Below are 115,343 nucleotides of genomic sequence, written 5' to 3' on the forward strand. Positions count from 1 at the left end.
AAAATAATTTTCCGAATGCGCAACATTCAACCAAATCAGCCTGAAACTGCCAGTTTTTCGAGCGTTTTGAAGCCGTAACGCTGTAAAACGGGTAATAACTGTTCAGCTTCTGGCGTCATGTCCATGCAAAAGGCAATGTTCGCATCGGCAGATTTTGCCTCAGGAGCTTCATGTTCCAGCAGCCAGGCCGTTCGGCGGGCAATCGCTGCGCCAGAATCCACCAGCCGGGTTCCCTCTGGCAGCACCTTTAACAGTTCTTCTTGTAGTAGAGGAAAATGGGTGCAACCCAGAACAACGGTATCTGGCGGCTCTTTCATTCTTAACCACGGGCGCAGGATACGTTTTAGCGCATCCAGAGAGATTTCTTCGCCATGCAGCTTCGCTTCAGCCAGCTCAACCATTTCTGCCGAGCCCAGCATCTCTATCTGACATTCATTAGCGAAACGCGCAATTAGCTCGTGGGTATAAGAACGTTTTACCGTACCACGAGTTGCCAGCAATCCGACAATGCCATTAGCTGTCAGGCGTGCCGCTGGCTTAATTGCCGGAACGACACCGACAACCGGGAACGCAAACTTTTCGCGTAATGCAGGAAGTGAGACGGTACTGGCGGTGTTGCAAGCGACCACAGCCAGCGCAAGGGGATAACGCTCTTGCACTGCGGTGACAATTTCCACCACACGCTCAACAATAAACTCTTCGCTTTTTTCGCCATACGGGAAAGCGACGTTATCGAAAGCATAAATGTAATGGAGATCCGGTAAGAGATGTCGGATCTCGTCATAGACCGACAACCCACCGACGCCGGAGTCAAACACCAGCACGGTGGGACGTGGTTCAGAAGGTGTAGCTGCCAGACAAGGTGTATTCCCGTCCTGCAGTTTGGTAGCCATAGACTGTCTCATAATCTTTGTCGAACAGGTTGGCTATTTTACCACGAACTGTCAGGTGAGAGGTGACCGGATATGCAACCGCAAGATCCCACAAGCTCACACCGCCCATTTTAACGGTTTGATAAGGATAAGATGAGTAATCCTTATCATAGCGAGTGCCTAAATACTGATAAGTAATACCCCAGTCGAAGTCATACAACTGCCAGTCGAGCTGGTATTTCACCTGCTGTTTAGCACGGCGTAACAACGGCGTGTCAGTAATCGCGTTACGGGCATCAACATAATCGTAACTCACAGTATGCGTCAGTGGTCCGGTATCAAAATTGGCGGTCGCCTCGACACCTTTAATCCGCGCTTTCCCTTCGTTGTAATATTTCAGGATATGGTCGTCATAATCGATTAAGTCACTAACATCGTTACGATATCCGGAAATACGCCAGTTCACTCCTGCTGTTAAACCTTCAAACGCGCCTTCCCACTGTTTGCTTTTCTCAGGGTCCAGATCCGGATTACCGTAGAATCCGTACAGTTGCCCAAGATTAGGTGCCTTGTAGGACGTACCATAAGAAGCGATAAAACGATAACCTTCGATGAACTCCCATCCGACGCTGGTTTGCCAGGTTCCATGACGACCAAACTGTGAGTTATCGTCGCTGCGTGCTGCACCTTCAAAGGTAAAATCGCCGACTTGTTGCAGCCCGGTCAGATAGATGCCGGTATTACGTTGATCATATCCATCCTCAACGTAACCTGTACCTGGCGTCGTAGTCTGTTTCTGCCAGTCGACACCCGCGCCAATACTACCGTGACCAACGATGACATTGTTTGCCCACTGGACGGTGTATTGCTTCATCTCATCGAGCGTCGCCGACGAATCATAACGACCATAATGCGGATCGTAGTTGTAATCTTTGCTATGGCTATAGCTAGTAATGAGTTGTGATTTAATCAGTTCGCCGTTATAGCGCAGCCCGGCGTCCCAACTTTGACTATAGAGTTTACGGGTATCGACCAATGGTGAACCCGGAGAATAATACGCGTCATAATTGGTCCGATTATCATAGCCATAGCCACGTACAAAGCCGCTCCAGGCATCGGTAAAATTATGTTCCAGCGCACCATAAAGCGTTTTACTTAAGAAACCATCGTTATCAGGCTGCGCTTGCATTCCTGTATTGCCGTAAGCGACAACATCATAACCATGGGTATAAGCGTAATCGCCCAACAGAGTTACCCGTGTCTTATCCCCCAGTTGTTGCTGCGTAGAGACATCGTAGTTCTGATAACTATGGCTTCCCCACCCCGCTGAAATTTCCGTTCCAGGTTCATCGCGCGTCGTGATGATATTCACCACCCCACCTATTGCATCGGAACCATAAACGGCGGAGCGTGGCCCACGGATATATTCAACACGCTGGACAAGCGCAATAGGGAACTGGCTAAGGTCGGCAGAACCACTCACCCCCGCCAGATTCAGGCGTACGCCATCAATTAACACCAACACATGACTGGCATTTGTACCGCGAATAAAAATAGATGAGAGCTGACCTGAACCGCCGTTTTGGGTGATATCGACGCCCGGAAGACGGCGCAGCACATCATTAACCGAGGTCGACTGCCAGCGGTCGATATCCTGACGCGTCACAACGGTGGTTGGTGCAAGTACAGTGCTGCGCGGCTGTTCAAAACGGTTAGCAGTAACGACGAGAGTATCCGGGCTGGTATCCTGTGCCCAAGCGGAAAAGGCTGTGACGGAACACGCCGTCAGCAGCGAAGCTTTTTTAATCATTGTAAAGCATCCACAATAGATGAAGGATGCCGCAGGTTTCATCAATATTACGCGATGATGAGAACCAGATGCGACGTTGGCCGGCAGGTCTTCGGGCTTGGAGGGGTATCTGAAGATACAAAGAGATGATGACTTCCCACCGGATGGCAGTGTCCGCATAACGCAATCATCGCACCTTTCCTTACCGCTGCGCGTCAGCTCCAGATTCGCACTGGATTCCCTATTAACTCACAGGACCGGCAAGTGGATGCTACAGGTTGTAACAACTTACTGTCCAGACGTAGCTCACAAATAGGAATTCATCAAGATCTGGACATCTGATGAGCAATCCCTACAATCGCCGCGTACTTTAATTTTTCAGGATACATCATGACCCCCGAACACCTTCCAACAGAACAGTATGAAGCGCAGTTAGCCGAAAAAGTGGTACGTTTGCAAAGTATGATGGCACCGTTTTCTGACCTGGTTCCGGAAGTGTTTCGCTCGCCGGTCAGCCATTACCGGATGCGTGCAGAGTTCCGCATCTGGCACGATGGCGATGACCTGTACCACATCATTTTCGATCAACAAACCAAAAGCCGTATCCGCGTGGATAGCTTCCCTGCCGCCAGTGAACTCATCAACCAGTTGATGACGGCGATGATTGCGGGTGTGCGTAATAATCCCGTTCTGCGCCACAAGTTGTTCCAGATTGATTACCTCACCACGCTGAGTAATCAGGCGGTGGTTTCCCTGCTGTACCATAAAAAGCTGGATGACGAATGGCGTCAGCAGGCGGAAGCCCTGCGCGATGCGTTGCGAGCGCAGAATCTGAATGTGCATCTGATTGGTCGGGCAACGAAAACTAAAATCGCGCTGGATCAGGATTACATCGACGAGCGTCTGCCGGTCGCCGGAAAAGAGATGATCTACCGTCAGGTGGAGAACAGTTTCACCCAGCCAAACGCGGCGATGAATATTCAGATGCTGGAATGGGCGCTGGACGTAACCAAAGGCTCAAAAGGCGATTTACTGGAGCTATACTGCGGCAACGGTAACTTTTCATTAGCGCTGGCGCGTAATTTTGATCGGGTATTAGCCACCGAAATCGCCAAGCCGTCGGTCGCCGCTGCGCAATACAACATCGCAGCTAACCATATTGATAACGTACAAATTATTCGTATGGCGGCAGAAGAATTTACTCAGGCGATGAATGGTGTGCGCGAGTTTAACCGCCTGCAAGGGATCGACTTAAAGAGTTATCAGTGCGAAACCATTTTTGTCGACCCGCCGCGCAGCGGTCTGGACAGTGAAACCGAGAAAATGGTGCAGGCGTATCCGCGTATTCTGTATATCTCCTGCAATCCGGAAACATTATGCAAGAATCTGGAAACATTAAGCCAGACGCACAAGGTTGAACGTCTGGCTCTATTTGATCAGTTCCCCTACACGCACCATATGGAGTGCGGCGTATTACTGACGGCGAAGTAATACCCATGCCGGATGCGCCAGCATCCGGCATGATTCCGATTACTCAGCAACTTCCTGCTTACGGTTACGCATCTTCGCGCCAATCCAGAACACCATAATGACGGACAGCACAGCCGGGAAGAAGTTAGAACCGATATCCGGATATTCCGCACGAACCACAGTGCTATAAAGCAGAACGCCGAGAATAAAACAGGCAGCAGCCAGACCCGGCAAGCCGACCGGCATAGTGCGATTAAGATAACGTTGATGCAGGCAGTAAACCGTCAGCACCAGGGAAATAATCGGGAATACAGAAAATGGCACAATGGAGCTAAACAGCGCTGCGAAAGTACCATTAATCGATAAGCCAGCAACTAACGCCAGCAGCAGCGTACCTCTATCTTGATTTGCTTGTTTCATTACTCGTCCTTCACATTTCCCGGAATAATTGCGGTTTTCTCTTGTTCACGGCGATACCAGTAATAAGCCCCTTTCGAAATCATTCGCAGTTGCAGTACCAGTCGCTCTTCTAATTGCCGACGTTGTTCGACGCCGACATCCAACGCCTCGGCACCCGCGCTGAAGACAATCGTCACCATGGCTTCGGCTTGCGCTTCAGTAAACGCGCGAGGCATATGGTTTTCGAGTTCAAGATAGTCCGCAAGTTCCGCAATGAAGTGCTGAATTTCACGCGCAACGGCGGCACGAAACGCGGCGGAGGTGCCGGAGCGTTCCCGCAATAATAACCGGAAGGCGTTAGGATTATTACCGATGAACTCCATAAATGTGGATACCGAGGTACGGATCACACTCCCGCCTTTAGCGATACGCTGACGCGCCTGGCGCATAAGCTGACGCAGCATCAAACCACTCTCGTCAACCATGGTCAGACCCAGTTCGTCTACGTCGCGGAAATGCCGATAAAAAGAGGTGGGAGCAATGCCCGCTTCACGCGCCACTTCACGTAAACTCAGGCTGGCGAAGCTGCGTTCAGCACTTAATTGGCTAAATGCGGCCTCTACCAGCGAACGTCGGGTTTTTTCTTTTTGCTGCGCTCTTACGCCCATCACGATGTCTGAATCCTTGCCAAAAGTACTGCTGGCACTATACCAGAGAATGAACATACTGGATTGCTCCAGTGTTGTGAATGAACGGTAGCGCAATAAAACACATTTACTGCAACTCTTTAGCCGGTTCTTTTACAAACAGCAACGCCAGCATAGACAGCAATGTTCCCCCGCCCAGATACCACGCCGGAGCCGTCAGGCTATCCAGCAACACGATGGATTGCGTGGCGAAATATTGCGCAAAACCGCCGAAGATTGCTACGCCAATGCTATAAACCAACGCGAAGCCTAATGCCCGAATCCGTTTCGGCAACAGTTCGGAAATCAGCAACATTACCGGTACCCCACCAAGCGTGGTAAAGCTGACCATCACGAAAACGACCGTCAGCAACATGCCGGGACTGGGGTAATTCACCAACAGCCAGAACGAAGGCCAGCTACAGATCAGCACCATCACACGAGAGATTAAAATCAGTTTTTTACGCCCGACCGAATCACATAGCATCCCCACCAACAGCGCGCCCACAAACGTAATTACCCCCGCCAGTAACATCGCTGCATGAGAATAGTGTTGAGGCATTGCCAGATACTTCGCCGCCCAGGTGCCATAGTAAAAGAGGGAAATATAGGTTGCTACCGTGCTACCAATAGCGAGTAGAACGCCGTTAATGATAGTCGCTTTATGTTGCAGGAGCAGAGAGAACGCGCTTTCGCTGGCAGCAGCTTTTTTATTGTGTACAGGTTCAGGTACGTCATTTTCCAGGCTCAGACGCAACCAGCAACCGATCGGTGCTAATAACACGCCAATAAAAAATGGCACACGCCAGCCCCATTCTGCCATTACGGTTTCTGAACCTGTGGCGAACGGTAGCCAAGTGCTCAGACCTAAAGCGACAACACCACCAAAGGTCGTTGCCAGCCCCTGGGTCGCCAGCGACCAACTGCTGTAAAAACCGCGACGATTTGCCGGAGCTGATTCAACCAGTAAAGACATTGAGGCGCCGACTTCACCACCTGCCGCAACACCCTGAATCAGACGCGCCAGTACCAGCGTCGCCGTTCCCCAATAGCCCGCCGTTGCATAGGTCGGCGCAATGCCAATCATCAACGTGCCGAGGCTCATCAGGGCAATGGTGAACACCATCGCGGGTTTGCGTCCGAAACGATCGGCCCAGGCCCCGACGATAATTCCACCAAGCGGGCGCATAAAAAAACTCACGCCAAACGTTGCAAATGCCAGTAACAGCGCGACATTGTGATCAGCGCTGGGCGGGAAGAAAAGCGTACTGATATAGACCACAAAAAAGTTGTAAACGCCAAAATCAAAAAATTCGAGCGCATTGCCAAACGCCGAAGCAAAAATCACCCGCTTACCGCTGGGCTTTTTCTTCACAATCACGCTTCCATTTACGATCGCCGTCATTCCATGTTCCTTGCCAGAAAGTGTTGTTGTGTGTTGTTTTATTTATTGCAGCCAGGCTTCTACCAGTGCGCCCCAGTAGCTACATGCCGGGACCAGACTTGCATCGTTGAAGTCGTAGCCCGGGTTATGCACCATGCAGGAACCTTCCCCGACATCGCCATTACCGAACAGCAAAAAAGCACCTTTCGGCTGGGCTTCCAGCATGAAAGAGAAATCCTCACTGCCCATCAGGGGCTTGATGCCAAACTCGGCCCGATCTTCACCAAACGTTTTACACGCCACCTGCCAGGCGAAGCGCGCCATCTCCTCGTCATTCACTAATACCGGCGTACCGTTAACATGCGTAACCTCAGCCGTAGCGCCAAAGCTGACAGCCTGGGCTTGCGCCAGAGCCGGAATACGGGTCAGTAGAAGTTGTCGGGTATCGCGGCTAAGAGAGCGGACGCTGATTTTCATCTCAGCACTGTCAGGAATGACGTTAGCGGCCTCACCCGCAACAATGCTGCCAACGGTAATTACCGCCGCTTCCAGCGGATCGACATTGCGCGACACAATGCTTTGTAATGCAGTGGTGATATGTGCCGCGACCAGCACCGGATCGATGGCTTTGTGAGGAATTGCGCCATGCCCTCCACAGCCACGAACTGTGATGTGGAACTGATCCATTGACGCCATTAGCGCCCCTGGCTGGAAGAAAAACTTGCCAACCGGCAAGCCCGGCATGTTGTGCATCCCGAAAATGACATCGCAGGGGAAGTGGTCAAAAAGACCTTCTTTGACCATAATCTCGCCGCCGTTAATCATCTCTTCTGCGGGCTGGAAGATAAGACGTAACGTGCCGTTAAAACGACGAGTTTCGGCAAGATAACGTGCAGCTCCTAGTAATATCGTGGTATGGCCGTCATGCCCGCAGGCGTGCATTAAACCAGGATGTTTACTGGCCCAGGGCTTGCCACTATTTTCATAAATCGGCAACGCATCCATATCCGCCCGCAGGCCAATACTTTTCTCTCCGTCGCCCACTTTTAACGTGGCTACCACGCCGGTTGTCGCCAGCCCTTGCTCAACCTCATAGCCCCACTGGCGCAGCTTTTCCGCAACCAGAGCACTGGTTTTAAATTCTTGTAGCCCCAACTCCGGATTTTCGTGGATTTGGTGGCGGATCTCGCGCAACTCTTCCTCAAACCCACGAATGTAGTGTTCGATCATCGACTATTCCTTTATTCACTTATAAACAGGTTAATTAACGGATTTTATTGATGGTATAAATATAAATAACTTATCAATATAAAATATTTATATATTTGTTTTATAAGAATGTTTAACATAGACAATAACAAAAAAGCACACTTCGGCAAGATAAAACTATCAGCCATAAGAAAAAGCAATTAATAGCGAATTAATGGGTTAATAAGGAGGCAGACAAAGCAAAGGCCGCTCACGCTATAGCCAGATTAATGACGGGGATCAATTGGCTTACCCGCGATAAAATGTTACCATTCTGTTGCTTTTATGTATAAGAACAGGTAAGCCCTACCATGCCACATTCCTACGATTACGATGCCATAGTAATAGGTTCCGGCCCCGGCGGCGAAGGCGCTGCAATGGGTCTTGTTAAGCAAGGTGCGCGCGTCGCAGTTATCGAGCGTTATCAAAATGTTGGCGGCGGTTGCACCCACTGGGGAACCATCCCGTCGAAAGCCCTCCGTCACGCCGTCAGCCGCATTATAGAATTCAATCAAAACCCACTTTACAGCGACCATTCCCGACTGCTCCGCTCTTCTTTTGCCGATATCCTTAACCATGCCGATAACGTGATTAATCAACAAACGCGCATGCGTCAGGGATTTTACGAACGTAATCACTGTGAAATATTGCAGGGGAACGCTCGCTTTGTTGACGAGCATACGTTGGCGCTGGACTGCCCGGACGGCACGGTCGAAACGTTAACCGCAGAAAAATTTGTCATAGCCTGCGGCTCACGCCCTTATCATCCAGCAGACGTCGATTTCACCCATCCACGCATTTACGACAGCGACTCAATTCTTAGCATGCACCACGAACCGCGCCATGTACTTATTTACGGTGCTGGAGTGATCGGCTGTGAATATGCGTCGATCTTCCGCGGTATGGATGTAAAAGTAGATCTGATCAATACCCGCGATCGCCTGTTGGCGTTTCTCGATCAAGAGATGTCAGATTCGCTCTCCTATCACTTCTGGAACAGTGGCGTAGTGATTCGTCACAACGAAGAGTACGAGAAGATCGAAGGCTGTGACGACGGTGTGATCATGCATCTGAAGTCGGGCAAAAAACTGAAAGCCGACTGTCTGCTCTATGCCAACGGTCGCACCGGTAATACCGATTCGCTGGCGTTACAGAACATTGGGCTGGAAACTGACAGTCGCGGACAGCTGAAGGTCAACAGCATGTATCAGACCGCGCAGCCGCACGTTTACGCGGTGGGCGACGTGATTGGTTATCCAAGCCTGGCTTCAGCGGCCTATGACCAGGGGCGCATTGCCGCGCAGGCGCTGGTAAAAGGTGAAGCCACCGCGCACTTGATTGAAGATATCCCTACCGGTATTTACACCATCCCAGAAATCAGCTCTGTGGGCAAAACCGAACAGCAGCTGACCGCGATGAAAGTACCGTATGAAGTAGGCCGCGCCCAGTTTAAACATCTGGCACGTGCACAAATCGTTGGCATGAACGTGGGTACGCTGAAAATTTTGTTCCATCGGGAAACGAAAGAGATTCTGGGGATCCATTGCTTTGGTGAGCGCGCTGCCGAAATTATTCATATCGGTCAGGCGATTATGGAACAGAAAGGTGGCGGCAACACTATTGAGTACTTCGTCAACACCACCTTTAACTACCCGACCATGGCGGAAGCCTATCGGGTAGCGGCATTAAACGGCTTAAACCGCCTGTTTTAACGCTTTATCGAAATGGCCATCCATTTTTGCGCGGATGGCCTCTGCCAGCTGCTCATAGCGGCTGCGCAGCGGTGAGCCTGGACGATAAACCAGACCAATGGTACGGCGTGGTTCCGGCTTAATGCACGGCAGATAAACCACGCCATCACGTTTGCGCTCTGGCGGTACAGCCAGCGCAGGCAATAAAGTGATCCCGCTACCTGCGGCCACCATGTTGCGCAGCGTCTCCAGACTGGTCGCGCGGAAGTGTGTATCTTCATCCGCTCCAGCTTCAAAGCAGAAGCCCATTGCCTGATCGCGCAGACAGTGACCATCTTCCAGCATCAGCAGTTTTTCCCCTGCCAGATCGGCCATCGGCACGCATTCGCGATTAGACCACGGGTGATCTTCATAGACTGCCAACAACATGGGTTCATCAAACAACGGTACTTCAATGAATGCTTCGCTCTCTTTCACCAGCGCGAGGATCACGCAGTCGAGTTTGCCACTGTCCAGTTGCGCCAGTAACTGGTGGGTCTGCGCTTCATGCAGATACATTTCCAGCTTCGGAAAGGTCTGGTGCAGCATCGGGATAATATGCGGTAGCAGGTACGGTCCAACCGTAGGAATCAAACCAATATGCAGCGGTCCGGACATCGTCTCCCCCTGCTGGCTTGCCATCTCTTTAAGGACTTTCACCTCGCGCAGCACGGTACGCGCCTGATCCACCAGCAGCATTCCCGCCTGGGTGAACAACACTTTACGGCTGGTCCGCTCCAGCAACATCACGCCCAGCTCATCTTCCAGCTTACGAATTTGCCCGCTAAGCGTCGGCTGGCTAACGTGGCAGGAGTCTGCCGCACGCCGAAAATGGCGGTGTTCAGCCAATGCCACCAGGTACTCAAGATCACGAATATTCATTATCCATCCTCCATCGCCACGATAGTTCATGGCGATAGGTAGCATAGCAACGAACGATTATCCCTATCAAGCATTGTGACTGATAATTGCGCACAGAAACGGAGCGGCACCTCTTTTAACCCTTGAAGTCACTGCCCGTTTCGAGAGTTTCTCAACTCGAATAACTAAAGCCAACGTGAACTTTTGCGGATCTCCAGGATCCGCTTTTTTTTGCCATAAAAAAGCCCGGCGATAAGCCAGGCTCAAATTTGTACATATAAATGTTCTTACCCCAACCGCGCCCTTGCAAAAGCAATCGCCTGGGCCACCTGCTGCGGTGAGACGCCGCCTTTTGCCGCACGCTTGTCGAGGCACGATTGTAGCGACAGAATCGGATAGACATCTTCGCCAATCACGTGGCTGAATTTCTGCAACTCACTGAGTGGCAGATCTTCCAGCGGTTTGCCCTGACGAATGGCTTCCACCACCGCTTCACCCACGATATGGTGCGCCTCGCGGAACGGTACGCCTTTCGCCACCAGGTAATCCGCCAGTTCAGTGGCGTTCGCGTAACCTTGCTGCGCCGCTTCCTGGCAACGCGGACGTTTCACCTGAATGCCGTCCAGCACCAGCGCCGCCATATGCAGGCAGTCCAGCCAGGTGTCGAGCGCGTCGAACAGACCTTCTTTGTCTTCCTGCATATCTTTGTTGTAAGCCAGCGGCAAACCTTTTAGCGTCATCATCATGCCGGTTAACGCACCCTGCACACGACCGCATTTACCGCGAATCAGCTCCAGCGCATCCGGATTTTTCTTCTGCGGCATTAATGATGAACCTGAAGTCACGCGGTCAGAAAGCTCCACAAATCCCGCTTCGCCGGTGTTAAAGAAAATCAGATCTTCAGCAAAACGCGACAGATGCACCATGCCGATAGCGGCAGCAGAAAGCAGTTCCAGCACATGATCACGGTCAGAAACGCTGTCGAGACTGTTACGTGTCGCCGAAGCAAAACCCAGCCAGCCGGCTAACTGTTCACGGTCGATTTCATAGGCCGTTCCCGCCAGTGCGCCACAGCCTAACGGGCTGACATCCAGACGCTTAAGCGCGTCCTGCAAACGGCTTTCATCACGCGCCAGCATCTCAACATACGCCAGGCACCAGTGAGCGAACGTCACCGGCTGGGCGCGTTGCAGGTGAGTGTAACCTGGCATCACCGCGTCCTGATTGTTTTGTGCGGTCTCGACCAGAGCGGATTGTAACTGCCGGTTAGCCGTCAGTAACTCGCTAACGGTATCTTTGCACCACAGTTTCAGGTCTGTCGCTACCTGATCATTACGGCTACGCCCGGTATGCAATTTTTTGCCTAACTGGCCCACTTTGTCGATCAGTTTGCCTTCCACCCAGCTATGGATATCTTCGGCATCGCTTTCAAGGATTTGTTGTGGCCTGGCGCGAACATCTTCCAGCAGCACGTTCAGCGCCTCTTCCAGTTGCGCCTGCTCTTCTGCGGTTAACACGCCGACCGTTACCAGGGCTTTGGACCAGGCCACAGAGCCAACAATATCCTGCTCCGCCAGACGGTAATCAAAGCGCAGTGAGTCGTTGAATTGTTTGAACCGTTGATCTGCTGCCTGGGTAAAACGCCCGCCCCAAAGTGCCATAACTCTGTTTCCTTATGTTGAAATTCAATGCCGGAAAGCTGCGCCTCCGGCCAACAAAACTTAAGCTAAAATCCGCGTACCCATCGGCATACCGTTAAACAGTGCCGGAAGTTGTTCCGCATGACGCCAGGAGGCGATATCTACCGGACGGCCCAGCGTGCGCGCAGCATCCAGCGCCGCGTTCACTTTCACTATCATGCCGTCGGTAATAATGCCCTGCTCAATCAGTTGTTCTGCTTTCGCGGCGGTCATTTCGGCAATGCGTTGCCCTTTACCGTCGAGAATGCCGCTGACGTCGGAGAGCAAAATCAGATCTGCGCCCAGCGTTGCCGCCAGCGCCGTCGCCGCCTGGTCGGCATTGACGTTCATCAGTTGTCCTTCGTCCGTTACGCCAATGGAGCTGACCACCGGCAGATAACCGTTTTCCAGCAACGTATTGATAAGCTTAGGCGAACCTGGCTGCGCCAGTCCAACATGGCCTAACTCTTCATCAAGCTGGGTCACTTTTACGCTGTCGCCATCACCAAGAAACAAGCCTACGGCTGCAATCTGATGTTTCTTCGCCCACGCCAGCAGGGTTTTATTTGCCGTTCCCGCCAGCGCTCCGGTGATAATGTCTATCTGATCCGCAGGCGTCACCCGCAGGCCATTTTTCTTTTTCACCGGCAGGTTCAGCCCTTTCATTAGTTCATCCACCACGCAGCCGCCGCCGTGAACAATCACCAGCGGACGCTGATGTGACTCACGATATTTCACCAGTGCGCTGAACAGCCGTTCCAGCGCCTCTTCGCTATCCAGCAGTACGCCGCCCAGCTTGATAATTAATGGATTCATCATTGCACCCTTAAATAAGAGACTGCGTTTGGGCATAGCCGAAACGAATATTGGCACACTGGATTGCCTGTGCCGCCGCGCCTTTCAGTAAGTTATCTTCGGTCGCCACAATAATCAGATGCTCGCCCTGAACGGCAAATCCGATATCGCAAAACGGCAGCCCGACGACATTTTTTAGTGCCGGAACGCCTTTGTCATACAACCGCACCAACGGTTTTTGGGCATACGCCTGCTGCAATGCTTGCGCGACTTGCGCCTGGTTCACGCCAGGCTTCAGGCGGCAAGTAATGGTTTCGAGAATGCCGCGCGGGAAATTGCCCAGATGCGGGGTGAAGATAACGTCAGCACCGAGGTGTGTGGCGATCTCTGGTTGATGGCGATGAGTAAAGACGCCATACGGTTGCAGGCTAACTTCACAAAAGCTGTTTGAAATCGCTGCCTTACGTCCTGCACCGCTCACGCCGCTGGTGGCGTTAATCACCGGCCACTGATTAAGGTCAAGAAGATCGGCATCAATCAACGGTTTCAGCGCCAGCTGTGCCGCCGTCGGATAACAGCCCGGCACCGCAATCAAATTCGCTTCTTTTAATTTATTGCCACACCACTCCGCCAGGCCATAGACCGCCTGCTCAAGCAATGCTGGGTATTGATGGGTAAAGCCGTAATATTTTTCATAGAAGGCGGCGTCGTTAACGCGAAATGCGCCGGAAAGGTCGAACACCACACAGCCCGCTTCAAGAAATTGCGGCGCTAAATCGTGGCTAACTTCATGGGCGGTGGCGAGAAACACCACATCCACCCCTGGGCTAAACTCGCTGATATCCGACATCGGCTGCAACGGCAGATCAACGATGCCTTTGAGCTGCGGATGCAAATCGGAGATTAACTTTCCCGCATCATTGCTTTGCGCTGAGACAGTCAAAGCGGTTATGTTCATATGCGGATGGCGATTTACATAGGTTACTAGCTCTGCGCCAGCGTAGCCGCTGGCACCCACAATCAGCGTATTTAACATCGGGGCTATTCACCTTCTTATGTCTGGTTGCCAGGTTAAACGTAAAACATTCACCTTACGGCGGGTGGGTTTTATTACGCTCAACGTTAGTGTATTTTTATTCATAAATACTGCATGAATATTGATACTATCATGACCAGAGGTGTGTCAACAATGAAAAACAAATTACCGCCATTTATCGAGATTTACCGTGCTCTGATTGCCACACCTTCAATAAGCGCCACGGAAGAGGCACTCGATCAAAGCAATGCAGATTTAATCACTCTGCTGGCGGACTGGTTTAAAGATTTGGGCTTCAATGTGGAAGTGCAGCCTGTGCCAGGAACTCGCAACAAATTTAATATGCTGGCCAGTTGCGGACAGGGGGCTGGCGGCTTGTTGCTGGCGGGGCATACCGATACGGTGCCATTTGATGACGGTCGCTGGACGCGCGATCCGTTTACGCTGACGGAGCATGACGGCAAGCTTTACGGCTTAGGCACCGCCGACATGAAAGGCTTCTTTGCGTTTATCCTCGATGCATTACGCGATGTCGACGTCACGAAACTGAAAAAACCGCTCTACATTCTGGCGACTGCCGATGAAGAAACCAGTATGGCCGGAGCGCGTTATTTTGCCGAAACTACCGCCCTGCGACCGGATTGCGCCATCATTGGCGAACCGACGTCGCTGCAACCAGTACGCGCGCATAAAGGCCACATCTCAAATGCCATTCGCATTCTGGGTCAGTCGGGCCACTCCAGCGATCCGGCGCGCGGAGTTAACGCTATCGAACTGATGCACGACGCCATCGGCCATATTTTGCAATTACGCGATAACCTGAAAGAACGTTATCACTACGAAGCGTTTACCGTGCCATACCCCACGCTCAACCTCGGGCATATTCACGGCGGCGATGCATCTAACCGTATTTGTGCCTGCTGTGAGTTGCATATGGATATTCGTCCGCTGCCGGGCATGACACTTAATGAACTTAATGGCCTACTCAACGACGCGCTGGCTCCGGTGAGCGAACGCTGGCCGGGCCGTCTAACGGTCGAAGAGTTGCACCCACCGATCCCAGGCTATGAATGCCCGCCAAATCATCAACTGGTTGAAGTGGTTGAGAAATTGCTCGGTGCAAAGACCGAAGTGGTGAACTACTGTACTGAAGCACCGTTTATTCAGACGCTATGCCCGACGCTGGTGCTAGGCCCGGGCTCAATCAATCAAGCCCATCAGCCTGATGAATATCTGGAGACGCGTTTTATCAAGCCCACCCGTGAATTGATTACCCAGGTGATTCACCATTTTTGCTGGCATTAAAACGTAGACCGGATAAGGCGCTCGCGCCGCATCCGGCACCGTTGCCAAACTCCGGTGCCGCAATAATGTCGGATGCGATGCTTGCGCATCTTATCCGACCTACAGTGACTCAAACGATGCCCAACCGTAGGCCGGATAAGGCGCTTGCGCCGCATCCGGCACCGTTGCCAAACTCCAGTGCCGCAATAATGTCGGATGCGATGCTTGCGCATCTTATCCGACCTACACCTTTGGTGTTATGTATGGCGATTTTTTAACATTCCCATAAGTTACGCTTATTTAAAACGTTGTGAATTTAATGGCGTAAATTCCTGCTATTTATTCGTTTGCTGAAGCGATTTCGCAGCATTTGACGTCACCGCTTTTACGTGGCTTTATAAAAGACGACGAAAAGCAAAGCCCGAGCATATTCGCGCCAATGCGACGTGAAGGATACAGGGCTATCAAACGATAAGATGGGTGTCTGGGGTAATATGAACGAACAATATTCCGCATTGCGTAGTAATGTCAGTATGCTCGGCAAAGTGCTGGGAGAAACCATCAAGGATGCGTTAGGAGAACACATTCTTGAACGCGTAGAAACTATCCGTAAGTTGTCCAAATCTTCACGCGCTGGCAATGATGCTAACCGCCAGGAGTTACTCACCACCTTACAAAATTTGTCGAACGACGAGCTGCTGCCCGTTGCGCGTGCGTTTAGTCAGTTCCTGAACCTGGCCAACACCGCCGAGCAATACCACAGCATTTCGCCGAAAGGCGAGGCTGCCAGCAATCCGGAAGTGATCGCCCGCACCCTGCGTAAACTGAAAAACCAGCCGGAACTGAGCGAAGACACCATCAAAAAAGCAGTGGAATCGCTGTCGCTGGAACTGGTCCTCACGGCTCACCCAACCGAAATTACCCGTCGGACACTGATCCACAAAATGGTGGAAGTGAACGCCTGCTTAAAACAGCTCGATAACAAAGATATCGCCGACTACGAACACCACCAGCTGATGCGCCGCCTGCGCCAGTTGATTGCTCAGTCCTGGCATACTGATGAAATCCGTAAGCTGCGTCCAAGCCCGGTAGATGAAGCCAAATGGGGCTTTGCCGTAGTGGAAAACAGCCTGTGGCAAGGCGTACCAAATTACCTGCGCGAACTGAACGAACAACTGGAAGAAAACCTCGGCTATAAGCTGCCGGTCGAATTTGTTCCGGTACGCTTTACCTCGTGGATGGGCGGCGACCGCGACGGCAACCCTAATGTAACCGCCGATATCACCCGCCGTGTCCTGCTGCTCAGTCGCTGGAAAGCCACCGACCTGTTCCTGAAAGATATTCAGGTTCTGGTTTCTGAACTGTCGATGGTTGAGGCCACCCCAGAACTGCTGGCGCTGGTCGGCGAAGAAGGTGCCGCAGAACCGTATCGCTATCTGATGAAAAACCTGCGTTCTCGCCTGATGGCGACACAGGCCTGGCTGGAGGCGCGTCTGAAAGGCGAAGAACTGCCAAAACCAGAAGGCCTGCTGACGCAGAACGAAGAACTGTGGGAGCCGCTCTACGCTTGCTACCAGTCACTTCAGGCATGTGGCATGGGTATTATCGCCAACGGCGATCTGCTCGACACCCTGCGCCGCGTGAAATGTTTCGGCGTACCGCTGGTGCGTATTGATATCCGTCAGGAGAGCACCCGCCATACCGAAGCGCTGGGCGAGCTGACCCGCTATCTCGGTATCGGCGATTATGAAAGCTGGTCAGAGGCCGACAAGCAGGCATTCCTGATCCGCGAACTGAACTCCAAACGTCCGCTTCTGCCGCGCAACTGGCAACCAAGCGCTGAAACGCGCGAAGTACTTGATACCTGTCAGGTGATTGCCGAAGCGCCGCAAGGCTCTATTGCCGCCTACGTGATCTCGATGGCGAAAACGCCGTCCGACGTACTGGCCGTCCACCTGCTGCTGAAAGAAGCGGGTATCGGGTTTGCGATGCCAGTCGCACCGCTGTTTGAAACTCTCGATGACCTGAACAACGCCAACGATGTCATGACCCAACTGCTAAATATCGACTGGTATCGCGGTCTGATTCAGGGCAAACAGATGGTGATGATTGGCTATTCCGACTCAGCAAAAGATGCGGGCGTGATGGCGGCCTCCTGGGCGCAATATCAGGCACAGGACGCGTTAATCAAAACCTGCGAAAAAGCGGGTATTGAACTGACGCTGTTCCATGGTCGCGGTGGTTCCATTGGTCGCGGCGGCGCACCTGCCCATGCGGCACTGCTGTCGCAACCGCCGGGAAGCCTGAAAGGCGGCCTGCGAGTAACCGAGCAGGGCGAGATGATCCGCTTTAAATACGGTCTGCCAGAAATCACCGTTAGCAGCTTGTCGCTGTACACCGGGGCGATTCTGGAAGCTAACCTGCTGCCACCACCGGAGCCGAAAGAGAGCTGGCGTCGCATTATGGATGAACTGTCGGTCATCTCCTGCGATGTCTACCGCGGATACGTGCGTGAAAACAAAGACTTTGTCCCTTACTTCCGCTCCGCTACGCCGGAACAGGAACTGGGTAAACTGCCATTAGGTTCACGCCCGGCGAAACGTCGCCCAACCGGCGGCGTCGAGTCTCTGCGCGCTATTCCGTGGATTTTTGCCTGGACACAAAACCGCCTGATGCTCCCCGCCTGGCTAGGTGCAGGTACAGCGCTGCAAAAAGTGGTGGAAGATGGCAAACAGAGCGAACTGGAAGCCATGTGCCGCGACTGGCCGTTCTTCTCAACGCGTCTGGGTATGCTGGAAATGGTATTCGCCAAAGCAGATCTGTGGCTGGCGGAATACTATGACCAACGCCTGGTCGACAAAGCACTGTGGCCGTTAGGTAAAGAGTTACGCAATCTGCAAGAAGAAGACATCAAAGTGGTGCTGGCGATTGCCAACGACTCCCATCTGATGGCCGATCTACCGTGGATTGCCGAGTCTATTCAGCTACGAAATATATACACTGACCCGCTGAACGTACTGCAGGCAGAGTTGCTGCATCGTTCGCGCCAGGCTGAAAAAGAAGGACAGGAGCCGGATCCCCGCGTCGAACAAGCGTTGATGGTCACTATTGCCGGAATTGCAGCAGGTATGCGTAATACTGGCTAACACCCCTCCTCTATCAACCCTCGTGCAATAGCGCGAGGGTTTTCTGAAATACTTCTGTTCTAACACCTTCGTTTTCAATATATTTCTGTCTGCATTTCACCCAGATTCTGGATATCCCTTCAGATATCCTTAAGGTTTTATCCTTACATTCGGCGCTATTATCCAAAACGGGTTCTTACTATGCATTCCACTGAAGTCCAGACTAAACCCATTTTTAGCTGGAAAGCCCTGGGTTGGGCACTGCTCTACTTTTGGTTTTTCTCTACCCTGTTACAGGCCATTATTTACATCAGCGGCTACAGCGGCACCAACGGCATTCGCGACTCGCTGCTGTTCAGTTCGCTGTGGTTGATCCCGGTATTCCTCTTTCCGAAGCGGATTAAGATTATCGCAGCGGTAATCGGCGTAATGCTGTGGGCGGCGTCTCTGGCAGCGTTGTGCTACTACGTCATCTACGGTCAGGAGTTCTCGCAGAGCGTTCTGTTTGTGATGTTTGAAACCAACACCAACGAAGCCAGCGAGTATTTAAGCCAGTATTTCAGCCTGAAGATTGTGCTTATCGCGCTGGCCTATACGGCGGTGGCAGTTTTGCTGTGGACGCGCCTGCGCCCGGTCTATATTCCAAAGCCGTGGCGTTATATCGTCTCTTTTGCCCTGCTTTATGGTTTGATTCTGCACCCTATTGCCATGAACACGTTTATCAAACACAAGCCATTTGAGAAAACGTTGGATAATCTGGCATCTCGCATGGAACCTGCCGCGCCGTGGCAATTTCTGACCGGCTATTATCAGTATCGTCAACAACTTAACTCACTGACAAAGCTGCTGAATGAAAATAACGCATTACCGCCACTGGCTAATTTCAAAGACGAATCGGGTAACGAACCGCGCACCTTAGTGCTGGTGATTGGCGAATCGACCCAGCGTGGACGCATGAGCCTGTACGGCTATCCGCGTGAAACCACGCCGGAACTGGATGCGCTGCATAAAACCGATCCGAACCTGACGGTGTTCAATAACGTGGTCACATCGCGTCCGTACACCATTGAAATCCTGCAACAGGCGCTGACCTTTGCCAACGAAAAGAACCCGGACCTGTATCTGACACAGCCGTCGCTGATGAACATGATGAAACAGGCAGGTTATAAAACCTTCTGGATAACCAACCAGCAGACGATGACTGCCCGCAACACCATGCTGACGGTATTTTCGCGCCAGACCGACAAGCAGTACTACATGAACCAGCAACGTACGCAGAGTGCGCGTGAATACGACACCAACGTGCTGAAGCCGTTCCAGGAAGTGCTGAAGGACCCTGCGCCGAAGAAACTGATCATCGTTCATCTGCTGGGTACGCATATCAAATACAAATACCGCTACCCGGAAAATCAGGGCAAGTTTGATGGCAATACCGATCATGTTCCGCCAGGATTAAGCGCAGAAGAGCTGGAGTCATATAACGATTATGACAACGCTAACCTGTATAACGATCATGTGGTTGCCAGCCTGATTAAAGACTTTAAAGCAGCAGATCCGAACGGATTCCTGGTTTATTTCTCTGACCACGGTGAAGAGGTTTACGACACGCCGCCGCACAAAACTCAGGGGCGTAACGAAGACAACCCGACGCGTCATATGTACACCATTCCGTTCCTGCTGTGGACGTCGGAAAAATGGCAAGCGACTCATCCGCGTGATTTCTCGCAGGATGTTGATCGTAAATACAGCCTGGCGGAACTGATCCACACCTGGTCAGATTTGGCGGGCTTATCTTACGACGGTTACGATCCAACCCGTTCAGTGGTGAATCCGCAGTTCAAAGAAACTACCCGCTGGATTGGTAATCCGTATAAGAAAAATGCGCTGATCGATTACGACACTCTGCCGTATGGCGATCAGGTGGGTAATCAGTAATTATCAGCCAGATGCTATTTGCCGGATGCGACGCTTGACGCGTCTTATCCGGCCTACAGATCGCGGCGGTAGGCCAGATAAAGCGTTTACGCCGCATCCGGCAATACAACTGCCGCAATGTTTACATCGAACGCCCCTCAGGCCACACTTTTCAGGTGGCCTTTTTTAATAATGCCAGTTACTGTTTTCCCGTCTACATACCTAAGGGAATAACATGTATCACGACGTCAGCTATCTGCTCTCCCGCCTGATCAACGGCCCGCTGTCGCTGCGTCAGATTTACTTTGCCAGCAGCAACGGTCCGGCGCCCGATCTTGCGTATCAGGTCGATTTTCCACGGCTGGAAATAGTGCTGGAAGGTGAGTTTGTTGATACCGGAGCTGGAGCAACGTTAGTTCCCGGCGATGTGCTGTACGTTCCCGCTGGCGGCTGGAATTTCCCACAATGGAAAACACCCGCGACCACCTTTAGCGTGCTGTTTGGCAAACAGCAACTCGGCTTCAGCGTCGTGCAATGGGATGGCAAACAGTATCAAAATCTGGCGAAACAGCACGTCGCCCGACGCGGCCCGCGCATTGGTTCTTTTCTGCTACAAACGCTCAATGAAATGCAAATGCAGCCACAGGAGCAGCAAACGGCAAGGCTTATCGTCGCCAGTCTGCTTAGCCACTGCCGCGATTTGCTCGGTAGCCAAATCCAGACAGCCTCACGCAGCCAGGCTCTATTCGAAGCTATTCGTGATTATATCGACGAACGCTATGCCTCCGCGCTTACCCGCGAATCTGTCGCACAGGCATTCTATATTTCGCCAAATTATCTCTCGCACCTGTTTCAAAAAACGGGGGCCATTGGTTTTAACGAATACCTGAATCACACGCGACTGGAGCACGCTAAGACGTTATTGAAAGGCTATGACCTGAAGGTAAAAGAAGTGGCGCACGCCTGCGGCTTTGTCGACAGCAACTACTTCTGCCGTCTGTTTCGTAAAAACACCGAACGCTCGCCGTCGGAATATCGTCGGCAGTACCACAGCCAACTGACAGAAAAACCGACTACTCCAGAATAAGATGGGTTTGCTGCGGCGCAGAAAGCACTTTGCGCACCGCGCTCATTACCCGCTGCGGCTCACGCAGGAATGCGTAGATGCTGCATTGCACGTAGCGACAATGCTCAAATCGCTCGGCACCGGAAAGCTCAATATCCGTAATCAACAGCGCGACATCTGCCCGGCGGATATCCTCGTCCGCTAATCGATTCTCCGTTCCCAGCGCGCCCTGGGTTTCAATGCTGACGCCCCACTTCTCTATCTGGCACAACTTTTCCAGCCGTTCCGCCGCCATATAAGTATGCGCCACGCCGCTCACGCAGGCGGTTACTGCCACCAGGTATGCCATTTTAACCTCCCACGGTAACCTGAAATCCGGCCCGTTCTGCCATTTCGCGCATTGTTGCCACATCGGCTGACGACGGCGCTGACACCTCTTTCATCGACCATGTTTTCCCCAGCAAGCGGTATTTCGGCTCGCCGTACTGATGAAACGGTAACAGATGGATCTGCCTGATATTCAGCGGGATCAGCACGTCCAGCGCCTGCTGCATATTCTCCCGGCTGAGCGTGAAACCGGGGATCAGCGGCAAACGCGGGATCACGTTGACACCCTCACTCACCAGCAAACGCAAGTTCTCCAGCACGCGTGGCAGATTCATCTTCACCACATCCCGCGCCTGAGTCGCGTCCATAATTTTTAAATCGAACAACACTTCATCGCACAATTTCGCCAGCGGTAACAGCTTGCTGGCTGGCGCGTCTCCGGCAGTTTCGATGGCGCATGACACACCCCACAGCCGCAGTCGCTGTAAAAAACGGGTAGCAAACTCCGCCTGCATTAGCACTTCGCCGCCAGAAAGCGTGACGCCGCCGCCGGACGTGCGAAAGAAAATGTCATCTTTCATCACTTCCCGTTCCAGCGCGTCAAGGCTGATATCGCGACCAATCCGTTCAAACGCACCGGAGGGGCATTCATCCGCATCACGCAAACATTTCGCACAGTGCAGACATTTCGCCTCTCTGCGTACCGTCTGGATTTTGCCGGAGATCGACTCCGGATTAGCACACCACGGGCAAAGATGCGGACAGCCTTTAAAAAAGACCACCGTACGAATGCCCTCGCCGTCATTCAGCGAATAACGCTGAATGTTGAAAATGCGCGCCACATCATCGCGGCGCGTTTCTACAACGTTACAGCTGATGCGCTGTCCGGCGGATGATGTCATCCTGGATCTCCTTCGACAGTTCGACAAAGAAGGCGCTGTATCCGGCAACGCGCACCACCAGCCCGGCATAATCTTGTGGGCGCTGTTGCGCTTCCCGCAACGTGTCGGCGTTCACCACGTTAAACTGAATATGCTGCAACTTAAGCTGGGTAAATGCCCGTAAGAAGTCGGCCAGTTTGCGTAATCCCGCTTCACCTTCCAGGGTCGCCGGAGTGAATTTCACGTTCAGCAACGTCCCGTTAGAAAGCAGCGTGTTATCGAGCTTACTGACTGACTTCAGTACCGCCGTTGGCCCTTGCCCGTCCTGACCCAGCATGGGTGACAAGCCGCCGTCTGCCAGCTGCTCCCCAGCAAAACGACCATCTGGCGTCGCACCAACTACCGATCCCAACGGGACGTGAGCAGAAACGGTATACGACCCCGGCGTGAAGTAGCCGCCGCGCGGGTTCTGGTATTTTTCCACTTCTTTGCAGTAATGGCGTAACAGTTCGGCGCTGATGTTATCCACCTCGTCGATATCATTACCGTATTTCTCGAAGCGGTTAATTAAGCGAGCGCGGACTTTTTCACCTTCTGGCGTTGCGAAGTTAGCTTTTAATACCGACAGCAATTCGTCAAAACTTAAACGCTGTTGATCAAAAATCATCCCTTTCAACGCATGGAGAGAATCGCTCAGGTTGGCAATACCGATCCCCTGTACGCCGGAGAAGTTATAACGCGCGCCGCCGTCGGTAATATCGCGGCCTTTCTCCAGACAATCGCTGATAAACGACGAGAGCAGCGGTACAGGTGCCCAGTCACGGTGACCGATATCGCAAATATTGCTGCCCTCAACCATCAGGGTGATGTAGTGGCTGATCTTGGCGCGGATCTGTTCCAGTAAACCTTCATAACTCAGCGCAGCATTGCCTTCATTTTCATGCAGGCAGATTTCCATCACTTTCAGCAGGTTAAACATCGCGATGTCATGCAAGCCGTAGGTTCTGCCGGGAATAGATAATTCCACGCAGCCCACCACTGAATAATCGCGCGCATCTTCCAGCGAAACGCCACGGTTGAGGAACGCAGGCACCACCACTTCATCGTTGAAGATTTGCGGAATACCCGTGCCGAGGCGAATGGTTTCTGCGGTTTTCATCAGGAACGGCGTGTCGATCAAGGCGTTAGTGCGCACGCCGAGGTTCGGTTGCGGTAATTGCACGCTTTGATAGGCGTCGAGACAGAGGAACGAAAGCACGTTCACCGCGCTACGTCCATTCTCGGTTAACCCGCCGAGCAGCGCGGTATAGCCGGTTGGGAAACCTGCGAAATAACGCGCGCTACTGGTGGAACGCAACAGCACGATGTCGTTGCATTTCACCCATAAAGATTCGAGCAGTTCTTTCAGGAACGCCGGATCTTCGCCCTGGGTTAATGATGCCTGATAGAACGGCAACATATACTGGTCGAAGCGCCCCAACGATAGCGAACTGGCGTTGGATTCGTATTGCAGAATGATGTTCATGTACCAGAATAACTGGCACGCCTGCCAGAACGTCTGCGGCTTATGTTCGGCGTTATGGCGGGAGATCTCCGCAATAGTCAGCAGTTCTTCGCGACGCTGGGCATCCGGGCAGTTTGCCGCCATCGTTTCCGCCAGGGCGGCGTAACGCAAAATGTGTTTTTGTGAAGCCTCCAGCAGTAACAGTGCTGCCTGATAAAAGTGATTCTCCGGCTGTTGCTGACAATGTTGCTGCATCTGCGCCACCAGCTCACCCAGCCCATGATTCAGCAGGCGCGGGTAATCAATAATAATGTGCCCCTGACCTTTATCCGTCTGGTTGATACTGAAAATCTGCGTGCTGGTCGCGGCTTTTACTTCATCCGTCATCTGCCCGTTGATGAAATCTTTCATCGAACGTTTTTCCCAGTACGGGAACAACTCTTCACGGTAGATACGTTTGTCTTCTTCGCTAATGGCGAAACGGTCTTGCGGGCGCGTCGGGAATTGATCCAGCTCTTTCAGCAACCAGTAAGGGTCCATTTCCGGCGACATAATCCCGGCGCGCGGTTTTACGGTGCGGTTACCGGCAATCAGTTCTTCATCACGAATCGAAATTTCAACGTGTTCAAGGATATACGCTGTCGCTTTCGCCCGGCGCAATATCACTGGCTCGCCTTCGGTTTGCCGATGGCTGGCGGTATAAAGCAGCGCCCGCTCTAGCGAGATTTCACGGGTATTGGCAAACAATGCAGTTTTGAGGCGAGAGATACGATTCGTCATGAGGAACTCCTGTGGGAAAGCGAACCCGCCCTTACGGGCGGGATAAGAACTTAAGCGGTTTGTGTCAGATGAGCTTCAATTTTGCTCATAATGGCGTCAGCGCGTTTAACCGCGTCGCTGATATTGACACGCACGATGGTCTTGCCTGCAAAACGCTCTTCAAATTTGATGCCGATATCTTTGGTCAGAATCACCATATCGGCGCTCGCCACGTCTTCCGCAGTCAGTTCATTTTCCAGACCAATCGAGCCCTGGGTTTCCACTTTTACTTCCCAGCCTTTCGCTTTCGCGGCACTTTCCAGCGCCTCTGCCGCCATATAGGTATGGGCAACACCTGAAGGACATGCGGTTACTGCAATAATTTTCGTCATGGCTCGTTCCTCAATTAATTAATTTCAAAATCCAGATCCAGGTCGTCTTCCTTCTCATCAGTCGAAGACCCATTTTTACGCGCCAGACTTTTCAGCACGTTAACGCAGATAGCCGTTGCTACAGCCCCAACAGCCACTGCCGCGATGTAACCCAACTTGCCTTCAACCACCGGCAGCACAATCAGACCACCCCAGCCTGCATAGCACTGCGCACCTACCATTGCAGCGGTCACCGTGCCACAGACAGTCCCCACCATAATGGAAGGAATGACACGCAACGGATCGGCGGCAGCGAAAGGAATCGCCCCTTCAGTGACGCCAACACAGCCCATTACTAGCGCCGCTTTACCGGTTTCGCGCTCTTCCGCAGAGAAATTTTTACGGCCAATCAGCGTTGCCAGCCCCATGCCCAGCGGCGGAACACAGATCCCCACGGCAGCAATTGCCACCACGGTATAAACACCCTGAGCGACGCAAATCAGCATAAACGCATAGGCCACTTTGTTAACCGGGCCGCCCATATCGAACGCCAGCATCAGCCCCATAATCACCGCCAGCATCACCACGCTGCCTTGCTGCATACCCTGAAGCCACTGAGTCAGGCTGTTAGTCAACGCGCCTACCGGCTCGCCCAGCCCCCACATCATGACGCCAGCGGTAATTAAGGTACCGACGATCGGAATAATGAAGATAGGCATCACCGAGCGCAGAACTTTATGCACCGGGATTTTCTTCAGGTAATGCACCACAATGCCGCCGATGATCCCGGCGATCAGCGCACCAAAGAAGCCTGCACCAAAGCTGTTGCCAACCCAGGCACCGATAGCGCACGGAGCCAGCGCAGAGCGTTCTGCAATGGAATAACCGATGTAAGCGGCGAGGAAAGGCACCATTAGCGTCAAACCCGCAACGCCGATATCAAACAGTTTTTTCAGATTCGGATCGGCTACGGCATCCGGCACTGCGCCTTTGCCATACAACATGACGGAAACCGCCAGCAAAATACCGCCCGATACCACGAAGGGAATCATGTGTGAAACGCCCGTCATTAAGTGCTGACGAGTGTTTTTCAGGATCTGTACCAACTCATTCATAAGTCGCTCCCAGGCTTACCCAAGCCTATGTCCATATTTTTTGATGGGAGAAACAATAGGCAATCGCAAGCAGGTCAAACAGTGGATAAAAAGGCCATTTACTGGATTTTTGTAATGTCAGTACAAAAATGCGATCCGCCTCATAACTTGCGTTAACTCGGAATCATGCCGGAATGGCGCGTCTTGTGAGACGCGTCGCAAATTGGCGGTTACATTACATTTGTCCAGCTTTTGGCAGATTTGTCACATGGCAGGTCGTTGCCATGCGCTCTTATCCTGTAAACAGAAAACCGTACCGGGAGAGAGGCAATGGCCCTGATTGTGGAATTTATTTGTGAGCTGCCTAACGGCGTACATGCGCGTCCGGCAAGCCACGTTGAAACGCTGTGTAATACTTTTTCATCTCAAATTGAGTGGCATAACCTGCGTACTGACCGTAAAGGCAACGCCAAAAGCGCCCTGGCGCTGATTGGCACCGATACACTGGTGGGCGATAACTGCCAGTTACTGATTTCCGGGGCTGACGAACAAGCAGCACACCAGCGCTTGAGCCAGTGGTTACGTGATGAATTCCCCCACTGCGACGCGCCGCTGGCAGAAGTTAAATCTGACGAGCTGGAGCCGCTGCCGGTTTCACTCACTAATTTGAATCCGCGCATTATTCGCGCCCGCACCGTATGTAGCGGTAGCGCAGGCGGCATTCTGACGCCAATATCTTCTTTAGATCTCAACGCGCTGGGTAATCTTCCCGCTGCCAAAGACGTCGACGCCGAGCAATCCGCACTGGAAAACGGCCTGACGCTGGTGATGAAAAACATTGAGTTTCGTCTGCTGGATAGCGACGGTGCCACCAGCGCGATTCTGGAAGCGCACCGATCACTGGCTGGCGATACTTCCCTGCGCGAACATTTACTGGCAGGCGTCAGTGCCGGATTAAGCTGCGCCGAAGCGATTGTCGCCAGTGCGAATCACTTTTGCGAAGAGTTCGCCCGTTCCAGCAGTAGCTACCTGCAAGAGCGTGCGCTGGACGTACGCGATGTCTGCTTCCAGCTGCTTCAGCAAATCTACGGTGAACAACGCTTCCCGGCACCGGGCAAGCTGACGCAGTCATCTATTTGTATGGCGGATGAGCTGACCCCCAGTCAGTTTCTCGAACTGGATAAAAATCACCTCAAAGGTTTGTTACTGAAAAGCGGCGGCACTACGTCACATACGGTAATTCTTGCTCGTTCGTTCAACATTCCGACGCTGGTTGGTGTGGATATCGATGCCCTTACCCCGTGGCAGCAACAAACGATTTATATCGACGGCAACGCCGGGGCAATTGTGGTTGAGCCAGGGGAAGCCGTGGCCCGTTATTATCAGCAAGAAGCCCGCGTACAGGACGCTCTGCGTGAGCAACAGCGTGTCTGGCTGACCCAGCAAGCGCGTACCGCTGACGGTATTCGTATCGAAGTCGCGGCGAACATCGCCCACTCCGTGGAAGCGCAGGCCGCATTTGGCAATGGCGCGGAAGGCGTTGGTTTGTTCCGTACTGAAATGCTCTATATGGATCGCACCAGTGCACCGGGCGAAAGCGAGCTGTACAACATTTTTTGTCAGGCGCTGGAGTCCGCCAACGGGCGCAGCATTATTGTGCGCACTATGGATATTGGCGGTGACAAACCCGTTGATTATCTGAACATTCCGGCAGAAGCTAACCCGTTCCTCGGTTATCGCGCGGTGCGTATTTATGAAGAATACGCCTCGCTGTTCACCACACAACTACGCTCGATCCTGCGCGCCTCTGCTCACGGCAGCCTGAAAATCATGATCCCGATGATCTCCTCAATGGAAGAGATCTTATGGGTGAAAGAAAAACTGGCGGAAGCCAAACAGCAACTGCGTAACGAACACATTCCGTTTGATGAGAAGATCCAGCTCGGCATTATGCTGGAAGTGCCGTCGGTGATGTTCATCATCGATCAATGCTGTGAAGAGATTGATTTCTTTAGTATCGGCAGTAATGACCTGACGCAGTATCTGCTGGCGGTGGATCGCGATAACGCTAAGGTTACTCGTCACTACAACAGCCTGAATCCGGCATTCTTGCGGGCGCTCGATTACGCCGTGCAGGCGGTGCATCGCCAGGGAAAATGGATTGGTCTGTGCGGTGAACTGGGGGCGAAAGGTTCCGTGCTGCCGTTGCTGATTGGTTTAGGGCTGGATGAGCTGAGCATGAGCGCGCCGTCGATTCCGGCCGCGAAAGCGCGAATGGCACAGCTTGATAGCCGCGAATGCCGCCAGTTGCTCAACCAGGCAATGGCCTGCCGGACTTCGCTGGAAGTGGAACACCTGCTGGCGCAATTCCGTATGACGCAACAGGACGCACCGCTGGTCACTGCCGAGTGCATCACGCTGGAAAGCGACTGGCGCAGCAAAGAAGAAGTGCTCAAAGGCATGACCGATAACCTGCTGCTGGCTGGCCGCTGCCGCTATCCGCGTAAACTGGAAGCCGACTTGTGGGCACGCGAGGCGGTCTTCTCTACCGGTCTGGGCTTTAGTTTTGCCATTCCCCACAGCAAATCAGAACACATTGAGCAATCCACCATCAGTGTAGCGCGTCTGCAAGCGCCGGTGCGCTGGGGCGATGATGAAGCGCAATTCATCATTATGTTAACCCTGAACAAACACGCCGCGGGCGATCAGCATATGCGCATTTTCTCGCGCCTCGCTCGTCGCATCATGCACGAAGAATTCCGTAACGCGCTGGTTAACGCCGCCTCTGCCGACGCTATCGCCAGCCTGCTGCAACATGAACTGGAACTGTAAAAGGAAACATCATGGAACTGTATCTGGACACCGCTAACGTCGCAGAAGTCGAACGTCTGGCACGCATATTCCCGATTGCCGGGGTGACAACTAACCCGAGCATTATCGCTGCCAGCAAGGAGTCCATCTGGGAAGTGCTACCGCGTCTGCAAAAAGCGATTGGTGATGAAGGCATTCTGTTTGCACAGACCATGAGTCGTGATGCGCAGGGAATGGTGGAAGAAGCGAAGCGCCTGCGCGACGCCATTCCGGGCATTGTGGTGAAAATCCCGGTGACCTCCGAAGGTCTGGCCGCCATTAAGATGCTGAAAAAAGAGGGCATTACTACACTTGGCACCGCTGTATATAGCGCCGCACAAGGGTTACTGGCCGCGCTGGCAGGGGCAAAATACGTTGCTCCCTATGTAAATCGCGTGGACGCTCAGGGCGGAGACGGCATTCGTACCGTCCAGGAGCTGCAAGCGTTACTGGAAATGCACGCGCCAGAAAGCATGGTGCTGGCTGCCAGCTTTAAAACGCCGCGTCAGGCGCTGGATTGTTTGTTGGCAGGATGTGAATCCATCACACTGCCCTTAGATGTAGCGCAACAAATGCTCAACACCCCTGCGGTAGAGTCAGCTATAGAGAAGTTCGAACACGACTGGAATGCCGCATTTGGCACTACTCATCTCTAAAGGAGCAATTATGGACCGCATTATTCAATCACCGGGTAAATACATCCAGGGCGCTGATGTCATTAATCGCCTGGGCGAATACCTGAAGCCGCTGGCAGAACGTTGGTTGGTTGTTGGCGATAAATTTGTATTAGGTTTTGCTCAGGCAACCGTCGAGCAAAGCTTTAAAGATGCCGGGCTGGTAGTAGAAATTGCGCCGTTTGGCGGTGAATGTTCGCAAAATGAGATCGACCGTCTGCGTGGCATCGCGGAGACTGCGCAGTGTGGCGCAATTCTCGGTATCGGTGGCGGAAAAACCCTCGATACTGCCAAAGCGCTGGCACATTTCATGGGTGTTCCGGTAGCGATCGCACCGACTATCGCCTCTACCGACGCACCGTGCAGCGCATTGTCTGTTATCTACACCGATGATGGTGAGTTTGACCGCTATCTGCTGCTGCCAAATAACCCGAATATGGTCATTGTCGATACTAAAATCGTCGCGGGCGCACCTGCGCGTCTGTTAGCAGCGGGTATCGGTGATGCGCTGGCGACCTGGTTTGAAGCGCGTGCCTGCTCTCGTAGCGGCGCAACCACGATGGCGGGCGGTAAGTGTACTCAGGCGGCGCTGGCGCTGGCTGAACTGTGCTACAACACCCTGCTGGAAGAAAGCGAAAAAGCGATGCTTGCCGCCGAACAGCATGTAGTGACTCCGGCGCTGGAGCGCGTGATTGAAGCGAACACCTATTTGAGCGGCGTTGGTTTTGAAAGCGGTGGTCTGGCGGCGGCTCATGCGGTGCATAACGGCCTGACCGCTATCCCGGATGCGCATCACTATTATCACGGTGAAAAAGTGGCATTCGGTACGCTGACGCAGCTGGTTCTGGAAAACGCGCCGGTTGAGGAAATCGAAACCGTAGCTGCACTTAGCCATGCGGTAGGTTTGCCAATAACTCTCGCTCAACTGGATATTAAAGAAGATGTCCCGGCGAAAATGCGAATTGTGGCAGAAGCGGCATGTGCAGAAGGTGAAACCATTCACAACATGCCTGGCGGCGCGACGCCAGATCAGGTTTACGCCGCACTGCTGGTAGCCGACCAGTACGGTCAGCGTTTCCTGCAAGAGTGGGAATAACCTACTCCAAACTCCCGGCTTGTCCGGGAGTTTGAACGCAAAATTGCCTGATGCGCTACGCTTATCAGGCCTACGTAATCTCTACAATATATTGAATTTGCGTGCTTTTGTAGGCCGAATAAGGCGTTCACGCCGCATCCGGCACTCTGTGCCAGTAATCTGAAACTCCCACGTTGATTGGGAGTTTTTCATCCGCTTCTGGACATTTTCTCCACAGAACAATCGTTAGCCCGGAAGGTCGAATCTGTGACTCTTATTTTCACGGACGAAACAGATGAAAGCTTCACTGGCGCTGGTCAGCCTGCTAACGGCATTTACCAGCCACTCCTTAAAATCTCCCGCCGTTCCACCAACCGTGGTACAAATCCAGGCCAACACCAACCTTGCCATCGCAGACGGTGCCAGACAGCAAATCGGCAGCACGCTATTTTACGATCCGGCATATGTGCAGCTTACTTATCCTGGCGGTGATGTCCCGCAAGAACGCGGCGTATGTTCCGATGTGGTGATCCGCGCCTTGCGCAGCCAGAAGGTCGATTTGCAGAAACTGGTGCACGAAGATATGGCGAAGAATTTTGCCGAGTACCCACAAAAATGGAAGTTAAAGCGCCCGGACAGCAACATCGATCACCGTCGGGTGCCTAATCTGGAAACCTGGTTTACCCGCCACGATAAAACACGCCCCACCAGCAAAAACGCCGGTGACTATCAAGCGGGTGATATTGTCTCCTGGCAACTGGACAACGGGCTGGCACATATTGGGGTGGTGTCAGATGGCTTCGCCCGCGACGGTACGCCGCTGGTGATACATAACATTGGCGCAGGTGCGCAGGAAGAAGATGTACTGTTTAGCTGGCGGATGGTGGGGCACTATCGGTATTTTGTTAAATAAGCGATCGCCCCACATGAAGAAAAAATTCAGATCCTTTTTACACTGACGGCTTCTTTTTTCTTACGGCTCACCAGCGCCAGTGCCAGCACAATCAGCACAATACCGCTACCTTCAACCGCACCAGGATTTTCACCGAGCAGCCACCAGGAAAAGAGTACGCCGCAAACGGGAACCGCCAGAGTACTTAAGCTGGCAATACTGGCAGGCAAGTTTTTCAATACAAACAACCATAAGCTCCACGCCAGCGCCGTCGCCAGAATCGCACTGTAGGCCAGCGCCCAGAACACGGTGGGCTGCCAGTCAATTTCACGTTGCGGTACCAGTAAAGCGACCACACTCATCATCAGCGCCGCATACAGCATCTGCCAGGATGTTAACGACAATAAATCCACGCGCGGATGACGGGCGTAAAGGCGTTTAGCGACAATGGCGCTCGCCCCCCAACTGACGCCGGAGAGGATCGCCAGCATGGCGCTTTTCATCGAAGAGAAATCGAGTTGCCACGGCTGCAACACCAAAAATAAACCGAAAGCGGCAATCAGAATCGCGAAATATTGCCCGCGTCGCAGGCGTTCACCGAGAAACAACGCGGCGAAAATCACCACCCAGAACGGCATGGTATAGCTCAGGATCGCCACTTTCCCCGCTCCACCGCTGACCAGCGCCCACTGCGCCAGGCCAACCATCCCGCAGGTTTGTAACAGGGCAATGGCTAAGGTGTATTTAAACGGCGTCGGGCGCATTCCGCGACCACGTAACAAAAGAACGATGAATAAAACGAGAGCGCCGAAAATGCAGCGTAAGGCGGTGAAGTCGAAGGCACCGATGTAGCTGGTGACTTGCTTCATGAAAATCCAGCTATAACTCCAGATAAGTGTGAGCACAACCAAGCCACTGATTGCCAGTGGGTTGCTCTTTCCTGCGGCAGACATGAGAGATCCAGTGTGTAGTTTTCCTGTGGACACTATACGCCGGTAAAGAAACTTCAGCGACTGCCTGAAAGGCAGTCGCTGAAGAAGGTCAGGTTACAGCAGGTCGAAACGGTCGAGGTTCATCACTTTCACCCATGCCGCCACGAAGTCTTTGACAAACTTCTCGTGGGCATCGCTGCTGGCGTAAACTTCTGCCAGCGCACGCAGGACGGAGTTAGAACCAAATACCAGATCCGCACGGCTGGCAGTGTATTTCACTTCACCCGTTTCACGGTCACGGCCTTCGAACAGCTCTTTCGATTCGTCGGTCGCTTTCCACTCGTAACGCATATCCAGCAAGTTCACGAAGAAGTCATTGCTCAATACGCCAACGCGGTCAGTGAAGACACCGTTTTTGCTACCATCGAAGTTGGCGCCCAGCACACGCATCCCGCCCACCAGCACAGTCATTTCTGGTGCAGTCAGCGTCAGTTGCTGCGCTTTATCGATCAGCAGTGATTCAGTGGTAGCCTCGCCCGACGCAGCGCGATAGTTACGGAAACCATCAGCAACAGGTTTGAGCAGCTCGAACATCTCGATATCCGTCTGATCCTGACGTGCATCTACGCGACCTGGTGTGAACGGAACACTGATGCTGATACCCGCAGCACTCGCCGCTTTTTCGACACCAACAACACCGGCGAGAACAATAATGTCAGCGAGTGAAGCCGTGTGTGAGGATTTATAGATCCCCTCCAGCACCGGCAATGCGCGTGCTGCTGCGGCATTAACCTCCCAGTCGCGCTGCGGAGCTAATGCCAGACGCGCACCGTTGGCACCGCCACGTTTATCCCCACCGCGGAAGGTGGAGGCAGAAGCCCAGGCAACAGAAACCAGCTCGCTCACAGAGAGACCAGACTCAGCAATCGCCGTCTTCAGGTTAAGGATATCTTCCTCGCTCGGGTTGAAGAACGCATGTGGCAGCGGATCTTGCCAGATCAGATCTTCTTTCGGCACTTCCGGTCCGATGTAACGAGATTTCGGCCCCATATCCCTGTGCGTCAGTTTGAACCACGCACGGGCAAAGGCTTCGTTGAACGCTTGCGGATCGTCAAGGAAGCGACGTGAAATCTTCTCAAACTCTGGATCAAAACGCAGCGTCAGGTCAGTGACCAGCATCGTCGGCTTACGTTTCTTCGACGGATCGAACGGATCCGGGATAATTTCCGGTGCATCTACGGCTTCAAACTGGATGGCGCCTGCCGGGCTACGAGTCTGTACCCACTCATACTTGAACAGGTTTTCGAAGAAATAGTTGCTCCACTGGGTCGGCGTCTGGGTCCAGACGACTTCCAGACCTGACGTAATGGCATCAGCACCGACACCGGAACCAAAATCACTTTTCCAGCCTAAGCCCTGGTTTTCGATCGGGGCCGCTTCTGGATCAGGACCTACGTGCGTTGCCGGGCCTGCGCCGTGAGTTTTACCTAACGTATGACCACCCGCGATCAGCGCAACGGTTTCTTCGTCGTTCATCCCCATATTGCCAAATGTCGCGCGAATAGCTGCAGCCGCAGAAAGCGGTTCGCCGCTGGCATTTGGTCCTTCCGGGTTAACGTAAATCAGCCCCATTTCGGTTGCTGCTAATGGGCGTTTTGCCAGTTCTTCCGGGTTACGGTGGGCAAGCCAGGTTTTTTCATCACCCCAGTTTACGTCGAGATCCGGTTCCCAGACGTCTTCACGACCGGCACCAAAACCGAAGGTACGGAAGCCGGAGTTTTCCAGCGCCACGTTACCCGCGAGGATAAACAGGTCGGCCCAGGAGATTTTCTGACCATATTTTTGTTTGATTGGCCACAACAGACGACGCGCTTTATCCAGACTGACGTTATCCGGCCAGGAGTTGAGCGGCGCAAAACGTTGCTGACCACGACCCGCGCCGCCACGACCATCAATTGAACGGTAAGTCCCCGCGCCGTGCCAGGCCATACGAATAAACAGACCAGCGTAGCTGCCCCAGTCTGCTGGCCACCACGGTTGAGACTCTGTCAGCAGATCTTTCAGATCTTTTTTCAGGCCGTAGTAATCTAGCTTGCTAAATTCTTTGCGGTAGTCGAAGTCCTCACCCAGTGGGTTAGAACGGTTAGAATGTTGGTTTAACAGGTCAACACGGAGTTGTTTTGGCCACCAGTCATGAGTGGTTGTTCCCGCACCGGCGCTCTGGTCATGACCGCCATGATGGAACGGGCATTTTCCGGCTGCTGTTGTGTTATGGATATCGTCTGACGTGCTCATCAATATACTCCCTCTACAGTGTTACCCTTACGATACACAGCGTTAGAGAGAAGTTATAATTGAATTAATCCACGGATGCGATAGTTGGGATCTTACATATCATTAGTTAAAGAGATGTAGATCAAATTGATCTTAAATAAGCCTTTTTGATTATGTCCGATTACGGACAAATACCTTATAAAAAAGGGTTTTATCCCTGTTTTCTCTCTGTTCTTTTAAGGAATGAAGGAGAAAAAGCGAGTCAATAGTTTTACTTGTCTGCCCCCTCGCTTCGAGGAGGCATTTTGTGCTTTGTTTTAATTTTGTGATCACCGTGTGATTTTTACAGAAACCAAAGCACTTATAAACCAGGTCGAACACCCAGCGTATGGCAAATCGCGTAACTCATTTCAGCGCGGTTAAGCGTATAGAAGTGGAAATCTTTCACCCCTTCACGGCTTAAAATCTTCACCATATCCATCGCAATATTCGCACCCACCAGCTTGCGGGTTTCGGCGTCATCATCCAGACCATCAAACATTTGCGCCATCCACGCCGGAATACGCACGTTGGTCATGTCAGCAAATTTCTTCGCCTGTTTAAAGTTAGAGACGGGCAAAATGCCCGGAATGATTTCCACATCAATACCCGCCGAAACACAACGATCGCGAAAACGCAGGTAGCTTTCGACATCGAAGAAGAACTGAGTAATCGCGCGATTGGCTCCGGCGTCCACTTTGCGTTTCAGGTTAAGCAAATCCGCCTGGGCGCTTTTCGCTTCCGGATGCACTTCCGGATACGCCGCCACGGAGATATCGAAATCCGCGACCTCTTTTAACAGCGTCACCAGGTCAGAGGCATACATTTCCGGCTTACCGCTTCCCGGCGGCAGGTCGCCACGCAGCGCCACGATATGGCGAATACCGTTATTCCAGTAGTCGCGGGCGATGGTCCGCAGCTCGGCAGGCGTCGCATCAATGCAGGTAAGATGCGGCGCCGCTTCCAGACCGGTGCGATCTTTAATGCCTTTAATAATGCTGTGCGTGCGGTCGCGCTCACCGGAGTTTGCGCCATAGGTCACTGAAACAAATTTCGGTTTCAGGCTACTAAGACGATCGATGGAGTTCCACAGGGTCTGCTCCATTTCACTGGTACGCGGCGGGAAAAATTCGAACGAAACATTAATCTGCCCCTGGACTTCGGCCAGGCTCTGATTCAGGGCATCCCGCTGGCTGGCGTGAAAAAAGCTCATACCTTACCTCATCAATCGCTTGTAGTTATATGTTGTGTTGTGAACATCTATCCATTTAGACGTCCAGATGTAAAGATGAAGGAAAAGCCGAGGGGCGTCAACCGAAAAATGCCCCATGATGGTGAGGAAAAATCAGGGAAGATGAATTTTCTTCATTTGAATGTGGGAGTAAATGGGTTCTCTCACATTATCGCGCGCGAAGTAATGAATAAACGGATAAACCATCGGCTTCAAATTTATTTAAATAAGAGTTAATTAATATGCTCGTCTGTGTTAGCTGGACACTTATTTAAATAAAACAAATAGATACCATAATTTGCATTCAATACTGCATGTTTATTATTTGAACTACTTCAAACTATTAACAATTTCTCCAAAATTATGTTGCAGAGCAATTATGCATCCCCCACGATAAGTAGAACGTTCTACTAGAACGTTCTACTTATACAAAAAAAGACTAATTCGCGCAGATTTATGCGCTATTCGGGGGAAATCAGCATGAATCTGATGTCGAGTTTCGTGAAGTCACTTTCTAAATTGTCGATGATTGGTCGCGCCCTAATGCTGCCAATTTCGCTTCTGCCTGCCGCTGGGTTGTTACTGGCGTTCGGCGATAAATTCCATTTGCCTTTGATGATGAATGCAGGCGGCATTATTTTTGATAACTTGCCGATGCTTTTTGCTATCGGTTCCGCCGTAGGGCTGGCTTCTGAATCGGGAATTGCGGCGTTATCCGCAGCCGTTTCCGTTTTTGTCACCAATATCACCATCAGCACCGTACTTAGCATCACGCCAGAAATGGCCGGGCAAGGCGGCAAATACGCGATGGTGGTGGGTATCCCCACACTGCAAATGGGCGTTTTTGGCGGCCTGATATGCGGGATTCTGGCAGCGTGGTGTTACAACCGTTTTCATACCATGCAATTGCCAGAATTCCTTGGTTTTTTCTCCGGCAAACGCTTCGTGGCTATCGCGACAGCTTTTCTTTCCTTCATCCTTGGCTTGTTACTGCCCTATGTCTGGCAACATATTCAGTCGGGAATCGATGCACTATCAGTTATCGTCAATGGTGATAACCAAGCGGCATCGACCTTTATTTTTGGTGTGACAGAACGTGCGCTCATTCCGCTTGGGCTGCACCACATCTGGTATCCGTCGTTCTGGTACTCTTTTGGTGATTACACCACCCAGGCAGGGCAAACAATCCACGGTGACCAAACAATTTGGTTCAAAATGCTGGAAGAAGGTGTGAAATCGTTCAGTAGCGACAGCTACCATAACGCAGGTAAGTTTTTACAGGGCGAGTTCCCGCTCATGCTGTTCGCGCTGCCTGCGGCGTGTCTGGCGATGTACCATGAAGCACACACCAAAAATAAGAAAATTGCCGCCGGTATTCTGTTCTCTGCCGCATTAACCTGTTTCCTGACCGGTATTACAGAACCCGTTGAATTTACATTTATCTTTGTCGCCCCTGTGCTGTATGTCTTCAATGCCATCATGGCGGGCCTTTCCTATATGGCGATGTATCTGCTGCATGCACATATTGCCAAATCCTTCTCTGCGGGGCTGATTGACTATATTTCGTTTGGCATCCTGCCATCCTTTAACGGCTACAAAACCAACTTCCTGAGCGCCATTATCGTCGGCGTGCCAATGGCGGTGATCTACTACTTCACCTTCCGCTTTGTTATTCGTCGTTTTGATGTGAAAACACCTGGTCGCACCGAAACTACGGTTAGCGCTAATGATAAAACCGATGACGAACTGGCAACAGAAATCATCACGCTGCTTGGCGGTCAGCAAAACATTAAATCGGTAGGCTCCTGCATCACGCGTTTACGTCTGGAAGTCTCTGATAAAGAAGCGGTGGATCAGGATGGTCTGAATAATATTGGCGCCCGTGGCGTGGTTTTTGTCGGCAATAACGGCATTCAGGTCATTTTTGGCGCGCGAGCGCAATTTATCGCGCAAACCATGTCGACGATGATCGGTAAATAGCCTTAAGATTACTCGATGTCAGAGGTTCTGGTCCCTGACCAGAACCTTCTTGCTATTTAAAGAATCAACGTTGTTCAGGGAGTGAGTTTGAAGAAAGTCAGCATAATTGATGTTGCCAAAAGAGCCGGAGTTTCCGTCTCTACTGTGTCGCTAGTGTTGCGCCAGAAAGGGAAAATCTCGGAGGCGACCATCGGGAAAGTTCATGCTGCTATTGACGAACTGGGCTACGTGCATAATGTTGCCGCCGCCAATTTACGTTCCCACACTTCAAATCTTATCGGACTGATTTTACGTGATTTTAGCAATAGCTTTTCCATCAAAGTGATGGCCAGTATTGTTCAGGAACTGGAAGCCAGGGGCTATATGGTATTCCTCGGGCAACCACAGAACGAACATGAACATCTTGAACGTTGTTTACTTTCCTTCAAGCAACAAGGTGTTGCCGGAGTGATTTATCTGGCTTCCGATGCGCATCGTGAAACCCTCCCCACACTAATCCGCCAGTGTTCGCTTCCCCTTGTTGTCGCGTCACAAACGCCTATCAAAGATGAGTGCAACCTGGTGTTGCGTGACAACCAGCAGGCAGCAAGTCTTGCCACACGTTATTTAATTGAGCGCGGCCATCGTTACATTGCCTATCTCGGTGGCAGAGAAAGTGATCTTATCCGTCAGCAGCGACTGGTTGGTTTTCGCCAGACCCTGGCAAAATTTGGCATTGCTTGTCGTGACGAGTTCACGCCAGCCTGTGACGGTGACACCTGGGCTGCCAGCATGGCAACGCGCCAGCTGCTGGAAAATAACAACGCCATTACCGCCCTGCTCTGCCATTCGCCCGACGCTATGATTGGCAGCATCAACGGCATACATCAGGTGGGGCGCACCGTCGGGAAAGACGTCTTTCTGACCCAGCAGGTAGCGCTAATTGGTTTTGAAGATATGCTGCATATCAACCTGACCTCTCCTGTTTTCACCTATGTATCTTCCGCCAGTGAAGAAACCGGACGCCAGGCAGCGACCCTGATGATTCGCAAATTAAAAGACCCGGATTTGCAAACCCAAAGAATTGCGCTTTCCGGGCAACTGGTGGTGCGGGAATCGGCGTAATACAAATGCCGAATGAGATATACGTCAATATCATCATCCGGCAATAAGGTGTAAACCAACTCAATGCGTATGTTTACTTGATATCTTTCACACGCATACCGTTGAGCTGTTCATCCGTGATGGTATTGCCCGCTTTGAAGTAATCAACCACGGCGTGATAAACGTAATAACCGCCCGTTGTGTTGCGTGCTTTTCCTTCGGTAAAGGCGGTGAAACCATCTCCACCATCAGCAAGGAAACATTGAGTAGCAATAGGGTAAATCGTCGCATCTTCAATCGGTTTGCCATTCAGAGTCAGTGAGATAACCCGCTGACCAACCGGCTTACTGCTGTCGTACTTCATTTCCAGGCCTTTCGATACCTGTAAAACGCCATTACTTAAACTTGCGCCGTGTTCCATCAAACTGCGTAATTGTTTACCCGTGAGATCCATCGTCACCAGTTCGTTGGGGAACGGGAAGGTACTGATGACGCCGCCCATCGTAATCGCCCCTGCGGGGATCTCATTGCGAATACCGCCAGAGTTGGTTAAAGCCAATTGGGTGTTTTTACCCGCCGCTACCAGTAAAGCGTCAGCCGCCAGGTTCCCGAGGGATGCCGATTCACCATAGGCACGTTTTAATTCAACCGGCGATTGCGCCACCGTTTGTTGCACCACTTCATCAAGCTTTTTATTCCAGCCGTCAATCACCTGTTTCGTTTGTGGATCGGGCTTCCACTCGTCGGCGTAAATGGTTTTAAGCTCGAAGCTTTTCACCGTAAATTTATGCGGCTTCTCTTTGTAGTCGAGAACCAGTTTACCCACATCAATCCCGCCGCTGTCAGTAGAGAGGATCAGCGTATTGCCGACTTTAATCGGTTCCGGTGTACCCACATGCGCATGTCCGGTGATCAAAATATCCAGCCCTTTCACCTGACTTGCCGTCTGAATATCTTTATCCAACGCGCGACGCACATCCGTGCCTCCCATACTGGACTGGCGGGCCGGAACACCTTCGTGGATCAGGGCGACGGTCAAATCAACCTTGCCTTTGAGTTCATCGATATAACGTTGTAGCCATTTAATTTCATCGCGCGCCTCAATACCCACTCGCGTGGCAGCGGATACCGTGTCATTAAAGGCAAATACACCGTGCAAACCTATAACGCCTATTTTTACGCCGTCTTTTTCGATGATGGTATAGGGCTTATCCCAGAATGATTTACTGCTGTTCTGATAAAAAATATTGCCCTGCACAATAGGGAATTTTGCCTGACTCAACTGTAATAATGTGTTGTCCCAGCCGTGGTCAAATTCATGGTTGCCTATTGTGGCGACATCAAACGGCATGGTATTCATAATATCGATAATAGCTTTGCCTTTGGTCAGGCTGCTGATATAGGGCCCGGTAAAATAGTCACCCGCATCAAAAAACCATGTCGCTTTATTTTTTGCTTTTTCTTGTTTAACCAGCGTAGTGATATTTGCCCAGCCGCCAATATCTCGTTTACCGTCAGCAATCCACGGCACTTTATAAGGCTCTACATGTGCATGGAGATCGTTGGTATAAATGATAGTGACATCTTTGGCGCAAGCCCAGAACGGCAGTGTTAATGCGATACCCGCAGCAAGTATTTTAATTTTCATAAATAGTCCCTTTCAGTGATTTAAAGGATTGCTACATTACGTTCTGAAAGAGTTATTTATGTGAGAGTAATCACATCCACAAGGGAGCGTTGCCGGACAAAATCAACGACCTTGTGAAATCGTTGGTGATATATGTCGACTCTGTTTACGATTAATGCCTGCAAGTCGTTTGGTTGCCGTAATTTAGGACGGTCAACATCGACAGATTACAGCTGGCCTGACTATCGACTGGGTTATGCAGCATTGCACTGCCGGGCATGTGGAAGCTACCCACCGTTGTTTGACGAACAACAATTTCGTGACTGGTTGTCAGTTCACTTATCTACGTGGGCCTCTGAAAAGGGCCATTTCTGCCCGGTATGTTATGGCACAGAGACGATTTGTTATGGTCACAATCCACGAGGTTCGCAACGCATTCAATGCCGTAACTGCAAAAAGGTCTGGACGCCCAAACAATATCAGAAAGAAATAACGCCTCCAGAAATAATCGAAACGGTTGCTCTTCTGGTGCCATTTCAGGGAGCCAGCGGCGGGCAGAAACTGTATGTTTTAATGAGTTTCGATGCTATTCACGGAAATATTCTTCATCTCTCTACTAATTACACGCAGCATCAAGCGGGAGAAAGTCTGCATTACCGATTTAAAGGAAAAGCAGAATCAGAGCTATACGATAGCAATATCGTACACCGCGTTGATATGCGCGAAGCACAATTTCTACGCCGCAGTCAGTTTGATGAAATTCAGTATGGCAGCGCAGCGCTCAAGCGCAATGCCAAAGGCGCTATTCTGCGTCCGGTTATCACTGCACACGGGCATTTCAGAGTACTGAATATTTTATTCCCGACAGTTAAAACTCATGTTATTTCACACGAGTGTTTTTTAAGAGGCGCAATTATTACGGTCTGGGCTGATCTGTTTCGCCAACAGCAAGGTGAAATTTGGTTTATTGAAGAGGAAATAACTGACTGTACCGATAATACGTCCTGGCGTTTTCAGGGAACAACTTATCACGGCTGGTGGAAAAATCAGTGGCAACTCTGGGTTCAGGGAAAAAATCGTAAAATGGTATGTGCATTAACGGGCGGAAAGAGTAGCAAAGCTGAAATGCTCTCTTTAGCAACCAGCAGACATTTTATCGACTGGCTACATAAACAAGCAGTATTTACTCACAGCACCCCGCTTTCCGCAGGGCGCGTTACGCAAATACTGCTTTCTCTGGCTCAGGGTTACAACAACTGCGCCAGTCGGTTAATATCCGACTGAATCGCCCCGGCGGTGACATCACGCCCTGCGCCTGGTCCGCGGATCACCAGCGGATTATCGCGATACCAGCGGCTTTCGATGGCAAAGACGTTATCGCACGGCAGCAAAGAAGCCAGTGGATGATCTTCCCGCACCGCTTCCACGCCCACACGCGCTTTGCCATTGGCATCGAAACGCGCCACGTAGCGCAGCACCAGCCCCATTTCGCGGGCCGCTTCCAGCCGTTGCACCATCTGCTCGTTAAGTTCATCGCCATTTTCAAAGAAATGGTCGATGCTGCCGCCTTCGCAATGGGCAGGCACCAGCGACTCCACGCGTACCTGGTCCGGTTCAATGTTGTAACCCGCTTCACGCGCCAGAATCACCAGCTTGCGCATCACGTCTTTGCCAGAGAGATCGTCACGCGGGTCAGGTTCGGTTAAGCCCTGCTGCCAGGCCTGATCCACCAGCTCGGTAAACGGCACGCTACCGTCGAATTGCAGGAACAGCCAGGAGAGCGTGCCGGAGAAGATCCCGCTGATCGACAAAATAGTATCGCCGCTGTCGATCAGATCGCGCACGGTATGATTGATCGGCAAGCCTGCACCGACGGTGGCGTTGTATAGCCAGTGACGCCCGGTTTTTTCGAAGGCGTCGTGGATCTGGCGATATTTGTTGCTGTCGCTTGCTCCCGCCAGTTTGTTGGCACTGATGACGTGGAAACCATGACTGGCGAAATCGAGATATTGATCAGCAAGCTGCTGGCTGGCGGTAACGTCCAGCACCACTAAATCATCATACGGATGGGCGCGCATCCACAGGAACAGCGACTCTTCATCCTGCTCGACGGCTTCGTCGTTGAAGAAGGCTAACGCGCGGCTGGCGTCCAGGCCTTCGTAGCTCAACAGGCTGCGGCGGCTGTCCACCACACCTGCCAGCACAAATTCAAAGCCGGTGCGTGCCGAGAGCGTACTCTGCTCACGGGCGAACAGCTCCAGCCAGCGGGAACCGATATTGCCCTTGCCGAACAAGACCAGGCCGATGCGTTTTTCTGCGCGGAAGACGGACTGATGCAGGCCCTGAATCAGGCTTTCGGTCGGTCCGGTGCGCAGTACTGCCACCAGGCTGATGCCGTCATCAGACTGCCAGGTAAATTCGACCGGCTGGCCTTTCAGCTGCTGCCAGAAACGGTGGCAATGCAGCGGGTTACGGGTGACGCCTGCCCCGACCATCGCCACCAGTGCCAGCCCCTGACGCAGGCGCAGTTCGCCGGGTAATCCCGCTTCGTCGAGGATTTTCAGCGCACTGTCAGCGACTTCTGAGGTGTAGCAAAATTGCAGCAACTGGCGATCGTTATGCACGCCAACCGCCAGTGGACGCACTTGCGCGCGTTTCAGGATTTGGTCGATCTCTTTATGCGCCAGTTTGAAATCCTGACTGGTAGGCACCTGAAACTCAATCAAACAGACATCATCGTGGCTGGTGACAATACGCGCGCCAGTACCGGAAGCCAGCACGCGTTCAATGCGTGTGGAGCCTTGGTCTGGCGTGTAACTACAGCGCAGCTGCAGGTCGATTTCGCTACCGGATACTGGCTGTAAAGTACGGGCGTGAAGAACGGGAGCCGCCAGACGCGCCAGTTCGCTGGCTTCATCCAGACGCAGCAATGGTAACAGGCAGGCATCTTTCACTTTACGCGGGTCGGCACTGTATACCCCGGCGACGTCGCTCCAGATGGTTACGCGAGAAACACCCGCCAGCGCACCGATTTGTGTCGCGGAATAGTCGGAACCGTTACGCCCCAGCAGCACCGTTTCACCGGCGTTGTTACGGCTGATAAACCCGGTCACCACCAGACGTTTGCCCGGATGTTGCACCAGCAGTTGTTGCAGCAGCGGGTAAGAAAGTCCTTCATCAACCTGCGGTTGCGCAGCGCGTTCAGCGCGTAAAAACTCGCGGGCATCAAGCCAGGCAGCTGGCAATCCTTGTTGATTAAGTACCGCAGACATCAGGCGCGCCGACCACACTTCACCGTGGCCCACCACTTCCGCATACACCGCATCGGTGATACCGCTGTCGAGCAACGCCGCCAGGCGCTCAAGATCGCTGACAAAAGCGCTAATGAGGCTATCGGCTTCTTCGGCGGGTAACAAGCCGCTAATCAGATCGCACTGATAGCGACGCAGCGTTTGTTGAACCTGATGCGCAGAGAGACGATCGGTCTGGCTTAGTTTCAACCAGTTAATCAACTGGTTAGTGGTGCTACCGGCGGCGGAAACCACCATCATATCGTCAGGCTGAGAGTACTCCGCCATAATGCCCGCGACACGCAAATAACACTTCACATCAGCCAGACTACTGCCACCAAATTTATGCAGTTGACGACCTTTCGCCCCTGCCTGCGCAATCACACTCATTTTTACCCCTTGTTTGCAGCCCGGAAGCCATTTTCCAGGTCGGCAATTAAATCTTCGCCATCTTCAATACCGGTGGAGATACGCAGCAGCGTCTCGGAGATCCCGGCGGCAGCACGCGCTTCTGGCGCCATGCCTGCATGTGTCATGGTTGCGGCGTGAGAGATTAAACTTTCCACTCCCCCTAACGATTCCGCCAGCGTAAACAACGACAGCCCGCCCAGGAAACGACGCAGCGTCTGCTCATCGCCATCCAGTTCAAAACTCAACATTGCGCCAAAGCCTTTTTGCTGGCGCGCGGCAATTTCATGCCCCTGATTTTCCGGCAGCGACGGGTGATACAGTTTTTTCACCAACGGCTGGGTTTGCAGATATTTCACAATCGCCTGCGCGTTGCGCTGGGCCAGCTCCATACGCGGCACCAGAGTACGCAAACCGCGCAGCAGCAGATAGCTGTCAAACGCGCCGCCCGTCACGCCAATATTGTTTGCCCACCAGGCCAGTTCGGTGACAACGTCCGGGTCTTTAGCAATCACCACGCCGGCCACCACGTCAGAGTGACCGTTCAGATATTTCGTACATGAATGCAACACCAGATCGGCACCCAATGCCAGCGGATTTTGCAATGCCGGGCTTAAGAAGGTGTTATCCACCACGCTCACCGCCCCGACTTCCCTTGCCAGATGGCAGATTTTCGCAATATCCACGACGCGTAACAATGGATTACTTGGGCTTTCTACCAGCACCAGTTTAGGTTTTTCTGCCAGTGCCGCCTGCAATGCCTGTTCATCGCCTTGATCAACAAACAACACGCGATAGCAACCGCGTTTCGCCAGGCTGTCGAACAGGCGATAGCTGCCGCCGTAGCAGTCGTGTGGCGCAACCAGCAGATCGCCGGGTTTCAAAAAGACGGTAGTCACCAGGTGGATCGCGGACATGCCGGTATTTGTAAGCACTGCACCAGCGCCGCCTTCCAGTTCTGCCAGCGCCCGCTGAACCACATCGCGCGTTGGGTTGCCGCGACGCGAGTAATCATGCGTGCGCGGTTCGTTAAATCCGGTAAAGTTATAGGTGCTGGAAAGATGGATCGGTGGGACAACGCAACCATACTGTTCGTCGTCATTTAACCCGCTACGCACTGCGATGGTGGCCTGTTTACGCGTCATGTGATGAAGTTTCCTGGGCTTTGTCGGTGAAAAGTCAGGCACCAGAGTAAACATTGTGTTAATGGACGTCAATACATCTGGACATCTAAACCTCTTTGCGTATAGATTGAGCAATTCCCCAATAACCGTTAAAATTACATGCATTATCACGCCGACAGGTGCATTACACGATGTCACGGTAGCGCCTGTACGGTAAACTATGCGGGTTTATGGCCATTACCCACATTAATTGTGTGGTCTGGTTTCAATTTATTGACGAAGAGGATTAAGTATCTCATGGCTGAATGGAGCGGCGAATATATCAGCCCATACGCTGAGCACGGCAAGAAGAGTGAACAAGTCAAAAAGATTACGGTTTCCATTCCTCTTAAGGTGTTAAAAATCCTCACCGATGAACGCACGCGTCGTCAGGTGAACAACCTGCGTCACGCTACCAACAGCGAACTGCTGTGCGAAGCGTTTCTGCATGCCTTTACCGGGCAACCTCTGCCGGATGATGCCGACCTGCGTAAAGAGCGCAGCGACGAAATTCCGGAAGCGGCAAAAGAGATCATGCGTGAGATGGGGATTAACCCGGAGACGTGGGAATACTAATGCGGAAAAGAGCGGCGCGGAGTGGAATCGCCTGATGCGCTACGCTTATCAGGCCTACGTCATATTGCAATTTATTGAATTTGCACGAACTTGTAGGCCAGATAAGGCGTTCACGCCGCATCCGGCATAAACAACGAGCACGTTGTCTGCGACCCACCGCTTTTTATACATGGACGTTTAACTATGAAAAACAGGCTGCTGATCCTCAGCCTGCTGGTTTCTGTACCTGCCTTTGCCTGGCAGCCACAAACCGGCGACATCATCTTTCAGATCTCTCGCTCATCGCAAAGTAAAGCGATCCAACTGGCAACTCATTCCGATTACAGCCACACCGGTATGCTGGTGATACGCAACAAAAAGCCCTACGTTTTTGAAGCGGTCGGCCCGGTGAAATACACCCCACTCAAACAATGGATAGCCCACGGTGAAGATGGCAAATACATTGTTCGCCGCGTTGAAGGCGGACTGAATACCGAACAACAGCAAAAACTGGTGCAAACGGCAAAACGTTATCTCGGCAAACCGTATGACTTTAGTTTCTCGTGGAGCGATGATCGTCAGTACTGCTCGGAAGTCGTTTGGAAGGTTTATCAGAACGCGCTGGGAATGCGCATGGGTGAACAGCAAAAGCTGAAAGAATTCGATCTTAGCAACCCGCTGGTCCAGGGAAAGCTTAAAGAACGGTACGGTAAAAATATCCCGCTTGAGGAAACGGTGGTTTCGCCACAAGCCCTTTTCGATGCGCCACAACTCACTACCGTCGCCAAAGAGTGGCCGCTGTTTTCATGGTAATGGATTACTTGTCGTTCCCGCCGCAAACGTTAATCGCGTTTTGCCATAACTCGAAATGCGCTTTACGCAACCAAACTGGTACAAAATCGGTGATGAAAGTAAGCGAGTAGGCCAATCACATCGTGACTGGCCCTAAAACCTAGCTTTTTTGGGTCTGAAGCTCTGGTTGATACGTCTCAGCATCATTTTGACGTTGTTTTTCCATAGCGATCGCACCAAAGTGCGTTAACGTACAGAAAATGATGCAACAGATAACACCAGCAAGCAGAAGATAAAAACCACCATCCCAACCAACCTCATCGACCATAATACCAAACAGGCTTGTACCAAGCGTCGCGCCAAGAATATAGCTCATGAAACCACGCAAACCGACAGCGGAGCCCACGGCAAAACTGGGAACAATTTCCATGGTCTGAACAGAGGCCAGGAACTGCGGAACATAGATAAGGCAGCCCACGCAAGCAGCGAAAATAGTAATAGAGAGTAGAGAATCGCTTTTCCAGTAGCCCAACAGGCAGAAGAAAATCAATACCATACTGATAATCGCTGGCGGCATACGGCGACCATGAAATAATTTATCACTCAACCAGCCAGCAAATAATGTCGTTGGAATAGCCGCCCATTCGAAGATTAAAAATGCCGTACTCATTTCGGTCTTCGTAAAATGCTTCACGCTTAACAGATAAATAGGTAACCAGCTGATAATTCCGAAACGCACCATATAGACAAAAACATCAACGAAAGAGACAAACCAGGCATTCTTATTTTTAAGCACATAGGTACAAAAAATTTGCCAGGCAGTCATATCTTCCGGCGCACGATCATCTTTTGCTTTAATGCTGACGTCGTCCGGAACGATTTCGTTTAATGGCGGCAAACCTTCACTTACCGGTGAACCTTTACCTGACATCAGTACCACGATAGCAATGACAACAGAGACAATCGCTGGAATAACATATGTTGCTATTTTCCAGTGTTCAGTGCCCAGTACGGCAAATGCGCCGCCGACAATCGGAGCAACAATACCACCACCCACGTTGTGCGAAATATTCCAGACCGCGCCGACAATGCCCCGTTCTTTACGAGGAAACCAGTTAGCGATCGTAATAAATGACGGGCCAACACCCATTCCCTGAAAGAAACCATTCAGAATGACAAGTCCTGCAAACATCCAGAATGCGAAACTAAAACCAAGTGCCACGTTAACGAGAGCACAAAGTATTAAACCCACTGCCATATATACTTTGGGATTAGCTTTATCCGCCAGACTGCTCATTATCCCTTTACTAATACCGTAGGCGATCAGCATACAACTGCTTAACAGCCCTATTTGCGTCGCAGAAAGATTAAGCTCTTGTTTTAAATACGGTGTAGAGAGAACAAAGTTATTCCTGACAATGTAATACGAAAGATAACCGATAAATACGCTGAATAACGCCTGCATACGGTAACGATTATAGGTACTTTTCACTTCACTTTCAGGAACCTTATGTGTTGCCACTTTAGGTTTCAATAAAGAAAGCATATATCACCTTCCAGTTCATAGTGTTGTTTAATCAAATAATAATATTCATAGCAATGCTCATTACTACTCTCTGAAGAGTATTTTAAAAGCCTTTGCTTAGTGAGTTTTGAAGATAGTGAAGCAAGAGAGTTTAAGTTACAATACAGGGCAAATGAGTCAAAACTGACTCAAAAAAACAAATCCCATGTTCCATTTCTTTCCCATATTTGATTTTAGAAAATGCAACATGGCTATTATTTAAACCTTAACGTGTTACAACAGGCCCAATTTTAAAAAAATTAGTTTTATTAAAATTTTCATTTTTTGAGTTCAATCACATATTTTGCCTCTATAATCGGGATCATTGAAGATACTTGTTCTTGTTATGCCAGAGAACCATGCTGCACAACAAAAAAACAGAGTCTGAACACCTTCAGGATACCCGTCGTAACACGCGGATTTGTAATCGAATTAAAGCCTTTTTTATGGTTTCTGAAGACTGGAACTCCGTCATGATTACTGAGGCGCTAAGTCTGCATCAGGCCACCGCAGATGACCCTATTTACGATAGTGCTTGTTATTACCATCCTCAACGGGTAAAAAAATGGGATGAAGCCGCCAATAACAAATTTCATTTTTTACTGCTATACAGTCAGAACCTGAATCTGAGAGCGAAAATGTGGAAATTAATTAATGCGCATTTCCGTAACAGTCACTTGCGGATATAGTAATGCTGGTTGCTTGCCGAATTAATGATAATTTACAAATACAAAAACACATGGCTTGAAGTTCGTTGCTTATGTTAACTAATGGATAACAACATGGATTACAGCCCAGGAATTTACCTCTTATTAATGGGATTTTTGACATGATTCGCATTATACAAAGAGCGCTAATCTGTTGGATTTTATATATCAGCGTTGCCTCAGCGCATGAATTAGTGATTGCTACAACGCTTTCTTCGGAAGCGACAGAGCACATTATCAGTCAATGGCAAAAGCAACCACAGGCAACCAAAATCCGTACGCTCAACCGAACCAGTGCATCTATTGAGCGCCTGCTGGAAAATCCATTGGGTGAAAATATTGATCTGGTACTGAGTTCATCCCCGATGTTGCTACAGCGGTTACAAAGTAAAAATCTGCTTCAGCCATTTAATAATCAAATAGAAACAAGTAGAAAGTTAGTACCGGAATCCATTCGTTCAACCACCGTTGCTGTTGCCATATCGGGCTACGGCATTCTTATCAATGTGGCGCATCTGGAAGACAAAAAAGAGCCTGTGCCAACGTCATGGCAGGAATTAAGTAAGTCGCGTTATCAAGGAACGCTATTAATGAGCAGTCCTTCTCGTTCAGATACGACTCATCTGATGATTGAAGATCTTCTGCAACAACAAGGATGGAGTAGCGGTTGGAGTACACTACTGAAAATAGGCGGTAATCTCGCCACCATTTCATCGCGTAGCTTCGGCGTAGCAAATAAGATCAGTACAGGACTGGGGGACGCTGGTCCGGTAATCGACAATTACGCTAACGTACTGCTTAATAATTCAACTTTACGTTTCAGCTATTTCCCCAACTCGCGCGCAGCGCCTATGTTTATTGCCATTACAGAAGGCAGTAATCATCCACAAGAGGCAGGACGTTTTATTGATTTTTTGTTGAGTCCGGAAGGCCAGCAAGCACTGAGCGATTCTGATTCAGGGAAGTATCCGGTATATCCTCTGCCCTCCGGCACTCCACTCGCTGACCAACAAATGCGGTTATTTGCATCTCCTTCGCTTGATTACCCGTTGATCATGCAACGCCAAAAGCTCGTGCAATTGTTATTTGATTATGCGATTACTTTTCGCCTTACCGAGCTTCAGAAAAGTTGGAAAGTATTATATGCCGCAGAACATCGGCTTAAGCGGACATTGCCAGAGATACGCGCACTATTAACCGCGGTTCCCATTACCCCGCAACAGTCTGTTAATCCAACATATCTACAGCAATTCGAGCTGCAATCAGGTTTTCGTGAAGCCCAGATTATGGCATGGCAGCAGTTTTTCCTGCAGCAGCAGCAATTAGTGAATTCACAACTTGAGTCATTAAAGTGAAACAACTACATACTATCGGGACGAGCTTGCGTCTCGCCTTTGTTTTTAGTGCCGTTCTTACGCTATTCGTTAGTGTAGTTAGTCTTTATTCCTGGCATGAACAAAATTCTCAGGTTCGCTACGCACTTGACGATTATTTCCCACGAATTCAGGCGTCATTTCTTTTTGAAGAAAACCTTACGGCATTGGTAAATGAATTCAATGAGCTACAACAGACAACCAACACCGATAGCCGCCTTCAGGTAAGAGAGCAAATTGAACAACGGCTACAAAAAATTCAGTCAATTAATCCCCATCTTGATTCAGTACATCAAAGTGCGCTTAACCAACAGGTCGCCAGTAGTCGCAAATTGCTGAGTAATCTCGATAAAGCATTAAATGAACATAATAAGGAAAACGGAAAACTCGACGTTATATCGTCAAGAGTTAACTGGTTGCATGACGATTTCAATAATGAACTCAACTCCCTGACTCAGGATTTAAGTTGGCAACAATCATCATTGCTCAATCAACTCAGCCAACGGAAAGATCTTCACGAAAACCAGGGGTTGCAAAATGCACTGCAATCTATTCAAAACGAGTTACAGCTCGTTTTCGAACTCTCACATATAGAAACTGAAATCGTCAGTACCTTAAAGGAGATGCTTAACACGCATAACAATGATACTGAGTCGTTAAGACAACATATTCAATACCTGGATTTTTTGAAGCATAGCATTGACGAAAATGTGCGGTCGTTAGCTTCTTATTCCAGCACTATTACATTACACCAGACAGTTTATTCCCTGTGGGAACTGGGTACACAGCAAAATTATCTACCCGGAACTCTGTCCGCCTGGCAGCAAGCTCAACAGACCCTTATGAATACTATCAGGGATAAAGAGCGTGTTTTTACGCAAATACGCGGCCAATTAGAAACGCAACTGGGTAATAGCCATCAACAGCTACAAACTTTCAATCTGCGATTAGAAAAAATAATGCAAATCAGTGGACTACTGATTTTTGCCGCTATGGTTACGGCCTTACTGTTCGTTATTCTGGTGAATTACTTCTACATTCGGCCAAGGATGATCCGCCGTTTTCGCTTACTGAATGATGCCGTCGTCAAATTAAGTAACGGTGAACTCGATGCAGATATTCCAGTCTCCGGCAATGATGAGCTTGGTAGAATTGCCAACCTACTCCGCCAGACGATAGAGCAAATTAATCAGCAGCAACGTCAACTGGGGCAGGAAATCTGTGATCGAATCGCGACAGAAAAAAATCTGCGAACAGCACAAAGTGAATTGATCCAAACCGCCAAACTGGCCGTAGTTGGGCAAACAATGACAACACTGGCACATGAAATCAATCAACCGCTTAATGCATTATCTATGTACCTGTTCAGCGCCAATCGCGCTATAGAGCAACAAGACACTGGTTTGGCGAAAAACTATATCGTTACGATGCGATCGCTGGTTGAGCGCATGGATAATATCGTTAAACGACTGCGAAACTTCGCCCGCCGACGCGATAGTGAACTCGTAGGTGGAGCAATTAATTTACAGCAGGTAATTTATTCATCCTGGGAGCTTCTGGCATTAAAACATCGACCACTGAAAGCATCTCTTCACTACCCAGATAATTTTCCTGCTGTTTATGGCGACGATGTTTTGATTCAACAAGTTTTAGTTAATTTATTTACGAATGCCCTGGAAGCCAGTCAGGAAAAACCGCCCACAATAACCATTAACTTTGAAGAAGAAGACACCACGTTAACGCTCTATATTGCTGATAATGGAAAAGGCTGGCCAGTGCTTCTGGCTGATCGACTATTAACACCGTTTACGACTGACAAAGCTGTAGGTTTAGGTATTGGTCTTTCGATTAGTCATTCTATTATGCGTCAGTGCCAGGGAGAGCTATATATTGCGTCTACCCTCGACCGCCATGCGTTGGTTATTCTATGTTTCAGGAAACTTTAAGCATGACAGATACAACTCCAACAATACTGCTCATTGATGACGACAATGATGTTCTGCAAGCCTACAGTTCTCTCTTACAGCAAGAGGGCTATGCCGTATGTACCTGTAGCAACCCTTCAGAAGCGCTGCAATTGCTGCAAGATACCTGGGAAGGAATCGTGGTATGCGACGTTTGCATGCCGGATATTTCAGGCATTATGCTGCTGGAAAAAATAATGCTGATTGATCTTAATCTTCCCATTCTGATGATCACCGGCCACGGCGATGTCCCAATGGCCGTTGAAGCGGTAAAAAAAGGCGCGTGGGATTTCCTGCAAAAACCGATCAATCCGGAACAATTTTTATCGCTTATCGAGAAAGCGCTGGCAGAGCGTGAAGATTATCTGGAACAAAAAAAATGGCGACGAGCGCAATTTAATCGGCACTTAATTGGTAACAGTGGCTGGGTTCGTCAGACGCGTCAGCAGCTTGAAACTCTGGCAGAAACCGATCTTCCCGTCTGTTTTTACGGCGAACCTGGAACCGGCAGAACATTAGCCGCCCATTATCTTCACCAATTTAGTTCTCGCAAGGAAAGGCCGTTAATTGAACGCACACTCAGCGCTAATAGTCAGCAACCGCTGGAAGAATGGGTGGAAGAAGCAAAAGGTGGCACGCTGTTATTAAAAGAACTTGAATATTTAACGCAAGAAAATCAGCGTCTCTTGATTCAACTCCAGGAACGCCCACAGGATCGATCGTTTCGTCTGATTGTTGTTAATCAAAGCCCTCTGGCTGCACTTGCCGCCACACAAAAAATTATTCCCGCATTGTATTTTCTTTTTTCACTTACCCACATCGAATGCCCACCGCTAAGTCAACGCCCGGGGGATATTGAGCCTATTTTTCACCATTATTTGACTCTCACCTGTAAACGATTAAATCGCCAACAACCGCTGCTGGGGAAAACGTTTTATAAGCGACTGATGGCGCGAACCTGGCCCGGTAATATCATTGAATTAATAAATGCAGCAGAATTGGTGGCTGTGGGTGTTTTAATGCTGGACGATTCAGTCAGTTTGCAGATGATGGATGCTGATCCAACACCACTTGATGAACGTGTTGAAAGCTATGAAAGACAAATAATTATTGATGCACTCAACTTCTTCCAGGGACGTATCAACGACGTTGCCGATTACTTTCAGATCCCCAGAAAAAAGCTGTATTTGCGCATGAAAAAATACGGTATTGATAAAATGGATTTTCGCGATGTAAAGGAAAGATAACAATCCAATACGTTATCCTGCTAATGAAAGTTTTCAGGCACAAAAAAAGCGCCGTTCGGCGCTTTTTTCGGAAATCCGGTCTTATTTGCTGCCCGGGATGTTGAAACGCTTGTTGAAGCGGTCAACACGGCCACCGGTAGCAACATCACGCTGTTTGCCAGTGAAGAACGGGTGGCACTTGCTGCACACGTCGAGGTTCAGGTCATGACCAACGGTGGAGCGGATTTTCATTACGTTACCGCAAGAGCAGCTAGCAGTAATTTCTTCGTATTTCGGGTGAATATCTTTTTTCATGGGAAAACCTCGGTTTAAGGCCGCGTCGCTCTTCCAGCCCTAACGCCAGACACCACGCGATGTTTAAAGTATAGTTTCAATACGATCATTTCGTATCAAAGGCGCCGAATCATACAGAAATTAACCAGCGTATGCAAACTGATCCGCACTCCTCTACCGCAATGTGTATACTGTTCCACCGAATTTCAAGTCAGGATGATGCTATGCCCGTTGCCCACATTGCCTTGCCCGTTCCGCTTCCCCGCACCTTTGACTATCTCCTGCCAGAAGGTATGACGGTTAAAGCCGGGTGTCGCGTGCGCGTGCCGTTTGGCAAACAGCAGGAGCGCATCGGGATTGTCGTGTCAGTTAGCGACGTCAGCGAGTTGCCGCTCAACGAACTGAAAACCGTAGTAGAAGTACTGGACAGTGAACCCGTTTTTTCCAGTTCCGTTTGGCGCTTACTGCTTTGGGCGGCGGATTACTATCATCATCCAATTGGCGATGTATTGTTTCATGCCTTGCCGATTTTATTGCGCCAGGGGCGGCCTGCGGCGAACGCGCCCATGTGGTACTGGTTTGCTACCGAACAAGGCCAGGCGGTGGATATCAACAGCCTGAAACGTTCGCCTAAGCAACAACAGGCGCTGGCGGCGTTGCGGCAAGGGAAAATCTGGCGTGACCAGGTAGCGGAACTTGAATTCAACGATGCCGCACTACAGGCGCTGCGCAAAAAAGGTCTTTGCGAGCTGGCAAGCGAAACGCCGGAATTTAGCGACTGGCGAACGAACTATGCTGTTACTGGCGAACGTCTACGGCTGAATACCGAACAAGCCACCGCCGTTGGCGCAATTCATAGCGCGGCGGATACTTTTTCTGCCTGGCTGCTGGCGGGCGTTACCGGTTCCGGTAAAACAGAGGTTTATTTGAGCGTGCTGGAAAACGTGCTCGCTCAGGGCAAGCAGGCGCTGGTGATGGTGCCGGAAATCGGCCTGACACCCCAGACGATCGCCCGTTTTCGTGAACGGTTTAATGCGCCAGTGGAAGTTCTGCATTCCGGCCTGAATGACAGTGAGCGCCTTTCGGCCTGGCTGAAAGCGAAAAATGGCGAGGCGGCGATTGTGATTGGCACCCGTTCCGCACTGTTTACACCGTTTAAAAATCTCGGTGTGATTGTTATCGATGAAGAGCACGATAGTTCCTACAAGCAGCAGGAAGGCTGGCGCTATCATGCCCGCGACCTGGCGGTATATCGCGCGCACAGCGAGCAAATACCGATAATTCTCGGCTCGGCAACACCCGCACTGGAAACGCTATGCAACGTGCAGCAGAAAAAATACCGCCTGCTGCGCCTGACACGTCGGGCGGGTAATGCGCGTCCGGCAATTCAACATGTACTGGATTTAAAGGGTCAGAAGGTGCAGGCGGGGCTGGCTCCGGCGTTAATCACCCGTATGCGCCAGCATTTGCAGGCCGATAACCAGGTCATTCTCTTTCTTAACCGCCGTGGTTTTGCGCCTGCACTGCTGTGCCACGACTGCGGCTGGATTGCCGAATGTCCACGTTGCGATCACTACTACACGTTGCATCAGGCGCAGCAGCATTTGCGCTGCCATCATTGCGACAGTCAGCGTCCAGTACCGCGCCAGTGTCCGTCCTGCGGCTCTACCCATCTGGTGCCGGTGGGTCTGGGAACAGAACAACTTGAACAGACGTTAGCGCCGCTTTTCCCTGGTGTAGCCATTTCACGTATCGACCGCGATACCACCAGCCGTAAAGGCGCGCTGGAGCAGCAACTGGCAGAAGTGCATCGCGGCGGCGCGCGAATTTTGATTGGCACGCAAATGCTGGCGAAAGGCCACCACTTTCCGGATGTCACACTTGTGGCGTTACTGGACGTGGACGGCGCGCTGTTTTCTGCCGATTTTCGCTCGGCGGAGCGTTTTGCCCAGCTATACACCCAGGTGGCAGGCCGTGCCGGACGCGCTGGTAAACAAGGCGAAGTGGTGCTGCAAACGCACCATCCGGAACATCCTCTCTTACAAACCTTGCTGTATAAAGGTTATGACGCTTTTGCGGAACAGGCGTTGGCCGAGCGGCGAATGATGCAACTGCCGCCGTGGACCAGCCATGTGATTGTGCGCGCGGAAGATCATAACAATCAGCACGCGCCGCTGTTCCTGCAACAGTTGCGAAATCTCATCCTCTCCAGTCCGCTGGCGGATGACAAACTGTGGGTTCTCGGCCCGGTTCCGGCACTGGCACCCAAACGTGGCGGTCGCTGGCGCTGGCAGATCCTGCTACAACACCCTTCCCGCGTGCGTTTACAGCACATCATTAACGGTACGCTGGCGCTTATTAATACCATACCGGATTCACGAAAAGTGAAATGGGTGCTGGATGTCGATCCTATTGAGGGTTAAACCGCTAACGATGCGAGGCGGATCGAAAAATTAAATATTCATCACACTTTTCATGAAAATTCTGTAACCGTTTTCACGCGCTATCTGCTAAAAATGTTGCCGATATGAAGTAAACACGGATGTAGTACGCCTGACGTGCCAGGCGAGGAGTGAGTGTGAAAGTGAAGAAGCAGGAAACTGCCGCAACCATGAAAGACGTTGCCCTGAAGGCAAAAGTCTCTACAGCGACCGTCTCCCGAGCATTAATGAATCCAGATAAAGTCTCCCAGGCCACCCGTAATCGGGTTGAAAAAGCGGCCCGGGAAGTGGGTTATTTTCCGCAGCCACTGGGGCGTAACGCTAAGCGTAATGAATCCCGAACGATTCTGGTGATTGTCCCGGATATCTGCGACCCCTTCTTTAGCGAAATTATTCGCGGTATCGAAGTCACGGCGGCAAGTCATGGATATCTGGTACTGATTGGCGACTGCGCACACCAAAATCAGCAGGAAAAGACCTTTATCGACTTGATCATCACCAAACAAATTGATGGCATGTTGCTGCTGGGTTCAAGGCTGCCGTTTGATGCAAGCATAGAGGAACAACGTAATCTGCCGCCGATGGTGATGGCGAACGAATTCGCACCAGAGCTGGAACTGCCTACGGTTCATATCGACAACCTGACCGCTGCCTTTGATGCCGTAAATTATCTGTATGAACAAGGGCATAAACTGATTGGCTGTATTGCCGGCCCCGAAGAGATGCCATTGTGTCACTACCGTCTACAAGGCTACGTTCAGGCACTGCGTCGCTGCGGCATTATGGTTGATCCGCAATATATCGCCCGGGGCGACTTCACCTTCGAAGCCGGAAGTAAAGCCATGCAACAGCTGCTCGACCTTCCGCAACCGCCAACTGCCGTCTTCTGTCATAGCGATGTAATGGCGCTCGGCGCACTTTCTCAGGCGAAACGCCAGGGGCTGAAAGTCCCTGACGACCTTTCCATAATCGGTTTTGACAACATCGACCTGACGCAATTTTGCGATCCGCCGCTGACAACCATTGCACAGCCGCGCTACGAAATTGGTCGGGAAGCTATGCTGTTACTGCTTGATCAAATGCAGGGGCAAACGGTCGGAAGCGGCTCACGTTTAATGGACTGCGAGCTTATTATCCGGGGATCGACGCGCACGTTATCTTAAAGTAAACCTTTAAGGCTTCCGTGACTGGTCAAAGGCCCGCCGCTTAAGTAACATGGCGGGCTGACGAACGAATAAATACAGCGAAACGATAGTGGCACAACGAGATTATGTACGCCGCAGCCAACCGGCACCTTCGCGGCGAAAAAAGAGCACCTCACGGAAAAAGCAACGAAATATGCCTGCGGTTTCTCCCGCAATGGTCGCTATTGCTGCAGCCGTTCTTGTGACCTTTATCGGGGGTCTGTACTTCATTACGCACCACAAGAAAGAAGAGTCTGAGACGCTGCAAAGCCAGAAAGTGACCGGAAACGGACTACCTCCGAAACCGGAAGAACGTTGGCGCTACATTAAAGAGCTGGAAAGTCGCCAGCCGGGCGTGCGTGCGCCAACAGAACCGTCTGCTGGCGGCGAAGTGAAAACGCCGGATCAGCTGACTCCGGAGCAGCGCCAGCTTCTTGAACAAATGCAGGCTGATATGCGTCAGCAACCAACGCAGCTTGCCGAAGTCCCGTGGAATGAGCAGACGCCGGAACAGCGCCAGCAAACGCTGCAACGCCAGCATCAGGCGCAGCAGTTAGCGGAACAGCAACGTCTGGCTCAGCAGTCGCGTACGACCGAGCAAAGCTGGCAGCAACAGACACGTACGTCGCAAGCCGCGCCGGTACAGGCGCAACCGCGCCAGTCTAAACCGGCTTCTACCCAGCAACCGTACCAGGATCTGCTGCAAACGCCTGCGCATACAACCTCGCAGCCGAAGCCACAGCAGGCCGCACCAGTAGCACGCGCAGCTGAAGCGCCGAAACCAACAGCGGAGAAGAAAGATGAACGTCGCTGGATGGTTCAGTGCGGTTCATTTAAAGGTGCTGAACAGGCTGAGACTGTACGTGCGCAGTTGGCTTTCGAAGGCTTTGACTCGAAAATTACCACCAACAATGGCTGGAATCGTGTGGTCATCGGGCCGGTGAAAGGCAAAGAGAACGCTGACAACACCCTCAATCGTTTGAAGATGGCAGGCCATACAAACTGCATTCGGCTCGCCACCGGGGGTTGAAACCCTCAAAATCTCCCCCATCTATACTTGCATTATGCCCCGCACAATTGTGCGGGGCTTGAATTCTGTATTCCTAACCAAGGGGTCTGCTCGTGACAACTATAGTAAGCGTACGCCGTAATGGCCACGTAGTAATCGCCGGTGATGGTCAGGCCACACTGGGTAACACCGTAATGAAAGGCAACGTTAAAAAAGTTCGCCGCCTGTATAACGATAAAGTGATCGCAGGCTTTGCCGGCGGCACGGCGGATGCCTTCACGTTGTTCGAACTGTTTGAACGTAAACTGGAAATGCATCAGGGCCATCTGGTTAAAGCGGCAGTTGAGCTGGCAAAAGACTGGCGTACCGATCGCATGTTGCGCAAACTTGAAGCATTGTTGGCGGTCGCGGACGAAACTGCATCGCTGATCATCACCGGTAACGGTGACGTGGTACAGCCAGAAAACGATCTTATTGCTATCGGCTCCGGCGGCCCTTACGCCCAGGCTGCGGCACGCGCTCTGTTAGAAAACACAGAACTTAGCGCCCGTGAAATTGCTGAAAAGGCGTTGGATATTGCAGGCGATATTTGCATCTATACCAACCATTTCCATACCATCGAAGAATTAAGCTACAAAGCGTAAGGATCTCCCATGTCTGAAATGACCCCACGCGAAATCGTCAGCGAACTTGATAAGCACATTATCGGCCAGGATAACGCTAAGCGTTCCGTGGCGATTGCACTGCGTAACCGCTGGCGCCGCATGCAGCTCAACGAAGAGTTGCGCCATGAAGTGACCCCGAAAAACATTCTGATGATCGGCCCGACCGGCGTCGGTAAAACTGAAATCGCCCGTCGTCTGGCTAAACTGGCGAACGCGCCGTTCATCAAAGTTGAAGCAACCAAATTCACCGAAGTCGGTTATGTAGGTAAAGAAGTCGATTCTATTATCCGCGACCTGACCGATGCCGCAGTGAAAATGGTGCGTGTACAAGCTATCGAGAAAAACCGTTATCGCGCTGAAGAACTGGCAGAAGAACGTATTCTCGACGTGCTGATCCCACCGGCTAAAAACAACTGGGGACAGACCGAACAGCAGCAGGAACCGTCCGCTGCCCGTCAGGCATTCCGCAAAAAACTGCGTGAAGGCCAACTCGATGACAAAGAAATCGAGATCGATCTTGCCGCAGCACCGATGGGCGTTGAAATTATGGCGCCTCCGGGAATGGAAGAGATGACCAGCCAACTGCAGTCTATGTTCCAGAACCTGGGCGGTCAGAAGCAAAAAGCGCGTAAGCTGAAAATCAAAGACGCCATGAAGCTGCTGATTGAAGAAGAAGCGGCGAAACTGGTAAATCCGGAAGAATTGAAGCAAGACGCTATCGACGCCGTAGAACAGCACGGGATCGTGTTCATCGACGAAATCGACAAAATCTGTAAGCGCGGCGAATCCTCCGGCCCGGACGTTTCCCGTGAAGGTGTTCAGCGTGACCTGCTGCCGCTGGTAGAAGGTTGCACCGTTTCCACCAAACACGGGATGGTCAAAACAGACCACATTCTGTTCATCGCTTCTGGTGCATTCCAGGTTGCGAAACCGTCTGACCTGATCCCAGAACTGCAAGGTCGTCTGCCGATCCGCGTTGAGCTGCAGGCCCTGACCACCAGCGACTTTGAGCGTATTCTGACCGAGCCGAATGCCTCTATCACCGTGCAGTACAAAGCACTGATGGCGACCGAAGGCGTGAATATTGAGTTCACCGACTCCGGTATCAAACGCATTGCAGAAGCGGCATGGCAGGTAAACGAATCTACCGAAAACATCGGTGCGCGTCGTTTACATACCGTTCTGGAGCGTTTGATGGAAGAGATTTCCTACGACGCCAGCGATTTAAGCGGTCAAACCATCACTATTGACGCAGATTATGTGAGCAAACATCTGGATGCGTTGGTGGCAGATGAAGATCTGAGCCGTTTTATCCTATAATCGCGTTCAATCATTTTCATCATTGTTTGATGGGGCTGAAAGGCCCCATTTTTATTGGCGCGTATTATGACTGAACAACAAATTAGCCGAACTCAGGCGTGGCTGGAAAGTTTACGACCTAAAACCCTCCCCCTCGCCTTTGCTGCAATTATCGTCGGGACGGCGCTGGCATGGTGGCAAGGTCACTTCGATCCGCTGGTCGCTCTGCTGGCACTCATTACCGCCGGGCTATTACAGATCCTCTCTAACCTCGCCAATGACTACGGTGATGCCGTCAAAGGTAGCGACAAACCTGACCGCATTGGACCTCTGCGCGGCATGCAAAAAGGGGTCATTACCCAGCAAGAGATGAAACGGGCGCTCATTATTACCGTCGTGCTCATTTGCCTCTCTGGACTGGCGCTGGTCGCAGTGGCGTGTCATAACCTGGCTGATTTTGTCGGCTTCCTGATTCTTGGTGGGTTATCAATTATCGCCGCTATCACCTATACCGTGGGCAATCGTCCTTATGGTTATATCGGCCTGGGTGATATTTCCGTACTGGTGTTCTTTGGTTGGTTGAGTGTGATGGGCAGCTGGTATTTGCAGGCGCATACGCTGATTCCGGCGCTGATCCTTCCGGCAACGGCCTGTGGTCTGCTGGCAACGGCGGTGCTCAACATTAACAATCTGCGCGATATCAATAGCGACCGCGAGAATGGCAAAAACACACTGGTAGTGCGCTTAGGTGAAGTGAACGCCCGTCGTTACCATGCTTGCCTGCTGATGGGCTCGCTGGCGTGCCTGGCGCTGTTTAATCTCTTTTCACTGCATAGCCTGTGGGGTTGGCTGTTCCTGCTGGCAGCACCGTTGCTGGTAAAGCAAGCCCGTTATGTGATGCGTGAAATGGACCCGGTGGCGATGCGTCCGATGCTGGAACGCACCGTCAAAGGAGCATTACTAACTAACCTGCTGTTTGTTTTGGGAATATTCTTAAGCCAGTGGGCTACATAACTGACAAATATCAATTAACAATTGATGATTTTGCCAACAACCCACATAGCGCGATATACTGAAAATTCTCGCAGCAACTGAATGTTAAGCCTATGAAATACGATACTTCCGAGCTTTGTGACATCTATCAAGAAGATGTCAACGTCGTGGAACCGCTGTTCTCCAACTTTGGTGGACGGGCGTCGTTTGGCGGACAAATCATCACGGTAAAATGTTTCGAGGACAACGGGTTGCTGTACGATCTGCTCGAACAAAATGGCCGTGGTCGTGTCCTTGTCGTCGATGGCGGTGGTTCTGTTCGTCGCGCACTGGTCGATGCTGAACTGGCGCGTCTGGCAGTACAAAATGAATGGGAAGGCCTGGTCATTTACGGCGCGGTGCGTCAGGTAGATGATCTGGAAGAACTGGACATCGGCATCCAGGCGATGGCGGCAATTCCGGTTGGTGCCGCTGGCGAAGGCATTGGCGAAAGCGATGTCCGCGTCAATTTTGGCGGCGTCACCTTCTTCTCCGGCGACCATCTCTATGCCGACAATACCGGGATTATTCTTTCTGAAGATCCGCTGGATATTGAATAACTCTCTGCCATGCGTTAAAAGGGGGATTAAATTCCCCTTTTTTATACATGGACGTATTCATGCAAAATATTATTCTTTTAATTTTATATTTATTTCTTATAGCCGTTAACCATTTCCGCTACAAATTCCTTTTATCTGGCAACACCGGTGAAATGATTTTATATTTTGCTAACGTATTTTTTAACCCACTTGCCCTATCATTTATTATCGCCACAATCATCTGTATAACGATAAAAAAAAGAAGCAGCCGCAGCTTTATTCGCGGTACTTGTTGGTTAATGGGATTATTTCTTATCTATAGCAGCTATACGGTGTGGGAACGACACAGCACATGGGATTATACTTTCTCGGGGCCAGGTATCACCGTCACGGTTCAGAGCAAACAGTGGGTTGCCAATATAGTAAAACAAGGACCAACCCTGGTAACTCGGGATGCCCATGCTATTTTAGCTATTGTTGCCTTCTCACAAAATGAACTCGGTGTACATTCAATCGAGGAACTTACCGCGACTCAAAACGGAACTGCAGAAATGCATGTTTGTGATGTTCAGGGATTTGCCTGCGCTTATCAGGAAGGAGTGCAAACAATGAGTGATGGCAAAGTAAGACATGCTATTTTCATGACTCTACTGGATAACACTAATTTGATACAACTGGTCGCAGCCATCGACCCAGATTATTTGGACGAATATCAAGAAGAAGTAATGAAAATGATGCTTTCTGCCCGTCAATGATCTGATGTGCATGTTAATAATAAGGGATTGATATGAGATACGTTATCTTATTAATATTATGGATAATAACTGTTTTTCTTAGTCATCTTCAGCACAGTAACTTGCTTGCTGGAGATCCTGGCATGGTTGGCGAGTATTTCGGTTCAGTACTTCTGGGGCCGTTATTACTTCCCGTGCTTGTGTCGGGTATTCTGTGCACATTCGCTAAAAAAACGCGTAACTTCGCCAGTTTTACCCGCGGGTGCTGCTGGGTATTGGGAGTACTACTTTTATCCAACGTCGGCAATACGTTTCGTATGTTCACCCCGTGGCAATATACGTTTGAGAATGCCGCTATTTCCGTGACTGTCCCGAACCGACACTGGAATACGGTTTCCATTAGTACTGATAAAACCATTGATATAAGAAGTGAAGATAATAGCGTCTTTATTTCTGCTTTCCGCCTGCCCGCAGGGCGTAGCGCCGATGACTCGCTGGAAGAGTTAAAGAATATGCAGCGAGACAATCTCAAGGATCAATACAATGAAGAAACTTTCCAGTTTCATGACTGTAATGCCAAACATTTCACCTGCAAATATCAGGACGTGTTGATAAATTTTGATGGTCAGCAGAAGAGAACCATCAGTGTTTATCTTGAAGATACCCCCAGGGCTGTGGGGCTCATTGCATTAATGAAGCCAGATACGGCAGATAAATATCGCCAACAGGCGATGGAGATTATGCTGTCTGCTAAAAATGCACAGAAGTAAAAAAATAAGGCGCCTTGCGGCGCCTCTGCGTGGAAGAGATTAAACCTCTTCCATACGACCCAGCAGGGCCTGCAGACGTTCCTGCCAGCCGTTCTGCTGTTCTTTCAGATGGTTGTTCTCACGCTCCAGCTCTTCGCGCTGATGCTGGGCATTTTGAACTTCCTGCGACAGTGAGTTGTTTTTTTCTTTCAGCTCTTCGATTTCCATCTGCAACAGAGTGATGGTATCAATCGCCTGCTGTACTTTTGCTTCCAGTTTCTCAAACACTTCTAATGACATCGTCATACCTCTCCTGAATTGCAAGGCGTTGATGGATAAAAATCCTCGTCCCGATTACCGGTGACGCCTTAATAAATACGAGCGCATTTTAGTTAGCTCCGATTGTATGAAGCCGCGCCATCGCTGTCCAGCGGCACGCCTTGTAGATTACGGTTTGCCACACTTTTCATCCTTCTCCTGGTGACATAATCCACACCAATCGAAAATGTTAACAAAATTGTTGCGCGAATGATCTAACAAACATGCATCATGTATAAACAGATGAAATAAATAGCGCGATAACGCTCATTTTATGACGAAGCACACACATTTTAAGTTCGATATTTCTCGTTTTCGCTCGTTAACGATAAGTTTACAGCATGCCTACAAGCATCGTGGAGGTCCGTGACTTTCACGCATACAACAAACATTAACTCTTCAGGATCCGATTATGAGTCAAACATCAACCTTGAAAGGCCAGTGCATTGCTGAATTCCTCGGTACCGGGTTGTTGATTTTTTTCGGTGTCGGTTGCGTTGCTGCACTTAAAGTCGCTGGCGCGTCTTTTGGTCAGTGGGAAATCAGTGTTATTTGGGGGCTGGGGGTGGCGATGGCCATCTATCTAACCGCAGGGGTTTCCGGCGCACATCTTAATCCAGCTGTCACCATTGCGTTGTGGCTGTTTGCCTGTTTCGACAAGCGCAAGGTTATTCCTTATATCGTTTCACAAGTCGCCGGAGCTTTCTGCGCTGCGGCATTAGTTTACGGGCTTTACTACAATTTATTCTTCGACTTCGAGCAGACCCATCATATTGTTCGCGGAAGCGTCGAAAGTGTTGATCTGGCGGGTACTTTCTCTACTTATCCTAATCCTCATATCAATTTTGTGCAGGCCTTCGCAGTTGAGATGGTGATTACCGCTATTCTGATGGGGCTGATCCTGGCGTTAACGGACGATGGTAACGGCGTACCGCGCGGCCCTTTGGCTCCCTTGCTGATTGGTCTACTGATTGCGGTCATTGGCGCATCTATGGGTCCATTAACGGGCTTTGCCATGAACCCAGCACGTGATATCGGTCCGAAAGCCTTTGCCTGGCTGGCGGGCTGGGGCAATGTCGCCTTTACCGGCGGCAGAGACATTCCTTACTTCCTGGTGCCGCTTTTTGGCCCTATCGTTGGCGCGATTGTAGGTGCATTCGCCTACCGCAAACTGATTGGTCGCCATTTGCCTTGCGATATCTGTGTTGTGGAAGAAAAGGAGATCACAACTCCTTCAGAACAAAAAGCTTCGCTGTAATGTGACTACGGGACAATTAAACATGACTGAAAAAAAATATATCGTTGCGCTCGACCAGGGCACCACCAGCTCCCGCGCGGTCGTGATGGATCACGATGCCAATATCATTAGCGTGTCACAGCGCGAATTTGAGCAAATTTACCCAAAACCAGGCTGGGTAGAACACGACCCGATGGAAATCTGGGCCACCCAAAGCTCCACACTGGTAGAAGTGCTGGCGAAAGCAGATATTAATTCCGATCAAATTGCAGCTATCGGTATTACGAACCAGCGTGAAACCACCATCGTCTGGGAAAAAGAAAGCGGCAAGCCTATCTATAACGCTATTGTCTGGCAGTGCCGTCGTACCGCCGAGATTTGCGAGCATCTCAAGCGTGACGGCATGGAAGAGTACATTCGTAACAACACCGGTCTGGTGATTGACCCGTACTTCTCTGGCACCAAAGTGAAGTGGATCCTCGACCATGTGGAAGGCTCCCGCGAGCGTGCACGCCGTGGTGAACTGCTGTTTGGTACGGTTGATACCTGGCTTATCTGGAAAATGACTCAGGGCCGCGTTCACGTCACTGATTACACTAATGCGTCTCGTACCATGTTGTTCAACATCCATACTCTGGACTGGGACGACAAAATGCTCGACGCGCTGGATATCCCGCGTGAGATGCTGCCAGAAGTACGTCGTTCTTCCGAAGTGTACGGTCAGACCAACATTGGCGGCAAAGGCGGCACGCGTATTCCGATCGCCGGGATTGCGGGCGACCAGCAGGCGGCACTCTTCGGCCAGTTGTGCGTGAAAGAAGGGATGGCGAAGAATACCTACGGTACCGGCTGCTTTATGCTGATGAACACCGGCGAGAAAGCAGTGAAATCAGAAAACGGTCTGCTGACCACCATCGCCTGTGGCCCGAGCGGGGAAGTAAACTACGCGCTGGAAGGTGCGGTGTTTATGGCGGGCGCCTCCATTCAGTGGCTACGCGATGAAATGAAGTTGATTAACGACGCCTACGATTCCGAATACTTTGCCACTAAAGTACAAAACACCAACGGTGTGTATGTCGTTCCGGCGTTTACCGGACTGGGTGCGCCCTACTGGGATCCGTATGCGCGCGGGGCCATTTTCGGCTTAACGCGTGGGGTGAACGCCAACCACATCATCCGTGCGACGCTGGAGTCTATTGCTTATCAGACGCGTGACGTACTGGAAGCGATGCAGGCCGACTCCGGTATTCGTCTACACGCACTGCGCGTGGATGGTGGCGCGGTGGCAAATAACTTCCTGATGCAGTTCCAGTCCGATATTCTCGGCACGCGCGTTGAGCGCCCGGAAGTTCGCGAAGTGACTGCGTTGGGTGCGGCCTATCTTGCTGGTCTGGCGGTTGGCTTCTGGCAGAATCTCGACGAGCTGCAAGAGAAAGCGGTGATTGAACGCGAGTTCCGTCCTGGCATCGAAACCACTGAGCGTAATTACCGTTACGCTGGCTGGAAAAAAGCGGTCAAACGCGCGATGGCCTGGGAAGAACACGACGAGTAATGTCAGGCACCTGAACCGATTGCCTGATGCTGATCGCCTGATGCGACGCTTACGCGTCTTATCAGGCCTACGAGCCGATGCCATCTTGTGTAGATCGGATAAGGCGTTCACGCCGCATCCGGCATGTCGCAGACTCTGAAATCGTGCGGGGGCAACCCCCGCACACATCAATAATCCGCTCCCTCCCCTGTGCTACACTTCGCGCCATTCCTTACTGCTTAGAGTTTGCTATGAGACGAGAACTTGCCATCGAATTTTCCCGCGTCACCGAATCTGCGGCGCTGGCTGGCTACAAATGGTTAGGACGCGGCGATAAAAATACCGCTGACGGCGCAGCGGTTAACGCCATGCGCATAATGCTCAACCAGGTCAACATTGACGGCACCATCGTCATTGGTGAAGGTGAAATCGACGAAGCACCGATGCTCTACATTGGTGAAAAAGTCGGTACTGGTCGCGGTGATGCAGTGGATATTGCTGTTGATCCGATTGAAGGCACGCGCATGACGGCGATGGGCCAGGCTAACGCGCTGGCGGTGCTGGCAGTAGGCGATAAAGGCTGCTTCCTCAACGCGCCAGATATGTATATGGAAAAGCTGATCGTCGGGCCGGGAGCTAAGGGCGCCATTGATCTGAATCTGCCGTTAGCGGATAACCTGCGCAATGTTGCCGCTGCGCTCGGCAAACCATTGAGTGAACTGACGGTAACGATTCTGGCGAAACCGCGCCACGATGCCGTTATCGCAGAAATGCAGCAACTCGGCGTGCGCGTGTTTGCTATTCCGGATGGTGACGTTGCGGCCTCAATTCTCACCTGTATGCCAGACAGCGAAGTTGACGTGCTGTACGGCATTGGCGGCGCGCCGGAAGGCGTGGTTTCTGCGGCGGTGATTCGGGCGTTAGATGGCGATATGAATGGCCGTCTGCTGGCGCGTCATGATGTCAAAGGCGACAACGCAGAAAATCGCCGCATTGGTGAACAGGAACTGGCACGCTGCAAAGCAATGGGCATCGAAGCGGGTAAAGTGTTGCGTCTGGGCGATATGGCGCGCAGCGATAACGTCATCTTTTCCGCCACCGGTATCACCAAGGGCGATCTACTGGAAGGTATTAGCCGCAAAGGTAATATCGCCACCACCGAAACGCTGCTGATCCGCGGTAAGTCACGCACTATTCGTCGCATTCAGTCGATTCACTATCTGGATCGTAAAGACCCGGATATGCAGGTGCACATTCTCTGAGTGATTTGATCGATTGAGCCTTCCAGTCCTTCGGGACTGGAATTTTTTTGTTCGGAGAACGAAGATAAGGCAAGTCAATCAAAACAGGAGAAAAACATGGCTGATTGGGTAACAGGCAAAGTCACTAAAGTGCAGAACTGGACCGACGCCCTGTTTAGTCTCACCGTTCACGCTCCCGTGCTTCCGTTTACCGCCGGGCAATTCACCAAACTTGGCCTTGAAATTGAAGGCGAACGCGTTCAGCGTGCCTACTCTTACGTTAACTCGCCCGACAATCCCGATCTGGAGTTTTACCTGGTCACTGTCCCCGATGGCAAATTAAGCCCGCGACTGGCGGCGCTAAAACCGGGTGATGAAGTGCAAGTGGTTAGCGAGGCGGCTGGCTTCTTTGTGCTGGATGAAGTACCGGACTGCGAAACGCTATGGATGCTGGCAACCGGTACAGCGATTGGCCCTTATTTATCGATTCTGCAATTGGGCAAAGATTTAGATCGCTTCAAAAACCTGGTGCTGGTTCACGCCGCACGTTATGCCGCCGACTTAAGCTATCTGCCGCTGATGCAAGAACTGGAAAAACGCTACGAAGGGAAACTGCGCATTCAGACGGTGGTCAGTCGGGAAACAGCCGCGGGTTCGCTCACCGGGCGAATACCGGCGTTAATTGAAAGCGGTGAACTGGAAAACGCGGTTGGCCTGGCAATGGATAAAGAAACCAGTCATGTGATGCTGTGTGGTAATCCGCAAATGGTGCGCGATACGCAACAGCTGCTAAAAGAAACCCGGCAGATGACGAAACATTTACGTCGTCGACCGGGCCATATGACAGCGGAGCATTACTGGTAAGCGGTTACTTATCGATAAACGGCACGATGAGCAGGTCCGCATTCAACTTATTGATCATCCCGCGGTATGCCGGCATCAAACGGTTGATAAATGAGTGGTGATGACCACAGACAAGGAGGTCGCACTGCTCTTGTTGCATAATTTCCAGCAGTGTTTCCGGCATTTCTCCGCGCTCAATACGCAGTTTGGTTTTCGGCCACTGAATATTTTTCGTCAGTTTATACAGCTTGTTATCCGAATTATCTTTCAACAGTTGAAGAATATCTTCTGTTGCAGGGAAGTAAATGCCCGGATACAACTCGCTTAAGCCATCATCAATATGAATCAATGTCAGGTGAGCGTCATTATGTCTGGCGAGATCCAGGGCTTTGTTCACCAGTAAGGCATCTTCTTCATTTCCGGAAATTGCCACGCCAATGTGTTTATAAGCCATGTTTAACTCCTTCTAAAGCGACTCCATCAAGCTAACGAACGCAGGGATAACTCAAAAATAATCATCTCGGCCTGGCATGAGAAGGTGAAGGCCGCATCAAGCTCAACTTGCCCCTCCAGATCCTTAATCTTATAGGCCACACTGGCCCCTTCATCCGCAGAGGATGCAGTGGCGGCAAGCTCTTTCAGTTTGGTCATAAAGGACTCTGCTTCTTCGCGGGTGGCAAAAAAGCGCGAAAACTTACTGGTACAGTTGTCGTTATCAATCACCGTACCGATATCAATCGCACATCCTTTAGTACTGCATTTATCTACGACATCTTTCATAGGGCACCTCTGTATATTCGCCTCTCTGTCGATTACGACTTAAGAATAATGCGCCGTTAAGAGAAGAACAAACAAGTAATGATCTTATGGATTACCATTTTTTTTGATATTGCTTAAGGTGAGGAAATGAGGAGGATTTTCCGGGCATTGTCATTTCCAGCGTGGAAATAACGATCCCGGAAAAAAATAGCAAGAAGAGATATATTAAAGGTTAATTACTTGATTTATTGTCGGCTTTATACTTCACATCCAGAGTATCTTTGCCAAATTTATTTTCGCCCTGCGTACCGACAAATGCGCCAAGATCAATAAGCATCATCACCAGAATCAACGTCGGGACAAAACGCCCCACCGTCCATTGCCAGACGCCCGGTAAAATCGCCCAATTACCCGCCAGCAGCATCCACGCTACAATCATTAAAAATGCCCATGCGCCGGAACGCCCGCGATCGTGCAGTCGTTTGACCGTTACTGCCGCTGTCGGCCAAAGTAAGCACACCAGGCAAAACGCGGCGGTCTGGATATCGAGTAAGTTTTTACCTGCCAGTGAGAAAAGCACCAGCATGCCAACGAACCAGAGGCCAATCCAAATCCAGAAATCACGGCGCCCAATACGCCCTTTAAACGAGAATAACCATTGCTGTATGGTCATGTAAGTTCCTTGATGGTTGTCTTTTCCAGGATTCTACCCTTTTGACAAGGGAGACAGATATCGTTTTAATCGGAGCCAGTCATAACAAAAGGTACTGTCGATGAAGCCAGGGTTTACGCTGTTTTTTCTCTTATGTTCTGCATCAGCCGTTAGCACAACGGTGCATGCACAAACACCAGGTACGGCGACCACTGCGCCCTATCTGCTTGCTGGCGCCCCTACCTTCGATCTCTCCATCAGCCAGTTTCGAGAAAACTTTAACAGCCAGAACCCCAACCTGCCACTGAACGAGTTTCGCGCCATCGACAGCAGCCCCGACAAAGCCAATCTGACTCGCGCCGCCAGTAAAATTAACGAGAACTTGTATGCCTCTACGGCGCTGGAGCGTGGCACTTTAAAAATCAAAAGCATTCAAATTACCTGGCTACCAATCCAGGGACCAGAGCAAAAAGCCGCCAAAGCAAAAGCTCATGAATACATGGCGGCGGTGATCCGCACACTCACCCCGCTGATGACCAAAACACAAAGCCAGAAAAAGCTACAGTCGCTCCTTACTGCGGGGAAAAACAAACGTTATTACACAGAGACAGAAGGCGCACTGCGCTATGTTGTCGCGGACAACGGCGAAAAGGGACTGACCTTCGCTGTTGAACCGATTAAGCTGGCGCTATCTGAATCGCTTGAAGGGTTGAATAAATGACAAAAAGCAAAGCCTTTCCAGTGATGAATCTCTATACTGTTTCACAGACCTGCTGCCCCGCGGGGCGGCCATCTTCCTTTATTCGCTTATAAGCGTGGAGAATTAAAATGCGACATCCTTTAGTGATGGGTAACTGGAAACTGAACGGCAGCCGCCACATGGTTCACGAGCTGGTTTCTAACCTGCGTAAAGAGCTGGCAGGCGTTGATGGCTGTGGCGTTGCAATCGCGCCACCAGAAATGTACATCGATATGGCGAAGCGTGAAGCTGAAGGCAGCCACATCATGCTGGGTGCGCAGAACGTGGACCTGAACCTGTCCGGCGCATTCACTGGTGAAACCTCTGCTGCTATGCTGAAAGACATCGGCGCACAGTACATCATCATCGGTCACTCTGAACGTCGTACTTACCACAAAGAGTCTGACGAACTGATCGCGAAAAAATTCGCGGTGCTGAAAGAGCAGGGTCTGACTCCGGTTCTGTGCATCGGTGAAACCGAAGCTGAAAACGAAGCGGGCAAAACTGAAGAAGTTTGCGCACGTCAGATCGACGCGGTACTGAAAACTCAGGGTGCTGCGGCATTCGAAGGTGCGGTAATCGCTTACGAACCAGTATGGGCAATCGGTACTGGCAAATCTGCAACTCCGGCGCAGGCACAGGCTGTTCACAAATTTATCCGTGACCACATCGCTAAAGTTGACGCTAACATCGCTGAACAAGTGATCATCCAGTACGGCGGTTCTGTAAACGCGTCTAACGCCGCAGAACTGTTCGCTCAGCCGGACATCGACGGCGCGCTGGTTGGCGGTGCTTCTCTGAAAGCTGACGCCTTCGCAGTGATCGTTAAAGCTGCAGAAGCGGCTAAACAGGCTTAAGTCTGACAGGTGCCGGATATCGCATCCGGCACTTAGCTTTCCTCAACAACTCCTCGCTTTAACGCAAAATCTCACACTGATGATCCTGAAGTTCCTCGGCTGAAGCACGATTCAGCGTCAGCAGATTGCGCTGCGTCGCCAGCAATACAAACGAGTTATCACTCTGTCGCACCATCGCCAGCGCGTAACTGCCCATATGTTCCCGTGCCTCTGGTACTTCTTCTGCCAGCATCATAAACGGACTACGTTTCACCAACTCGCTTTCAGTTACCCTACGTGCCAGGTATTCATGCCCACGCAGCCCACCGGGCAGCGGTAACCAACGGGTACTGATATTCGCCAGATTATTATCCAGTTGTTCGCGCACATCAGGACGAATACAAGAGATATGGATATGAAAATGGTTTTGCGTGCGCCCGGTACGGGAGTTAATCGCCAGAGATACCGCGCGATCGGGGACTGGCTGGCCGTATTTTTTGCTCATAAAATCACGCGCCTGCCAGGCTAACCAGAAGAAATTAGGCGTTGAAGGATCGGTTAACAATGGACTTTCAGTGCCGTTAATACGATACGTTGGCATCAACAAATATTGCAGAGGACCGTTGAGGTCTTTTAAAACCACATATCCTGCATTGGGTTTGACTTCCGCACATGGCGAAGGGTTTTGGTTTTGCTGCTGGTTGGGTAAACATTGCTCAAGGGCAATCTGGCGCAACGTGTCCGACTCTTCACCGGTCAATTTCCAGTAACCAATGCCTGCAGCAGCAACAGCGATAACCATCATCGCTAAAAAAAGAAGACCTGCTTTTTTCATCTTTTTTTCCCTGTACCTCAAAGAGATGCAAGGGTAACGCAAAATCGTGACAAATAAAAAACCCGGTCGCGAGATGCCACCGGGTCTGATTGCCTTCAACAAAATTAACGTTTGCTGATTTGGTCAAACGTTCCGCCGTTAGAGAAATGCTCTTTTTGCGCTTTCGTCCAGCCACCGAACTCTTCATCAATGGTGAATAACTTCAGCTTCGGAAAGGCATTTTCATATTTTTTCGCTACCTGAGGATCGCGCGGACGATAGTAGTTTTTAGCCGCAATCTCCTGGCCTTCTGGCGAGTAGAGATAGTTCAGGTAAGCTTCCGCCACCTCTTTAGTGCCTTTTTTCTCTACCACTTTATCGACAACTGACACCGTAGGCTCTGCGAGAATAGACTCGCTCGGCGTGACGATTTCGAATTTATCTTTCCCCAGTTCATTCGCCGCCAGCAGAGCTTCGTTTTCCCAGGCAATCAGCACGTCGCCAATGCCGCGCTCAACAAAGGTATTCGTTGAACCGCGCGCGCCGGAATCCAGTACTTCGACGTTTTTATACAACGACTGCACGAATTCCTGCGCTTTTGCCTGCTCGTTGTTGTTGTGATGCAGGGCGTATCCCCAGGCTGCCAGGTAGTTCCAGCGTGCACCACCAGAACTTTTCGGGTTCGGGGTGATCACCGAAACACCGGGCTTAATCAAATCGTTCCAGTCGTGAATCTGCTTCGGATTCCCCTTACGCACCAGGAAGACAATGGTAGAAGTATAAGGTGCGGAGTTATCCGGCAGACGCTTGATCCACTCTTTATCGATACGACCACGTTCAGCAATGGCATCCACGTCATAGGCTAGCGCCAGCGTGACGACATCAGCTTCTATGCCATTGATTACCGACGTCGCCTGTTTACCCGAACCGCCGTGCGACTGGCGAATCACCACGTTATCGCCGGTTTGCTGTTTCCAGTGGGCGCTGAAGGCTTTGTTGTACTGCTCGTACAGTTCGCGCGTTGGATCATACGAAACGTTAAGAAGCTGAATATCCTTTGCCATAACGCTGGTCGCTGCCAGTAATAAAGTTAACCCTACGCCCCACTTGTTCATCGCCCGGCTCTCTTATGTTGTGTTGTGATGAACAAAGCGTGCCAGAAAGGGATTCAAACATTAAAGAATAAAAAAAGATTGGCTATAACTTGCGGGTATATATGGGGGAGTTAAAAAGGCGGAAGAAATCCGCCTCATATTGCTGACAAAGTGCGCTTTGTTCATGCCGGATGCGGCTTATCCGGCCTACAAAAGCTTGCAAACTCAATAGATTGCAGAATTCATGTAGGCCTGATAAGCGAAGCGCATCAGGCATTTTTGCCTCTGTCATCGGTTTCGGGCTAAAGAAATCTGCCTTTTTCCGAAATCATTAATACAGTTTTTTCGCGCAGTCCAGCCAGTCACCTTTGAACGGACGCTTCATGTTTTCGATAGCATCGATGATGTCGTGGTGAACCAGCTGTTCGTTCTGGATACCTACGCAACGACCGCCGTAACCTGCCAGCAGCAGATCGATAGCGTAAGCGCCCATACGGGAAGCCAGAATACGATCGTAAGGCACCGGAGAACCACCGCGCTGGATGTGGCCCAGCACAGTTGCGCGGGTTTCACGGCCAGTTTCTTTTTCGATGAAGTGTGCCAGCTCGTCGACGTCACACATATGTTCAGTGATCGCCACAATCGCGTGTTTTTTACCTTTCGCGATACCGGCTTTGATTTCGTTTACCAGATCGTCACGGCTGAATTCAACTTCCGGAACCACAACGAATTCACAGCCACCAGCAATAGCCGCAGCCAGAGTCAGATCGCCACAGTAGCGGCCCATCACTTCCACCACGGAAATACGTTGGTGAGAAGAAGATGTGTCACGCAGACGGTCGATAGCTTCAACAACGGTGCTCAATGCCGTGAAGAAACCAATGGTGTAGTCAGTACCTTTGATGTCGTTGTCGATGGTGCCCGGCAGGCCGATGCACGGGAAGCCCATTTCGGTCAGACGCATTGCCCCCATGTAGGAACCGTCACCGCCGATAACCACCAGCGCGTCGATACCACGTTTTTTCAGGTTTTCGATAGCCACGGCGCGGATGTTCTCGTCGCGGAATTCCGGGAAGCGCGCAGAACCGAGGAATGTACCACCACGGTTGATCATGTCAGACACGCTGTAACGGTCTAGCTGTACCATACGGTCTTCATACAGACCCAGATAGCCGTCATAAATACCCATTACTTCCAGACCTTCTGTCAGCGCAGAACGAACAACCCCGCGAATTGCGGCGTTCATGCCTGGCGCATCACCGCCGCTTGTCAACACACCGATTTTCTTAATCATGACTACCTCTGAACTTTGGAATGCAAAATGAAATCTGTTGCCGGAAGTCTTCTTGCACATCGAAGTGATCCAACGAATGTACAAATAGTATAACAATCACTTCCTGCTGAATTGATTCAGGTCAGGCCAAATGGCGGTATTTTATACACAAAATGCGGGTCTGGCTCTCTTTTGTACGGATTATGAAAGCGTAGACCGTTTACTCTCCCTGGGTACGACGGAACAAGGATCTTGATGGATAATCACATCTGAACCTGGAAAACGCCGTAAAATAGCCTGCTCTACCTGATCCGCCACCATATGTGCCTGAACCAAAGGCAGAGAGTCTTCCATTTCCAAATGAATCTGAATAAAGCGGGTCGGCCCTGACTGCCGCGTGCGAAGATCGTGAGCGCCGCTAACTCCCGGCCAGGAAGTCACGATATCAATAATTTCCTGTCGTTCGCCATCGGGCAGCGCGCGATCCAATAATGACTGGACCGCCTCATACCCCATGCGTAACGCGCTATATAAAATATAGATGCCGATTCCCAAAGCAAACAGGGCATCAGCACGATGCCAGCCGTACCAGGACAATCCCAGCGCCAGCAAAATCGCGCCGTTCATCATAACATCAGACTGATAATGTAGCATATCTGCCCGCACTGCCTGGCTTTGCGTCCGGCGAACGACCCAACGCTGAAACGAGACAAGAATAATCGTACAAATTAGCGCCACAATAGTCACGATAACCCCAACACCCGGGTCTTTCATCGGTGTCGGAGAAACCAAATGCTGAATACCGGTCAAAAACAGGAACAGCGCGGAGCCGGAGATAAACATACTTTGCGCCAGCGCGGCGAGCGATTCAGCTTTACCGTGACCAAAAGAGTGATTATCGTCGGCAGGTTGCAGTGAGTAACGCACGACCAATAAGTTAGTTAATGACGCGCCGATATCCACCAGCGAATCCACCAGCGCAGCGAGAATACTCACTGATCCGGTATACCACCATGCAAAAATTTTAATCAATAATAACAGCGAAGCCATCGCCGTTGCAGCAATCGCTGCCCGACTGACCAGCTGCCCATAAGATTGATTCATAAATACTCCCGCTATCAACTGACGGTAGTATAACGGATGCAAATCATCTGCAATGCATCAAGTAACAGGCAAATTGCGGATAAAAAAAACCCCCACATCATGTGGGGGAAGACAGGGATGGTGTCTATGGCAAGGAAAACAGGGTTTACTACTGGGAACGTGAGTTGCTACTACTCAATAGCTTCAACGATGAACTTTTTTGCCATTGCGTCACGTCGCGCAACTGTTCCATTCGTTGTTGATGTTTCTTGTTTAAAACCGCTTGCTGCTCCGGCGTTAACAGGCGATACATTTGGTTGCGGACTTTTGCCATCTCAACCTGACGAGCTATTTGCTCGTTCGCCATTTTTTCTGCCTGTGCGCGCACAGCGTTTTCATCAAAATTTTCTGCGGTGACAAGGCGATGCATTGTCTCCAGTTCGCTAACATTAACAGGTGGCTGTTCGTGCCGGGCCTGTTGCATAAGATCTCGCATCTGCTGACGCTGATGTTCGGTTAAACTTATGCCGTCGAACATATGGCTCTGCGTACTGCGCTGCGTAAGTTCTTCTCCCGGATGCCAGTTATCGCCTGAACCGACTTCAGCAGCGTGGCTTAATGAACTGACTGCCAGCGTTGAGGCCATGACGGCAGCGGTAACTATGCGCATCATTTGCTCCCAAATCTTTCTGTCGCGATTCAACGATAGAGAGTTTACGATTCAGGCTGCAAACATGCGTCAGGGGGTGTAAAACAACGTAAAGTCATGGATTAGCGACGTCTGATGACGTAATTTCTGCCTCGGAGGTATTTAAACAATGAATAAAATCCTGTTAGTTGATGATGACCGAGAGCTGACATCCCTGTTAAAGGAGCTGCTCGAGATGGAAGGCTTCAACGTGATTGTTGCCCACGACGGGGAACAAGCGCTTGCTCTTCTGGACGACAGCATTGATTTACTTTTGCTTGATGTGATGATGCCGAAGAAAAATGGTATCGATACGCTGAAAGCACTTCGCCAGACACACCAGACGCCAGTCATTATGTTGACGGCTCGCGGCAGTGAACTTGATCGCGTCCTCGGCCTTGAGCTGGGTGCAGATGACTATCTCCCGAAACCGTTTAACGATCGTGAACTGGTTGCACGTATTCGCGCGATCCTGCGCCGTTCGCACTGGAGCGAGCAACAGCAGAACAGCGATAATGGTTCGCCGACGCTGGAAGTTGACGCCTTAGTGCTGAATCCAGGCCGTCAGGAAGCCAGCTTCGACGGGCAAACACTGGAGTTAACCGGTACTGAATTTACCCTGCTCTACCTACTGGCGCAGCATCTGGGTCAGGTGGTTTCTCGCGAGCATTTAAGCCAGGAAGTACTGGGCAAACGCCTGACGCCTTTCGACCGTGCTATCGATATGCATATTTCCAACCTGCGTCGTAAGCTGCCGGATCGTAAAGACGGTCATCCGTGGTTTAAAACATTGCGTGGTCGCGGCTATCTGATGGTTTCCGCTTCATGATAGGCAGCTTAACCGCGCGCATCTTCGCCATCTTCTGGCTGACGCTGGCGCTGGTGTTGATGCTGGTTTTGATGTTACCCAAGCTCGATTCACGCCAGATGACCGAGCTTCTGGATAGCGAACAGCGTCAGGGGCTGATGATTGAGCAGCATGTCGAAGCGGAACTGGCGAACGATCCACCCAACGATTTAATGTGGTGGCGTCGCCTGTTCCGGGCCATTGATAAGTGGGCACCACCAGGCCAGCGTTTATTACTGGTGACCACTGAAGGCCGCGTGATCGGCGCTGAACGCAGCGAAATGCAGATCATTCGCAACTTTATTGGTCAGGCCGATAACGCCGATCATCCGCAGAAGAAAAAGTATGGCCGCGTGGAACTGGTCGGTCCGTTCTCCGTGCGTGATGGCGAAGATAATTACCAGCTTTATCTGATTCGTCCGGCCAGCAGTTCTCAATCCGATTTCATAAACTTACTGTTTGACCGCCCGCTATTGCTGCTGATTGTCACCATGTTGGTCAGTACACCACTGCTGTTGTGGTTGGCCTGGAGTCTGGCAAAACCGGCACGTAAGCTGAAAAACGCTGCCGATGAAGTTGCCCAGGGGAACTTACGCCAACACCCGGAACTGGAAGCGGGGCCACAAGAATTTCTTGCCGCAGGTGCCAGTTTTAACCAGATGGTGACCGCACTGGAACGCATGATGACCTCCCAGCAGCGCCTGCTTTCTGATATCTCTCACGAGCTGCGCACGCCGCTGACGCGTCTGCAACTGGGTACGGCGTTACTGCGTCGTCGTAGTGGTGAAAGTAAGGAACTGGAGCGTATTGAAACCGAAGCCCAGCGTCTGGACAGCATGATCAACGACCTGTTGGTAATGTCACGTAATCAGCAGAAAAACGCGCTGGTGAGCGAGACAATCAAAGCCAACCAGTTGTGGAACGAAGTGCTGGATAACGCGGCATTCGAAGCGGAACAGATGGGCAAGTCGTTTACGGTTAACTTCCCGCCAGGGCCGTGGCCGCTGTACGGCAACCCGAACGCCCTGGAAAGTGCGCTGGAAAACATTGTTCGTAATGCTCTGCGTTATTCCCATACGAAGATTGAAGTGGGCTTTGCAGTAGATAAAGACGGTATCACCATTACGGTGGACGACGATGGTCCTGGCGTTAGCCCGGAAGATCGCGAACAGATTTTCCGCCCGTTCTATCGTACAGATGAAGCGCGCGATCGTGAATCTGGCGGTACAGGTTTGGGGCTGGCGATTGTCGAAACCGCCATCCAGCAGCATCGTGGTTGGGTAAAAGCGGAAGACAGCCCGCTTGGCGGTTTACGTCTGGTGATTTGGCTGCCGCTGTATAAGCGGAGTTAAACTCCGCATTTGTAGGCAGGATAAGGCGTTTACACCGCATCCAGCGTTTGAGCATGATGCCTGATGCGACGCTGGTCGCGTCTTATCAGGCCTACTCTTTACTGCGCAAAGGGCAACATTTGTGGCCGGATAAAGCGCTTACGCCGCACCCGGCATTTGAGCAGAATGCCTGATGCGACGCTAGTCACGTCTTATCAGGCCTACTCTCCGGGGGTTATTTCCCCCACAACCGCCGTGAATTATCTTCAATCTTGCCGCTAAGTCGGCGTTTCTGCATCGTCCGCGTCCAGCTTTTCGATAGCCCGGCTGCGGAAAGCAAACGGTGATACTGCTCATCATCAAACGGCATATGCCATGCGATGGCGGCAGCCTCTTGCACGGTCACATCGCTAACGCGGGAAACCAACTCCAGCGGAGCATCAGCAGATACCTGCCCCGGCGCAATCACGCTATACAGCCAGCCGACTTTACCCGTGTTTTGCATCAACTGAGCTATATCACTGATATCAAAGTGGTAATTGAGTTTGTAGCACGGAGAGCGCGGCTGGGTGACCTGAATCAACGCCTCTCCCCAGCGGAAAATATCGCCAATATAAACATTACTTTCCGTCAGACCGTCGGTTGAGAGGTTTTCACCAAACGCAGGTGCAACAAACAACTCTGCCTGTTCCGGAAATTCCCGCGCCCAGTAGAGATAATGCTCGCGAGGATAATGACACAGCGCCCTGTCCGGCCCACCGTGAATCTTTTTCTCTGCCTGTTCGTCGCCTTCCAGCCCCAGTTCTGTCAACATCAACTCGCCATCGACCTGCATTTTCGCAATTGCACTTGGACGGCTTTCCGGATAATCCCGAATTTTGCCTGTGTATACATCAACTGGATATCGCATCTGTTCCCTCTCCACCGAGAAATTTCCCCATTAGACCATATTTATTTTACGTCAGGCGCGCAAAATGAGAGCACGGTTCACATGACAAAACTGTAGACATGTTATCAATGAGATGTTTTTGAAACGCCATTTCATTATGAGGAGTTTACCGCGTGGCTGATAAATTACAGTTTTCTGGCGTCTGGTGTCCTTCCATCACGCCGATGGATAAAGATGGGAATGTAGACCTTAACGGACTGAAGCAGCATCTGCAGCGACTCACTGACGCTAACATCGATGTGATATTGCTAATGGGAAGCATTGGTGAGTTTGCTTCATTCACACTGGAAGAGAGGCTCATGCTTATTCGTGAAGCACGAGCCATGAGCACGCTAAAAATGGTGGCCAACGTCTCGTCCACATGCACGCATGATGTACTGATTATGGCGCAAGAAGCGTATCGCGTTGGGTACGATGCGGTGATGATCCTCCCGCCTTATTACTACGGCCAGACGGCGAAGCAATTATTAAGCTATTTCCGCCATCTGGGTCGCGAATTACAGGGCAAATGGTTCGCATATAACTTCCCGGCGCGGACCGGTTGTGATTTAACCCCTGACCTGGTCGCCACACTGGCGAGTGAGTTTCCTGAGTTTGCCGGAATTAAAGATACTGTCGATTGCCAGTCACACACCCGCAGCATGATTCAGGCAACTCAGGCTGTGCGTCCTGATTTTGCGGTGCTTTCGGGGTATGACGAGTATTACATTCCTAATTTGCTGGCTGGCGGCGCGGGGATAATCTCTGGCTTAAATAACGTTATGCCAGAGCTGTTTGTCGGAGCCCGCGAAGCCTTCAAACGCGGCGACCTGGCAGCTTTACAAGATATTCAGCAACAGATTGGTACTTATATGTCCATCTACGCCATCGGTGAAGATTTTGTCACTACCATCAAGACGGTGGTATCACGTAAGTTTGGTTACTGCACAGGAGTGTCGCGCAATGCCGGTGGGGAGTTAACAGAAAGCGAATGTCGGACGATCGATGAGGTATTTATTATTTAAGGTAAAACGCCGGATGAACGTCAATTCATCCGGCGATGATATGGAAAAAGAGAGATTATTTCACCGTACCCAGAATTTCGATCTTCGCCGCTCTGGCTTTGGCTTTACGTGACCAGACAGAGGTAAGAATTGGCACCAGAATCGACGTCACAATTACCGCCGTCGCCACCAACGAAGTTGCCGCAGGCGCCATCGGTTTAAAGGTCGGGATCATTTCCGCAATCAGTACCGGCGTTGCCACCGCGGCCCCGGCAGAACTGGAGGCGGCAATTCCGGCAGTGCCATCGCCACCGCCAATCAATTTATCGGCAATAATCAACGGAATACCGGTCACAATAATCACCGCCACACCCAACAGGATCCCCAACAAACCTGTCTGGGCAATCACGGTTAAATCAATGGTATTGCCCAGCGCGAAGGCAAAGAACGGAATCAGCGTCTGCACTGCTTTGCTGAAAAACTCGCGCAATTCAGGATCAAGGTTCCCCAGCGCGAAGCCCACCATGAACGGCAACACTGCGCCAACGAAAACATGCGGTTCAAACGAAGCAATCCCGGCGGTTCCCAGAATAATCATCGTCATTAGCGGACCAGATTCCAACGACATCAACACAAATGCCCCGGCCTCTTCTTTGGTGCCGTACTGTTGCATGATAGAGGCATACAGACCGCCGTTGGTCATGTCCATTGCCGCCACCAGCGCCAGCGTTGAAAGCCCGGCAAAAAATCCAACTTCGACACCGTGCTCAGGAATAATGCGCGAAGCAATGGCTGCAACCACCCACGCAACGGCAATTTTGGTTACCACCAGCGTACCGGATTTACGCAACACTGTTCCCGTCGCGCTTAATTTGATAGACGCCCCCATGCAGAAAAACCACACCGCCAGAATAGGCACCGTGCCAGTAATCATCCCGTTGGTGAATGATCCAAAATATTTACCCGCCCCCGGCGAGAAGGTATGACACAGTGCACCAAGGAACAGCGGGATGAGCATCATCCCCCCCGGGATTTTCTCTATCGTGCGTTTTATCTGCATTTCCATCACCTGTTGGCATATTTTTATAGGCTGATGCGAAGTTCCTTAACGGAGCATCAGTGTTGATGGAAACGAAGATAGACATTCATCATGGCAATAAAAGTGATCAACACCACACCAATTGAAACATCGTTTTAATTTTATAGGATCATTGTTTTTCTTTTGAAATTGATCACAAAAAAACCACCGTTATGCACGATGGTTTGTTTTTTATGCTGACACGAGGCGTCAACGCCTCATTACAGCAGACAAGATGCGATTATTTTTTCGCCGCGAAACGTGCCGCAGCTTCATCCCAGTTCACCACGTTCCAGAACTCTTTGATGTAGTCCGGACGACGGTTCTGGAATTTCAGGTAGTAAGCGTGTTCCCACACATCCAGGCCCACAATCGGGAAGCCGGAAGCGCCAGAAATGGCTTCGCCCATCAGCGGGGAGTCCTGGTTAGCAGTAGAAACCACCGCCAGTTTATCGCCTTTCAGCACCAGCCATGCCCAGCCGGAACCAAAGCGGGAAGCTGCCGCTTTTTCAAATTCTGCTTTGAAGTTTTCAACGGAACCGAAATCACGTTCGATAGCCGCTTTCAGATCGCCCTGCAGGGTGGTGCCTTTTTTCAGACCTTTCCAGAACAGACTGTGGTTAGCGTGACCGCCAGCGTTGTTGCGCAGAACGGTTTTTTTGTCTGCTGGCAGCTGGTCCAGTTTGGTGATCAGCTCTTCAACCGGCAGGTTGGCGAATTCTGGCAGGCTTTCCAGCGCCGCATTGGCGTTGTTGACGTAGGCCTGATGGTGTTTGGTGTGGTGGATTTCCATGGTCTGCTTATCGAAGTGCGGTTCCAGGGCATCGTAAGCATACGGCAGGGATGGCAGGGTATAGCTCATATTCATCTCCAGTATTGTCGGGCGGCCGATTGTTAATGCCGCGTAAGCAGTTGGTTCATTATAGTTAATTAAATGATATTGAAAATGATTATCAATGCCGTACTTTTCATAGGGGAATGGTTTTGCAGGGAAATGTCCGAGATGTGAACCAAATCACCCACTTAATGCCGTGATTGCCAGTAAATCGGCAACGGCGGCAACAGGCGAAAGGTTAATCGACAGCACGATTTTTACACTCATCTCGTCGGAGATGTGACGCGACGAAAAAATGATGAGGATAAGAAGATGAGTAACGCGATTACGATGGGGATATTTTGGCATTTGATCGGCGCGGCCAGTGCAGCCTGTTTTTACGCTCCGTTCAAAAAAGTAAAAAAGTGGTCATGGGAAACCATGTGGTCAGTCGGTGGGATTGTTTCGTGGATTATTCTGCCGTGGGCCATCAGCGCCATGCTACTACCTGATTTCTTGGCATATTACAGCTCGTTCAGCCTCTCTACCCTGCTGCCTGTTTTTCTGTTCGGCGCTATGTGGGGGATTGGTAATATCAACTACGGCCTGACCATGCGTTATCTCGGCATGTCGATGGGGATTGGTATCGCCATTGGCATTACGTTGATCGTCGGTACGCTGATGACGCCAATTATCAACGGCAATTTCGATGTGCTGATTAACACCGACGGTGGGCGAATGACGTTACTCGGCGTACTGGTGGCGCTGATTGGCGTGGGAATTGTGACTCGCGCCGGGCAGTTGAAAGAGCGCAAAATGGGCATTAAAGCCGAAGAGTTCAACCTGAAAAAAGGGTTGGTGCTGGCAGTAATGTGCGGCATTTTCTCTGCCGGGATGTCTTTTGCGATGAACGCCGCAAAACCGATGCATGAAGCGGCTGCCGCGCTGGGCGTTGATCCGCTGTATGTCGCACTGCCAAGCTATGTTGTCATCATGGGTGGCGGTGCGATCATCAACCTCGGTTTCTGTTTTATTCGTCTGGCAAAAGTGAAAAGTTTGTCGCTAAAAGCCGACTTCTCGCTGGCGAAACCGCTGATCATCCACAACGTATTGCTCTCGGCGTTGGGCGGTTTGATGTGGTATCTGCAATTCTTTTTCTATGCCTGGGGACACGCCCGCATTCCGGCGCAGTATGACTACATCAGTTGGATGCTGCATATGAGTTTCTATGTATTGTGCGGCGGTATTGTCGGGCTGGTGCTGAAAGAGTGGAACAATGCGGGACGCCGTCCGGTTACCGTGTTGAGCCTCGGTTGTGTGGTGATTATTATTGCCGCCAACATCGTCGGTATGGGCATGGCGAGTTAATCTTTCCGGGAATTGCGATGACGCCACTGGCTGGGCGTCATCCCGGTTTCACGGGTAAACACCACCGAAAAATAGTTGCTATCTTCAAAGCCACACTCTGTCGAAATATCACTGATTAACAGGCGGCTATGCTGGAGAAGATATTGCGCATGGCACACTCTGACCTGCCGCAGATATTGATTGATGGTCATCCCGGTCTGCTGGCGAAATTGCTGGCGCAAGACGCGTTCACTACACGCCGCCTCATCACAGAATTTATCCAGCGCAAAAGGACTTTTCAGGCTGGCCGCCAGCCGGGTAATCAGCTTATCCAGCAACGTTTCGCTGGATGTTGGCGGTAACGAATCACTGGTGTAACGATGGCGCTTCAAAAGCATCACCAACTGCCCGAACAGTAACTCCGCCATTTCGTTGGCAAACGGCGCGGGCTGACTGCTCTCGTGCTCAAGCTGCCCGATAACCTGCCGCACCTGCGCCATGCCCGCACTACCTAAACGCCAGTGTGGTTGTCCTGCGCTGGCGTTAAACCCTGGAATCGCCCCCTGCCAGTCGAGATTAAGCGTCAGCCGCTCCGGGCAATAAATAATGTTCTGCAAAACCAGATCGTTAACGGAAGCGTAGGAGTGTTTATCGTCTGCGTGGATATAAAAGAGATCGCCGCGGGTAATACGATGAGGACGATCGTTGAGCACGTGCAAACCGTTACCGCGCCAGACGATCACCAGTTCACAAAAATCATGTGTATGCTCGGCAAAGACATCCTGCGGATAACGATCAGCAACAGCAACCGCCTGCTGTTCGCTGGCAAAAAAATCTTTTTTACGAAGGACAAACTGATGAACCACCGTGCCACCTCAGCCAGAAGACGCGTTTGATTATTCATAAACTGGCGTGGAAATACGTTGAGAAGATTCGCGTTATTGCAGAAAACCATCCCGCCGCTGGCGAATATCGCGTGGTGACCAGTTAAACTCGCGGCGAAACAGCGTCGAAAAGTGGTTACTGTCGCTGAATCCGCAGCGATATGAGATTTCGGTCACGCTTTCCTCGCTATGACGTAAAAGATGACGCGCCTTCACCAACCGTAAACGGTTAAGGTAACGCTGGGGCGTCAAACCGGTTTGCTGTTTTAGCTGACGATGCAACGTGCGTAGTGACAGAGAAAATTGATCCGCCATCATTTCCCAATTCACCTCGTCGGCAAAATGCTCTTCCAGCCAGGCCAACAACAAGTTCAGGCGCGATTCGCGACTTTCCATGCTCTCCTGCAAACTGTTTTTACGCAGCAAGAGCAGTAATTGCATAAACAAAATCTCACCGCTGGCTTTCGAGGGTAAATCATTCGTTCTGTCCTGCTGTTCCAGTTGCGAAACCAGCTGCCGTACCTGCTGCAATATGCTGTGGCTCACGCGCCAATGGGACGGATATTGCCCGTCTTGCTCTTGCGGTAGAAGCTGATGCAGCCCGGCGAGAAACTGAAATCTATCCGGGGAGCGATACAGCACATTGGTCAAATACAGATTGTCCGTATGTTCATATAAATGCCGATCATGATCGCGCACGAAACAGATTGTTCCACCGGAGATGGTATAAGGCTGCCCATTGAAAATGTGGATACCCGTGCCATGTTCGACAATCACAATCTCATGGAAATCATGGTGATGTTCAGGAAAATCCACCTGTGGAAGCCGGGGTTCTATTGCCACAGACACGTTACCAGACGGAAAAAAATCCACGCAATGTAATACGTCCATATAAGCCTCCTGATGCCGTCAACATGGCGGAATAGTAATCAAGCGGTTTGGTTCTTACCTTAAACTTTCGACAGCAAAACACGTAAAAAATGTCGATTTTTCAAGATAAAGCGTGATTTTTCAGAAAATGCGGCAAACATCACACCACCACAATTCTGAAAATTGTGAACGCCATCACGTTCATCTTTCCCTGGTTGCCAGTGGTGTATTTTCCTGTCAGTAACGAGAAGGTAGCGAAGTCGGGCGCTTCTTAGACTGGGCGTAATGAAACTTAGAAGGATCTCATTATGACCTTTCGCTACTGCGTTGCCGTTGATCTTGGCGCATCCAGTGGGCGCGTAATGCTGGCGCGTTACCACCGTGAATGTCGCAGCCTGACGCTGCGTGAAATCCATCGTTTTACCAATGGGCTGTATTACCAGAGCGGCTATGCCACCTGGGATGTCGATAGTCTGGAAAACGCCATTCGCCTTGGGTTAAACAAGGTGTGTGAAGAAGGGATTCATATCGATAGCATCGGTATTGATACCTGGGGCGTGGACTATGTGCTGCTGGATCAACACGGTCAGCGCGTCGGTTTACCGATTGCCTATCGTGATAGCCGTACTAACGGACTGATGACATTGGCACAGCAGCAACTCGGCAAACGCGATATTTATCAGCGTAGCGGCATCCAGTTTTTGCCCTTCAATACGATCTATCAGCTGCGTGCGCTGACGGAGCAACAACCTGAACTTATCCCGCACATTGCTCACGCTCTGCTGATGCCGGATTACTTTAGTTATCGTCTGACCGGCAAGATGAACTGGGAGTACACCAACGCCACGACCACGCAACTGGTCAATATCAATAGCGATGACTGGGATGAGTCCCTGCTGGCGTGGAGCGGCGCCAACAAAGCCTGGTTTGGTCGTCCGACGCATCCGGGTAATGTCATTGGTCACTGGATTTGCCCACAGGGTAATGAAATTCCGGTGGTCGCCGTTGCCAGCCATGATACCGCCAGCGCGGTTATCGCCTCGCCGTTAAACGGTTCCCGCGCCGCTTATCTCTCCTCCGGAACCTGGTCATTGATGGGCTTCGAAAACCAGACGCCATTCACCAATGATGCGGCGCTGGCAGCCAACATCACCAATGAAGGTGGTGCGGAAGGCCGCTATCGGGTGCTGAAAAATATCATGGGTTTATGGCTTCTTCAGCGGGTGCTTCAGGAGCGGAAAATCAACGATCTCCCGACGCTTATCGCCGCGACACAGGCACTTCCGGCCTGTCGCTTCATCATCAATCCCAATGACGATCGCTTTATTAATCCTGAGGCGATGTGCAGCGAAATTCAGGCTGCGTGTCAGGAAACGGCGCAACCGATCCCAGAAAGTGATGCTGAACTGGCGCGCTGTATTTTCGACAGTCTGGCGCTGCTGTATGCCGATGTACTGCACGAACTGGCGCAGCTACGCGGTGAAGATTTCTCGCAACTGCATATTGTCGGCGGCGGCAGCCAGAACGCGCTGCTCAACCAGTTATGCGCCGATGCCTGCGGTATTCGAGTGATTGCCGGGCCAATTGAAGCCTCGACGCTCGGCAATATCGGCATCCAGTTAATGACGCTGGATGAACTCAACAATGTGGATGATTTCCGTCAGGTAGTAAGCGCCACCGCGAATCTGACCACCTTTACCCCTAATCCTGACAGTGAAATTGCCCACTATGTGGCGCGGATTCACTCAACACGACAGACAAAGGAGCTTTGCGCATGACCACTCAACTGGAACAGGCCTGGGAACTGGCGAAACAGCGTTTCGCGGCGGTAGGGATTGATGTCGAGGAGGCGCTGCGCCAACTTGATCGCTTACCCGTTTCAATGCACTGCTGGCAGGGCGATGATGTTTCCGGTTTCGAAAACCCGGAAGGTTCACTGACCGGCGGGATTCAGGCCACAGGTAATTATCCGGGGAAAGCGCGTAATGCCAGCGAGCTGCGTGCCGATCTGGAACAAGCTATGCGACTGATTCCTGGCCCAAAACGGCTTAATTTACATGCCATCTATCTGGAATCAGACACGCCAGTCTCGCGCGACCAAATCAAACCAGAGCACTTCAAAAACTGGGTGCAATGGGCGAAAGCCAATCACCTCGGTCTGGATTTTAACCCCTCCTGTTTTTCGCATCCGCTAAGTGCCGATGGCTTTACGCTTTCCCATGCCGACGACAGCATTCGCCAGTTCTGGATTGACCACTGCAAAGCCAGCCGTCGCGTTTCGGCCTATTTTGGCGAGCAACTTGGCACGCCATCGGTGATGAACATCTGGATACCGGATGGCATGAAAGATATCACCGTTGACCGTCTCGCCCCGCGCCAACGTTTGCTGGCAGCACTGGATGAAGTGATCAGCGAAAAGCTGAACCCTGCGCACCATATCGACGCCGTAGAGAGCAAATTGTTTGGTATTGGCGCGGAGAGCTACACGGTTGGCTCCAATGAGTTTTACATGGGATATGCCACCAGCCGCCAGACTGCGCTGTGCCTGGATGCCGGACACTTCCACCCGACAGAAGTCATTTCCGACAAGATTTCCGCCGCCATGCTGTATGTGCCGCAGTTGCTGCTGCACGTCAGCCGTCCGGTGCGCTGGGACAGCGATCACGTGGTACTGCTGGATGATGAAACCCAGGCGATCGCCAGTGAGATTGTTCGTCATGACCTGTTTGACCGCGTGCATATCGGCCTCGACTTCTTTGATGCCTCCATCAACCGCATTGCCGCGTGGGTCATTGGCACGCGCAATATGAAAAAAGCCCTGCTGCGTGCGTTATTAGAACCGACAGCCGAACTGCGCAAGCTGGAAGCGGCGGGTGATTACACCGCACGACTGGCGTTGCTGGAAGAGCAGAAATCGTTGCCGTGGCAGGCGGTGTGGGAAATGTACTGTCAGCGTCACGATACGCCAGCGGGTAGCGAATGGCTGGAAAGCGTGCGTGATTATGAGAACGCAATTTTAAGCCAGCGCGGGTAAACACTGCCGGATGCGGCACAAGTGCCTTATCCGGCTTACGGGTCAGCAACAGTTGTAGGTCTGATAAGACGCGACAGCGTCGCATCAGGCATTGATTGCCAGATGCGGCACGAGTGCCTTATCCGGCTTACAGGTCGTGCATCCGACAACACCGAATTTACAGGAACACAGAACATGCAAAACATTACCCAGTCCTGGTTTGTCCAGGGAATGATCAAAGCCACCACCGACGCCTGGCTGAAAGGCTGGGACGAGCGCAACGGCGGCAACCTGACGCTGCGCCTGGATGACGCCGATATCGCGCCTTATCATGACAACTTCCATCCACAACCGCGCTATATTCCATTAAGCCAACCAATGCCTTTACTGGCAAATACGCCGTTTATCGTCACCGGCTCCGGCAAATTCTTTCGTAACGTCCAGCTCGATCCAGCCGCCAATTTAGGCGTCGTAAAAATCGACAGCGACGGTGCGGGCTACCATATTCTCTGGGGGCTAACCCACGAAGCCGTCCCAACTTCTGAACTTCCGGCACACTTTCTCTCCCATTGCGAACGCATTAAAGCCACCAACGGTAAAGATCGGGTGATCATGCACTGCCATGCCACCAACCTGATCGCCCTCACCTATGTACTGGAAAACGACACGGCGGTCTTCACTCGCCAACTGTGGGAAGGCAGCACCGAGTGCCTGGTGGTATTCCCGGATGGCGTTGGCATTTTGCCGTGGATGGTGCCCGGCACGGACGAAATTGGCCAGGCGACCGCGCAGGAAATGCAAAAACATTCACTGGTTTTGTGGCCATTCCACGGCGTCTTCGGCTGCGGTCCGACGCTGGACGAAGCGTTTGGCCTGATCGATACCGCAGAAAAATCGGCGGAAGTATTGGTGAAAGTGTATTCGATGGGCGGCATGAAACAGACCATCAGCCGTGAAGAGTTGATAGCCCTCGGCAAGCGTTTCGGCGTCACTCCGTTGGCAAGCGCACTGGCGCTTTAACACCCCGTTTCGCATCTGGCGGCGCGGGTTATGCCGCCGAACAGAAGGATTTGCTCTTAAGGAGAATAATCATGAGTTTTATGTTGGCATTACCGAAAATCAGCCTGCATGGCGCTGGGGCAATTGGCGATATGGTAAACCTGGTTGCGAATAAGCAGTGGGGAAAAGCACTGATCGTTACCGATGGGCAACTGGTTAAGTTGGGATTGCTGAACAGTCTGTTCACCGCGCTGGATCAACACGAAATGTCTTACCACCTATTTGATAAGGTCTTTCCAAACCCCACCGAAGAACTGGTGCAAAAAGGCTACGCTGCATTTCAGGACGCCGCATGTGATTACATTATTGCTTTCGGTGGCGGTAGCCCGATTGATACCGCAAAAGCCGTAAAAATCCTTACCGCTAATCCAGGCCCTTCTACTGCTTACTCTGGCATTGGCAAAGTAAGAAACCCAGGCGTGCCGCTGGTGGCGATCAATACTACTGCCGGAACCGCTGCTGAGATGACCAGCAATGCGGTGATCATCGACACTGCGCGGCAAGTGAAAGAAGTCATCATCGATCCGAATATTATTCCTGATATCGCCGTGGATGATGCCAGTGTAATGCTGGAGATCCCGGCCTCCGTTACCGCTGCCACCGGTATGGACGCACTAACCCATGCCATAGAAGCCTATGTTTCCGTTGGCGCCCATCCGCTAACTGATGCCAACGCGCTGGAAGCTATCCGCCTGATTTCTCTGTGGCTGCCGAAGGCGGTAGAAGATGGTCATAATCTGGAAGCTCGCGAACAGATGGCTTTCGGGCAATATCTGGCGGGAATGGCTTTTAACAGCGCGGGACTGGGGCTGGTTCACGCACTGGCGCATCAGCCCGGTGCTACCCACAACCTGCCACACGGGGTGTGTAATGCCATCTTGTTGCCAGTAATCGAAAACTTTAACCGCCCGAATGCCATCGCACGCTTTGCCCGTATCGCCCAGGCGATGGGGGTCGATACGCGCGGGATGAGTGATGAAGCGGCAAGTCTGGAAGCAATTAATGCCATTCGAGTCTTGAGCCATCGCGTGGGTATACCTGCGGGATTTAGTCAACTTGGCATCAGCAAAAAGGATATCGAAGGCTGGTTAGATAAAGCCCTGGCCGACCCATGCGCACCATGTAACCCACGTACCGCCAGCCGCGACGAAGTGCGTGAGCTTTATCTGGAGGCGTTATGATCCGCAAAGCCTTTGTTATGCAAGTCAACCCGGACGCTCACGAAGAGTATCAGCGTCGGCATAACCCGATCTGGCCGGAACTGGAAGCTGTATTGAAATCCCACGGCGCGCATAACTACGCCATCTATCTCGACAGCACGCGTAATTTGCTGTTTGCCACGGTAGAGATTGAATCTGAAGAACGGTGGAATGCGGTTGCCAGCACTGAAGTCTGCCAACGTTGGTGGAAGCATATGCAGGACGTGATGCCCGCTAATCCGGATAACAGCCCGGTCAGTAGCGAGCTGAAAGACGTCTTTTACATGGCATAATCCACTGCGGTGCCGGATCCCCCTCCGACACCGCGATGACAATTGATTAATATAGATTTCGCTGACGCAATTTATCCAACATCTCCCGGGTCAATTAAAAACGCCAGCTCACGCCGGTGACAAAGGTAAAACTCTCATTACGATCAATCATCGGGCTGTCGGTAATCTCTTCCGGCAGCTCGCTGTATCCGGCACTCGCCATTAATACGACGTGTTCTCCGATGGGGTATTTTGCCGTCAGGCTGACATATGGCACCCAGGCATCTTGCGCGGTATAACTCGCCAGACCGCTGCGACGAGACTCGCTCTCTGAAATGCCATAGTAATAGTCACTGAAATTCTCGTCATAATAGAGAACGCCAAGAGCAGGTGTCAGCGACAGGCGACCTATCTGCATTTTGTGGAATAACGATAACTCACCTACCCAACCGTTACTGTTATCCAGAACATCAGCCGCCGCAGAAGCTTTCACGGTCCCCCAACGCTCATGGTGATACCAGGCAACTCCCGCCATTGCCGTACTGTCACGCTTATCGAGTTGTTGCATAGCATGGTCGTCATTATCGGCAGGATCAAATTCCAGCGGCATCCAGGATGCGGTCAGGCTAAGTTCATTTTTTTCACTTTGCGACAGAATAAAACCTAACGTGGTCTGGCGGACATAAAAAGAATCGCCCTCATAACTGATCAGCGGAATTGCTTTGGTATTTTCATTATAACCGCGATAAGGCGATTCATTATAAACTGCGCCAGCACCAACGGATAATTCTGCGGCAGTTGCACTTGCCATAAAAGGCATAAAAAATAACGCCACAATATTGCGGTTAATTAACATGTCCGACATTCCATTTTAAATTAAGATAAAAAAGAGTCGGCATAGTAATGCTTACAATTTCTCCGGTGCAAGATTCATATTTATATAGTAATATATAAAATTATATATAAATTGGACTGTTGCGATGACAAAATTACAACTCAAGTACCGGGAGTTAAAAATTATCTCGGTAATCGCTGCCAGTGAAAATATCAGCCATGCGGCTACCGTGCTTGGCATCGCGCAGGCCAATGTCAGTAAATATCTTGCTGATTTTGAATCAAAAGTGGGCTTAAAAGTCTTTGACAGAACCACACGGCAACTGATGCTGACGCCTTTTGGCACCGCGCTATTACCGTACATTAATGATATGCTCGACAGAAACGAGCAGCTTAATAATTTTATTGCAGATTATAAGCATGAGAAACGTGGTCGGGTTACCATCTACGCACCAACTGGCATTATTACCTATTTATCCAAACACGTTATCGACAAAATTAAAGATATCGGTGAAATCACCTTATCGCTAAAAACCTGCAATCTTGAGCGCAACGCCTTTTATGAAGGTGTCGAATTTCCCGATGATTGTGATGTTTTAATCAGCTACGCGCCACCAAAAGATGAATCGCTGGTTGCCAGTTTTATTACGCAATATGCAGTAACCGCCTATGCCAGCCAAACTTATCTTGAGAAACACCCCATTAGCCGACCAGACGAACTTGAACATCACTCCTGTATTTTGATCGACTCGATGATGATCGATGACGCGAATATCTGGCGCTTCAACGTCGCCGGAAGTAAAGAAGTACGTGATTATCGTGTTAAGGGAAATTACGTCTGTGACAATACTCAGTCGGCGCTGGAGCTGGCGCGAAATCACCTGGGGATTGTGTTTGCGCCAGACAAAAGTGTGCAGAGCGACCTGCAAGACGGCACGCTGATCCCCTGTTTCCAGCAACCGTATGAATGGTGGCTGGATCTGGTGGCTATCTTCCGGAAACGGGAATACCAGCCCTGGCGGGTCCAGTATGTGTTGGACGAGATGCTGCGTGAAATTCGCCACCAGCTTGCTCAGTCGCAGCAACTGCGACCTGAACAAGCGGCGGAAAACAAAGATTAATGGTCGAGATAAAGGTAATGCACCCAGCTGGTCATGCGTAACAGCACTTTGCGCATAACCGAAACATGGCTGAAATGATCAGAGTAGACCGCCACCTGGGCGTAAATACCGTCTGGTAAAGCGCTCAAATCAGTATGCTCATCCAGCTCAATAGTCGCGATAACGCCATCTGAACCCGGCGCTGTGTTTAACGACTGTAAGGTGCCGGTCGACTGATAAGCCCCGCCGGGAACAGCTGGACTGATGGCTGCCAGTTTACCGCTGAATACCTTACCTGGCAGGGCATTAAACACCACTTCCGCATCATCGCCGGGGGCCAGGCGCAGCAAGGAGTTCTGGCGGAACTGCGCCACAATTTGTCGTTTCTGATCGGGTATAAACACCATGACCGGACGCAGCGGCAGCGACGCGGCATACGTTCCTGGACGAATCAGTACCTGAGTTACGTAACCGTCGCTCGGCGCACGCACTACCGTCTGCTCAAGGTTATATTTTGCTTCCGCAAGCTGCGCTTTCAGGCTGGCGATTTGTGAATGTTCACCCAACACCAGGCTATCCAGTTGGCTCTGGATCTGCTTTTGTTCCGCCGCCGATGACTTCACTGAGGCTTCCTGCGCCAGATAATTTTGCCGCGCCACATCGATATCCCGTTCTGAAAACGGATTTACTTTCGCCTGGCTGCCGCGTGCGTAACGCTGGTACTCTTTAGCAAATTTATCCCGTGTGGCCTTTGCCTGCTGGGTATTCGCCGCCATCTCATCTAACTCTGCCCCCAATGCCCGCTGCTTATGTTCTGCGGTAACGATATCCGCCATCAGCCGATCTACCCGTGCCTGATAACGCGTCGGATCCAGTCGAAATAGCACTTCGCCTTTTTTAATCAGCGTATTTTTCTTATCCGTCACTTCAATCACCACGCCTGTCACCTGCGGGACAACAGGAATGGAAATAACCGCTTTTTGCGCTTTAAAGGTGTATGGATGGTTATAGTTCATTAATAGAATTAAGCCGCTGACAATAAATATGCCGCCCAGTGCCGCTGTAGGGATGGTCCATTTATTCACGGGGATTTTAAAAATCTTAAACATTGCCCATGCGAAAGCCACATAGGTCAAAATAATCAGTAAATCCATAAATATTACTCGGTAGAAGGAGCTTTCATGTCGGCGAGCTGTTTCTCCAGCCCGGCAATACGCTGTTGCAGTTGCACAACGGATGAATCATGGTTTTGCATTCCCCATCCCCGCTCCGGGCGGTAAAGCGTGGCCCAAATCCACAAAAAGGGCCAGATAACATGCAGCGTAAAAAGACTCACCCAACCAGCAACATGAATGGCGTCGGCATGAGGATGATTACGTTTTTTGGCAATAAGGTAGGGAATATCATGTAAAATAATGATCCCATAGAAGATCACCAGAAATACAAAAATAAGCACTCCCAGTGCAAAATAATCCAGGAACATATTTTCCTCAGAGAATATAAAAAAGAACAATTAACGCATATTATGAAATGCCATGATGCAGTGCAATTTTCTTATTTATATAACGACATATTATTTTTTATATACTTTCTGAAATGTGCTGTCTGGTTTTTCAACAGGACGAGGTTTATCATATTGAAATAATGGAACTATTGGCCAAGCTAATGAATAACTCCAGTAAAACATCCACAGTACAGATTAAGTGTATTAAACCTTCAATTATCTACCGTTTATTATTGATTGGTCTCGGAACACCAATGGTGATTTACGGCCTGGTTCGCCCGCTCACCATCGAAACGCGAGATTAAACTCCTGGCAAAACACGCCCCAGAAACGCACTTCTGTTGGCGTAGTCTGGGTTATTGCGCACGTAGGTTTAAAACGTAAATTGTAACAACGTGCGCTTTGTTTATGCCGGATGCGGCGTGTACGCCTTATCCGGCCTACGGTCAGGTCCCCGTAGGCATGATAAGACGCGTAAGCGTCGCATCAGGCAATGAATACCCGATGCGACCCGCTTTTCACATCAGAACAGCCCCAACGGTTTATCCGAGTAGCTCACCAGCAGACACTTGGTTTGCTGATAATGCTCCAGCATCATCTTATGGGTTTCGCGTCCGATGCCCGACTGTTTGTAGCCGCCAAACGCTGCGTGTGCCGGGTAAGCGTGATAACAGTTGGTCCACACGCGTCCGGCCTGAATGCCGCGCCCCATCTTATAGGCCAGATTGCCGTTACGACTCCAGACGCCTGCACCCAAGCCATATTGTGTGTCGTTCGCCAGCTCCAGCGCCTCGTCCATCGTTTTAAAGGTGGTTACCGCCAGCACCGGGCCAAATATTTCTTCCTGGAAAACACGCATATTGTTCTGACCAAACAGGATAGTCGGTTCAAGGTAGTAACCATCTTTCAGCTCGCCTTCCAGCAACTTGCGCCGCCCGCCGGTAAGCACATCTGCGCCCTCTTTTTTACCGATATCAATGTAATTGAGGATGGTTTCCAGTTGCCCGTGAGATACCTGCGCGCCCATTTGCGTCACGCTGTCGAGCGGGTTACCGCTACGAATACTTTCAACACGGCGGATGGCGCGTTCCATGAAGCGTTCGTAGATAGACTCCTGCACTAAAGCACGGCTTGGGCAGGTACAGACTTCGCCCTGGTTAAAAGCAAACAATGCAAAGCCTTCCAGCGCCTTATCGAAAAAGGCATCTTCTTCATCCATCACGTCAGCAAAGAAGATATTTGGCGATTTGCCGCCCAGCTCCAGGGTTACTGGAATAATGTTTTGCGTGGCGTACTGCATAATCTGCTGACCCACTTCCGTTGAGCCAGTAAACGCCACTTTGGCGATGCGTTTCGAGGTCGCCAGATATTCGCCAATTTCGCCGCCCGCACCGTTGACCACGTTCACCACGCCCGGCGGCAGTAAATCACCGACGATTTCCATTAGCAGCAGTACAGAAAGCGGGGTAAGTCGTGCGGGTTTCAGCACCACGCAGTTGCCCGCCGCCAGCGCGGGAGCCATTTTCCAGCTCGCCATCAGCAGCGGGAAGTTCCACGGGATAATCTGCCCCACCACACCTAACGGTTCGTGGAAGTGATAAGCCACGGTTTCGCTATCAACTTCACTGATCCCGCCTTCCTGCGCCCGAATACACGAGGCGAAATAGCGGAAATGGTCAATCGCCAGCGGCACATCGGCAGCACTGGTTTCGCGAATGGGTTTGCCGTTATCCCAGGTTTCAGCCGTCGCTAACAGCTCGAGGTTCTGCTCCATCCGATCGGCAATCTTGAACAGAATCGCTGCGCGATCCTGCACCGAGGTATGCGCCCATTTATCTTTCACTTTATGCGCAGCATCCAGCGCCAGATCGATATCTCGTTTGCCCGAAGACGCCACTTCGCACAACAACTGCCCGGTTACCGGCGTCAGGTTCTGGTAATACTCGCCATCGGCGGGCGCGACCCACTCGCCGCCAATAAAGTTGTCATAGCGGGTTTTTAACTTGAGGGGAAAACCATACTCGCCGGGCTTAATCTGTGCTGAAGGGGGATTGTTGGTCATGATCGTCTCCTTGCGGTGTGAGGTATAACAAGGGTAGACGTGACTGGCGAAATCTTCGCCAGTCGGTAACAGCTTTACGACGGCTATCACGAATTTACTGGCAAGGACTACAGCGGGTAATGTGCGACGTATACTACTTGCTGGTCATTAATTTTCTTCTCTTGCGCAAATCCTTCTTTAACAATCGTCCGTAAATCAGTTCGCGCTGTATTATCAGAGACGCCCAGACTCGCGCTGGTTTCAGAAACTGTGTACTCTTTCCCCGGATTGGCGAGCATCACATTCAGAAGCGTCACCTGACGCGGATTCAGTCGCCTAAGCACACCAGAACTGAACAATAGGCGGTCAAGTTTTGCGCTTCGTTGCATAATTTCATCAATATGCTGCTGCCAGTTTTGCACAGCACGTTTAATGACACCCGCCTGATATTCAAGGAAATAAGTCAGATCCATACCATCTGATTCAGTGTACTGGTAGCTGGCGGCATATTTGACTGGTGCAACATGAAGCAAACGGCTGATGGAAATATATTTAAAGACATCGTAGCCCGATTTCAGCATATACCAGTAAAACAGCGCCCGACTGGTGCGCCCGTTGCCATCGCGAAACGGATGCTCATGGGCCAGCATAAAATGCAGAATGCAGGCGCGGACCAGCGGGTGAATATACCCTTCATGGCTGTTTAACCACTGGCAAACTTTTTCCAGTCGTTCCGGCAACAATGCCGCTGCGGGCGGTTGATGCACAATATTGCCGTCATAATCGGCGATCACGACATCATCTGTTTCACGAAATTCACCCGGACGATATTTCGCGTCATTTATTCCTCCCATACCAATAGCATGTAACTGACGTATAAGCGCAGGTGTAAGCTGTTCTGTCAGTAATTGCGGAATTTCCGCCATCAGCCGGGCATTTCCCGCAATCATATGCTCGTCTTCAGTGCGCGGCGCCCGCCCTGTTTCCAGCATTTTTCTCGCCACCAGCGTCGTGGTATTCGCACCTTCCAGTTGGGAACTGGTGATCGGCTCTTCCAGGCGTAACTGGCTTAACTCGGCGCCCGCCCCGCGTAACCGTTCAGTCTGATCTTTCAGCGCCAGCGCGGTGGCATGTTTGTCGACAAGCTCGCACGCTTCTGCAATCACTGGCGTAATGTTGAATCCGGCCTGCTCACCCGCTTCATTGCAATAATTGATTCGCTGGATCGCCGCGTTGCGCGCCAGCCGGGTAAGCGTCCACGCCACTTCAATGTTTTCCCCTTTTTTGATGCGGTACTGCAACTCATCAAAAGGCAGATAACGTCCTTTTTCATCGGTAACCCGGTTAAAGCGTAAGTGGGCCTGGAGTTCCTCACCCGATAAGTGTGATAAAGGAATCAGTCTGGGAGGTGATTTGATAGCCATTTGCTTATCTCAAAAAAGCGCAATATTGAGATAGTGTATAGCAGACTAAAGAAACTATCTCAAAAATCGCAAATTTTGAGATAGCGACTGACAACACGCCAGCCGCAGGAGAATGGGGATTACATTGCAGCGCGATAAATCGCCACAATTTCTTCTTCAGTTGCCTGAATCGGGTTAGTAAAGCCACAAGCGTCTTTCAGGGCATTGCTTGCCAGCTCCGGGAAATCTTCTTCTTTAACGTTCAGGTCACGCAGACCTGCCGGGATATCCACTTTCTTCGCCAGGTCGCGAATCGCGTTAATACAGGCTTCTGCCCCTTCAGCATCATTTTTACCTGTGACGTTAACGCCCATCGCCGCGGCGCAGTCACGCAAACGTGATGCAACAACTTTGCTGTTATATAACTGCACGTGCGGCAGCAGAATGGCATTACAAACGCCGTGCGGCAGATCGTAAAAGCCACCTAACTGATGCGCCATCGCATGAACATAGCCCAGAGAAGCGTTATTGAATGCCATACCTGCGAGGAACTGGGCATAAGCCATTGCTTCACGCGCTTTAGCGTTGCTGCCATCTTCGACGGCTAACGGTAGATTTTCTGCAATCATGGTCATTGCTTTCAGCGCGCAGGCATCCGTAATTGGCGTTGCCACAATAGACACATACGCTTCGATGGCATGAGTGAGAGCATCCATCCCGGTAGCTGCGGTCAGAGACTTAGGCATACCGATCATTAGCGAGGAATCATTAACCGAAAGCAGCGGGGTAACGTGCTTATCCACAATCGCCATTTTGATATGTCGCACTTCGTCGGTGATGATGCAAAAACGGGTCATTTCAGACGCTGTACCCGCCGTGGTATTAATGGCAATCATCGGCAACTGTGGTTTTGCAGAGCGGTCTACGCCTTCATAATCACGGATATCACCACCGTTAGCGGCTACCAGTGCAATACCTTTTGCGCAGTCGTGCGGAGAACCGCCGCCTAAGGAGATCACGCTGTCGCAGTTATTTTCCTTCAACATTTTCAAACCTTCTGCGACATTCTTCGTGGTCGGATTAGGTTGGGTACCCTCATAAATAATGCTAAAAATATTGCGGTCATATAAGGCTTTTTGTACCTCTCCCGCCATACCTAATTTCGCTAGCATTCTGTCAGTAACAATTAATATACGGCGAAAACCATATTCCTCCATCATATTCAGCGCATCTTTTAAAGAATCTTCGCCAATGACATTAACAGAAGGAATAAAAAATGTGGAAGCTGCCATAACACACTCCAGAACGAGGGTAAAAGGGCGGGCAGCTTACAGAGGATTTATATTTAAAAAGTTGATCGATATTATTATTTTTAGAATCGTATATTAAAAAAAGCACATTAGACTCATGTTCTAATGCGCTTTTTCAAAATTTATAAGACTTTTAAAGTAATTCGCATTTAATATGAATTAATCATTATCTTATTTATGCGGAAATAATAATGCGTCACGCAATAAATGATCATTTCCCCGACGACGCGTAAAACCAATGCGGTCAAAATATTCCAGAATTTGAATTGCCAGTTTTCGACCAACACCTAAGCGATCGCGGAAATCTGCCGCACAGGTCGAGCCACACTCATGATCGAGATCGCGGATCATGTTGGCAAACTCGACAATCCGATCGTTACGGTAATAACGATCTTTAACGATCGCCGTAATTATCCCCTGCTGCGCCGCCTGGCGTAGTGTCAGGCGCATTGCCTGTTCGTCAGTTCCCGTCTCTTTTGCCAGATCACGCACCCACCACGGCTCGTTGCCAAACAGCGGTTCCACTTTTTGCCAGATTGCTTGCTGCTCTTCGCTAAATCCTGCTTTGTGGTCCGGCAGATGCAGCCAACCATGATGGCTGTGAATGTCGCCGCTTTCGCGCATCTTTTCAATCAGCAACAGCACCAGTGCTTCATCTTCCATCGGCAACGCCATGCGCCGCAGACGCTCGCGTCCTGGACCAGGTTCATCGCGATGTTGCTCATGATAAGTTGCTAATGTGTCGAGAATTTTACGTTGCCAGCGGGCGGCAACTGGAGCGTTCAACAAACTGTAACCCGCCTGAATATAGCCCGGCTGTTGCAGCAGTTCGCGCATCCCTTCACCATTGAGCTGACGCGCCCAGGCGAAATCGGCAAGGTTAACCGCACCGCGCTCCAGATGAACGGTCAGTGCGTCGGCATCGCTTTGTGTGCGTGCCAGTGACGCCAGCCATTGCAGATATTCCGGCTTACGTTTACCGCGACGCGGCGGGTTAAGCATCACCACCCGCGCCCCCGCCAACGTGTTACGGGCAGAGATATCGCGCAGCACCAGGCGATCGTTATCCGCCAGCCACAGCGGCGTGTCGAACACCAGCTCGGCAAGGTTATCTTCCAGCAGCGAAACGCGTCCCGTAACGTGGCTGGCGGCGTGGTGAATATGCAGCGGCTGCCACTGGGTCAGCGGCGTATGGGTTTGTAACTCGACAATCACTCGTGTGAACGGCTCTGGCGGCACATCGGCAAGCAGCCAGTCGCCACGGTTAATCTGTTCTTTTTCCGCATCACCCGCGATGTTAAGCGCGATACGCTGCCCGGCATGGGCGGTTTCAGTCGGCTGGTTTTGCGCATGCAGCGCACGCACGCGCATCGGTTTATTTACACCAGTCAGCCATAGTGAATCGCCTACCTTCACTTCCCCGCTTAACGCCGTACCGGTGACCACCAGCCCGGCACCTTTTACGGTAAATGCGCGGTCGATAGCGAGTCGGAAACTATGTTGGCTGGCGTGTTCGCGTTCCGGCAACTGAAGCAGATGTTCACGCAGGGCATCAATTCCCCGTCCTTCGGTCGCTGCGGTGATAAACAATTTTGCCTCAGCAAAACCGTATTCCCGCAGCACCTCCTTTACCTGGCGTTCAACCTCATCAACACGCGCTTCGTCCACGCGATCGGCTTTGGTCAGTGCCACTGTCAGCATCGGGTTACCGGTCAGCTGCAAAATCGCCAGATGTTCACGGGTCTGTGCCATCACGCCGTCATCGCACGCCACCACCAGCAGTGCGTGATCGATACCACCAACGCCCGCCAGCATGTTGGAAAGAAACTTTTCATGACCGGGAACGTCGATAAAACCAGGCACGCGTCCATCTGGCTGCGGCCAGTAGGCATAACCGAGATCGATGGTCATCCCACGTTTCTTTTCTTCCGGCAGACGGTCGGCATTTACGCCCGTAATCGCCTGCAATAAGGTTGTTTTGCCGTGGTCAACGTGTCCGGCAGTCGCAATAATCATTTCAACAACATCTCCAAAAACCGTTGCTCATCTTCAAGGCAGCGTAAATCCAGCCACAATCGTCCGTCATAAATACGACCAATCACCGGCACTGGCAATTCACGCCAGCGGGCGGCTAATGACTCAAGGTGACTACCGCGTCCGTCATGAGGCGTAAACGTCAACGCCGCGCTCGGCAGACGATCCACCGGCAGCGAACCACTGCCAATCTGCGAAAGGCATGGCATAACCTGTACCGCAAACTCCGCGCCATAGTGAGCGGCAAGGGGTGCCTGTAACCGTTGCGCCTGGATTTGAATGACCTCTGCGCTGCGAGTAAGCAGACGCAGGGTCGGTAATTTTTCACTCAATGCTTCAGGGTGTAAATAAAGACGCAACGTGGCTTCCAGCGCCGCGAGAGTCATTTTATCTGCACGTAATGCACGCTTCAGTGGATGGCTTTGCAGGCGGGCGATCATCTCTTTTTTACCAACGATAATCCCTGCCTGCGGCCCGCCTAACAGCTTGTCGCCGGAGAAGCTCACCAGGCTGACGCCCGCCGCAATCAACTCCTGCGGCATCGGCTCTTTTGGCAAACCATACTGACTGAGATCCACCAGCGAACCACTGCCTAAATCAGTCACCACGGGAACATCCAGTTCTTTGCCGAGCGCCACCAGTTCCGCTTCGTCTATCGCTTTGGTGAAGCCTTGAATGCTGTAATTACTGGTATGCACCTTCATTAGCAGCGCGGTATTTTCATTCACTGCCTGACGATAATCATTCGCGTGCGTGCGGTTGGTGGTCCCTACTTCGTGTAGGGTGCAGCCCGCCTGGCGCATGACATCAGGAATACGAAACGCGCCGCCAATCTCCACCAGTTCGCCGCGAGAAACCACCACTTCTTTACCACTGGCAGTTGCTGCCAACATCAGCAGCACCGCCGCCGCATTGTTATTGACGATACAGGCATCTTCTGCGCCGGTGATGCGACATAACAACTGCGCCAGCGCACGATCGCGATGTCCGCGTCCGGCGTCGTCCAGATCGTACTCGAGGGTCACTGGCGAACGCATAGCCTGCGCAACGGCTTCCACCGCGGCTTCCGCCTGTAAAGCTCGCCCAAGGTTGGTATGCAGCACGGTTCCCGTCAGGTTGATCACCGGACGCAGCGCGCTCTGCGCCTCTTTCGCCAGACGAGCATCAACCTCTTGCGCCCAGTTTTCACACCATGCAGGCAGCGACTGGCTGTCACGAATCATTTCCCGCGCTTCGTCGAGCATCTGACGCAGCAGCTCCACGACACGGGTATGGCCATAAGTATCACGCAAAGAAAGGAAAGAACTATCACGCAATAAGCGATCGATAGCTGGAAGCTGACTATAGAGGGAACGCGTTTCGGTTGTCATAGGAAACCAGGCTCATCAAGGCCCTCTCGCACGGAGAAGGGCGTTTAACATAACCACGGATTGTAACGTGAGAAGCGTCAGGAGGACATATCGCGCATCAAGCCTTTGGCGGTTCGGTGCGAGCGAAGCTTTCGCGGCTAAAGAGATTCTCGACCAGTTTGACTAAGTGTGGGCGGTCGACACACCAGCCTGGCGCAACGCGGCGGAAATTGAGATATCCAACGGCGCAGGCAATGGCGATAGTCGCCAGATTGACCGTATCGGTTTTGAGCGTGCCATCGACCAGATATCCTTCCAGCACATCCAGGCTGCGGTTGATTTTCTCCCGCTGGCGTAACAATTCATCTTCAGACTGCTGCGCCGCCGGACGCGCCTGTTCACGCACCGACACCAGCCCGGCATCCATAATGCCGTCGGCCAGCGCCTCAATTTTGCGCACTCGCAACGACTCCAAAGGGTCGCGTGGCAACATCGCCGGAGCGACATTCATTAATTCAATATATTCAGCGATGATCGGCGAATCAAACCAGCATTCGCCATCTTCGGTCACCAGCACCGGCACTTTCCCTAACGGGTTAAATTGCGCCACGCCATTGTCCGCGTTATAGGGCAGTTCATTAATAAATTCGAAAGTTACGCCCTTTTCTAACAACAGAATAGAAAGTTTGCGTACAAACGGGCTGGTGTAGCTACCGACGAGTTTCATGCCGAGTCCTTTGTGCGAGGAAAAATATCAGTATGGCCCAGGCTCACGCAAAACACAGGTGATATAAGTCTCAATGATCCAAATAAAGATAATGCATCCAACTGGTCATTCTTAGCAGTACCTTCCGCATCACCGAAACATGGCTGAAATGGTCGGAGTAAACTGCCACCTGGGCGTAGATGCCGTCGGGTAAGGCATCGATATCATCGTTAGGGTCCAGTTCAATGGTTCCCAGCACACCGTCCGTGCCGGGCACGACCGTTAATGATTGCAGTACCCCCTGCGCCTGATACGAACCGCCTGGCACGACAGGTAAAATACTGGTCAGTTTGCCGTGGAACACCTGCCCAGGTAGCGCGTTAAACACTACTTCCGCATCATCGCCGGGTTTCAGACGTAACAGCGAGTTTTGCCGAAATTGGGCGACAATTTGCCGTTTTTGCTCGGGGATGAAGACCATCACCGGACGCAGCGGCAAGGCAGCTGCGTATGTACCTGGGCGGATCAGTACCTGAGTAACGTAGCCATTGCTTGGCGCGCGAATGACGGTCTGCTCAAGGTTATATTTTGCTTCAGTAAGTTGCGCTCTTAAGCTCACAATCTGCGATTGCTCACCGTTGACCATGCTGTCGAGCTGGCTCTGGATCTGCGCCTGCTCCGCCACCGAGCCTTTCACTAACGCATCCTGCGCGAGAAAATTCTGCCGCGCATCGTCGATGTCACGTTCCGAGAACGGATTCACTGCCGCCTGGCTGCCTTTCAGGTAGCGTTGATAATTTTTAAACAGCCGATCGCGCTCCGCTGAAACCTGAGTGGTGTTAGCCTGCGCCTCAGTGAGCTGCGCCCGCAGCGTTTTGATGTTATGCGTCGCCGTCATCAGATCAGCCTGAAGTCTGTCTACTCGCGCCTGGTAACGTACCGGATCGAGCTTAAAAAGCACCTCGCCCTTCTGAATAAGCTGATTATTTTTATCGGTGACTTCAGTCACGATCCCCGTCACCTGTGGCGTGATAGGGATAGCTATCACCGCCTTTTGCGCCGTAAAAGTGTAGGGATGGTTATAATTCATCAATAAAATCAAACCACTCACCAAAAACACACCGCCGAGCGCCGCCGTCGCCAGCGTCCACTGATTCACCGGAATGCGGAAGATTTTAAAGACCGCCCACGCCAGCGCCACGTAAGTTAAGACAATCAACAGATCCATGATTAGATCTCCGGAAACGTGGAGTAGTCAGGTTTTTTCTCGGCGGCGAGTTGATGTTCCAGCCGGGAGATACGGTCAGAAAGCGCAGCGATGTCCGGGTCAGGCGCCCTCTCTTGCGGCGTAGTATGCGACTGCATGCCCCAGCCGCGCTCTGGCTGGTAGAGCGTCGCCCAGATCCACAGGAACGGCCAGATAACGTGCAGAGTAAACAGGCTCACCCAGCCCGCCGTATGAATAGCATCGGCATGGGGATGATTACGCTTTTTGGCAATCAGATAAGGGATGTCATGTATCGCGATGATTCCATAAAAAATCACCAGAAAGACGAAGATCAGCACTCCCAACGCGAAATAGTTTAGAAACATAGCTGCCTCGAATTCACGCTTATCAGAGTTGTTATGGGCTGGCAGCCAGATACGCGTCGGGCTGATTATTTGACAATAATCCGGGTTTGCGATTCTCGCCATCACACCGAAGAATAATTTTAAGAAGCGATGAGTTGCTTAGTTACATAACGATTTTATGACTAAGGCATAACATGCTGTAGATCACATCAGGTGAACGCCGTGAGAAAATATCTTGTGATTTAGATCACAAAGATTCAACAAACCGTCAAAATAAAAATGTGACATTACTCACATTTAAATGCCATTTTTAGCGAAAATCACCGCCTTGTTGCTTTTTTACACAAGCATTTTGTGATGAACATCACGTCAATTACCTCTCTACCCCCTATATTTATGTGACTAACATCACACAAAAGGCCATCAACTGGACAGTTAACCGATTCAGTGCCAGATTTCGCAGTATCTACAAGGTCCGGCTACCTCTGCCGCCACATTAACAAAAAACCTCGGGCTTCCAGCCTGCGCGACAGCAAACATAAGAAGGGGTGTTTTTATGTCATCCGATATTAAGATCAAAGTGCAAAGCTTTGGTCGTTTCCTCAGCAACATGGTGATGCCGAATATCGGCGCGTTTATCGCGTGGGGTATCATCACCGCGTTATTTATTCCAACAGGGTGGTTACCGAACGAAACGCTGGCGAAGCTGGTCGGGCCGATGATCACCTATCTCCTGCCGCTGCTGATCGGTTATACCGGTGGTAAGCTGGTAGGCGGCGAACGTGGCGGCGTAGTCGGTGCCATCACCACCATGGGCGTTATCGTCGGCGCAGATATGCCGATGTTCCTCGGTTCTATGATTGCAGGTCCGCTGGGTGGCTGGTGCATTAAGCATTTCGACCGCTGGGTAGACGGTAAAATCAAATCCGGTTTTGAGATGCTGGTGAACAACTTCTCTGCCGGTATCATGGGGATGATCCTCGCTATTCTGGCATTCATGGGGATTGGTCCGCTGGTTGAAGCCCTGTCCAAAATGCTGGCTGCGGGCGTTAACTTCATGGTTGTCCATGACATGCTGCCGCTGGCGTCCATCTTTGTTGAGCCAGCGAAAATCCTGTTCCTCAACAACGCCATTAACCACGGTATCTTCTCGCCGCTGGGTATTCAGCAGTCCCATGAACTGGGTAAATCCATATTCTTCCTGATTGAAGCTAACCCAGGTCCAGGTATGGGCGTGCTGCTGGCGTACATGTTCTTTGGTCGTGGTAGCGCTAAACAGTCTGCGGGCGGTGCGGCAATCATCCACTTCCTGGGTGGTATCCACGAAATTTACTTCCCGTATGTGTTGATGAATCCGCGTCTGATTCTGGCCGTTATCCTCGGCGGTATGACTGGCGTGTTCACGCTGACTATTCTGGGCGGTGGTCTGGTTTCTCCGGCATCTCCGGGTTCTATCCTCGCGGTACTGGCAATGACGCCAAAAGGTGCTTACTTCGCTAACATCGCGGGTGTGTGTGCGGCGATGGCAGTGTCCTTCGTTGTCTCTGCTATTTTGCTGAAAACCAGCAAAGTAAAAGAAGAAGATGATATTGAAGCTGCAGCACGTCGCGTTCAGGAAATGAAAGCTGAGTCTAAAGGCGCGTCTCCGCTGTCTGCTGGCGATGTGACTAACGACCTGAGCCACGTACGTAAAATCATCGTTGCCTGTGACGCCGGTATGGGTTCCAGTGCGATGGGCGCAGGTGTGCTGCGTAAGAAAATTCAGGATGCGGGTCTGTCGCAGATTTCAGTTACCAACAGCGCGATCAACAACCTGCCGCCGGATGTGGACCTGGTCATCACTCACCGTGATCTGACCGAACGCGCTATGCGCCAGGTTCCGCAGGCACAGCATATTTCGCTGACTAACTTCCTCGATAGCGGCCTGTACACCAGCCTGACTGAACGTCTGGTTGCTGCCCAGCGTCATACTGAAAACGAAGAGAAAGTAAAAGACAGCCTGAAAGACAGCTTTGACGATTCCAGCGCCAACCTGTTTAAGCTCGGTGCAGAGAACATCTTCCTCGGTCGCAAAGCGGCCACCAAAGAAGAAGCGATTCGTTTTGCTGGCGAGCAGCTGGTGAAAGGCGGTTATGTTGAGCCGGAATACGTACAGGCGATGCTGGACCGTGAAAAACTGACCCCGACTTACCTGGGTGAGTCTATCGCCGTGCCGCACGGTACGGTTGAAGCGAAAGATCGCGTGCTGAAAACGGGCGTGGTGTTCTGCCAGTACCCGGAAGGCGTGCGCTTCGGTGAAGAAGAAGATGACATTGCCCGTCTGGTGATTGGTATTGCAGCCCGTAACAACGAGCACATTCAGGTTATCACCAGCCTGACCAACGCACTGGATGATGAGTCCGTCATTGAGCGTCTGGCACACACCACCAGCGTGGATGAAGTGCTGGAACTGCTGGCAGGTCGTAAGTAATCCAGGCCCACCCTCTCCGCATGGAGAAGGTGGGGCTGATTGCCTGATGCGCTTCGCTTATCAGGCCTACAAAACAAAGCGCAGTTTGTTGAATTTGCACATTCTTGTAGGCCGGATAAGGCGTTTACGCCGCATCCGGCGCTGCCCCCTCTCCACATGGAGACGGTGGGGCTGATTACCTGATGCGCTTCGTTTATCAGGCCTACAAAACAAAGCGCAATTTGTTGAATTTGCACGTTCTTGTAGGCCGGATAAGGCGTTTACGCCGCATCCGGCGCTGCCCCTCTCCTCACGGAGAGGGTTTGGGTGAGGGAAATGCCTCACCCCAGCCCTCTCGGGTAAAAACATTGATGAAGGTTAATACTATGAAAGCATTACATTTTGGCGCAGGTAATATCGGTCGTGGCTTTATCGGTAAACTGCTGGCAGACGCGGGTATCCAACTGACGTTTGCCGATGTAAATCAGGTGGTGCTTGATGCCCTGAATGCCCGTCATAGCTATCAGGTTCATGTGGTCGGCGAAACCGAGCAGGTGGATACCGTTTCCGGTGTAAATGCCGTCAGCAGCATTGGTGATGATGTCGTTGATCTGATTGCTCAGGTTGATTTAGTCACTACCGCCGTTGGCCCGGTCGTGCTGGAACGTATAGCTCCTGCCATCGCTAAAGGGCTGGTGAAACGTAAAGAACAAGGTAATGAATCCCCGCTGAACATCATCGCCTGTGAAAACATGGTACGCGGCACCACGCAGCTGAAAGGCCATGTGATGAACGCCCTGCCGGAAGATGCCAAAGCGTGGGTAGAAGAACATGTTGGCTTTGTCGATTCCGCCGTTGACCGCATCGTACCGCCTTCCGCTTCTGCAACTAACGATCCGCTGGAAGTGACAGTCGAAACCTTCAGCGAATGGATTGTCGATAAAACCCAGTTCAAAGGCACACTGCCGGACATCCCAGGTATGGAATTAACAGACAACCTGATGGCATTTGTCGAGCGTAAACTCTTCACCCTGAACACAGGTCATGCTATAACCGCGTACCTCGGAAAACTGGCGGGCCATCAGACCATTCGTGATGCAATTCTCGACGAGAAAATCCGTGCAGTGGTAAAAGGTGCGATGGAAGAAAGCGGCGCTGTGCTGATCAAGCGCTATGGCTTTGATGCTGACAAACATGCAGCGTACATCCAGAAAATCCTCGGTCGTTTTGAAAATCCGTATCTGAAGGATGATGTGGAGCGTGTAGGGCGTCAGCCACTGCGCAAACTGAGCGCTGGCGATCGTCTGGTAAAACCGCTGTTGGGTACGCTGGAGTACGGTTTGCCGCACAAAAACCTGATTGAAGGTATCGCCGCTGCAATGCACTTCCGTAGTGAAGATGATCCGCAGGCGCAGGAACTGGCGGCGCTGATTACCGAGAAAGGCCCGCAGGAAGCGCTGGCGCAAATTTCCGGGCTTGATGCTAACAGCGAGGTAGTCGCCGAAGCAGTCACGGCTTATAACGCAAAATAATGGTAGACCAGGCGCAGAAAACCCTGCGCCTGAACAACAGATTGTCAGATATGCAGGCAACAATGGAACAAACCCAGGCCTTTGAAAACCGTGTGCTTGAGCGTCTGAATGCTGGCAAAACCGTGCGAAGCTTTTTGATCACCGCCGTTGATCTCCTGACCGAGGCGGTGAATCTTCTGGTGCTTCAGGTATTCCGCAAAGACGATTACGCGGTGAAGTATGCTGTAGAACCGTTACTCGACGGCGATGGTCCGCTGGGCGACCTTTCCGTGCGCTTAAAGCTGATTTATGGGCTTGGCGTGATTAGCCGCAACGAATATGAAGATGCAGAACTCTTGATGGCGCTACGTGAAGAGCTGAATCACGACGGTAACGAGTACGCCTTTACCGATGATGAAATTATTGGGCCATTTGGCGAGCTGCACTGCGTGGCGGCGATCCCTCCGCCGCCACAATTTGAACCAACGGATTCCAGTTTGTACGCGATGCAAGTTCAGCGTTACCAACAAGCTGTGCGATCAACAATGGTCCTTTCACTGACTGAGCTGATTTCCAAAATCAGCTTAAAAAAAGCCTTTCAAAAGTAAGCAATGCTCGTTTACTGCTGCCCCTCTACCTGCTTCGGCTGATAAAGTCGGCGATAATATTCCAGACGCTGGAGATATAACGGCACGCTTTCCTCAGGTATATCGGACGGAATCGCGTTACGCGGGGGAAGTTTATTCAGATACTCCCGAAACGCCTGGCTTGATGCCATGAAATCTACGGCTTTATCGATAAAAAGCGGAACGTTTTCGCCTATTTTGCCCATCATAATATCTCCGTATTACCCCGCGCCGGGAATGCGCGGCCGCCAATTTTAGTTTAGATCCCGATCTGAATGACATTAAGGAAAACGTGCGAAATCCACAACGCCCTCCCCTAACAACTCAATATATTTTTGTTAATCAATAGATTACTTAATTTCTGAACACAAAGTTTGTTGCCCAACAAAACTATTACAACACCATCAGTTGTGAACAAAGCACCCCGTCGCGCATACTAGGGGCTATAAATTTATCTTTATCAGAAGCCATCACATGAAAGAAGTCGAAAAAAACGAAATCAAACGTCTCAGCGATCGCCTGGACGCCATCCGCCACCAGCAGGCTGACCTGTCACTGGTTGAAGCCGCAGACAAATATGCCGAGCTGGAAAAAGAGAAAGCCACGCTGGAAGCTGAAATTGCGCGTCTGCGCGAAGTTCATAGCCAGAAACTCAGTAAAGAAGCGCAAAAGCTGATGAAGATGCCATTCCAGCGTGCGATTACGAAAAAAGAACAAGCTGATATGGGCAAGCTGAAGAAGAGCGTTCGCGGACTGGTCGTTGTGCACCCGATGACCGCACTGGGCCGTGAAATGGGCCTGCAAGAGATGACCGGGTTCTCAAAGACGGCGTTTTAAGTTCCCTTCAGCGCCATGTAACCACTGTTCCCACATTTCTACAGGCTCTTGCTGGCATATGCAGGAGCCTGTTTCAAATACCAAACATTCTTACCATTGCATGCTCCATGTTGCCCGATTGCTTGCATAAGCGTCGCAAGTCAAATTCTGAAAATATGTTGCGTAATAAAAGCGCTATATATAAATATTAAATATGATTATTCATGTATCAATGCTTAATTATTTATATTTCCCAACAAGAATCACATTTATTTTCCCAAATCATCCACCATACAAATATTAACGTCTTATCCTCCTCGCTTTTACTCCGTTAACCATTTGACATTGATTGACACTGATCATTAAAATTCGCGCGATTTACTCATTATCATCGACAAACCCAAACAATTTGACATTTAATAACACATTCTCAATGCTCATTAACTCAAATATTCTCTCATACATTTTTATTGTGAATGCGAAACATTGAATCATTCATATAAAAAATAATTATATCGTAGTCATCAACACATCAGGATTATGAAAAGGAATTCATCCTATGAGCATAAGAAAAGCACTATTAAGCATGTTAACAATATCATCACTCTGCGCATTAACGGGGTGTGACTATATTGAAAAAGTAAACTCAATCGACCAGTTTGCCAAACAGCAAGCGTTGCAACAAAGTCAAATAGACGCGCTAAAAAAGCAGCAAGAACAATATAAAAGTAAAATTGAACTTTTTGAAAAACAACAAAATAGCATCATAACCAGTACCCAAACGCTTGCCAGCGTCGTGAAATCAGTCAAGGACAAGCAGGATGAGTTTATCTTTACTGAATTTAACCCAGCACAAACACAATACTTCATTTTAAATAACGGCTCAGTCGGTTTAGCAGGACGCATATTGTCTATTGATGCCGTGGAAAATGGCAGCATCATTCGTATTTCACTGGTCAACTTATTAAGCGTTCCCGTATCTAATATTGGTTTTCATGCCACGTGGGGAAATGAAAAACCTGCTGATACTAAAAACTTAGCCAAATGGCAACAATTGCTTTTCAGCACCTCAATGAACTCCTCACTGAAATTATTACCAGGTCAATGGCAAGACATTAACCTGACGCTGAAAGGCGTATCACCCAATAATCTGAAATACCTGAAACTCGTCATCAATATGGCAAATCTTCAGTTCGACGACCTTCACTCTGCTGCATCTCAGCAGCGAAAAAGCAAAAAATAAATGCAGCTTCTGCGCTTATATCAAGGAATAGAGAGCATCAATAATGAACAAAATATTTAAAGTTATCTGGAATCCGGCAACGGGCAGTTACAGCGTTGCCAGCGAAACGGCAAAAAGCCGTGGCAAGAAATCCGGGCGCAGTAAGCTGTTAATTTCTGCTGTGGTTGCGGGTGGGTTGTTGTCGCCATTTGCATATGCAGATAATGCAACTGGTACTCCTGTTGTACCAACAGGTCATAATAGTGGTAATGGATGGGTGGCTATCGGGGAAGGCTCAACAGCAAGCCAGCACACAGGTCTCGACGGTGCATCGACTGCTATAGGGAATCTTGCCAGCGCTTTGGGTAAATATAGTACGTCAATAGGTGCCAGAAGTTCTGCTGACGGCGATGCGTCAACAGCGTTGGGGGTTAACGCTAAAGCTACTGGCAATAGAGGTACAGCTATAGGGGCGTCGGCCAAAGCTGAGGGCCAGTACTCTATGGCGATGGGTGTATTGTCACTGGCGAAAGGTGATTATGCCTCAGCATTCGGCTTTGACAACGACGCGATAGGCGAAAAAAGCCTTGCATTAGGTTACAAAAGTTCCAGTTCTGCACAATATAGTGTCGCCATAGGTGCAGACGCCAGTGCAGAAGGCGTTGATGCGATTGCCGCAGGTCGTGAGAGTGAAGCTAAAGGCACAGACAGCCTGGCATTAGGCAGAAACTCCCTCGCCAGCGCAGCGAACGCTATTGCAATTGGTGCAGACAGCGAAGCTGGTGAAAATGCGACGGCGGTTGGCTTTAACGCGGATGCGACAGGGAAATCCAGCCTGGCGCTGGGAGACAATGCCAGTGCTGGAGAAACCAACTCCATCGCTATAGGTCAAAACAGCAGAGCAACCAAAGTTGGTTCAATTGCACTGGGCAGTGGCAGCACTTCAGCGGGTGAGAACGCCATTGCACTGGGCAACGACAGTAACGCGGGGGGCAAAAGCAGCCTTGCTTTCGGTGTTGGCGCCAGCGCAAATGGTGATAACGCAGTCGCCATTGGTGCAAATTCCATAGCTGATGCAGACAATACTGTATCTGTAGGTAGCCTCGGTTCAGAGCGCAAAATAGTCAATATGGGTAAAGGTGACATCAATAAAGACAGCACCGATGCCATTAACGGATCACAACTTTATGCCATCAGTAAGTCTGTTTCTGACAGACTCGGAGGATTTCATGCTGATCCTAATAATGTTATAAACTCTGACGGGACGCTTAAAGCCCCCACATATTATCTACAAAGCGGCCAGTACAATAACGTGGGAGAGGCTCTCCAGGGCATCGATAATAACACGTTACACTGGGACGAAAAAAACAAGAAATACAGCGCCAGCCATACCACCTTTAATACCGATGGCTCAAAGAAAAACTCCCTGGCACAAAGCGTCATTACTGACGTCGCTGATGGTCTGATTAGTGAAGACAGCTTTGAGGCCGTGAACGGTTCGCAGTTGTATGACCTGAAGCAAGACTCTCTGCTCTGGGATTCCAATGCTGGCGCATTCAGTGCGGCTCATGGTGATCCAAGTACGGTCAGCAAAATTACCAACCTCGATGCTGGAACGATATCCTCAACCAGCACCGATGCCATTAATGGCTCACAACTTTATAGTTTAGCTGATTCCTTTACGACCTATCTTGGAGGTGGTGCTGATATTGACAAGGATGGGGTATTAACCGGACCAACCTACACTATTGGTGGTAAGGCCTACACTAACGTCGGTGCTGCACTGGAAGCCATTAACACGTCATTTAGCGCTTCGCTCGGTGATGCTCTGCTCTGGGATACTACCGCCAATAAATTCAGCGCCAAACACGGTGGCACCGCCAGCGTCATTACTGACGTCGCAGATGGTGTAGTTTCTAATAACAGCAGCGATGCCATTAACGGTTCACAACTCTACGACACCAATAAGTACATTGCTGATGCCCTGGGGGGTAACGCAAAAGTTAACGCTGACGGTTCTATCGCTGCGCCAACTTATACAATCGCGGGTGGAAGTTACAACAACGTCGGTGAAGCTCTGGATGCGCTCGATGATAATGCCCTGCTGTGGGATGACGCTGCGGGTGCCTACAGCGCCAACCATAAAGGCAACGCCAGCAAAATCACCAATGTAGCTGATGGTCTGATTGAAGCGGGTAGCACCGACGCCGTCAACGGTTCCCAACTGAATGCCGCTAACCTGCTGATCGAGCAAAATAGCCAAATCATCAATCAGCTTGCTGGTAACACCGACGCAACCTATATCCAAGAAAACGGTGCGGGTATTAACTATGTGCGTACTAACGACGACGGCTTAGCGTTCAACGACGCCAGCGCCTCTGGTATTGGTGCTACCGCAGTAGGCTATAACGCTGTTGCCTCTGGTGCCAGCAGTGTAGCTATTGGTCAGGACAGCATCAGCGAAGTTGACACGGGTATCGCCCTGGGTAGCAGCTCTGTTTCCGACCGTGTAATTGTTAAAGGTTCTCGTAACACCAGCGTAACGGAAAATGGCGTAGAGATTGGCTACGACACCACTGACGGTGAATTACTCGGCGCATTGTCGATTGGTGATGATGGCAAGTACCGTCAAATCATCAACGTAGCCGATGGTTCCGAAGCCCATGACGCCGTTACGGTTCGCCAGTTGCAGAATGCCATTGGTGCAGTCGCTACCACGCCGACCAAATACTTCCACGCTAACTCAACGGCTGAAGATTCACTGGCAGTCGGTGAAGACTCGCTGGCAATGGGCGCGAAAACTATCGTTAATGGTAATGCGGGTATTGGTATCGGCCTGAACACTCTGGTTCTGGCTGATGCGATCAACGGTATTGCTATCGGTAGCAACGCAAGTGCAAATCATGCCAACAGTATTGCGATGGGTAACGGTTCTCAGACTACCCGTGGCGCACAGACTGGCTACACCGGTTACAACATGGATGCACCGCAAAACTCTGTCGGTGAGTTCTCTGTCGGCAGCGAAGACGGTCAACGCCAGATCACCAACGTCGCAGCAGGTTCGGCTGATACTGATGCGGTTAACGTGGGTCAGTTGAAAGTAACGGACGCGCAGGTTTCCCAGAATACCCAGAGCATTACTAACCTGAACAATCAGGTCACTAATCTGGATACTCGCGTTACTAATATCGAA

The 115,343-nt window shown here is 51.0% G+C and carries 98 protein-coding genes and 1 riboswitch (1 of these 99 running past the window's edge); of the genes, 49 read left to right on the top strand and 49 right to left on the bottom strand.

Features of this window, described 5'->3' with window-relative positions; translation table 11 throughout:
• Nucleotides 1–35: 35 nt before the first annotated feature.
• Together murI and btuB are read right to left on the bottom strand one after the other, a co-directional pair.
• A complete protein-coding gene (gene murI / locus D9597_RS10265) occupies nucleotides 36–893 on the bottom strand; it encodes a glutamate racemase (RefSeq protein WP_130222316.1) in 858 nt (285 codons plus the stop codon).
• Entirely contained in the window at nucleotides 838–2,682 is a 1,845-nt protein-coding gene (btuB, locus tag D9597_RS10270) for a TonB-dependent vitamin B12 receptor BtuB (RefSeq protein WP_130222318.1), read from the bottom strand. Before btuB ends, murI begins: the two co-directional genes overlap by 56 nt.
• Before the next feature lie 64 nt (nucleotides 2,683–2,746).
• Nucleotides 2,747–2,938: riboswitch (cobalamin riboswitch) on the bottom strand.
• A gap of 113 nt (nucleotides 2,939–3,051) precedes the next feature.
• Between btuB and trmA the strand changes: the two genes are divergently transcribed.
• The gene (gene trmA / locus D9597_RS10275; RefSeq protein ID WP_000187026.1) at nucleotides 3,052–4,152 is read left to right on the top strand and encodes a tRNA (uridine(54)-C5)-methyltransferase TrmA; all 1,101 of its coding nucleotides are present in this window, start codon (nucleotides 3,052–3,054) and stop codon (nucleotides 4,150–4,152) included.
• Nucleotides 4,153–4,191: 39 nt separating this feature from the next.
• Here trmA and D9597_RS10280 read toward each other — a convergent pair whose 3' ends face one another.
• The 4 genes from D9597_RS10280 to D9597_RS10295 form a co-directional block, all read right to left on the bottom strand.
• Entirely contained in the window at nucleotides 4,192–4,551 is a 360-nt protein-coding gene (locus D9597_RS10280) for a YijD family membrane protein (RefSeq protein WP_000806411.1), read from the bottom strand.
• Nucleotides 4,551–5,201, bottom strand: coding sequence for an HTH-type transcriptional repressor FabR (gene fabR / locus D9597_RS10285; protein WP_001309117.1), 651 nt, complete (start codon nucleotides 5,199–5,201; stop codon nucleotides 4,551–4,553). Before fabR ends, D9597_RS10280 begins: the two co-directional genes overlap by 1 nt.
• Before the next feature lie 103 nt (nucleotides 5,202–5,304).
• Nucleotides 5,305–6,621, bottom strand: a complete 1,317-nt coding sequence (locus D9597_RS10290) for a citrate-proton symporter (protein ID WP_130206540.1) — start codon at nucleotides 6,619–6,621, stop codon at nucleotides 5,305–5,307.
• Nucleotides 6,622–6,663: 42 nt separating this feature from the next.
• Nucleotides 6,664–7,830, bottom strand: coding sequence for a M20 aminoacylase family protein (locus tag D9597_RS10295; RefSeq protein ID WP_130222320.1), 1,167 nt, complete (start codon nucleotides 7,828–7,830; stop codon nucleotides 6,664–6,666).
• Nucleotides 7,831–8,159: 329 nt separating this feature from the next.
• Here D9597_RS10295 and sthA point away from each other — a divergent pair, with 329 nt between their 5' ends.
• Nucleotides 8,160–9,560: a Si-specific NAD(P)(+) transhydrogenase gene (sthA, locus tag D9597_RS10300; RefSeq protein ID WP_001120822.1), complete on the top strand. Its 1,401-nt coding sequence runs from the start codon at nucleotides 8,160–8,162 to the stop codon at nucleotides 9,558–9,560.
• On the opposite strand, the gene oxyR is transcribed toward sthA, so the two are convergent.
• The 4 genes from oxyR to argC form a co-directional block, all read right to left on the bottom strand.
• Nucleotides 9,543–10,460 carry a DNA-binding transcriptional regulator OxyR gene (gene oxyR, locus D9597_RS10305; protein ID WP_130206544.1) on the bottom strand — a complete coding sequence of 306 codons (918 nt, stop codon included), beginning with the start codon at nucleotides 10,458–10,460 and terminating at the stop codon, nucleotides 9,543–9,545. The genes sthA and oxyR overlap by 18 nt on opposite strands.
• A 266-nt stretch (nucleotides 10,461–10,726) precedes the next feature.
• A complete protein-coding gene (gene argH, locus D9597_RS10310; RefSeq protein ID WP_130222322.1) occupies nucleotides 10,727–12,100 on the bottom strand; it encodes an argininosuccinate lyase in 1,374 nt (457 codons plus the stop codon).
• A 60-nt stretch (nucleotides 12,101–12,160) separates the two neighbouring features.
• Nucleotides 12,161–12,937, bottom strand: a complete 777-nt coding sequence (gene argB / locus D9597_RS10315; RefSeq protein WP_130206548.1) for an acetylglutamate kinase — start codon at nucleotides 12,935–12,937, stop codon at nucleotides 12,161–12,163.
• A 7-nt stretch (nucleotides 12,938–12,944) separates the two neighbouring features.
• Nucleotides 12,945–13,949, bottom strand: a complete 1,005-nt coding sequence (gene argC / locus D9597_RS10320; protein WP_130222324.1) for an N-acetyl-gamma-glutamyl-phosphate reductase — start codon at nucleotides 13,947–13,949, stop codon at nucleotides 12,945–12,947.
• Between the two features lie 153 nt (nucleotides 13,950–14,102).
• On the opposite strand from argC, the gene argE reads away from it, so the two are divergent.
• From argE to D9597_RS10340, 4 genes are all read left to right on the top strand, one after another.
• Nucleotides 14,103–15,254: an acetylornithine deacetylase gene (gene argE, locus D9597_RS10325; protein WP_130222326.1), complete on the top strand. Its 1,152-nt coding sequence runs from the start codon at nucleotides 14,103–14,105 to the stop codon at nucleotides 15,252–15,254.
• A 473-nt stretch (nucleotides 15,255–15,727) separates the two neighbouring features.
• Nucleotides 15,728–18,379 (top strand): phosphoenolpyruvate carboxylase, encoded by a 2,652-nt coding sequence (gene ppc, locus D9597_RS10330; RefSeq protein WP_130222328.1) that lies wholly within the window; start codon nucleotides 15,728–15,730, stop codon nucleotides 18,377–18,379.
• A 180-nt stretch (nucleotides 18,380–18,559) separates the two neighbouring features.
• Nucleotides 18,560–20,293: a phosphoethanolamine transferase CptA gene (locus D9597_RS10335; protein WP_130222330.1), complete on the top strand. Its 1,734-nt coding sequence runs from the start codon at nucleotides 18,560–18,562 to the stop codon at nucleotides 20,291–20,293.
• Between the two features lie 214 nt (nucleotides 20,294–20,507).
• Nucleotides 20,508–21,359 (top strand): AraC family transcriptional regulator, encoded by an 852-nt coding sequence (locus D9597_RS10340; protein WP_130206558.1) that lies wholly within the window; start codon nucleotides 20,508–20,510, stop codon nucleotides 21,357–21,359.
• On the opposite strand, the gene D9597_RS10345 is transcribed toward D9597_RS10340, so the two are convergent.
• Genes D9597_RS10345 through D9597_RS10365 form a run of 5 tightly spaced genes read right to left on the bottom strand, consistent with a single transcriptional unit; the run spans nucleotide 21,346 to nucleotide 26,295 of the window.
• Nucleotides 21,346–21,687 carry a PTS fructose-like transporter subunit IIB gene (locus D9597_RS10345; protein WP_130206560.1) on the bottom strand — a complete coding sequence of 114 codons (342 nt, stop codon included), beginning with the start codon at nucleotides 21,685–21,687 and terminating at the stop codon, nucleotides 21,346–21,348. The genes D9597_RS10340 and D9597_RS10345 overlap by 14 nt on opposite strands.
• Before the next feature lies 1 nt (nucleotide 21,688).
• Entirely contained in the window at nucleotides 21,689–22,567 is an 879-nt protein-coding gene (locus D9597_RS10350; RefSeq protein ID WP_000204107.1) for a [formate-C-acetyltransferase]-activating enzyme, read from the bottom strand.
• Nucleotides 22,533–24,830, bottom strand: a complete 2,298-nt coding sequence (locus D9597_RS10355) for a formate C-acetyltransferase (protein WP_130222332.1) — start codon at nucleotides 24,828–24,830, stop codon at nucleotides 22,533–22,535. The genes D9597_RS10350 and D9597_RS10355 overlap by 35 nt, the downstream gene beginning before the upstream one ends.
• Before the next feature lie 50 nt (nucleotides 24,831–24,880).
• On the bottom strand, nucleotides 24,881–25,201 hold the full coding sequence (locus D9597_RS10360; protein WP_130215305.1) for a PTS fructose-like transporter subunit IIB: 321 nt from the start codon (nucleotides 25,199–25,201) through the stop codon (nucleotides 24,881–24,883).
• 14 nt (nucleotides 25,202–25,215) lie between these two features.
• Nucleotides 25,216–26,295, bottom strand: coding sequence for a PTS fructose transporter subunit EIIC (locus D9597_RS10365; protein ID WP_130215303.1), 1,080 nt, complete (start codon nucleotides 26,293–26,295; stop codon nucleotides 25,216–25,218).
• Nucleotides 26,296–26,604: 309 nt separating this feature from the next.
• Here D9597_RS10365 and ptsP point away from each other — a divergent pair, with 309 nt between their 5' ends.
• The 4 genes from ptsP (at nucleotide 26,605) to D9597_RS10385 (ending at nucleotide 31,786) form a co-directional block, all read left to right on the top strand.
• Nucleotides 26,605–29,106 carry a phosphoenolpyruvate--protein phosphotransferase gene (gene ptsP, locus D9597_RS10370; RefSeq protein ID WP_130222334.1) on the top strand — a complete coding sequence of 834 codons (2,502 nt, stop codon included), beginning with the start codon at nucleotides 26,605–26,607 and terminating at the stop codon, nucleotides 29,104–29,106.
• Nucleotides 29,107–29,117: 11 nt separating this feature from the next.
• On the top strand, nucleotides 29,118–29,780 hold the full coding sequence (gene fsa / locus D9597_RS10375) for a fructose-6-phosphate aldolase (RefSeq protein WP_000424845.1): 663 nt from the start codon (nucleotides 29,118–29,120) through the stop codon (nucleotides 29,778–29,780).
• Nucleotides 29,781–29,790: 10 nt separating this feature from the next.
• Nucleotides 29,791–30,894 (top strand): bifunctional L-1,2-propanediol dehydrogenase/glycerol dehydrogenase, encoded by a 1,104-nt coding sequence (gene gldA / locus D9597_RS10380; RefSeq protein ID WP_130222336.1) that lies wholly within the window; start codon nucleotides 29,791–29,793, stop codon nucleotides 30,892–30,894.
• Between the two features lie 274 nt (nucleotides 30,895–31,168).
• A complete protein-coding gene (locus D9597_RS10385) occupies nucleotides 31,169–31,786 on the top strand; it encodes a DUF1287 domain-containing protein (RefSeq protein ID WP_130222338.1) in 618 nt (205 codons plus the stop codon).
• 26 nt (nucleotides 31,787–31,812) lie between these two features.
• Here the strand turns inward: D9597_RS10385 and yijE are convergent, their stop codons facing one another.
• From yijE to metF, 3 genes are all read right to left on the bottom strand, one after another.
• Nucleotides 31,813–32,718 carry a cystine transporter YijE gene (yijE, locus tag D9597_RS10390; RefSeq protein WP_130222340.1) on the bottom strand — a complete coding sequence of 302 codons (906 nt, stop codon included), beginning with the start codon at nucleotides 32,716–32,718 and terminating at the stop codon, nucleotides 31,813–31,815.
• 93 nt (nucleotides 32,719–32,811) lie between these two features.
• On the bottom strand, nucleotides 32,812–34,992 hold the full coding sequence (gene katG, locus D9597_RS10395; RefSeq protein WP_130222342.1) for a catalase/peroxidase HPI: 2,181 nt from the start codon (nucleotides 34,990–34,992) through the stop codon (nucleotides 32,812–32,814).
• Between the two features lie 340 nt (nucleotides 34,993–35,332).
• Nucleotides 35,333–36,223 carry a methylenetetrahydrofolate reductase gene (gene metF / locus D9597_RS10400; protein WP_130222344.1) on the bottom strand — a complete coding sequence of 297 codons (891 nt, stop codon included), beginning with the start codon at nucleotides 36,221–36,223 and terminating at the stop codon, nucleotides 35,333–35,335.
• A 498-nt stretch (nucleotides 36,224–36,721) separates the two neighbouring features.
• On the opposite strand from metF, the gene D9597_RS10410 reads away from it, so the two are divergent.
• Both D9597_RS10410 and malI read left to right on the top strand, forming a co-directional pair.
• Nucleotides 36,722–38,221, top strand: coding sequence for a PTS transporter subunit EIIC (locus D9597_RS10410; RefSeq protein ID WP_130222346.1), 1,500 nt, complete (start codon nucleotides 36,722–36,724; stop codon nucleotides 38,219–38,221).
• A gap of 87 nt (nucleotides 38,222–38,308) precedes the next feature.
• Nucleotides 38,309–39,325, top strand: coding sequence for a Mal regulon transcriptional regulator MalI (gene malI, locus D9597_RS10415; RefSeq protein WP_130222348.1), 1,017 nt, complete (start codon nucleotides 38,309–38,311; stop codon nucleotides 39,323–39,325).
• Nucleotides 39,326–39,398: 73 nt separating this feature from the next.
• On the opposite strand, the gene D9597_RS10420 is transcribed toward malI, so the two are convergent.
• Nucleotides 39,399–40,952, bottom strand: coding sequence for a bifunctional UDP-sugar hydrolase/5'-nucleotidase (locus D9597_RS10420; RefSeq protein ID WP_130222350.1), 1,554 nt, complete (start codon nucleotides 40,950–40,952; stop codon nucleotides 39,399–39,401).
• Nucleotides 40,953–41,084: 132 nt separating this feature from the next.
• Here D9597_RS10420 and D9597_RS10425 point away from each other — a divergent pair, with 132 nt between their 5' ends.
• Nucleotides 41,085–42,215, top strand: coding sequence for a cytoplasmic protein (locus D9597_RS10425; RefSeq protein ID WP_130222352.1), 1,131 nt, complete (start codon nucleotides 41,085–41,087; stop codon nucleotides 42,213–42,215).
• Here D9597_RS10425 and metL read toward each other — a convergent pair.
• Both metL and metB read right to left on the bottom strand, forming a co-directional pair.
• Entirely contained in the window at nucleotides 42,179–44,611 is a 2,433-nt protein-coding gene (metL, locus tag D9597_RS10430) for a bifunctional aspartate kinase/homoserine dehydrogenase II (protein ID WP_130222354.1), read from the bottom strand. The two genes, D9597_RS10425 and metL, sit on opposite strands and share 37 nt — an antisense overlap.
• Nucleotides 44,612–44,613: 2 nt before the next feature.
• Entirely contained in the window at nucleotides 44,614–45,774 is a 1,161-nt protein-coding gene (metB, locus tag D9597_RS10435) for a cystathionine gamma-synthase (RefSeq protein WP_130222356.1), read from the bottom strand.
• A gap of 276 nt (nucleotides 45,775–46,050) precedes the next feature.
• On the opposite strand from metB, the gene metJ reads away from it, so the two are divergent.
• Together metJ and D9597_RS10445 are read left to right on the top strand one after the other, a co-directional pair.
• Entirely contained in the window at nucleotides 46,051–46,368 is a 318-nt protein-coding gene (gene metJ, locus D9597_RS10440) for a met regulon transcriptional regulator MetJ (protein WP_000852812.1), read from the top strand.
• 183 nt (nucleotides 46,369–46,551) lie between these two features.
• Complete coding sequence (locus D9597_RS10445) at nucleotides 46,552–47,160, top strand: YiiX family permuted papain-like enzyme (RefSeq protein WP_130222358.1); 609 nt, start codon at nucleotides 46,552–46,554, stop codon at nucleotides 47,158–47,160.
• A 139-nt stretch (nucleotides 47,161–47,299) separates the two neighbouring features.
• On the opposite strand, the gene D9597_RS10450 is transcribed toward D9597_RS10445, so the two are convergent.
• The gene (locus D9597_RS10450) at nucleotides 47,300–48,685 is read right to left on the bottom strand and encodes an MFS transporter (protein ID WP_130206592.1); all 1,386 of its coding nucleotides are present in this window, start codon (nucleotides 48,683–48,685) and stop codon (nucleotides 47,300–47,302) included.
• 847 nt (nucleotides 48,686–49,532) lie between these two features.
• Between D9597_RS10450 and D9597_RS10455 the strand changes: the two genes are divergently transcribed.
• Genes D9597_RS10455 through D9597_RS10465 form a run of 3 tightly spaced genes read left to right on the top strand, consistent with a single transcriptional unit; the run spans nucleotide 49,533 to nucleotide 53,994 of the window.
• Entirely contained in the window at nucleotides 49,533–50,765 is a 1,233-nt protein-coding gene (locus D9597_RS10455) for an ABC transporter substrate-binding protein (protein WP_130222360.1), read from the top strand.
• Complete coding sequence (locus D9597_RS10460; RefSeq protein WP_130222362.1) at nucleotides 50,762–52,729, top strand: ATP-binding protein; 1,968 nt, start codon at nucleotides 50,762–50,764, stop codon at nucleotides 52,727–52,729. Before D9597_RS10455 ends, D9597_RS10460 begins: the two co-directional genes overlap by 4 nt.
• A gap of 2 nt (nucleotides 52,730–52,731) precedes the next feature.
• Complete coding sequence (locus D9597_RS10465; RefSeq protein ID WP_130222539.1) at nucleotides 52,732–53,994, top strand: sigma-54 dependent transcriptional regulator; 1,263 nt, start codon at nucleotides 52,732–52,734, stop codon at nucleotides 53,992–53,994.
• 81 nt (nucleotides 53,995–54,075) lie between these two features.
• On the opposite strand, the gene rpmE is transcribed toward D9597_RS10465, so the two are convergent.
• Nucleotides 54,076–54,288 (bottom strand): 50S ribosomal protein L31, encoded by a 213-nt coding sequence (rpmE, locus tag D9597_RS10470; protein WP_000710769.1) that lies wholly within the window; start codon nucleotides 54,286–54,288, stop codon nucleotides 54,076–54,078.
• A gap of 203 nt (nucleotides 54,289–54,491) precedes the next feature.
• Between rpmE and priA the strand changes: the two genes are divergently transcribed.
• The 9 genes from priA to D9597_RS10515 all read left to right on the top strand — a co-directional run bounded on the left by priA (nucleotide 54,492) and on the right by D9597_RS10515 (nucleotide 63,940).
• Nucleotides 54,492–56,690: a primosomal protein N' gene (gene priA / locus D9597_RS10475; protein ID WP_130222364.1), complete on the top strand. Its 2,199-nt coding sequence runs from the start codon at nucleotides 54,492–54,494 to the stop codon at nucleotides 56,688–56,690.
• 155 nt (nucleotides 56,691–56,845) lie between these two features.
• Nucleotides 56,846–57,871, top strand: a complete 1,026-nt coding sequence (gene cytR / locus D9597_RS10480; protein WP_130215268.1) for a DNA-binding transcriptional regulator CytR — start codon at nucleotides 56,846–56,848, stop codon at nucleotides 57,869–57,871.
• Nucleotides 57,872–57,962: 91 nt separating this feature from the next.
• A complete protein-coding gene (gene ftsN, locus D9597_RS10485; protein WP_130222366.1) occupies nucleotides 57,963–58,922 on the top strand; it encodes a cell division protein FtsN in 960 nt (319 codons plus the stop codon).
• A 92-nt stretch (nucleotides 58,923–59,014) separates the two neighbouring features.
• A complete protein-coding gene (hslV, locus tag D9597_RS10490; protein ID WP_000208242.1) occupies nucleotides 59,015–59,545 on the top strand; it encodes an ATP-dependent protease subunit HslV in 531 nt (176 codons plus the stop codon).
• 9 nt (nucleotides 59,546–59,554) lie between these two features.
• On the top strand, nucleotides 59,555–60,886 hold the full coding sequence (gene hslU, locus D9597_RS10495; RefSeq protein WP_001293348.1) for an HslU--HslV peptidase ATPase subunit: 1,332 nt from the start codon (nucleotides 59,555–59,557) through the stop codon (nucleotides 60,884–60,886).
• A gap of 66 nt (nucleotides 60,887–60,952) precedes the next feature.
• Entirely contained in the window at nucleotides 60,953–61,879 is a 927-nt protein-coding gene (menA, locus tag D9597_RS10500; RefSeq protein ID WP_130222368.1) for a 1,4-dihydroxy-2-naphthoate polyprenyltransferase, read from the top strand.
• 92 nt (nucleotides 61,880–61,971) lie between these two features.
• The gene (gene rraA, locus D9597_RS10505) at nucleotides 61,972–62,457 is read left to right on the top strand and encodes a ribonuclease E activity regulator RraA (RefSeq protein ID WP_000872908.1); all 486 of its coding nucleotides are present in this window, start codon (nucleotides 61,972–61,974) and stop codon (nucleotides 62,455–62,457) included.
• A 59-nt stretch (nucleotides 62,458–62,516) separates the two neighbouring features.
• Nucleotides 62,517–63,191, top strand: coding sequence for a hypothetical protein (locus D9597_RS10510; protein ID WP_130222370.1), 675 nt, complete (start codon nucleotides 62,517–62,519; stop codon nucleotides 63,189–63,191).
• Between the two features lie 122 nt (nucleotides 63,192–63,313).
• Nucleotides 63,314–63,940, top strand: coding sequence for a hypothetical protein (locus D9597_RS10515; protein ID WP_130222541.1), 627 nt, complete (start codon nucleotides 63,314–63,316; stop codon nucleotides 63,938–63,940).
• A gap of 39 nt (nucleotides 63,941–63,979) precedes the next feature.
• Here the strand turns inward: D9597_RS10515 and zapB are convergent, their stop codons facing one another.
• Nucleotides 63,980–64,225: a septal ring assembly protein ZapB gene (gene zapB / locus D9597_RS10520; protein WP_001296623.1), complete on the bottom strand. Its 246-nt coding sequence runs from the start codon at nucleotides 64,223–64,225 to the stop codon at nucleotides 63,980–63,982.
• 424 nt (nucleotides 64,226–64,649) lie between these two features.
• On the opposite strand from zapB, the gene glpF reads away from it, so the two are divergent.
• The 4 genes from glpF to fpr all read left to right on the top strand — a co-directional run bounded on the left by glpF (nucleotide 64,650) and on the right by fpr (nucleotide 69,110).
• Nucleotides 64,650–65,495, top strand: a complete 846-nt coding sequence (gene glpF / locus D9597_RS10525; RefSeq protein WP_130206614.1) for a glycerol uptake facilitator protein GlpF — start codon at nucleotides 64,650–64,652, stop codon at nucleotides 65,493–65,495.
• A gap of 22 nt (nucleotides 65,496–65,517) precedes the next feature.
• Nucleotides 65,518–67,026, top strand: a complete 1,509-nt coding sequence (gene glpK, locus D9597_RS10530) for a glycerol kinase GlpK (protein ID WP_130222372.1) — start codon at nucleotides 65,518–65,520, stop codon at nucleotides 67,024–67,026.
• A 230-nt stretch (nucleotides 67,027–67,256) separates the two neighbouring features.
• Nucleotides 67,257–68,267, top strand: coding sequence for a class II fructose-bisphosphatase (glpX, locus tag D9597_RS10535; RefSeq protein ID WP_130206618.1), 1,011 nt, complete (start codon nucleotides 67,257–67,259; stop codon nucleotides 68,265–68,267).
• A gap of 96 nt (nucleotides 68,268–68,363) precedes the next feature.
• Entirely contained in the window at nucleotides 68,364–69,110 is a 747-nt protein-coding gene (gene fpr, locus D9597_RS10540; RefSeq protein ID WP_130222374.1) for a ferredoxin--NADP(+) reductase, read from the top strand.
• Between the two features lie 4 nt (nucleotides 69,111–69,114).
• On the opposite strand, the gene uspD is transcribed toward fpr, so the two are convergent.
• The 3 genes from uspD to D9597_RS10555 form a co-directional block, all read right to left on the bottom strand.
• Nucleotides 69,115–69,543 carry a universal stress protein UspD gene (gene uspD, locus D9597_RS10545; protein ID WP_130222376.1) on the bottom strand — a complete coding sequence of 143 codons (429 nt, stop codon included), beginning with the start codon at nucleotides 69,541–69,543 and terminating at the stop codon, nucleotides 69,115–69,117.
• Between the two features lie 26 nt (nucleotides 69,544–69,569).
• Nucleotides 69,570–69,869 carry a DUF406 domain-containing protein gene (locus D9597_RS10550; protein WP_032204720.1) on the bottom strand — a complete coding sequence of 100 codons (300 nt, stop codon included), beginning with the start codon at nucleotides 69,867–69,869 and terminating at the stop codon, nucleotides 69,570–69,572.
• A 211-nt stretch (nucleotides 69,870–70,080) separates the two neighbouring features.
• Nucleotides 70,081–70,521 carry a DUF805 domain-containing protein gene (locus D9597_RS10555; protein WP_064530283.1) on the bottom strand — a complete coding sequence of 147 codons (441 nt, stop codon included), beginning with the start codon at nucleotides 70,519–70,521 and terminating at the stop codon, nucleotides 70,081–70,083.
• A 100-nt stretch (nucleotides 70,522–70,621) separates the two neighbouring features.
• Here D9597_RS10555 and D9597_RS10560 point away from each other — a divergent pair, with 100 nt between their 5' ends.
• Together D9597_RS10560 and tpiA are read left to right on the top strand one after the other, a co-directional pair.
• The gene (locus tag D9597_RS10560; protein WP_130206624.1) at nucleotides 70,622–71,221 is read left to right on the top strand and encodes a YiiQ family protein; all 600 of its coding nucleotides are present in this window, start codon (nucleotides 70,622–70,624) and stop codon (nucleotides 71,219–71,221) included.
• A gap of 107 nt (nucleotides 71,222–71,328) precedes the next feature.
• Nucleotides 71,329–72,096 carry a triose-phosphate isomerase gene (gene tpiA, locus D9597_RS10565; protein ID WP_130206626.1) on the top strand — a complete coding sequence of 256 codons (768 nt, stop codon included), beginning with the start codon at nucleotides 71,329–71,331 and terminating at the stop codon, nucleotides 72,094–72,096.
• A 58-nt stretch (nucleotides 72,097–72,154) separates the two neighbouring features.
• Here the strand turns inward: tpiA and cdh are convergent, their stop codons facing one another.
• The 5 genes from cdh to cpxP form a co-directional block, all read right to left on the bottom strand.
• The gene (gene cdh, locus D9597_RS10570) at nucleotides 72,155–72,910 is read right to left on the bottom strand and encodes a CDP-diacylglycerol diphosphatase (protein WP_130215256.1); all 756 of its coding nucleotides are present in this window, start codon (nucleotides 72,908–72,910) and stop codon (nucleotides 72,155–72,157) included.
• A 104-nt stretch (nucleotides 72,911–73,014) separates the two neighbouring features.
• The gene (gene sbp / locus D9597_RS10575) at nucleotides 73,015–74,004 is read right to left on the bottom strand and encodes a sulfate/thiosulfate ABC transporter substrate-binding protein Sbp (protein ID WP_130222378.1); all 990 of its coding nucleotides are present in this window, start codon (nucleotides 74,002–74,004) and stop codon (nucleotides 73,015–73,017) included.
• Between the two features lie 310 nt (nucleotides 74,005–74,314).
• On the bottom strand, nucleotides 74,315–75,277 hold the full coding sequence (pfkA, locus tag D9597_RS10580) for a 6-phosphofructokinase (RefSeq protein WP_032185626.1): 963 nt from the start codon (nucleotides 75,275–75,277) through the stop codon (nucleotides 74,315–74,317).
• Nucleotides 75,278–75,457: 180 nt separating this feature from the next.
• Nucleotides 75,458–76,360: a CDF family cation-efflux transporter FieF gene (gene fieF, locus D9597_RS10585; RefSeq protein WP_064530279.1), complete on the bottom strand. Its 903-nt coding sequence runs from the start codon at nucleotides 76,358–76,360 to the stop codon at nucleotides 75,458–75,460.
• Between the two features lie 148 nt (nucleotides 76,361–76,508).
• Nucleotides 76,509–77,009, bottom strand: a complete 501-nt coding sequence (cpxP, locus tag D9597_RS10590; protein WP_130206850.1) for a cell-envelope stress modulator CpxP — start codon at nucleotides 77,007–77,009, stop codon at nucleotides 76,509–76,511.
• Nucleotides 77,010–77,157: 148 nt separating this feature from the next.
• On the opposite strand from cpxP, the gene cpxR reads away from it, so the two are divergent.
• Nucleotides 77,158–77,856, top strand: a complete 699-nt coding sequence (gene cpxR / locus D9597_RS10595) for an envelope stress response regulator transcription factor CpxR (protein ID WP_130206632.1) — start codon at nucleotides 77,158–77,160, stop codon at nucleotides 77,854–77,856.
• Nucleotides 77,853–79,226: an envelope stress sensor histidine kinase CpxA gene (gene cpxA, locus D9597_RS10600; protein WP_000580414.1), complete on the top strand. Its 1,374-nt coding sequence runs from the start codon at nucleotides 77,853–77,855 to the stop codon at nucleotides 79,224–79,226. The genes cpxR and cpxA overlap by 4 nt, the downstream gene beginning before the upstream one ends.
• A gap of 214 nt (nucleotides 79,227–79,440) precedes the next feature.
• Here cpxA and yiiM read toward each other — a convergent pair whose 3' ends face one another.
• The gene (yiiM, locus tag D9597_RS10605; protein ID WP_130222380.1) at nucleotides 79,441–80,115 is read right to left on the bottom strand and encodes a 6-hydroxyaminopurine reductase; all 675 of its coding nucleotides are present in this window, start codon (nucleotides 80,113–80,115) and stop codon (nucleotides 79,441–79,443) included.
• A 152-nt stretch (nucleotides 80,116–80,267) separates the two neighbouring features.
• Here yiiM and D9597_RS10610 point away from each other — a divergent pair, with 152 nt between their 5' ends.
• Entirely contained in the window at nucleotides 80,268–81,158 is an 891-nt protein-coding gene (locus D9597_RS10610) for a dihydrodipicolinate synthase family protein (protein WP_130222382.1), read from the top strand.
• A gap of 55 nt (nucleotides 81,159–81,213) precedes the next feature.
• On the opposite strand, the gene kdgT is transcribed toward D9597_RS10610, so the two are convergent.
• A complete protein-coding gene (gene kdgT, locus D9597_RS10615) occupies nucleotides 81,214–82,197 on the bottom strand; it encodes a 2-keto-3-deoxygluconate transporter (protein ID WP_130222384.1) in 984 nt (327 codons plus the stop codon).
• A gap of 259 nt (nucleotides 82,198–82,456) precedes the next feature.
• Nucleotides 82,457–83,077, bottom strand: a complete 621-nt coding sequence (sodA, locus tag D9597_RS10620; protein WP_130222386.1) for a superoxide dismutase [Mn] — start codon at nucleotides 83,075–83,077, stop codon at nucleotides 82,457–82,459.
• Between the two features lie 285 nt (nucleotides 83,078–83,362).
• Between sodA and rhaT the strand changes: the two genes are divergently transcribed.
• A complete protein-coding gene (rhaT, locus tag D9597_RS10625) occupies nucleotides 83,363–84,397 on the top strand; it encodes an L-rhamnose/proton symporter RhaT (protein ID WP_130215244.1) in 1,035 nt (344 codons plus the stop codon).
• Here the strand turns inward: rhaT and rhaR are convergent.
• Both rhaR and rhaS read right to left on the bottom strand, forming a co-directional pair.
• On the bottom strand, nucleotides 84,394–85,242 hold the full coding sequence (rhaR, locus tag D9597_RS10630; RefSeq protein WP_130215242.1) for an HTH-type transcriptional activator RhaR: 849 nt from the start codon (nucleotides 85,240–85,242) through the stop codon (nucleotides 84,394–84,396). The genes rhaT and rhaR overlap by 4 nt on opposite strands.
• Before the next feature lie 72 nt (nucleotides 85,243–85,314).
• On the bottom strand, nucleotides 85,315–86,151 hold the full coding sequence (rhaS, locus tag D9597_RS10635; RefSeq protein WP_130222388.1) for an HTH-type transcriptional activator RhaS: 837 nt from the start codon (nucleotides 86,149–86,151) through the stop codon (nucleotides 85,315–85,317).
• A 287-nt stretch (nucleotides 86,152–86,438) separates the two neighbouring features.
• On the opposite strand from rhaS, the gene rhaB reads away from it, so the two are divergent.
• From rhaB to rhaM, 5 genes are all read left to right on the top strand, one after another.
• Entirely contained in the window at nucleotides 86,439–87,908 is a 1,470-nt protein-coding gene (gene rhaB / locus D9597_RS10645; protein ID WP_130222390.1) for a rhamnulokinase, read from the top strand.
• A complete protein-coding gene (gene rhaA, locus D9597_RS10650) occupies nucleotides 87,905–89,164 on the top strand; it encodes an L-rhamnose isomerase (protein ID WP_130222392.1) in 1,260 nt (419 codons plus the stop codon). Before rhaB ends, rhaA begins: the two co-directional genes overlap by 4 nt.
• Nucleotides 89,165–89,338: 174 nt before the next feature.
• On the top strand, nucleotides 89,339–90,163 hold the full coding sequence (rhaD, locus tag D9597_RS10655; RefSeq protein WP_130215232.1) for a rhamnulose-1-phosphate aldolase: 825 nt from the start codon (nucleotides 89,339–89,341) through the stop codon (nucleotides 90,161–90,163).
• A 71-nt stretch (nucleotides 90,164–90,234) separates the two neighbouring features.
• On the top strand, nucleotides 90,235–91,383 hold the full coding sequence (gene fucO, locus D9597_RS10660; protein WP_130215230.1) for a lactaldehyde reductase: 1,149 nt from the start codon (nucleotides 90,235–90,237) through the stop codon (nucleotides 91,381–91,383).
• Nucleotides 91,380–91,694 carry an L-rhamnose mutarotase gene (gene rhaM, locus D9597_RS10665; RefSeq protein ID WP_130215228.1) on the top strand — a complete coding sequence of 105 codons (315 nt, stop codon included), beginning with the start codon at nucleotides 91,380–91,382 and terminating at the stop codon, nucleotides 91,692–91,694. Before fucO ends, rhaM begins: the two co-directional genes overlap by 4 nt.
• Nucleotides 91,695–91,788: 94 nt before the next feature.
• Here the strand turns inward: rhaM and D9597_RS10670 are convergent, their stop codons facing one another.
• On the bottom strand, nucleotides 91,789–92,529 hold the full coding sequence (locus D9597_RS10670) for a MipA/OmpV family protein (RefSeq protein WP_130215226.1): 741 nt from the start codon (nucleotides 92,527–92,529) through the stop codon (nucleotides 91,789–91,791).
• A gap of 124 nt (nucleotides 92,530–92,653) precedes the next feature.
• Here D9597_RS10670 and D9597_RS10675 point away from each other — a divergent pair, with 124 nt between their 5' ends.
• Nucleotides 92,654–93,628, top strand: a complete 975-nt coding sequence (locus tag D9597_RS10675) for a LysR family transcriptional regulator (protein WP_130206642.1) — start codon at nucleotides 92,654–92,656, stop codon at nucleotides 93,626–93,628.
• Here D9597_RS10675 and D9597_RS10680 read toward each other — a convergent pair.
• The 10 genes from D9597_RS10680 to D9597_RS10730 all read right to left on the bottom strand — a co-directional run bounded on the left by D9597_RS10680 (nucleotide 93,625) and on the right by D9597_RS10730 (nucleotide 105,547).
• Complete coding sequence (locus D9597_RS10680) at nucleotides 93,625–94,761, bottom strand: HlyD family secretion protein (RefSeq protein WP_062883751.1); 1,137 nt, start codon at nucleotides 94,759–94,761, stop codon at nucleotides 93,625–93,627. The genes D9597_RS10675 and D9597_RS10680 overlap by 4 nt on opposite strands.
• Nucleotides 94,762–94,766: 5 nt before the next feature.
• On the bottom strand, nucleotides 94,767–95,090 hold the full coding sequence (locus D9597_RS10685; protein WP_130215222.1) for a DUF3302 domain-containing protein: 324 nt from the start codon (nucleotides 95,088–95,090) through the stop codon (nucleotides 94,767–94,769).
• 544 nt (nucleotides 95,091–95,634) lie between these two features.
• Nucleotides 95,635–97,173 carry an aldehyde dehydrogenase AldB gene (gene aldB / locus D9597_RS10695; protein WP_001551836.1) on the bottom strand — a complete coding sequence of 513 codons (1,539 nt, stop codon included), beginning with the start codon at nucleotides 97,171–97,173 and terminating at the stop codon, nucleotides 95,635–95,637.
• A 107-nt stretch (nucleotides 97,174–97,280) separates the two neighbouring features.
• Nucleotides 97,281–98,576: a Fic family protein gene (locus tag D9597_RS10700; protein WP_130215218.1), complete on the bottom strand. Its 1,296-nt coding sequence runs from the start codon at nucleotides 98,574–98,576 to the stop codon at nucleotides 97,281–97,283.
• A 119-nt stretch (nucleotides 98,577–98,695) separates the two neighbouring features.
• On the bottom strand, nucleotides 98,696–99,847 hold the full coding sequence (gene yiaY, locus D9597_RS10705; RefSeq protein WP_130222394.1) for an L-threonine dehydrogenase: 1,152 nt from the start codon (nucleotides 99,845–99,847) through the stop codon (nucleotides 98,696–98,698).
• A 189-nt stretch (nucleotides 99,848–100,036) separates the two neighbouring features.
• A complete protein-coding gene (gene selB, locus D9597_RS10710) occupies nucleotides 100,037–101,881 on the bottom strand; it encodes a selenocysteine-specific translation elongation factor (protein WP_130222396.1) in 1,845 nt (614 codons plus the stop codon).
• Entirely contained in the window at nucleotides 101,878–103,269 is a 1,392-nt protein-coding gene (selA, locus tag D9597_RS10715) for an L-seryl-tRNA(Sec) selenium transferase (RefSeq protein ID WP_130222398.1), read from the bottom strand. Before selA ends, selB begins: the two co-directional genes overlap by 4 nt.
• A gap of 97 nt (nucleotides 103,270–103,366) precedes the next feature.
• On the bottom strand, nucleotides 103,367–103,975 hold the full coding sequence (locus D9597_RS10720) for a glutathione S-transferase (RefSeq protein ID WP_130215210.1): 609 nt from the start codon (nucleotides 103,973–103,975) through the stop codon (nucleotides 103,367–103,369).
• 70 nt (nucleotides 103,976–104,045) lie between these two features.
• On the bottom strand, nucleotides 104,046–105,182 hold the full coding sequence (locus D9597_RS10725) for an HlyD family secretion protein (protein WP_000364939.1): 1,137 nt from the start codon (nucleotides 105,180–105,182) through the stop codon (nucleotides 104,046–104,048).
• A gap of 2 nt (nucleotides 105,183–105,184) precedes the next feature.
• The gene (locus D9597_RS10730) at nucleotides 105,185–105,547 is read right to left on the bottom strand and encodes a DUF3302 domain-containing protein (RefSeq protein ID WP_130215208.1); all 363 of its coding nucleotides are present in this window, start codon (nucleotides 105,545–105,547) and stop codon (nucleotides 105,185–105,187) included.
• A gap of 535 nt (nucleotides 105,548–106,082) precedes the next feature.
• Between D9597_RS10730 and mtlA the strand changes: the two genes are divergently transcribed.
• From mtlA to mtlR, 3 genes are all read left to right on the top strand, one after another.
• Nucleotides 106,083–107,996 carry a PTS mannitol transporter subunit IICBA gene (gene mtlA, locus D9597_RS10735; RefSeq protein ID WP_130222400.1) on the top strand — a complete coding sequence of 638 codons (1,914 nt, stop codon included), beginning with the start codon at nucleotides 106,083–106,085 and terminating at the stop codon, nucleotides 107,994–107,996.
• A gap of 365 nt (nucleotides 107,997–108,361) precedes the next feature.
• On the top strand, nucleotides 108,362–109,507 hold the full coding sequence (mtlD, locus tag D9597_RS10740) for a mannitol-1-phosphate 5-dehydrogenase (RefSeq protein ID WP_130222402.1): 1,146 nt from the start codon (nucleotides 108,362–108,364) through the stop codon (nucleotides 109,505–109,507).
• Nucleotides 109,507–110,094, top strand: a complete 588-nt coding sequence (gene mtlR / locus D9597_RS10745; RefSeq protein ID WP_130215204.1) for a mannitol operon repressor MtlR — start codon at nucleotides 109,507–109,509, stop codon at nucleotides 110,092–110,094. Before mtlD ends, mtlR begins: the two co-directional genes overlap by 1 nt.
• Nucleotides 110,095–110,105: 11 nt before the next feature.
• Here mtlR and yibT read toward each other — a convergent pair whose 3' ends face one another.
• Nucleotides 110,106–110,318 (bottom strand): protein YibT, encoded by a 213-nt coding sequence (gene yibT, locus D9597_RS10750; protein ID WP_130222543.1) that lies wholly within the window; start codon nucleotides 110,316–110,318, stop codon nucleotides 110,106–110,108.
• 268 nt (nucleotides 110,319–110,586) lie between these two features.
• On the opposite strand from yibT, the gene D9597_RS10755 reads away from it, so the two are divergent.
• The 3 genes from D9597_RS10755 to D9597_RS10765 all read left to right on the top strand — a co-directional run.
• Nucleotides 110,587–110,949 carry a YibL family ribosome-associated protein gene (locus tag D9597_RS10755; RefSeq protein WP_000665680.1) on the top strand — a complete coding sequence of 121 codons (363 nt, stop codon included), beginning with the start codon at nucleotides 110,587–110,589 and terminating at the stop codon, nucleotides 110,947–110,949.
• A 538-nt stretch (nucleotides 110,950–111,487) separates the two neighbouring features.
• Nucleotides 111,488–112,171 carry a DUF3251 domain-containing protein gene (locus D9597_RS10760; protein WP_130222404.1) on the top strand — a complete coding sequence of 228 codons (684 nt, stop codon included), beginning with the start codon at nucleotides 111,488–111,490 and terminating at the stop codon, nucleotides 112,169–112,171.
• Nucleotides 112,172–112,214: 43 nt separating this feature from the next.
• Nucleotides 112,215–115,343, top strand: partial view of a YadA-like family protein gene (locus tag D9597_RS10765; RefSeq protein ID WP_130222406.1) — the 5' portion only. 738 nt of this gene lie beyond the right edge of the window; the window shows 3,129 of its 3,867 coding nt (coding positions 1–3,129); it begins with the start codon at nucleotides 112,215–112,217; its stop codon lies off the right edge, out of view.

Origin of the sequence: Escherichia sp. E13S3, from assembly GCF_004212325.1 — a bacterium.
Taxonomy (GTDB): Bacteria; Pseudomonadota; Gammaproteobacteria; order Enterobacterales; family Enterobacteriaceae; genus Escherichia.

Excerpts from the sequence above, each read along its gene's own strand:
- oxyR (WP_130206544.1), bottom strand. The coding sequence starts at position 10,460 with ATGAATATTCGTGATCTTGAGTACCTGGTGGCATTGGCTGAACACCGC.
- D9597_RS10730 (WP_130215208.1), bottom strand. The coding sequence starts at position 105,547 with ATGTTTCTAAACTATTTCGCGTTGGGAGTGCTGATCTTCGTCTTTCTG.
- D9597_RS10450 (WP_130206592.1), bottom strand. The coding sequence starts at position 48,685 with ATGCTTTCTTTATTGAAACCTAAAGTGGCAACACATAAGGTTCCTGAA.
- D9597_RS10550 (WP_032204720.1), bottom strand. The coding sequence starts at position 69,869 with ATGAAAGATGTCGTAGATAAATGCAGTACTAAAGGATGTGCGATTGAT.
- argB (WP_130206548.1), bottom strand. The coding sequence starts at position 12,937 with ATGATGAATCCATTAATTATCAAGCTGGGCGGCGTACTGCTGGATAGC.
- sbp (WP_130222378.1), bottom strand. The coding sequence starts at position 74,004 with ATGAACAAGTGGGGCGTAGGGTTAACTTTATTACTGGCAGCGACCAGC.
- cdh (WP_130215256.1), bottom strand. The coding sequence starts at position 72,910 with ATGAAAAAAGCAGGTCTTCTTTTTTTAGCGATGATGGTTATCGCTGTT.
- rpmE (WP_000710769.1), bottom strand. The coding sequence starts at position 54,288 with ATGAAAAAAGATATTCACCCGAAATACGAAGAAATTACTGCTAGCTGC.
- tpiA (WP_130206626.1), top strand. The coding sequence starts at position 71,329 with ATGCGACATCCTTTAGTGATGGGTAACTGGAAACTGAACGGCAGCCGC.
- metJ (WP_000852812.1), top strand. The coding sequence starts at position 46,051 with ATGGCTGAATGGAGCGGCGAATATATCAGCCCATACGCTGAGCACGGC.
- D9597_RS10515 (WP_130222541.1), top strand. The coding sequence starts at position 63,314 with ATGGTTGGCGAGTATTTCGGTTCAGTACTTCTGGGGCCGTTATTACTT.
- ptsP (WP_130222334.1), top strand. The coding sequence starts at position 26,605 with ATGGCCCTGATTGTGGAATTTATTTGTGAGCTGCCTAACGGCGTACAT.
- katG (WP_130222342.1), bottom strand. The coding sequence starts at position 34,992 with ATGAGCACGTCAGACGATATCCATAACACAACAGCAGCCGGAAAATGC.
- murI (WP_130222316.1), bottom strand. The coding sequence starts at position 893 with ATGGCTACCAAACTGCAGGACGGGAATACACCTTGTCTGGCAGCTACA.
- D9597_RS10560 (WP_130206624.1), top strand. The coding sequence starts at position 70,622 with ATGAAGCCAGGGTTTACGCTGTTTTTTCTCTTATGTTCTGCATCAGCC.
- mtlD (WP_130222402.1), top strand. The coding sequence starts at position 108,362 with ATGAAAGCATTACATTTTGGCGCAGGTAATATCGGTCGTGGCTTTATC.
- D9597_RS10725 (WP_000364939.1), bottom strand. The coding sequence starts at position 105,182 with ATGGATCTGTTGATTGTCTTAACTTACGTGGCGCTGGCGTGGGCGGTC.
- D9597_RS10385 (WP_130222338.1), top strand. The coding sequence starts at position 31,169 with ATGAAAGCTTCACTGGCGCTGGTCAGCCTGCTAACGGCATTTACCAGC.
- D9597_RS10700 (WP_130215218.1), bottom strand. The coding sequence starts at position 98,576 with ATGGCTATCAAATCACCTCCCAGACTGATTCCTTTATCACACTTATCG.
- D9597_RS10760 (WP_130222404.1), top strand. The coding sequence starts at position 111,488 with ATGAGCATAAGAAAAGCACTATTAAGCATGTTAACAATATCATCACTC.
- mtlR (WP_130215204.1), top strand. The coding sequence starts at position 109,507 with ATGGTAGACCAGGCGCAGAAAACCCTGCGCCTGAACAACAGATTGTCA.
- ppc (WP_130222328.1), top strand. The coding sequence starts at position 15,728 with ATGAACGAACAATATTCCGCATTGCGTAGTAATGTCAGTATGCTCGGC.
- D9597_RS10410 (WP_130222346.1), top strand. The coding sequence starts at position 36,722 with ATGAATCTGATGTCGAGTTTCGTGAAGTCACTTTCTAAATTGTCGATG.
- D9597_RS10685 (WP_130215222.1), bottom strand. The coding sequence starts at position 95,090 with ATGTTCCTGGATTATTTTGCACTGGGAGTGCTTATTTTTGTATTTCTG.
- D9597_RS10355 (WP_130222332.1), bottom strand. The coding sequence starts at position 24,830 with ATGACGAATCGTATCTCTCGCCTCAAAACTGCATTGTTTGCCAATACC.
- D9597_RS10335 (WP_130222330.1), top strand. The coding sequence starts at position 18,560 with ATGCATTCCACTGAAGTCCAGACTAAACCCATTTTTAGCTGGAAAGCC.
- fsa (WP_000424845.1), top strand. The coding sequence starts at position 29,118 with ATGGAACTGTATCTGGACACCGCTAACGTCGCAGAAGTCGAACGTCTG.
- metL (WP_130222354.1), bottom strand. The coding sequence starts at position 44,611 with ATGAGTGTGATTGCGCAGGCAGGGGCGAAAGGTCGTCAACTGCATAAA.
- D9597_RS10365 (WP_130215303.1), bottom strand. The coding sequence starts at position 26,295 with ATGAATGAGTTGGTACAGATCCTGAAAAACACTCGTCAGCACTTAATG.
- uspD (WP_130222376.1), bottom strand. The coding sequence starts at position 69,543 with ATGGCTTATAAACACATTGGCGTGGCAATTTCCGGAAATGAAGAAGAT.
- sodA (WP_130222386.1), bottom strand. The coding sequence starts at position 83,077 with ATGAGCTATACCCTGCCATCCCTGCCGTATGCTTACGATGCCCTGGAA.
- D9597_RS10445 (WP_130222358.1), top strand. The coding sequence starts at position 46,552 with ATGAAAAACAGGCTGCTGATCCTCAGCCTGCTGGTTTCTGTACCTGCC.
- D9597_RS10680 (WP_062883751.1), bottom strand. The coding sequence starts at position 94,761 with ATGGATTTACTGATTATTTTGACCTATGTGGCTTTCGCATGGGCAATG.
- kdgT (WP_130222384.1), bottom strand. The coding sequence starts at position 82,197 with ATGCAGATAAAACGCACGATAGAGAAAATCCCGGGGGGGATGATGCTC.
- fpr (WP_130222374.1), top strand. The coding sequence starts at position 68,364 with ATGGCTGATTGGGTAACAGGCAAAGTCACTAAAGTGCAGAACTGGACC.
- D9597_RS10420 (WP_130222350.1), bottom strand. The coding sequence starts at position 40,952 with ATGAAAATTAAAATACTTGCTGCGGGTATCGCATTAACACTGCCGTTC.
- selA (WP_130222398.1), bottom strand. The coding sequence starts at position 103,269 with ATGACAACCGAAACGCGTTCCCTCTATAGTCAGCTTCCAGCTATCGAT.
- D9597_RS10295 (WP_130222320.1), bottom strand. The coding sequence starts at position 7,830 with ATGATCGAACACTACATTCGTGGGTTTGAGGAAGAGTTGCGCGAGATC.
- metF (WP_130222344.1), bottom strand. The coding sequence starts at position 36,223 with ATGAGCTTTTTTCACGCCAGCCAGCGGGATGCCCTGAATCAGAGCCTG.
- D9597_RS10510 (WP_130222370.1), top strand. The coding sequence starts at position 62,517 with ATGCAAAATATTATTCTTTTAATTTTATATTTATTTCTTATAGCCGTT.
- rhaS (WP_130222388.1), bottom strand. The coding sequence starts at position 86,151 with ATGGACGTATTACATTGCGTGGATTTTTTTCCGTCTGGTAACGTGTCT.
- rhaD (WP_130215232.1), top strand. The coding sequence starts at position 89,339 with ATGCAAAACATTACCCAGTCCTGGTTTGTCCAGGGAATGATCAAAGCC.
- D9597_RS10755 (WP_000665680.1), top strand. The coding sequence starts at position 110,587 with ATGAAAGAAGTCGAAAAAAACGAAATCAAACGTCTCAGCGATCGCCTG.
- D9597_RS10350 (WP_000204107.1), bottom strand. The coding sequence starts at position 22,567 with ATGACATCATCCGCCGGACAGCGCATCAGCTGTAACGTTGTAGAAACG.
- yibT (WP_130222543.1), bottom strand. The coding sequence starts at position 110,318 with ATGGGCAAAATAGGCGAAAACGTTCCGCTTTTTATCGATAAAGCCGTA.
- argE (WP_130222326.1), top strand. The coding sequence starts at position 14,103 with ATGAAAAACAAATTACCGCCATTTATCGAGATTTACCGTGCTCTGATT.
- D9597_RS10340 (WP_130206558.1), top strand. The coding sequence starts at position 20,508 with ATGTATCACGACGTCAGCTATCTGCTCTCCCGCCTGATCAACGGCCCG.
- cpxP (WP_130206850.1), bottom strand. The coding sequence starts at position 77,009 with ATGCGCATAGTTACCGCTGCCGTCATGGCCTCAACGCTGGCAGTCAGT.
- trmA (WP_000187026.1), top strand. The coding sequence starts at position 3,052 with ATGACCCCCGAACACCTTCCAACAGAACAGTATGAAGCGCAGTTAGCC.
- yijE (WP_130222340.1), bottom strand. The coding sequence starts at position 32,718 with ATGTCTGCCGCAGGAAAGAGCAACCCACTGGCAATCAGTGGCTTGGTT.
- yiiM (WP_130222380.1), bottom strand. The coding sequence starts at position 80,115 with ATGCGATATCCAGTTGATGTATACACAGGCAAAATTCGGGATTATCCG.
- glpX (WP_130206618.1), top strand. The coding sequence starts at position 67,257 with ATGAGACGAGAACTTGCCATCGAATTTTCCCGCGTCACCGAATCTGCG.
- metB (WP_130222356.1), bottom strand. The coding sequence starts at position 45,774 with ATGACGCGTAAACAGGCCACCATCGCAGTGCGTAGCGGGTTAAATGAC.
- priA (WP_130222364.1), top strand. The coding sequence starts at position 54,492 with ATGCCCGTTGCCCACATTGCCTTGCCCGTTCCGCTTCCCCGCACCTTT.
- yiaY (WP_130222394.1), bottom strand. The coding sequence starts at position 99,847 with ATGGCAGCTTCCACATTTTTTATTCCTTCTGTTAATGTCATTGGCGAA.
- mtlA (WP_130222400.1), top strand. The coding sequence starts at position 106,083 with ATGTCATCCGATATTAAGATCAAAGTGCAAAGCTTTGGTCGTTTCCTC.
- rraA (WP_000872908.1), top strand. The coding sequence starts at position 61,972 with ATGAAATACGATACTTCCGAGCTTTGTGACATCTATCAAGAAGATGTC.
- aldB (WP_001551836.1), bottom strand. The coding sequence starts at position 97,173 with ATGACCAACAATCCCCCTTCAGCACAGATTAAGCCCGGCGAGTATGGT.
- selB (WP_130222396.1), bottom strand. The coding sequence starts at position 101,881 with ATGATTATTGCGACTGCCGGACACGTTGACCACGGCAAAACAACCTTA.
- argH (WP_130222322.1), bottom strand. The coding sequence starts at position 12,100 with ATGGCACTTTGGGGCGGGCGTTTTACCCAGGCAGCAGATCAACGGTTC.
- hslU (WP_001293348.1), top strand. The coding sequence starts at position 59,555 with ATGTCTGAAATGACCCCACGCGAAATCGTCAGCGAACTTGATAAGCAC.
- D9597_RS10280 (WP_000806411.1), bottom strand. The coding sequence starts at position 4,551 with ATGAAACAAGCAAATCAAGATAGAGGTACGCTGCTGCTGGCGTTAGTT.
- fucO (WP_130215230.1), top strand. The coding sequence starts at position 90,235 with ATGAGTTTTATGTTGGCATTACCGAAAATCAGCCTGCATGGCGCTGGG.
- D9597_RS10425 (WP_130222352.1), top strand. The coding sequence starts at position 41,085 with ATGTCGACTCTGTTTACGATTAATGCCTGCAAGTCGTTTGGTTGCCGT.
- rhaA (WP_130222392.1), top strand. The coding sequence starts at position 87,905 with ATGACCACTCAACTGGAACAGGCCTGGGAACTGGCGAAACAGCGTTTC.
- sthA (WP_001120822.1), top strand. The coding sequence starts at position 8,160 with ATGCCACATTCCTACGATTACGATGCCATAGTAATAGGTTCCGGCCCC.
- cpxA (WP_000580414.1), top strand. The coding sequence starts at position 77,853 with ATGATAGGCAGCTTAACCGCGCGCATCTTCGCCATCTTCTGGCTGACG.
- D9597_RS10720 (WP_130215210.1), bottom strand. The coding sequence starts at position 103,975 with ATGAAACTCGTCGGTAGCTACACCAGCCCGTTTGTACGCAAACTTTCT.
- D9597_RS10465 (WP_130222539.1), top strand. The coding sequence starts at position 52,732 with ATGACAGATACAACTCCAACAATACTGCTCATTGATGACGACAATGAT.
- rhaT (WP_130215244.1), top strand. The coding sequence starts at position 83,363 with ATGAGTAACGCGATTACGATGGGGATATTTTGGCATTTGATCGGCGCG.
- glpF (WP_130206614.1), top strand. The coding sequence starts at position 64,650 with ATGAGTCAAACATCAACCTTGAAAGGCCAGTGCATTGCTGAATTCCTC.
- cpxR (WP_130206632.1), top strand. The coding sequence starts at position 77,158 with ATGAATAAAATCCTGTTAGTTGATGATGACCGAGAGCTGACATCCCTG.
- D9597_RS10360 (WP_130215305.1), bottom strand. The coding sequence starts at position 25,201 with ATGACGAAAATTATTGCAGTAACCGCATGTCCTTCAGGTGTTGCCCAT.
- glpK (WP_130222372.1), top strand. The coding sequence starts at position 65,518 with ATGACTGAAAAAAAATATATCGTTGCGCTCGACCAGGGCACCACCAGC.
- menA (WP_130222368.1), top strand. The coding sequence starts at position 60,953 with ATGACTGAACAACAAATTAGCCGAACTCAGGCGTGGCTGGAAAGTTTA.
- gldA (WP_130222336.1), top strand. The coding sequence starts at position 29,791 with ATGGACCGCATTATTCAATCACCGGGTAAATACATCCAGGGCGCTGAT.
- D9597_RS10675 (WP_130206642.1), top strand. The coding sequence starts at position 92,654 with ATGACAAAATTACAACTCAAGTACCGGGAGTTAAAAATTATCTCGGTA.
- argC (WP_130222324.1), bottom strand. The coding sequence starts at position 13,949 with ATGTTAAATACGCTGATTGTGGGTGCCAGCGGCTACGCTGGCGCAGAG.
- D9597_RS10290 (WP_130206540.1), bottom strand. The coding sequence starts at position 6,621 with ATGACGGCGATCGTAAATGGAAGCGTGATTGTGAAGAAAAAGCCCAGC.
- D9597_RS10455 (WP_130222360.1), top strand. The coding sequence starts at position 49,533 with ATGATTCGCATTATACAAAGAGCGCTAATCTGTTGGATTTTATATATC.
- pfkA (WP_032185626.1), bottom strand. The coding sequence starts at position 75,277 with ATGATTAAGAAAATCGGTGTGTTGACAAGCGGCGGTGATGCGCCAGGC.
- D9597_RS10345 (WP_130206560.1), bottom strand. The coding sequence starts at position 21,687 with ATGGCATACCTGGTGGCAGTAACCGCCTGCGTGAGCGGCGTGGCGCAT.
- D9597_RS10555 (WP_064530283.1), bottom strand. The coding sequence starts at position 70,521 with ATGACCATACAGCAATGGTTATTCTCGTTTAAAGGGCGTATTGGGCGC.
- btuB (WP_130222318.1), bottom strand. The coding sequence starts at position 2,682 with ATGATTAAAAAAGCTTCGCTGCTGACGGCGTGTTCCGTCACAGCCTTT.
- rhaB (WP_130222390.1), top strand. The coding sequence starts at position 86,439 with ATGACCTTTCGCTACTGCGTTGCCGTTGATCTTGGCGCATCCAGTGGG.
- zapB (WP_001296623.1), bottom strand. The coding sequence starts at position 64,225 with ATGACGATGTCATTAGAAGTGTTTGAGAAACTGGAAGCAAAAGTACAG.
- fieF (WP_064530279.1), bottom strand. The coding sequence starts at position 76,360 with ATGAATCAATCTTATGGGCAGCTGGTCAGTCGGGCAGCGATTGCTGCA.
- rhaM (WP_130215228.1), top strand. The coding sequence starts at position 91,380 with ATGATCCGCAAAGCCTTTGTTATGCAAGTCAACCCGGACGCTCACGAA.
- D9597_RS10670 (WP_130215226.1), bottom strand. The coding sequence starts at position 92,529 with ATGTTAATTAACCGCAATATTGTGGCGTTATTTTTTATGCCTTTTATG.